99 protein-coding genes, 1 tRNA gene and 1 pseudogene (2 of these 101 cut by a window edge) are annotated in these 115,343 nt (G+C 72.8%); 55 read left to right on the top strand and 46 right to left on the bottom strand.

Annotated elements, in window-relative coordinates:
* The 3 genes in view from ACU436_RS20870 to ACU436_RS20860 are tightly spaced (at most 43 nt apart) and all read left to right on the top strand, a layout consistent with a single transcriptional unit that may run on beyond the window.
* Positions 1-651, top strand: partial view of an SDR family oxidoreductase gene (locus ACU436_RS20870; protein WP_459027704.1) — the 3' portion only. Its footprint begins 126 nt before the window's first position; only the last 651 of its 777 coding nucleotides appear in the window; the start codon falls outside the window, past its left edge; its stop codon occupies positions 649-651.
* 5 nt (positions 652-656) lie between these two features.
* A complete protein-coding gene (locus ACU436_RS20865) occupies positions 657-1,664 on the top strand; it encodes a Gfo/Idh/MocA family protein (protein WP_459027702.1) in 1,008 nt (335 codons plus the stop codon).
* 43 nt (positions 1,665-1,707) lie between these two features.
* Complete coding sequence (locus ACU436_RS20860; protein WP_459027700.1) at positions 1,708-2,388, top strand: NUDIX hydrolase; 681 nt, start codon at positions 1,708-1,710, stop codon at positions 2,386-2,388.
* A gap of 76 nt (positions 2,389-2,464) precedes the next feature.
* Here the strand turns inward: ACU436_RS20860 and ACU436_RS20855 are convergent, their stop codons facing one another.
* The 8 genes from ACU436_RS20855 to ACU436_RS20820 all read right to left on the bottom strand — a co-directional run bounded on the left by ACU436_RS20855 (position 2,465) and on the right by ACU436_RS20820 (position 12,035).
* On the bottom strand, positions 2,465-2,881 hold the full coding sequence (locus ACU436_RS20855) for an SRPBCC family protein (RefSeq protein WP_459027698.1): 417 nt from the start codon (positions 2,879-2,881) through the stop codon (positions 2,465-2,467).
* A gap of 133 nt (positions 2,882-3,014) precedes the next feature.
* Complete coding sequence (locus tag ACU436_RS20850) at positions 3,015-3,179, bottom strand: hypothetical protein (RefSeq protein WP_459027696.1); 165 nt, start codon at positions 3,177-3,179, stop codon at positions 3,015-3,017.
* 380 nt (positions 3,180-3,559) lie between these two features.
* Positions 3,560-4,639 (bottom strand): phosphoribosylformylglycinamidine cyclo-ligase, encoded by a 1,080-nt coding sequence (purM, locus tag ACU436_RS20845; RefSeq protein ID WP_459027694.1) that lies wholly within the window; start codon positions 4,637-4,639, stop codon positions 3,560-3,562.
* A gap of 60 nt (positions 4,640-4,699) precedes the next feature.
* Positions 4,700-6,292 carry an amidophosphoribosyltransferase gene (gene purF, locus ACU436_RS20840; protein ID WP_459027692.1) on the bottom strand — a complete coding sequence of 531 codons (1,593 nt, stop codon included), beginning with the start codon at positions 6,290-6,292 and terminating at the stop codon, positions 4,700-4,702.
* Positions 6,293-6,384: 92 nt separating this feature from the next.
* A complete protein-coding gene (locus ACU436_RS20835) occupies positions 6,385-8,553 on the bottom strand; it encodes a putative bifunctional diguanylate cyclase/phosphodiesterase (protein ID WP_459027690.1) in 2,169 nt (722 codons plus the stop codon).
* Between the two features lie 116 nt (positions 8,554-8,669).
* On the bottom strand, positions 8,670-9,029 hold the full coding sequence (locus ACU436_RS20830; RefSeq protein ID WP_459027688.1) for a sterol carrier family protein: 360 nt from the start codon (positions 9,027-9,029) through the stop codon (positions 8,670-8,672).
* Between the two features lie 82 nt (positions 9,030-9,111).
* Positions 9,112-11,379, bottom strand: a complete 2,268-nt coding sequence (gene purL, locus ACU436_RS20825; protein ID WP_459027686.1) for a phosphoribosylformylglycinamidine synthase subunit PurL — start codon at positions 11,377-11,379, stop codon at positions 9,112-9,114.
* A gap of 11 nt (positions 11,380-11,390) precedes the next feature.
* Positions 11,391-12,035 carry a TetR/AcrR family transcriptional regulator gene (locus ACU436_RS20820; RefSeq protein WP_459027684.1) on the bottom strand — a complete coding sequence of 215 codons (645 nt, stop codon included), beginning with the start codon at positions 12,033-12,035 and terminating at the stop codon, positions 11,391-11,393.
* 81 nt (positions 12,036-12,116) lie between these two features.
* Between ACU436_RS20820 and ACU436_RS20815 the strand changes: the two genes are divergently transcribed.
* Positions 12,117-13,601 (top strand): FAD-dependent monooxygenase, encoded by a 1,485-nt coding sequence (locus ACU436_RS20815; RefSeq protein WP_459027682.1) that lies wholly within the window; start codon positions 12,117-12,119, stop codon positions 13,599-13,601.
* 50 nt (positions 13,602-13,651) lie between these two features.
* Here ACU436_RS20815 and ACU436_RS20810 read toward each other — a convergent pair whose 3' ends face one another.
* Genes ACU436_RS20810 through purS form a run of 5 tightly spaced genes read right to left on the bottom strand, consistent with a single transcriptional unit; the run spans position 13,652 to position 17,783 of the window.
* Complete coding sequence (locus tag ACU436_RS20810; protein WP_459027680.1) at positions 13,652-14,104, bottom strand: response regulator; 453 nt, start codon at positions 14,102-14,104, stop codon at positions 13,652-13,654.
* Entirely contained in the window at positions 14,101-15,678 is a 1,578-nt protein-coding gene (locus ACU436_RS20805) for a sensor histidine kinase (RefSeq protein WP_459027678.1), read from the bottom strand. The genes ACU436_RS20810 and ACU436_RS20805 overlap by 4 nt, the downstream gene beginning before the upstream one ends.
* Complete coding sequence (locus ACU436_RS20800; protein WP_459027676.1) at positions 15,675-16,850, bottom strand: PP2C family protein-serine/threonine phosphatase; 1,176 nt, start codon at positions 16,848-16,850, stop codon at positions 15,675-15,677. Before ACU436_RS20800 ends, ACU436_RS20805 begins: the two co-directional genes overlap by 4 nt.
* Positions 16,851-16,878: 28 nt before the next feature.
* Positions 16,879-17,553 carry a phosphoribosylformylglycinamidine synthase subunit PurQ gene (purQ, locus tag ACU436_RS20795; protein WP_459027675.1) on the bottom strand — a complete coding sequence of 225 codons (675 nt, stop codon included), beginning with the start codon at positions 17,551-17,553 and terminating at the stop codon, positions 16,879-16,881.
* Entirely contained in the window at positions 17,550-17,783 is a 234-nt protein-coding gene (gene purS, locus ACU436_RS20790; RefSeq protein ID WP_459027673.1) for a phosphoribosylformylglycinamidine synthase subunit PurS, read from the bottom strand. Before purS ends, purQ begins: the two co-directional genes overlap by 4 nt.
* A gap of 86 nt (positions 17,784-17,869) precedes the next feature.
* Between purS and ACU436_RS20785 the strand changes: the two genes are divergently transcribed.
* The gene (locus ACU436_RS20785; RefSeq protein WP_459027671.1) at positions 17,870-18,499 is read left to right on the top strand and encodes an MBL fold metallo-hydrolase; all 630 of its coding nucleotides are present in this window, start codon (positions 17,870-17,872) and stop codon (positions 18,497-18,499) included.
* Positions 18,500-18,504: 5 nt separating this feature from the next.
* Here the strand turns inward: ACU436_RS20785 and ACU436_RS20780 are convergent, their stop codons facing one another.
* From ACU436_RS20780 to ACU436_RS20755, 6 genes are all read right to left on the bottom strand, one after another.
* Positions 18,505-19,251: a DUF2334 domain-containing protein gene (locus tag ACU436_RS20780; protein WP_459027669.1), complete on the bottom strand. Its 747-nt coding sequence runs from the start codon at positions 19,249-19,251 to the stop codon at positions 18,505-18,507.
* Between the two features lie 73 nt (positions 19,252-19,324).
* Positions 19,325-20,155: a phosphoribosylaminoimidazolesuccinocarboxamide synthase gene (locus tag ACU436_RS20775; RefSeq protein ID WP_459027667.1), complete on the bottom strand. Its 831-nt coding sequence runs from the start codon at positions 20,153-20,155 to the stop codon at positions 19,325-19,327.
* The gene (gene purB / locus ACU436_RS20770) at positions 20,152-21,570 is read right to left on the bottom strand and encodes an adenylosuccinate lyase (RefSeq protein ID WP_459027665.1); all 1,419 of its coding nucleotides are present in this window, start codon (positions 21,568-21,570) and stop codon (positions 20,152-20,154) included. Before purB ends, ACU436_RS20775 begins: the two co-directional genes overlap by 4 nt.
* A gap of 48 nt (positions 21,571-21,618) precedes the next feature.
* Positions 21,619-22,191, bottom strand: a complete 573-nt coding sequence (locus tag ACU436_RS20765; protein ID WP_459027663.1) for a TetR/AcrR family transcriptional regulator — start codon at positions 22,189-22,191, stop codon at positions 21,619-21,621.
* A 34-nt stretch (positions 22,192-22,225) separates the two neighbouring features.
* The gene (locus tag ACU436_RS20760) at positions 22,226-22,969 is read right to left on the bottom strand and encodes a hypothetical protein (RefSeq protein WP_459027661.1); all 744 of its coding nucleotides are present in this window, start codon (positions 22,967-22,969) and stop codon (positions 22,226-22,228) included.
* 13 nt (positions 22,970-22,982) lie between these two features.
* Positions 22,983-23,501 (bottom strand): SigE family RNA polymerase sigma factor, encoded by a 519-nt coding sequence (locus ACU436_RS20755; protein WP_459027659.1) that lies wholly within the window; start codon positions 23,499-23,501, stop codon positions 22,983-22,985.
* A 160-nt stretch (positions 23,502-23,661) separates the two neighbouring features.
* Here ACU436_RS20755 and ACU436_RS20750 point away from each other — a divergent pair, with 160 nt between their 5' ends.
* Complete coding sequence (locus ACU436_RS20750; RefSeq protein WP_459027657.1) at positions 23,662-24,768, top strand: threonine aldolase family protein; 1,107 nt, start codon at positions 23,662-23,664, stop codon at positions 24,766-24,768.
* Positions 24,769-24,879: 111 nt separating this feature from the next.
* Here the strand turns inward: ACU436_RS20750 and ACU436_RS20745 are convergent, their stop codons facing one another.
* The 6 genes from ACU436_RS20745 to ACU436_RS20720 form a co-directional block, all read right to left on the bottom strand.
* Entirely contained in the window at positions 24,880-25,668 is a 789-nt protein-coding gene (locus ACU436_RS20745) for a potassium channel family protein (protein WP_459027655.1), read from the bottom strand.
* A 165-nt stretch (positions 25,669-25,833) separates the two neighbouring features.
* The gene (locus ACU436_RS20740; protein ID WP_459028177.1) at positions 25,834-26,952 is read right to left on the bottom strand and encodes a pyridoxal phosphate-dependent aminotransferase; all 1,119 of its coding nucleotides are present in this window, start codon (positions 26,950-26,952) and stop codon (positions 25,834-25,836) included.
* A 156-nt stretch (positions 26,953-27,108) separates the two neighbouring features.
* Entirely contained in the window at positions 27,109-28,884 is a 1,776-nt protein-coding gene (locus ACU436_RS20735; protein WP_459027653.1) for a hypothetical protein, read from the bottom strand.
* Positions 28,885-29,225: 341 nt separating this feature from the next.
* Complete coding sequence (gene purD / locus ACU436_RS20730; protein ID WP_459027651.1) at positions 29,226-30,491, bottom strand: phosphoribosylamine--glycine ligase; 1,266 nt, start codon at positions 30,489-30,491, stop codon at positions 29,226-29,228.
* A 35-nt stretch (positions 30,492-30,526) separates the two neighbouring features.
* Positions 30,527-31,459, bottom strand: coding sequence for an alpha/beta fold hydrolase (locus tag ACU436_RS20725; RefSeq protein WP_459027649.1), 933 nt, complete (start codon positions 31,457-31,459; stop codon positions 30,527-30,529).
* A gap of 10 nt (positions 31,460-31,469) precedes the next feature.
* Positions 31,470-31,964 carry a phage holin family protein gene (locus ACU436_RS20720; protein WP_459027646.1) on the bottom strand — a complete coding sequence of 165 codons (495 nt, stop codon included), beginning with the start codon at positions 31,962-31,964 and terminating at the stop codon, positions 31,470-31,472.
* A gap of 164 nt (positions 31,965-32,128) precedes the next feature.
* Between ACU436_RS20720 and ACU436_RS20715 the strand changes: the two genes are divergently transcribed.
* Positions 32,129-33,427, top strand: a complete 1,299-nt coding sequence (locus ACU436_RS20715; RefSeq protein WP_459027644.1) for an ArsB/NhaD family transporter — start codon at positions 32,129-32,131, stop codon at positions 33,425-33,427.
* Here ACU436_RS20715 and ACU436_RS20710 read toward each other — a convergent pair.
* The 3 genes from ACU436_RS20710 to arfB all read right to left on the bottom strand — a co-directional run bounded on the left by ACU436_RS20710 (position 33,409) and on the right by arfB (position 35,896).
* On the bottom strand, positions 33,409-33,894 hold the full coding sequence (locus ACU436_RS20710) for a CBS domain-containing protein (protein ID WP_459027642.1): 486 nt from the start codon (positions 33,892-33,894) through the stop codon (positions 33,409-33,411). The genes ACU436_RS20715 and ACU436_RS20710 overlap by 19 nt on opposite strands.
* Positions 33,895-33,917: 23 nt before the next feature.
* Positions 33,918-35,120, bottom strand: coding sequence for a Na+/H+ antiporter NhaA (gene nhaA, locus ACU436_RS20705; protein WP_459027640.1), 1,203 nt, complete (start codon positions 35,118-35,120; stop codon positions 33,918-33,920).
* 347 nt (positions 35,121-35,467) lie between these two features.
* A complete protein-coding gene (arfB, locus tag ACU436_RS20700) occupies positions 35,468-35,896 on the bottom strand; it encodes an alternative ribosome rescue aminoacyl-tRNA hydrolase ArfB (protein ID WP_459027638.1) in 429 nt (142 codons plus the stop codon).
* 136 nt (positions 35,897-36,032) lie between these two features.
* Here arfB and ACU436_RS20695 point away from each other — a divergent pair, with 136 nt between their 5' ends.
* Both ACU436_RS20695 and ACU436_RS20690 read left to right on the top strand, forming a co-directional pair.
* Complete coding sequence (locus ACU436_RS20695; RefSeq protein WP_459027636.1) at positions 36,033-36,752, top strand: GntR family transcriptional regulator; 720 nt, start codon at positions 36,033-36,035, stop codon at positions 36,750-36,752.
* Positions 36,753-36,996: 244 nt separating this feature from the next.
* Positions 36,997-37,182: a hypothetical protein gene (locus tag ACU436_RS20690; RefSeq protein WP_459027634.1), complete on the top strand. Its 186-nt coding sequence runs from the start codon at positions 36,997-36,999 to the stop codon at positions 37,180-37,182.
* A gap of 58 nt (positions 37,183-37,240) precedes the next feature.
* Here the strand turns inward: ACU436_RS20690 and ACU436_RS20685 are convergent, their stop codons facing one another.
* Positions 37,241-38,611, bottom strand: a complete 1,371-nt coding sequence (locus ACU436_RS20685) for an OFA family MFS transporter (protein ID WP_459027632.1) — start codon at positions 38,609-38,611, stop codon at positions 37,241-37,243.
* 130 nt (positions 38,612-38,741) lie between these two features.
* Here ACU436_RS20685 and sucC point away from each other — a divergent pair, with 130 nt between their 5' ends.
* Genes sucC through gcl form a run of 5 tightly spaced genes read left to right on the top strand, consistent with a single transcriptional unit; the run spans position 38,742 to position 44,242 of the window.
* Positions 38,742-39,902, top strand: a complete 1,161-nt coding sequence (gene sucC, locus ACU436_RS20680) for an ADP-forming succinate--CoA ligase subunit beta (RefSeq protein WP_459028175.1) — start codon at positions 38,742-38,744, stop codon at positions 39,900-39,902.
* A gap of 2 nt (positions 39,903-39,904) precedes the next feature.
* Positions 39,905-40,810 carry a succinate--CoA ligase subunit alpha gene (gene sucD / locus ACU436_RS20675; RefSeq protein WP_459027630.1) on the top strand — a complete coding sequence of 302 codons (906 nt, stop codon included), beginning with the start codon at positions 39,905-39,907 and terminating at the stop codon, positions 40,808-40,810.
* Positions 40,807-41,652: a hydroxypyruvate isomerase family protein gene (locus ACU436_RS20670; RefSeq protein ID WP_459027629.1), complete on the top strand. Its 846-nt coding sequence runs from the start codon at positions 40,807-40,809 to the stop codon at positions 41,650-41,652. Before sucD ends, ACU436_RS20670 begins: the two co-directional genes overlap by 4 nt.
* Complete coding sequence (locus ACU436_RS20665; RefSeq protein WP_459027628.1) at positions 41,649-42,530, top strand: 2-hydroxy-3-oxopropionate reductase; 882 nt, start codon at positions 41,649-41,651, stop codon at positions 42,528-42,530. The genes ACU436_RS20670 and ACU436_RS20665 overlap by 4 nt, the downstream gene beginning before the upstream one ends.
* 14 nt (positions 42,531-42,544) lie before the next feature.
* On the top strand, positions 42,545-44,242 hold the full coding sequence (gcl, locus tag ACU436_RS20660; RefSeq protein ID WP_459028173.1) for a glyoxylate carboligase: 1,698 nt from the start codon (positions 42,545-42,547) through the stop codon (positions 44,240-44,242).
* Positions 44,243-44,688: 446 nt separating this feature from the next.
* On the opposite strand, the gene ACU436_RS20655 is transcribed toward gcl, so the two are convergent.
* Positions 44,689-45,666 (bottom strand): 2-dehydropantoate 2-reductase, encoded by a 978-nt coding sequence (locus tag ACU436_RS20655; RefSeq protein WP_459027626.1) that lies wholly within the window; start codon positions 45,664-45,666, stop codon positions 44,689-44,691.
* Between the two features lie 223 nt (positions 45,667-45,889).
* Between ACU436_RS20655 and ACU436_RS20650 the strand changes: the two genes are divergently transcribed.
* The 6 genes from ACU436_RS20650 to ACU436_RS20625 all read left to right on the top strand — a co-directional run bounded on the left by ACU436_RS20650 (position 45,890) and on the right by ACU436_RS20625 (position 54,659).
* Complete coding sequence (locus ACU436_RS20650; protein WP_459027625.1) at positions 45,890-47,611, top strand: thiamine pyrophosphate-binding protein; 1,722 nt, start codon at positions 45,890-45,892, stop codon at positions 47,609-47,611.
* Between the two features lie 87 nt (positions 47,612-47,698).
* Complete coding sequence (gene frc, locus ACU436_RS20645; protein ID WP_459027624.1) at positions 47,699-48,925, top strand: formyl-CoA transferase; 1,227 nt, start codon at positions 47,699-47,701, stop codon at positions 48,923-48,925.
* Positions 48,926-48,927: 2 nt separating this feature from the next.
* On the top strand, positions 48,928-51,063 hold the full coding sequence (locus ACU436_RS20640) for an acetate--CoA ligase family protein (RefSeq protein ID WP_459027623.1): 2,136 nt from the start codon (positions 48,928-48,930) through the stop codon (positions 51,061-51,063).
* A gap of 275 nt (positions 51,064-51,338) precedes the next feature.
* The gene (locus tag ACU436_RS20635; RefSeq protein ID WP_459027622.1) at positions 51,339-52,745 is read left to right on the top strand and encodes an Nramp family divalent metal transporter; all 1,407 of its coding nucleotides are present in this window, start codon (positions 51,339-51,341) and stop codon (positions 52,743-52,745) included.
* Between the two features lies 1 nt (position 52,746).
* A complete protein-coding gene (locus ACU436_RS20630) occupies positions 52,747-53,343 on the top strand; it encodes a hypothetical protein (protein ID WP_459027621.1) in 597 nt (198 codons plus the stop codon).
* A 188-nt stretch (positions 53,344-53,531) separates the two neighbouring features.
* Positions 53,532-54,659, top strand: coding sequence for a calcium:cation antiporter (locus tag ACU436_RS20625; protein ID WP_459027619.1), 1,128 nt, complete (start codon positions 53,532-53,534; stop codon positions 54,657-54,659).
* Positions 54,660-54,735: 76 nt separating this feature from the next.
* On the opposite strand, the gene ACU436_RS20620 is transcribed toward ACU436_RS20625, so the two are convergent.
* On the bottom strand, positions 54,736-56,460 hold the full coding sequence (locus ACU436_RS20620) for an NAD(P)H-dependent oxidoreductase subunit E (protein ID WP_459027617.1): 1,725 nt from the start codon (positions 56,458-56,460) through the stop codon (positions 54,736-54,738).
* Positions 56,461-56,518: 58 nt separating this feature from the next.
* A complete protein-coding gene (acs, locus tag ACU436_RS20615; protein WP_459027615.1) occupies positions 56,519-58,498 on the bottom strand; it encodes an acetate--CoA ligase in 1,980 nt (659 codons plus the stop codon).
* A gap of 257 nt (positions 58,499-58,755) precedes the next feature.
* On the opposite strand from acs, the gene ACU436_RS20610 reads away from it, so the two are divergent.
* Positions 58,756-59,499: an oxidoreductase gene (locus tag ACU436_RS20610; RefSeq protein ID WP_459027614.1), complete on the top strand. Its 744-nt coding sequence runs from the start codon at positions 58,756-58,758 to the stop codon at positions 59,497-59,499.
* Between the two features lie 378 nt (positions 59,500-59,877).
* Here the strand turns inward: ACU436_RS20610 and ACU436_RS20605 are convergent, their stop codons facing one another.
* Complete coding sequence (locus ACU436_RS20605; RefSeq protein ID WP_459027613.1) at positions 59,878-60,729, bottom strand: HAD family hydrolase; 852 nt, start codon at positions 60,727-60,729, stop codon at positions 59,878-59,880.
* Positions 60,730-61,159: 430 nt separating this feature from the next.
* Between ACU436_RS20605 and lanKC the strand changes: the two genes are divergently transcribed.
* From lanKC to ACU436_RS20560, 9 genes and pseudogenes are all read left to right on the top strand, one after another.
* Positions 61,160-63,649, top strand: coding sequence for a class III lanthionine synthetase LanKC (lanKC, locus tag ACU436_RS20600; RefSeq protein ID WP_459027611.1), 2,490 nt, complete (start codon positions 61,160-61,162; stop codon positions 63,647-63,649).
* 149 nt (positions 63,650-63,798) lie between these two features.
* Complete coding sequence (locus ACU436_RS20595) at positions 63,799-64,575, top strand: glutaminyl-peptide cyclotransferase (protein WP_459028171.1); 777 nt, start codon at positions 63,799-63,801, stop codon at positions 64,573-64,575.
* A gap of 257 nt (positions 64,576-64,832) precedes the next feature.
* Entirely contained in the window at positions 64,833-65,945 is a 1,113-nt protein-coding gene (gene ssd / locus ACU436_RS20590; RefSeq protein WP_459027609.1) for a septum site-determining protein Ssd, read from the top strand.
* Positions 65,942-67,135, top strand: a complete 1,194-nt coding sequence (locus tag ACU436_RS20585) for a TadA family conjugal transfer-associated ATPase (RefSeq protein WP_459027607.1) — start codon at positions 65,942-65,944, stop codon at positions 67,133-67,135. The genes ssd and ACU436_RS20585 overlap by 4 nt, the downstream gene beginning before the upstream one ends.
* The gene (locus tag ACU436_RS20580) at positions 67,129-67,932 is read left to right on the top strand and encodes a type II secretion system F family protein (RefSeq protein ID WP_459027606.1); all 804 of its coding nucleotides are present in this window, start codon (positions 67,129-67,131) and stop codon (positions 67,930-67,932) included. Before ACU436_RS20585 ends, ACU436_RS20580 begins: the two co-directional genes overlap by 7 nt.
* Positions 67,929-68,678: a type II secretion system F family protein gene (locus ACU436_RS20575; RefSeq protein WP_459027604.1), complete on the top strand. Its 750-nt coding sequence runs from the start codon at positions 67,929-67,931 to the stop codon at positions 68,676-68,678. Before ACU436_RS20580 ends, ACU436_RS20575 begins: the two co-directional genes overlap by 4 nt.
* Before the next feature lie 36 nt (positions 68,679-68,714).
* Positions 68,715-68,951, top strand: coding sequence for a DUF4244 domain-containing protein (locus ACU436_RS20570; RefSeq protein ID WP_459027602.1), 237 nt, complete (start codon positions 68,715-68,717; stop codon positions 68,949-68,951).
* A 53-nt stretch (positions 68,952-69,004) separates the two neighbouring features.
* Positions 69,005-69,361: a TadE family type IV pilus minor pilin gene (locus tag ACU436_RS20565; RefSeq protein ID WP_459027600.1), complete on the top strand. Its 357-nt coding sequence runs from the start codon at positions 69,005-69,007 to the stop codon at positions 69,359-69,361.
* Positions 69,358-69,699: pseudogene (locus tag ACU436_RS20560) on the top strand (Rv3654c family TadE-like protein); the annotation flags it as partial. The gene ACU436_RS20565 and the pseudogene ACU436_RS20560, both read left to right, overlap by 4 nt.
* Positions 69,700-70,140: 441 nt before the next feature.
* Here ACU436_RS20560 and ACU436_RS20555 read toward each other — a convergent pair.
* Positions 70,141-72,543 carry a DEAD/DEAH box helicase gene (locus ACU436_RS20555; protein WP_459027598.1) on the bottom strand — a complete coding sequence of 801 codons (2,403 nt, stop codon included), beginning with the start codon at positions 72,541-72,543 and terminating at the stop codon, positions 70,141-70,143.
* A 217-nt stretch (positions 72,544-72,760) separates the two neighbouring features.
* Here ACU436_RS20555 and ACU436_RS20550 point away from each other — a divergent pair, with 217 nt between their 5' ends.
* From ACU436_RS20550 to topA, 6 genes are all read left to right on the top strand, one after another.
* Positions 72,761-75,073, top strand: coding sequence for a sodium-translocating pyrophosphatase (locus tag ACU436_RS20550; RefSeq protein WP_459027596.1), 2,313 nt, complete (start codon positions 72,761-72,763; stop codon positions 75,071-75,073).
* A gap of 107 nt (positions 75,074-75,180) precedes the next feature.
* A complete protein-coding gene (locus ACU436_RS20545) occupies positions 75,181-75,729 on the top strand; it encodes a hypothetical protein (RefSeq protein ID WP_459027594.1) in 549 nt (182 codons plus the stop codon).
* A 104-nt stretch (positions 75,730-75,833) separates the two neighbouring features.
* Complete coding sequence (locus ACU436_RS20540; RefSeq protein ID WP_459027592.1) at positions 75,834-76,415, top strand: hypothetical protein; 582 nt, start codon at positions 75,834-75,836, stop codon at positions 76,413-76,415.
* Positions 76,416-76,419: 4 nt separating this feature from the next.
* Positions 76,420-77,040, top strand: a complete 621-nt coding sequence (locus tag ACU436_RS20535; protein ID WP_459027590.1) for a hypothetical protein — start codon at positions 76,420-76,422, stop codon at positions 77,038-77,040.
* An 81-nt stretch (positions 77,041-77,121) separates the two neighbouring features.
* Positions 77,122-77,715 (top strand): hypothetical protein, encoded by a 594-nt coding sequence (locus tag ACU436_RS20530; protein WP_459027588.1) that lies wholly within the window; start codon positions 77,122-77,124, stop codon positions 77,713-77,715.
* Positions 77,716-78,097: 382 nt separating this feature from the next.
* Positions 78,098-80,800 (top strand): type I DNA topoisomerase, encoded by a 2,703-nt coding sequence (gene topA / locus ACU436_RS20525; protein ID WP_459028169.1) that lies wholly within the window; start codon positions 78,098-78,100, stop codon positions 80,798-80,800.
* Between the two features lie 8 nt (positions 80,801-80,808).
* Here topA and ACU436_RS20520 read toward each other — a convergent pair whose 3' ends face one another.
* The gene (locus tag ACU436_RS20520; RefSeq protein WP_459027586.1) at positions 80,809-81,279 is read right to left on the bottom strand and encodes a GatB/YqeY domain-containing protein; all 471 of its coding nucleotides are present in this window, start codon (positions 81,277-81,279) and stop codon (positions 80,809-80,811) included.
* Positions 81,280-81,324: 45 nt separating this feature from the next.
* Here ACU436_RS20520 and ACU436_RS20515 point away from each other — a divergent pair, with 45 nt between their 5' ends.
* Both ACU436_RS20515 and ACU436_RS20510 read left to right on the top strand, forming a co-directional pair.
* Positions 81,325-82,260, top strand: coding sequence for a metallophosphoesterase (locus ACU436_RS20515; RefSeq protein WP_459027584.1), 936 nt, complete (start codon positions 81,325-81,327; stop codon positions 82,258-82,260).
* 24 nt (positions 82,261-82,284) lie between these two features.
* A tRNA-Pro gene (locus ACU436_RS20510) sits at positions 82,285-82,361 on the top strand.
* 301 nt (positions 82,362-82,662) lie between these two features.
* Here ACU436_RS20510 and ACU436_RS20505 read toward each other — a convergent pair.
* Positions 82,663-84,552, bottom strand: a complete 1,890-nt coding sequence (locus ACU436_RS20505) for an alkyl/aryl-sulfatase (RefSeq protein ID WP_459027582.1) — start codon at positions 84,550-84,552, stop codon at positions 82,663-82,665.
* Between the two features lie 335 nt (positions 84,553-84,887).
* Here ACU436_RS20505 and ACU436_RS20500 point away from each other — a divergent pair, with 335 nt between their 5' ends.
* The gene (locus ACU436_RS20500; protein ID WP_459027580.1) at positions 84,888-85,739 is read left to right on the top strand and encodes a hypothetical protein; all 852 of its coding nucleotides are present in this window, start codon (positions 84,888-84,890) and stop codon (positions 85,737-85,739) included.
* Positions 85,740-85,757: 18 nt separating this feature from the next.
* Here ACU436_RS20500 and ACU436_RS20495 read toward each other — a convergent pair whose 3' ends face one another.
* Positions 85,758-86,144 carry a hypothetical protein gene (locus tag ACU436_RS20495; protein ID WP_459027578.1) on the bottom strand — a complete coding sequence of 129 codons (387 nt, stop codon included), beginning with the start codon at positions 86,142-86,144 and terminating at the stop codon, positions 85,758-85,760.
* A gap of 83 nt (positions 86,145-86,227) precedes the next feature.
* Between ACU436_RS20495 and ACU436_RS20490 the strand changes: the two genes are divergently transcribed.
* Both ACU436_RS20490 and ACU436_RS20485 read left to right on the top strand, forming a co-directional pair.
* Positions 86,228-86,497 (top strand): MerR family transcriptional regulator, encoded by a 270-nt coding sequence (locus ACU436_RS20490; RefSeq protein WP_459027576.1) that lies wholly within the window; start codon positions 86,228-86,230, stop codon positions 86,495-86,497.
* 157 nt (positions 86,498-86,654) lie between these two features.
* The gene (locus ACU436_RS20485; RefSeq protein ID WP_459027574.1) at positions 86,655-87,221 is read left to right on the top strand and encodes a dienelactone hydrolase family protein; all 567 of its coding nucleotides are present in this window, start codon (positions 86,655-86,657) and stop codon (positions 87,219-87,221) included.
* Here ACU436_RS20485 and ACU436_RS20480 read toward each other — a convergent pair.
* Entirely contained in the window at positions 87,181-88,335 is a 1,155-nt protein-coding gene (locus ACU436_RS20480) for a Cmx/CmrA family chloramphenicol efflux MFS transporter (protein ID WP_459027572.1), read from the bottom strand. The genes ACU436_RS20485 and ACU436_RS20480 overlap by 41 nt on opposite strands.
* Before the next feature lie 200 nt (positions 88,336-88,535).
* On the opposite strand from ACU436_RS20480, the gene ACU436_RS20475 reads away from it, so the two are divergent.
* A complete protein-coding gene (locus ACU436_RS20475) occupies positions 88,536-88,913 on the top strand; it encodes a VOC family protein (RefSeq protein ID WP_459027571.1) in 378 nt (125 codons plus the stop codon).
* 7 nt (positions 88,914-88,920) lie between these two features.
* Here the strand turns inward: ACU436_RS20475 and ACU436_RS20470 are convergent, their stop codons facing one another.
* Positions 88,921-89,349, bottom strand: coding sequence for a DUF1707 SHOCT-like domain-containing protein (locus ACU436_RS20470; protein WP_459027569.1), 429 nt, complete (start codon positions 89,347-89,349; stop codon positions 88,921-88,923).
* A 75-nt stretch (positions 89,350-89,424) separates the two neighbouring features.
* On the opposite strand from ACU436_RS20470, the gene ACU436_RS20465 reads away from it, so the two are divergent.
* Both ACU436_RS20465 and ACU436_RS20460 read left to right on the top strand, forming a co-directional pair.
* The gene (locus ACU436_RS20465; protein WP_459027567.1) at positions 89,425-91,257 is read left to right on the top strand and encodes a S9 family peptidase; all 1,833 of its coding nucleotides are present in this window, start codon (positions 89,425-89,427) and stop codon (positions 91,255-91,257) included.
* 80 nt (positions 91,258-91,337) lie between these two features.
* Positions 91,338-92,384 carry a GNAT family N-acetyltransferase gene (locus ACU436_RS20460; RefSeq protein ID WP_459027565.1) on the top strand — a complete coding sequence of 349 codons (1,047 nt, stop codon included), beginning with the start codon at positions 91,338-91,340 and terminating at the stop codon, positions 92,382-92,384.
* Between the two features lie 61 nt (positions 92,385-92,445).
* Here the strand turns inward: ACU436_RS20460 and ACU436_RS20455 are convergent, their stop codons facing one another.
* Positions 92,446-93,531: an ABC transporter ATP-binding protein gene (locus ACU436_RS20455; protein WP_459027563.1), complete on the bottom strand. Its 1,086-nt coding sequence runs from the start codon at positions 93,529-93,531 to the stop codon at positions 92,446-92,448.
* Positions 93,532-93,786: 255 nt separating this feature from the next.
* On the opposite strand from ACU436_RS20455, the gene ACU436_RS20450 reads away from it, so the two are divergent.
* The 4 genes from ACU436_RS20450 (at position 93,787) to ACU436_RS20435 (ending at position 98,187) form a co-directional block, all read left to right on the top strand.
* Positions 93,787-95,196 (top strand): ABC transporter substrate-binding protein, encoded by a 1,410-nt coding sequence (locus ACU436_RS20450; RefSeq protein ID WP_459027561.1) that lies wholly within the window; start codon positions 93,787-93,789, stop codon positions 95,194-95,196.
* A 91-nt stretch (positions 95,197-95,287) separates the two neighbouring features.
* Positions 95,288-96,256, top strand: coding sequence for a carbohydrate ABC transporter permease (locus tag ACU436_RS20445; RefSeq protein ID WP_459027559.1), 969 nt, complete (start codon positions 95,288-95,290; stop codon positions 96,254-96,256).
* Positions 96,253-97,173: a carbohydrate ABC transporter permease gene (locus tag ACU436_RS20440; RefSeq protein WP_459027558.1), complete on the top strand. Its 921-nt coding sequence runs from the start codon at positions 96,253-96,255 to the stop codon at positions 97,171-97,173. Before ACU436_RS20445 ends, ACU436_RS20440 begins: the two co-directional genes overlap by 4 nt.
* 18 nt (positions 97,174-97,191) lie before the next feature.
* Positions 97,192-98,187, top strand: coding sequence for a LacI family DNA-binding transcriptional regulator (locus tag ACU436_RS20435; protein WP_459027556.1), 996 nt, complete (start codon positions 97,192-97,194; stop codon positions 98,185-98,187).
* Here ACU436_RS20435 and ACU436_RS20430 read toward each other — a convergent pair.
* Positions 98,184-99,110, bottom strand: coding sequence for a hypothetical protein (locus tag ACU436_RS20430; RefSeq protein ID WP_459027553.1), 927 nt, complete (start codon positions 99,108-99,110; stop codon positions 98,184-98,186). The two genes, ACU436_RS20435 and ACU436_RS20430, sit on opposite strands and share 4 nt — an antisense overlap.
* A 159-nt stretch (positions 99,111-99,269) precedes the next feature.
* Between ACU436_RS20430 and ACU436_RS20425 the strand changes: the two genes are divergently transcribed.
* From ACU436_RS20425 to ACU436_RS20415, 3 genes are all read left to right on the top strand, one after another.
* Positions 99,270-103,355 (top strand): nSTAND1 domain-containing NTPase, encoded by a 4,086-nt coding sequence (locus ACU436_RS20425; RefSeq protein WP_459027551.1) that lies wholly within the window; start codon positions 99,270-99,272, stop codon positions 103,353-103,355.
* 48 nt (positions 103,356-103,403) lie between these two features.
* Positions 103,404-104,618 (top strand): MFS transporter, encoded by a 1,215-nt coding sequence (locus tag ACU436_RS20420; RefSeq protein WP_459027549.1) that lies wholly within the window; start codon positions 103,404-103,406, stop codon positions 104,616-104,618.
* Positions 104,619-104,724: 106 nt separating this feature from the next.
* Positions 104,725-105,675: an endonuclease/exonuclease/phosphatase family protein gene (locus ACU436_RS20415; RefSeq protein ID WP_459027547.1), complete on the top strand. Its 951-nt coding sequence runs from the start codon at positions 104,725-104,727 to the stop codon at positions 105,673-105,675.
* Between the two features lie 451 nt (positions 105,676-106,126).
* Here ACU436_RS20415 and ACU436_RS20410 read toward each other — a convergent pair whose 3' ends face one another.
* Complete coding sequence (locus ACU436_RS20410) at positions 106,127-107,245, bottom strand: aspartate-semialdehyde dehydrogenase (RefSeq protein ID WP_459027546.1); 1,119 nt, start codon at positions 107,243-107,245, stop codon at positions 106,127-106,129.
* A gap of 5 nt (positions 107,246-107,250) precedes the next feature.
* A complete protein-coding gene (locus tag ACU436_RS20405; RefSeq protein ID WP_459027544.1) occupies positions 107,251-108,516 on the bottom strand; it encodes an aspartate kinase in 1,266 nt (421 codons plus the stop codon).
* Between the two features lie 231 nt (positions 108,517-108,747).
* Here ACU436_RS20405 and ACU436_RS20400 point away from each other — a divergent pair, with 231 nt between their 5' ends.
* A complete protein-coding gene (locus ACU436_RS20400) occupies positions 108,748-110,871 on the top strand; it encodes a helicase-associated domain-containing protein (protein WP_459027542.1) in 2,124 nt (707 codons plus the stop codon).
* A gap of 4 nt (positions 110,872-110,875) precedes the next feature.
* On the opposite strand, the gene ACU436_RS20395 is transcribed toward ACU436_RS20400, so the two are convergent.
* Positions 110,876-111,178 (bottom strand): hypothetical protein, encoded by a 303-nt coding sequence (locus ACU436_RS20395; protein WP_459027540.1) that lies wholly within the window; start codon positions 111,176-111,178, stop codon positions 110,876-110,878.
* Between the two features lie 281 nt (positions 111,179-111,459).
* Here ACU436_RS20395 and leuA point away from each other — a divergent pair, with 281 nt between their 5' ends.
* Genes leuA through ACU436_RS20380 form a run of 3 tightly spaced genes read left to right on the top strand, consistent with a single transcriptional unit; the run spans position 111,460 to position 113,763 of the window.
* Positions 111,460-113,256 (top strand): 2-isopropylmalate synthase, encoded by a 1,797-nt coding sequence (gene leuA, locus ACU436_RS20390; protein WP_459027538.1) that lies wholly within the window; start codon positions 111,460-111,462, stop codon positions 113,254-113,256.
* Between the two features lie 41 nt (positions 113,257-113,297).
* Positions 113,298-113,549 (top strand): FitA-like ribbon-helix-helix domain-containing protein, encoded by a 252-nt coding sequence (locus tag ACU436_RS20385; protein WP_459027536.1) that lies wholly within the window; start codon positions 113,298-113,300, stop codon positions 113,547-113,549.
* Positions 113,550-113,556: 7 nt separating this feature from the next.
* The gene (locus tag ACU436_RS20380) at positions 113,557-113,763 is read left to right on the top strand and encodes a hypothetical protein (RefSeq protein ID WP_459027535.1); all 207 of its coding nucleotides are present in this window, start codon (positions 113,557-113,559) and stop codon (positions 113,761-113,763) included.
* Between the two features lie 273 nt (positions 113,764-114,036).
* Here ACU436_RS20380 and ACU436_RS20375 read toward each other — a convergent pair whose 3' ends face one another.
* Complete coding sequence (locus ACU436_RS20375; protein ID WP_459027533.1) at positions 114,037-115,161, bottom strand: ABC transporter ATP-binding protein; 1,125 nt, start codon at positions 115,159-115,161, stop codon at positions 114,037-114,039.
* A 5-nt stretch (positions 115,162-115,166) separates the two neighbouring features.
* A protein-coding gene (locus ACU436_RS20370) for an ABC transporter ATP-binding protein (protein ID WP_459028167.1) crosses the window boundary here: on the bottom strand, positions 115,167-115,343 show its 3' portion. It continues 816 nt past the right edge of the window; 177 of the gene's 993 nt are visible here — the last part of the coding sequence; its start codon lies beyond the right edge, outside the window; it ends in the stop codon at positions 115,167-115,169.

Genomic DNA, 115,343 nt, shown 5'->3' with positions numbered 1-115,343 from the left:
GGCGAGAAGCTCGTCGCCGAGCTGCGCGAGGCCGGTGCCGAGGCGCTGTTCGTGGCCACGGACGTTGCGGACGTGACGCGGGCCCAGGCCTCCGTCGCGACCGTCGTCACGGCGTACGGACGGGTCGACTCGCTGGTCAACGCGGCCGGGCTGACGTCGAGGGGCACGTTGGTCGACACCACGCCCGAGCTGTTCGACGAGCACGTCGCGATCAACCTGCGGGCGCCGTTCTTCCTCATGCAGGCGGCCGTGCGCGACATGCTCCGCCGCGGCGCCCCCGGCACGATCGTCAACGTCATCTCCTCCTCGGAGCTGGGCGGGCAGCCCTACCTGGCGCCGTACGTCGCGGCCAAGGCCGGCCTGGCCGGGCTCACCCGCAACGCCGCCCACACCCACCGCTTCGACCGGATCCGGATCAACGGCCTGGACATCGGCTGGACCGACACCGAGGGCGAGGACGCCACCCAACGCCGCTTCCACGACGCCGACGACGGGTGGCGCGATGAGGCGGGCAGGCGACTGCCGATGGGCAAGCTCGGGCAGGTCGACGAGATCGCCGACTTCGTCGTGTTCCTGCTGTCGGACCGCAGCGGCGTCGTCACCGGCTCGGTGATCGACTGGGACCAGAACGTGTTCGGGGGGCTCGACTGATGGGGATGCGGCTCGGACTGATCGGGCTGGGACGGATCGGCGCGTTCCACGCGCGGACGCTCACCGACCTGGCCGCCGTCGACTCGCTGGTCGTCACCGACGCCGTGCCGGCGGCGGCGTTGGAGGTGGCCGAGCGCGTCGGAGCGGAGCCGGTCGACTCGGTGGCCGAGTTGCTCGCGGCGGGCGTCGACGGCGTGCTGGTCGCGGCCGCCACCGACACTCATCCCGAGCTGGTGCTCGCCGCGGTCGAAGCCGGGCTGCCGGTGTTCTGCGAGAAGCCGCTCGCCCGCGACGTGACGGATGCCGTGGCCGTGGCGCGGCGGGTGCAGGAGTCGGGCGTGCCCGCACAGGTCGGCTACCCGCGCCGGTTCGACCCGGCGTTCCTCGCCGGCCGCGCGGCCGTGGAGAGCGGGGAGCTCGGCGGGCTGCACACCGTGCGCTCCACCACGCTCGACCCGGCGCCGCCGCCCGCCGCGTACCTCGCCGGATCGGGTGGGATCTTCCGCGACTGCGCGGTGCACGACTTCGACGCCGTGCGCTGGGTGACCGGCCGGGAGGTCGTCGAGGTCTACGCCACCGGTTCCGACCGCGGCGACCCGCTCTTCACCGAGATCGGGGACGTGCACACGGCTGCCGCGATCCTGACCTTCGACGACGGAACGCTCGGCGTGGTGTCCGTGAGCCGCGGCAACCCGCGCGGCTACGACGTGCGGCTGGAGCTGCACGGCACGGCCGACAGCGCCGCCGCAGGCCTCGACGACGGGCTGCCGCTGCGCTCGCTCGATCCCGGCGTCCCGTTCCCGGCCGGCCCGCCGCACAACTTCTTCATGGACCGGCTCGCCACGGCGTTCCGGGCCGAGCTGGCCGCGTTCACCGAGGTGGTGGCCGGTGACCGTCCGAGCCCGTGCACCGTGGCGGACGCGCTGGAGGTGGCGTTCATCGCGGAGGCGGCCACGCTCTCCCTGCGGGAGCACCGGCCGGTACCGATCGAGGAGGTGCGTGCCGGCGCGTGATCATGATCAGGTAGTGTCAGCCCGACGAGAAGTCGGGAGGACGATGCGCGGCAACCTGTTCGCCGTGGCGGTGGACCTGGTCGTGCTGACGGTGCGGGACGGCGCCCTGTGCGTGCTGCTGCGCGAGCGGGGCGCGCCCCCGTTCGCCGGTGAGCGCGCCCTGCCCGGCGGCTTCGTACAGGGCCGCGAGGACCTCGTCGACGCCGCGTTCCGCGAGCTCGCGGAGATCGGGCTCGCGATCGACGGCCACCACCTCGAACAGCTCGCGAGCTACGCCGCCCCCGACCGGGACCCACGCGGCCGCGTGCTCACGGTGGGGCACCTCGCCCTCGTACCCGACCTGCCCGAGCCGCCCGGCGACGGCATCTGGGTACCGGTGGCGGACGCCGGCGGGCTCGCCTTCGACCACACGCAGATCCTCGCCGACAGCGTCGAGCGGGCCCGCGGGAAGCTCGAGTACACGACGCTCGCCGCGGCGTTCTGCCCCGCCGAGTTCACGATCTCGCAGCTGCGCCGGGTGTACGAGGCCGTGTGGGGCACCTCGCCCGACCCGCGCAACTTCTCCCGCAAGGTCACCTCGACGCCCGGCTTCCTCCTGCCGACGGGTGCGAAGGTCAGCTCCGGCCGCGGCCGACCGGGCCAGCTGTTCCGCCGCGGCCCCGCCCCCGCCCTGCATCCGCCCATGCTGCGCGACCAGGCGTCGGGCTCCCTGGGCCAGACGTAGTGCCGTCCTGCTCAGGGCCCACCGGGGTGGGGTCGGGGCCGGGCCGTGCGCAAGGTCGAGCCCCTGACCTGACCGGTCAGATCGTCGGGACGTAGGCCGACAGCCCGTCGAGCAGCATCCCGCTCCCCTGCTCGGACATGTCCCGCTGCTCCGCGGTGGCGCAGGTCTGGGACAGCGCGATCCGGGTCCGCCCGCCGATGTCGGTGAGGTCCACGACCATCGGGGTGGACTCGCCGCCGGGGAGGTCCATGTTGACCTCGAGGCGTTCGTTCTCGACGACCTCGCCGTAGGTACCGGTCAGCGGGAACTCGGACCCGTCGGGGGCGGCCATCGTGGCCTTCCAGGCGCCGCCGGGCCGCACGTCGAGGGAGATCGTCGGCAGCACCGCGCCGGACCACTGCGCGTAGTGCTCCGGCTGCGTCCAGGCCGCCCAGACGTTCTCGACCGGCGCGTCGAGCTCGCGGGTCAGCGTGTACGAGTGGGTGTCACTCATGGTCGACTCCTCTTCAGTGGCCCCGGGGTGGAGCCGTTGGAGTGTGGACCACGGGGCGGGGCGGACCTGATCGGCCACCGTGATGTGACGGCGCTCACAGACGGCTCGGCGGGCGATCGCGCGCAGCGCGCGGTCAGGGCACCCGGATCGTGCTCGTGATGATGTCGCGGACCTGCTCCATCTTCGAGGCCTCGGAGCGGTCCCCGATCGCCTGGATGAGGACGTTGTGGTCGGGGAACTCGATCCAGCGCATCAGCTGCCGCGTCGGGGTCCCGCTCGGGGAACGGACGTCGATCACCGAATCCTCTGCCGGCACTCCGTCGAGGACGATCCTCTCGTGGCTGACCAGCCGCCCGCCGAACTCGGAAGCGATCTGCCGGGCGGCCTCCTCGACGTCGATCCGGTTCCCGGCCGGTGCCGGGGCGGCCCCGGAAGGTGGTGACGATCCCCGCGGGGGCGCCGTTCGCCGCGAAGTACGGGGCGCCGTTGTCCGATCGTTCCGGCCGCGCCGGGCCGAACACGGCGACGCCGTCCGGGCACAGCTCGAGCGTTGCAGCCGCGGCCGGGGTCACCACCGCGATGGCGGTGGACGCAGGTTCTGGCTGCGTGTGCCGGTCGGGGCGCAGCGATAAGGGCCACTTCACACACCGGCGATGGGCGGTGTGTGAAGTCGAGGGGTCAGAACCTCGGGTGGTCGCCCTTCAGGTGCACCTTGCGGCTCTTCCCGCGGCGCACCTCGCCCAGGACCCACGCCGGCACGTGCCTCGCCGTCAGCACGGCCAGGGCGCGGTCGACCTCGTCGGCCGGCAGCACCGCCACCATGCCGACGCCCATGTTGAAGGTCCTCTCCATCTCGGCGCGCTCCACGCGGCCGCGGCTGGCGATCATCTTGAAGACCGGTGCCGGGGTCCAGCTGCCCCGCTCCACCACCGCGTCGACGCCGGCCGGCAGCACGCGCTCCAGGTTGCGGGCGAGCCCGCCGCCGGTGACGTGCGCGAACATCCGCACTCCCGTCTCCGCGGTGAGCGCGAGGCAGTCGCGCGCGTAGATCCGGGTTGGCGCGAGCAGTTCCTCCCCGAGGGTGTGGCCGAACTCCTCGACGTGACCTTCGAGCGGCATCCGCGCGATGTCGAGCAGGACGTGCCGCGCCAGCGAGAAGCCGTTGGAGTGCAGCCCCGACGAGCCGAGCGCCACGAGCACGTCGCCCGGCCGGATCCGGTCGGGCCGCAGCATCGCGGCGGCCTCCACGATGCCGACGCCGGTGCCCGAGATGTCGTAGCTACCGGCCTCCATCAGCCCCGGGTGCTCGGCGGTCTCGCCGCCCAGCAGCGCGCAGCCGGCCTGCTGGCAGCCGTCGGCGATGCCCTTGACGATCGTGCCGACCTGCTCCGGGACGACCTTCCCGACCGCGATGTAGTCCTGCATGAACAGCGGTTCGGCGCCGCAGACGACGAGGTCGTCCACGACCATCGCCACCAGGTCGAGCCCGATCGTGTCGTGCTTGTCGAGGGCCTGCGCGATCGCGACCTTCGTACCGACGCCGTCGGTCGAGGAGGCCAGCACCGGCTCGGTGTACTTGCCCAGCTTCAGCGCGAAGAGCCCCGCGAACCCGCCGATACCGCCCATCACCTCGGGCCTGGTCGCCTTCTCCGCGTAGGGCCGCAGGGCGTCCACAGCCTTCTCACCTGCATCGATGTCCACGCCGGCGGCGGCGTAGCTGGCGCCTGCCCCGGCGGGTCGGGCAGTGATGGGCGGCATGGTCGTCGGGCTCCTGACAGTCGGGTCGGCGGTACGGCGCCGGGGTTCGGATGGCGCGGCTCAGGGCCGGCCGAGCGCGTCGGCGGCTCCGTAGCCGACCGAGAGCGGGCCGGGGTCACCGGACGCGGCTCCGGAGGCGTCCTCGGGCACGGCGACGAGATCCTCGAGCAGGTGCTTGCCGAGCCGCGCCTCCTCGGGCAGCGGGATCGGGTACTCGCCGGTGAAACAGGCCGTGCACAGCCTGCTGCGCGGCTGCTCGCTGGCCGCGACCATCCCGTCGACCGAGACGTAGCCGAGCGTGTCGGCGCCGATGGACCGGCGCACGCCCTCCGTGTCGAGGCCGCTCGCGACGAGCTCGGCCCGGGTGGCGAAGTCGATGCCGTAGAAGCACGGCCACCGCACCGGCGGGGACGCGATCCGGACGTGGACCTCGACGGCCCCGGCCTCGCGGAGCATGCGGACGAGCGCGCGCTGGGTGTTGCCCCGCACGATCGAGTCGTCGACGACCACGAGCCGTTTGCCGCGGATGACGTCGCGCAGCGGGTTGAGCTTGAGCCGGATCCCGAGCTGGCGGATGGTCTGGCTGGGCTGGATGAACGTGCGGCCCACGTACTGGTTCTTCACCAGGCCCTGGCCGTAGGGGATGCCGGAGCCCTGGGCGTACCCGATGGCCGCCGGGGTGCCGGACTCGGGCACCGGGATCACGAGGTCGGCGTCGACGGGATGCTCCTCGGCGAGCCTGCGGCCGATGTCCACGCGGGCCGCGTGCACGGAGCGTCCGGAGATGGTGGTGTCCGGCCGCGCCAGGTAGACGTACTCGAAGACGCAGCCCTTCGGCTCCGGGGCGGCGAACCGCGAGCTGCGCAGGCCGCCCGCGTCGATGGCGAGCAGCTCACCGGGCTCGACCTCGCGCACCATCGACGCGCCGACGATGTCCAGCGCCGCGGTCTCGCTCGCCACCACCCAGCCGCGCTCGAGCCTGCCGAGCACGAGTGGACGGACGCCGTACGGGTCGCGTGCCGCGTAGAGCGTCTGCTCGTCGGCGAACACCAGCGAGAACGCCCCGCGCACCCGTGGGAGCAGGCGCAGCGCCGCCTCCTCCACCCCGGTGTCGGCGGCGGTGACGGCGAGCAGCTCGCTGATGAGGTCGGAGTCGGTGCTGGCCGGGATCGCCCGGCGGTCGGCGCGCTCCTCGGCGCGGGCAACCGCGACCTCGTCGCGCAGCTCGGCGCTGTTGACGAGGTTGCCGTTGTGGCCCAGCGCGATGCCGCTGCCGGTGGCCGTGGTGCGGAACGTGGGCTGGGCGTTCTCCCAGGTGGTGGAGCCGGTGGTGGAGTAGCGGCAGTGCCCGACGGCGAGGTGGCCCTTCAGCGACGAGAGCACCTGCTCGTCGAAGACCTGGCTGACCAGGCCCAGGTCCTTGAACACGACCATGCGGCGCCCGTCGGACACGGCGATGCCCGCGGCCTCCTGGCCGCGGTGCTGGAGGGCGTAGAGCCCGTAGTACGTGAGGTTGGCGACGTCCTCACCGGGCGCCCAGACGCCGAAGACACCGCACTCCTCGCGCGGTTCCGGGTCATGGGTGGCTGTGTCGACGTCGGGTTCCGGATTGCGTTCGGTCGGCTGCTCGTTCCGGGTGGAACTCGGGCCCACAGTGACTGCCCGCCCCGGGCCTCCGCCGTCGGCCCTTCCATCCCCCACAAGACGCTCCTCGCGCAGACGGCTCAGTTTGGCGGCACGGCCGCTCAGCGGCCGATGCTACGCCGTGCGAGCTCCGGGACCCACTCTCCGGGACCGGAGTCACCGAACCACCTTCCCTGCCCGACGTCGCAGCCCAGCTCGGCCAGACGCTGGGCCTGCACGGCGGTCTCGACCCACTCGGCCGTTACCTCGAGGCCGAGCGCGTGGGCGAGCTCGACCAGCGCGCGGACGATCGCGGTGTCGGTGGGATCGGCGGACGGTCTGCGCAGCCCGTCGATGAACGAGCCGTCGATCTTCAGGCCGTGCACGGGGAGCCTGCGCAGCCAGGCGAGGCTGGAGTAGCCGGTGCCGAAGTCGTCCAGCGCGATCCGCACGCCCGCCTTGCGCAGCTCACCCAGGGCGTCCAGGACGATCCCCTCGTCGCCGAGCACCGCCTGCTCGGTGATCTCCAGCTGGAGCAGGCGTGCGGGCAGCCCGGTGTCGGCGAGCACGCGGGTGACCTCGCGCACCCACGTCGGCTCGACGAGCTGCACCGGCGACACGTTCACGCTGACGAACGGCGCCTCGTCGCCGAGCTCGCGCCACCAGCGCGCCGCCTGCTCGCAGGCGGCCCGCAGCACCCAGCGCCCGAGCGGCACGATCGCGCCGCTGTGCTCGGCCAGCTCGATGAACCGGCCCGGCCCCACCACTCCCTGCTCGGGGTGGTGCCAGCGCACCAGTGCCTCGGCGCCGCGCACCCGGCCGTCCGCCAGGCGCACGAGCGGCTGGTAGACGAGGCGGAACTCACCCCGGTCGATCCCCCCGCGGAGCCCGGAGAGCAGGGCGAACCGCGCGGCCTCCGCCGAGTCGCGCTCCGGGTCGAAGACCACCCGCCGCCCACCGCCGAGCGCCCGCGCCCACCCGCGGGCGACGTCGGCCGCCCTCAGCAGCTCGGAGGCGCTCCCGCGGGACGTGTCCGTCTCGGCCACCCCGATGCTCGCGGAGACGACGAGGGTGTGCCCGTCGATGTGGAACGGCGTGGCGAGCGCGGCCTGGAGCCGGTCGGCGAGCCTGCTGACGTCCGTGCCGCCCGCGGGTTCGGCGATCAGCACGACGAACTCGTCGTCGCCCGTGCGGCACACGACGTTGTGGCCGGCGGCGAGGTGCAGCCGCCCCGCGACGCCGAGCAGCAGCCGGTCACCGATCTGCTGGCCGAGCGCGTCGTTGATCGCGTGGAAGCCGTCGAGGTCGAGCGCGCAGATGCCCACCCGCGACGGCCCGTCGCCCGCGAACGCGCGGTGCATCCACTGGTCGGCCACCGCCTGGTTCGGCAGCCGCGTGAGCTGGTCGGCGAAGGAGGCCTCGCGCAGGCGCGACCACAGCCGGTGGCGGTCCGACACGTCCTCGACCAACCCGGTGACGTGCGAGGGGCTGCCGTCCTCGCCGAGCACGCGCGACGCCGTGACGTGCACCCACATCACCCGCGAGTCGGCGCGCACGAGCCGCATCTCCATGCGCACGACATCGGGCTCGCCGCGGCGCGACACGCGCTTCAGGCGTTCGACGACGTCGACCATGTCGTCGGGGTGCACGAAGTCCGACATCGGCCGCGGCTGGTCGAGCGGGCCCTCGAGGCCGAACATCCGGCAGAGCGCGGGGTTGAGGTCCAGCACCTTCCCGTCGAGCGACACGATGGCGATGCCCACCGCTGCCTGCTCGTAGACCGCCCGGATGTGCCGGCCGTCCACGGCCGACGCCCGCGCGGGACGGCCGGGCTCGTCCCGGTCGAGCTGGTCCCGATCACGAACGGCGCCCACCACACCGGCGACCAGCTCGTCCAGGGCCGCCGAGAGGCGGCGCTCCCCCTCGGGACCCCGCAACCCGAACGCCTCCGGCACGTCCCGGCGGAGGCGTCGGAGGCTGGGCACCACGAGGCCCTCGATGTCGGACTCGCCGCTGCGCTCGGTGGCCCGGCGCCCGCCCTCGGTGACCAGCTCGGCGCCGATCGCCCGCGCCGACAGCGGCCAGAACGGCTCGGCACGCAACACGGCGGCGAGCTTGCGCAGCAGGGTGGCCAGGTGCGCGGTCGCGCCGGGATCATCGGGGTAGGCGCTCTCGGCCCAGCGCACGGCGAGCAGATCGATCCGGTCGCCCTCCACGGTGCGGAGCGGCCGGAGCGCGGTCGGGTCACGCGGCGCCCCGATGGGCTCAGGAAGGCTGCGCGGTGCGACCACGCGGCCACCTCCTGTCGCCCGTTCGGTCCGGCCCGACCCTGATCGGATCAATCTTCCGTCCCTCGCCCGCGTTCGCGCCACCACGACGTGTTCACGTTCACCGGAGCGAGCAAACTTTAGAGCAATGGCAACAATCGGGAGACCTCGCCACTGCGGGTCCCCGAAGCCCGCAGCGCACCACTGTCGAGCGCTGCCTCCCACGTCATCCGCCCCGCCACGAGCGCGAGCCAGGTGCGCGCATCGGTCTCGACGACGTTCGGCGGCGTGCCCCGGCCGTGCCGGGGACCGCTGACACACTGGACCGCCCCGAACGGAGGGATCCGCACCTCCACGCTGTGACCGGGCGCGGCGGAGGCGACGGCGGCAAGGCTCTCCTTGACCGCGTTGCGCAGCACCGGCCGGTCCGGCACGGGCCCGCCGTCCAGCCACTCGAGCACGGCGGAGGTGATCCGCGTGCCGCTCGTTCCTCCCCGCACCCGCCGAACGGTAATCGATTCCGGGTGGACCTGACCCTTCGGACAGGTATCCGACCACGATCGGCCCATGCGCTGCGACCGCTCAGCCGAACAGCTTCGGAAGGGTGCCTTCCCACGCGGTGCGCAGCGTCTCGAGCGGCAGCCCAGGCACGTCCCCGACGGACAGGTCCGACCCGCCCGTCGTGCCGATCTCGCGCGCCGGCACCTCGGCGGCCGCCGCGCGGGCCAGTACCTCGGGGAGGTTCTCCGGGGCGACGGCGACGAGCACGCGGCCCGCCGACTCGGAGAACAGGGCCACGAACGGGTCGAGCGGCGGGAGCTGCACGGTGGCACCGCGCCCGCCCACGAGGCACGCCTCGACGAGCGCCTGGGCGAGCCCGCCGTCCGCGAGGTCGTGCGAGCCGGTGAGCAGCCCGGTCGCCGCGGCCTTCGCGAGCAGGTCCGCGAGCCGAGCCTCCGCGGCCAGGTCGACGGCGGGCGGGCGGCCGCCCAGGTGCCGGTGCACGACGTGCGCCCACTCGCTGCCGCCCAGCTCATCGCGCGTGTCGCCGAACAGCACGATCGCGTCGCCGTCGCGCCGGAAACCGGACGGGACGCGGCGGGTGACGTCGTCGAGCACACCGAGCACACCCACCACCGGCGTCGGCAGGATCGCGCGCTCGCCGGTCTGGTTGTAGAAGCTCACGTTGCCGCCCGTCACCGGGATGCCCAGCTGCGCGCAGCCGTCGGCGAGCCCGCGCACCGCCTGCTGGAACTGCCACATCACGTGCGGGTCCTCCGGCGAGCCGAAGTTCAGGCAGTTGGTGACGGCGAGCGGCACCGCGCCGCTCGTGGCGACGTTGCGGACGGCCTCGGCCAGCGCGAGCTGCGCGCCCGCGTACGGGTCGAGCGCCACGAAGCGGGCGTTGCAGTCGGTGGCGACGGCGATGCCCCGCCCGGTCCGCTCGTCGATCCGCAGCACCCCGGCGTCCGCGGGCTGGGCGGCCGCCGTGTTGCCGCGCACGTAGCGGTCGTACTGGTCGGTGACCAGCGCGCGGCTGCACAGGTTCGGGCTGGCCGCCATCCGCAGGATCTCGGCCTGCAGCTCGCTCGGCGCGGCCGGTCGGGGCAGCCGGTCGGGCGAGTCGGCGACCAGCTCGTCCTGCCGCTCCGAGCGGGCGACCGGCCTGCGGTAGACCGGGCCCTCGTGCGCGACCGTGCGCGGCGGCACGTCCACGACGGTCTCCCCGTGCCAGTCGATCACCAGCCGCGTGCCCGCGGCGACCTCGCCGATCACCGAGGCCAGCACGTCCCACTTGCGGCAGACCGCGAGGAACGCATCGACGTCCTGCGGGCGCACCACGGCGCACATGCGCTCCTGCGACTCGCTGGAGAGGATCTCCGCGGGGGTCATCCCGGAGGCGCGCAACGGCACCGCGTCCAGGTCGATGTGCATCCCGCCGTCACCGGCACTCGCCAGCTCCGACGTGGCGCACGACAGACCGGCGCCACCCAGGTCCTGGATGCCCACCACGAGCCCGGCGTGGAACAGCTCGAGGCAGCACTCGATGAGCACCTTCTCGGTGAACGGGTCCCCGACCTGCACCGACGGGAGCTTCTTGCGGCCGGTCTCCTCGCCGAACGTCTCCGAGGCCAGCACCGACACGCCGCCGATGCCGTCCAGCCCCGTGCGCGCGCCGAAGAGGATGATCTTGTTGCCGGTGCCGGACGCGAAGGCCAGGTGCAGGTCCTCGGTGCGCATCGCGCCCACGCACAGCGCGTTGACGAGCGGGTTGCCGAGGTAGCTCTCGTCGAAGACGACCTCGCCGCCGATGTTGGGCAGGCCCAGCGAGTTTCCGTACCCCCCGACCCCCGCGACGACGCCGGGCAGCACGCGCGCGGTGTCGGGCGCGTCGGCGGGACCGAACCGCAGCGGGTCGGCCACCGCGACCGGCCGCGCCCCCATCGCCATGATGTCGCGGACGATCCCACCCACGCCGGTGGCCGCACCCTGGTACGGCTCGACGTAGGAGGGGTGGTTGTGGGACTCGACCTTGAACGTCACGGCCCAGCCGTCACCGATGTCGACGACGCCGGCGTTCTCGCCGATGCCGGCGAGCATCCGCTTCCGCATGTCGTCGGTGGTGGTCTCGCCGAAGTAGGCGAGGTGCACCTTGGAGGACTTGTAGGAGCAGTGCTCGCTCCACATCACGGAGTACATCGCGAGCTCGGCGTCGGTCGGTCTGCGGCCGAGGATCTCCCGGATCCGCGCGTACTCGTCGTCCTTGAGCCCCAGCTCCCGGTAGGGCTGCGGCTGGTCGGGGGTTGCGGCGGCGTTCTTGACGGTGTCGGCGGCCGGGTGAGGCGTCACAGCTGGTCAGCCTACGTGGCGGTGCCGAACCCCCCGGGCGGTGTGCCCGCGATCCCGCGGTGCAGCAGGTCGGTCAGGGTGTCGATCGCCTCCTCGTCGTCGACGGGCGGGCGGGACCCGTCGCCGCCGACGGCGAGCCAGGTGTAGGCGAACTGGTCGAGCATGCCGTTCATGGCCGACACCAGCAGCCGGGGCTCGCCGGGCAGGGGGATCCCCGCGGCGCGCACCAGCGCGAGGTGCCCGACCATGTGCGCGTTGTCCGCGGAGACGATCTCCCGCAACCGCCTGCCGAACTCCGGGCTCACCGTCGCGGCCTCACGCAGGGCCACCATCTCCGGCAGGTGCCTGCGGTAGAAGTGCCAGTACGCGGCGACGTGCCAGCGCACGGCGGCACGCCGCGACAGGTCCGGGTCGTGCCGGGGGTCGGTCGCCGCGGTGTCGTCCTCGAGCATGTCGGTGAGCAGCGCCGTGAGCAGCTCGTCCTTGCTCGCGAAGTGGTTGTAGAACGATCCCGCGGCCCGCCCGGCGGCCGCCGTGATGTCGGTGATCTTCGTGTTGAGGTAGCCGCGCTCGGCGAAGACACGCCGCGCCGCCTCCTTCAGCGCCGCTTCCGTCTCCGCGGCCTGCGCCGCCCGCCTTCCCGCGGGAGCACTCATCGCGACCTCCTTGACGCGGCACGCTAGCAAGCATCACACTGAATCTTAATTCACTGAATCTAGATTCATCTCGGAGTGGTTATGGAACCATCGGTCCTCGTCGTGGGGGCCGGGCCGACCGGCCTGGTCCTCGGCATCGAGCTCGCACGCAGGGACGTCCCGGTGCGCGTGGTCGAGCGGTCACCCGTCGCGCCCGCCGGCTCGCGGGGCGACGGCCTGCAGCCGCGCACGCTGGAGGTCTTCGACGACCTCGGCGTGCTCGACGCGGTGCTCGCGGCGGGCGCCCCGCCCGCGGCCATGCAGGCGTACTCCGGCGATCGCTTCCTCGGGGAGAAGCGGATGGGACAGTGGCGCGAACCCACGCCCGACGTCCCGCACCCCAACGGCCACGTCCTGGGCCAGGACCGCACCGAAGCGATCCTGCGCGCCCGGTTCACCGACCTCGGCGGCCGGATCGAGTTCGGCACCGCGCTCGAGGGGTTCGAGCAGGACGCGTCCGGCGTCACGGCCACCCTCGCCGGTGCAGCCGGGCGCGAGACGGTGCGCACGGCCGTGCTCGTCGGCGCCGACGGCGGCGCCAGCACCGTGCGCCGCACGCTCGGGATCCCGTTCGAGGGGCGCACCGACGACTCGGTGCGCATGCTCCTCGGCGACGTGCGCGTGGCCGGGCTGGAGCACGACACCGGCTACTGGTTCGCCGACGAGCACGACCTGCGGCGCGGGATCTTCATGAGCCCGCTGCCGGGTGGGGACCTGTTCCAGTTCGCCACCCCGATCGAGAACGGGATCGAGGATCCGGAGCAGGCCGTCCGGGCGGCGTTCGCCGAGTTCTGCCGGCTCCCCGGGGTCGCGATGCGGGAGGTGGCCTGGTCCACGGTGTGGCGGCCGAACGTCCGGCTGGCCCGCCGCTTCCGCGTCGGCCGCGTGTTCCTCGCGGGCGACGCCGCCCACGCGCACCCGCCCACCGGCGGGCAAGGCCTCAACACCGGCGTGCAGGACGCCTACAACCTCGGCTGGAAGCTGGCGGCCGCCCTCGCCGCCGGCCCCGACCACGAAGCCGAGACGCTGCTCGACAGCTACGAGGCAGAACGGCGGCCCGTCGCGGAGCACGTGCTCGCCCTGAGCGAGAAGCTGCTGCGCCGCCACGTCGAGGGGGCGACCGACGCCCACGAGCGCGGCCGCGAGACCCACCAGCTCGACATCGGCTACCGCGGGAGCCCGATCGTCCGCGACGAGCGCGCCCGCCCCGGCCGGCTGCAGGCGGGCGACCGCGCGCCGGACGGGCAGGTGGTCGACGCCACCGGCCGCCGGCTGCGCCTGTTCGACCTCTTCCGCGGGCCGCACGCCACGCTCCTGGTGTTCGGCGAACCCGCGGCCGCCGCGGTCCCGGACGCGGCGCGCATCGTGCTCCCGGCCGGGCGGACCCCCACCGGCACCGCGGTCGTCGACGCCGAGGGCCTCGTCGCGGCCGCGTACGACGTTCCGGACGGCACCGCCGTCCTCGTGCGCCCGGACGGGTACGTGGGGGCGATCGAGCGGCGTACGAACGGCACTTTCGTCTGCTAAGTGCGTACGAGAGTGCCGTTCGTGCAACTGGAGACCCAGGAACCAACCATCTAGTTCCTCCGGAGGTCGGACGGGAGCTGGACCACGCTGATGAAGAAGTGGTCGATCTGTTTGATCGCCTCGATGAAGCCCTCGAAGTCGACCGGCTTGGTGACGTAGGCGTTGGCGTGCAGCTGGTAGCTGCGCAGCACGTCCTCCTCGGCCTGCGACGTGGTCAGCACGATCACCGGGATGTGCCGCAGGTCCGGGTCGGCCTTGATCTCCTGCAGCACCTCCCGCCCGTCGCGGCGGGGCAGGTTCAGGTCGAGCAGGATCAGGTCCGGCCGGGGCGCTTCGCCGTAGATCCCCTCGTGCCGCAGGTAGTCGAGCGCCGCCGCGCCGTCGGTGACCACGTCGAGCCGGTTGTGCAGGTTCTCCTCGAACGCCTCGCGCGTCATCAGGACGTCACCGGGGTCGTCCTCCACGAGCAGCACGTTGATGGTCTTGGCCTGCGGGTTCGTCATTCGGCGGCCTCCTCGGGGAGCGCGGGCAGGGCGAAGTGAATGGTGGTGCCCTCACCGTCGCCGCCGGAAACCACCTCGATGTGACCCTGGTGGAACTCGACGATCTTCTTGGCCAGGGCGAGCCCGATCCCCGTGCCGGGGTACTCGTCGCGTCCGTGCAGTCGCTGGAAGATCACGAAGATCTTCTCGCTGTACTCGGGTTCGATCCCGATCCCGTTGTCGACGACCGTGATCGCCCACATGTCGCCGTCGCGGCGCGCCTCCACGCGCACGACGGGGGGCACGTCCTCGCGGTGGAACTTCAGGCCGTTGCCGATCAGGTTGGCCAGGAGAGCCCGGAGCAGGCCGGGATCCCCCGGCACCGTCGGCAGGGCACCCAGCACGATCTCGCCGCCGACCTCCTCCCGGGCCTGCTCCAGCTGCGCCGCCGCCGTGGCGGCGACGGCGCCGAGATCGACCGTTCCGAAGTTGGCGCTGGTACGCCCGACGCGGGAGAACGCGAGCAGGTCGTTGATCAGCTGCTGCATCCGCTGCGCGCCGTCGACGGCGAACTCGATGTACTGGTCCGCGCGCTCGTCGAGCTTCCCGGCATAGCGCCGTTGCAGCAGCTGGCAGAAGCTCGCGACCTTGCGCAGCGGCTCCTGCAGGTCGTGGCTGGCCACGTAGGCGAACTGCTCCAGGTCCCGGTTGGAACGCTCCAGCTCGCGCGCCTGGTCGTCCAGGCGCCGGTTCACGGCCTGGGCCTCGTCGAGGTCGCGCAGGATGTGGCGGCGCATCGCGTCGACGTCCGCGCCGAGCTCCCGGATCTCGCCCGGCCCGTCGACGTCCACCTCCCGGTCGGTGTCGCCGGCGACCACCTCGCGCACCTGCTCCGCCAGGTCGGACACCGGGCGCAGCACCATCCGGCGCAGGCCGAACCCCACCACCGCGAGCAGGACGAGCAACGTGACCCCGATCGTGGCGCCCGACCACGCGACGAACGACGAGGCGGATCCCAGGTCGTCCCGCGCTTCCTGCCGAAGCACCTCGAGCCGGTCCTCGAGCGTGCCGGTCGCGCCGCGCACCCGGTCGAAGAAGGCCCGGCCCGCGGCCAGGCCGGGCGCCGTCGGATCCGCGGCGATCACCGGGTCGGCGTACGCCGCGCGCCAGTCCTGCTCGGCCTGCACCGCGGCGTCGACCTCCGGGGCGATCTCCGGGAAGTCGAGGGTGGCGGCCCGCAGCTCGGCCACCGCGGTGTCGCTGCGATCGACACCCGCGTAGTACGGCTCGAGGAACTGGCGCTGCCCCGTGAGCAGGAACCCGCGCACCCCGGTCTCCTGGTCGAGCTGGGCGGCGGACAGCCGCCCCGCGGCGAGCACCGCGGGCCCGACCTGCTCGAGGAGCGCCGTGCGGGCCCCCGTCAGCCGCCACAGCGCGCTGACGCCCAGCACCACGGTGCCGCTCGCGACCAGCGCGGCGAGCACCGCGCCCACCACGAACACCCGCGCGAGCGGCCAGTGCCCGCTCCCCGCGGTCGGGCGCAGGCGCAGCGGGTGGCGCCGCGAGCGGCGGGTGAGCTCGGCGGGCGCCGTCACGGGTTCCCGTCCCCGGACAGGATGAGGATCGCGACGTCGTCGGCCAGCGGCCCCCCGTTCAGCTCCTGCGCCTGTCCGACCAGACGCGCGGGCAGCAGCTCCAGGTCCGTCTCCCGCTCCTGCGCCAGCATCGCGTGCAGCCCCTCCTCCCACAACGGCTCGCCGGGCTCGGGTCCGCGGCCCTCGATGAGCCCGTCGGTGTAGGACAGCACGGACCACCCGGCCTCGAGCGGGGCCGTCAGCGGGTCCCACACGGCATCCGGCAGCACCCCGAGCGGCACGCCGACGGGCGGGTCCAACGGGCGCAGCTCCGGCCGCAGCAGCACGGGTGGCGGGTGTCCGGCCAGGCGCACCACCGCCTCCCCGCGCCCAGCGCCCGTCGTCCGGACGGCGATCGCGCACACCGTGGTGAACAGCGCCGGGTCGTGCCGCTCGCTCACCAGCACCTGCTGCAGCTTGGGCAACAGCTGCGGCTCGTCCACACCGGCCAGCACGAGCGCGCGCCAGGAGACGCGCAGCATCGCGCCCAGCGCGGCCTCGTCGGGCCCGTGGCCGCAGACGTCACCGACGATCGCGTGCACCGTGCCGGTGGGACCGAGGACGGCGTCGAAGAAGTCGCCGCCGATCAACGAGCGCGTGCGGCCCGCCCGGTAGAACGACCGGGCACGCACCCGGCTCCCCGCGAGCAGCGGCGAGGGCAGCAGCCCCCGTTCCAGCCGCGCCGACTCGGCGGCGGCCAGCTGCTCCTCGCGCAGCCGCAGGAGGCTCGTCTCGGCCCGGCGCCGCTCCACGGCGTAGCGCACCGCCCGGATCAGGACCGGCCCGTCCACCTTGCCCTTGACGAGGTAGTCCTGCGCTCCGGCCGCCACCGCCGCCACCCCGAGGTGCTCGTCGTCCACGCCGGTGAGCACGCACACCGCGGCTCCCCCGTGGGCCCGCAGGACGTGCCGCAGCCCGTCCAGGCCCTGGGAACCGGGCAGGTTCAGGTCGAGCAGCACGCAGTCCGTGCCGCGCAGCAGGTCGCCCGCCACCGCGTCGGCCACCGACGAGACCGCGACGACCTGCAGCTCCGGATCCACGTCGGCGAGCAGCTCCCGCACCAGGAACACGTCGCCCGGGTCGTCCTCGACCAGCAGCACCCGCTTCGGGGACGTGGTGACGGGCGCGGTCATCTGCGCGGTCTCGGGGATCCGGCGCCGGTCAGGCAGCCGACACCGCGGCCTGCAGCACCGACGTGAACAGGCCGAGCCCGTCGGTCGACGGCCCGGTCAGCGAGTCGATGGCGTGCTCGGGGTGTGGCATGAGCCCGACCACGCGCCCGTCGGTGGAGGCGATGCCCGCGATGTCCGCGATCGCACCGTTCGGGTTGCCACCGGCATAGCGGAACACGATCCTGTTCTCGGCCTCCAGTTGCGCGAGCGTCGCGGCGTCGGCGACGAAGCGGCCCTCCCCCGACTTGATCGGCACCAGCAGCTCCTGCCCGGCCGTGAACCCGCCCGTCCACGCGGTGGCGGTGGACTCCACCCGCAGCAGCTGGTCCCGGCAGACGAAGTGCAGCCCGGCATTGCGCACGAGCGCGCCCGGCAGCAGCCCGGCCTCGCAGAGGATCTGGAAACCGTTGCAGATCCCGAGCACGGGCGTGCCACGCCCCGCGGCGGCCACGACCTCGGTCATGATCGGCGCGATGCTCGCGATCGCGCCGGCGCGCAGGTAGTCCCCGTAGGAGAACCCGCCGGGCACGACGATCGCGTCCACGCCCCGGAGGTCGTGCTCGGCGTGCCACAGCGCCACGGGCTCCGCGCCCGCGTACCGGACCGCGCGGGCGGCGTCGACGTCGTCGAGGGTGCCTGGGAACGTGACGACACCGATCCTCATGAACGGGTCACCACCCACTCCTCGATCACGGGGTTGGCCAGGAGCGTGGCCGCGACCCGCTCCAGGGTCTCGTCGTCCACCGACTCGTCGACCTCCAGCACGAAGTGCTTGCCCTGCCGCACGTCTCCGACACCGGCAACCCCGAGCCGCGTGAGCGCCCCGGCCACCGCCTGGCCCTGCGGGTCCAGGATCTCCGGCTTGGGCATCACGTCCACCACGACCTTCGCCACGCACATCAGCGTACGGGCGGCCGCCCACGCGCTCGTCGGTAGACTCCGCCCGGCACGCTGCGCATCGAGATCCCCGGGGCCGCCAGATGACTCAGATCACGCACTACGGCCATTCCTGCCTGCTGCTCGACACCGGGTCGGCGCGCCTGCTCTTCGACCCGGGAGCGTTCTCGGCGGGCTTCGAGCCGGTCCGCGGGCTGGACGCCGTGCTGGTCACGCACCAGCACTTCGACCACCTGGACGCCGACCGCATCCGCCCCCTGCTGGACGCGAACCCGGACGCGCGCCTGATCGTCGACGCGGGCACCGCCGAGCAGCTGGACGGGATCACGCACGAGGTCGTCGGGCCCGGCGAGACCGCGGAGGTGGCGGGAGCGCGCATCGACGTGCTCGGCGGGCAGCACGCGGTGATCCACAGCGACATCCCGATCGTCCCTAACAACGCCTACCTCGTCGACGGCACCCACCTGCACCCCGGCGACTCCTTCACCCCGCCGCCCGAGCCCGTCGAGGTGCTCTTCCTGCCCACCGGGGCACCGTGGCTGAAGGTCGCCGAGGCCGTCGACTACCTGCGGGCCGTCGCGCCGCGCACGGCCGTCCCGATCCACGAGGCCGTGCTCTCCCGCCCGGCGATGCACTACGGGATGTTCGAGCGGCTCGGCCCGGAGAAGACCGCGATCCAGGTGCTGGAGCGGGAGCAGCCCACCACCCTCTGAGCCGGTCAGGCGGCGGAGGCCACCGCGGTGAGGTGGTGGGTCGCCGGCGTCGCGCCCAGGCCGAGCGCGGCGTCCACCGCGGCCAGCACGGCGGCGCGCCGCGGCGGGCGCTTGAGGTCCTTGGCCCGAACGTTGATCCGCACCAGGCCGCCGCGGCGCACCGTGCGCGTCACCTCGGCGATCAGCACCCGGCAGCGCCACGCCTCGGCGGCGCGCCGGCCGTCCGCGACGGGGCGACGCTCACCGGACACCCGGAACCCGAGCACGCGCGAGCGCACCAGCCCGTCCACCGGCTCCCGGAGGAACCGCACCCCGTGCTCGTCGGCGAGCACCCCGAAACCCTGCTCGCGCAGCGCGTCGACCGTGCCGGGCGACGCGATGAAGCGCGGCGGCACGAACACGTCCGTGCGCAGCCCCAACGCCGTCAGCGCCCGGCGGGCCGCCACCAGCCGCAGGCCGGCCTCGTGCCGCGGCAGGGCGGCGAACTCGGCACGCCTGCCCACCCGGGGCAACGCGATCGGCGCGGCGGTGTGGTCGTAGCCGTGGAGCACGAGCGCGTCACCCGCGGCGCGCCGCTCGTGGATCCACCGCGCGAGCGGGGAACCGATCGGAACGCCCGCGGGGCGCAGCAACTGCGAGACCGGGACGCCGCGCGCCTCCAGCTCACCCGTGAACGCGACGGCCCGGTCGAGCGCCTCCGCGGCGTCGGGGATCAGGCCCGAGAGGGAGACGACCAGGTGCGATTCGGCCACGTCGCTATGGACTCATGCCGGCGTGAACAGCGGTTGACCAGGCCGTGAGGGGCGGATGGTTACCAAGCGCCCATCACAGGTCGCGACCCGTGAGCCGCTCGTACGCCTCCACGTACCGCGCCCGGGTGGCCGCCACGACGTCGGCGGGGATCTCCGGGCCGGGCGGGGTGCGGTCCCAGTCGAGGCCCTGCGACCACTCGCGCAGGAACTGCTTGTCGAACGCGAACTGCGGCCGGCCCGGCTCCCACGAGTCGGCGGGCCAGAAGCGCGACGAGTCGGGCGTGAGCACCTCGTCGGCCAGCACGATCTCGCCGTCCGCGCCGACGCCGAACTCGAGCTTGGTGTCGGCGACGACGATCCCGCTGGCCGCAGCGGTCTCGGCACCCCGGGTGTAGACGGAGAGCGTCAGCTCCCGCAGCCGCTTCGCGGTGTCCGCGCCGACAGCCGCGACGACGTCGTCGAACGTCATGAACTCGTCGTGCTCACCGACCGGCGCCTTCGTGGTGGGCGTGAAGATCGGCTCCGGCAGCTTCGAGCCCTCCACGAGCCCGCCCGGGAGCGGCACCCCGGACACCGTGCCCTGCTTGCGGTACTCCTCCAGCCCCAGCCCGGCGAGGTAGCCGCGGGCGATGCACTCGACGGGCAGCATCGAGAGGCGCCGGCAGCGGACCGCGCGCCCGGCGAACTCGGCGGGCACGTCCGAGCCGGAGATGACGTGGTGCGGCACGATGCCGGCCAGCCGCTCGAACCACCACAGCGAGAGCTGGGTGAGCACCCTGCCCTTGTCCGGGATGGGCGTGGGCAGGACCACGTCGTAGATCGACACGCGGTCGGACGCGACCATGACCAGGTCGTCGCCGTCGCTGTAGAGGTCGCGGACCTTGCCCGAGTGCAGCAGCTTCACAGGATCGCTCCGGGGGTGTAGGCGGCAGCGTCCGGGTGGGCGTCCACGACCTCCCGCACGCGCTCGATGACGGCGGCCACCTGGGCGGTGGCCGCGCCCGTGAACCGCAGCGGGTCGGCGAGCAGGCCGTCGAGGGCGCCGGCGGGCAGCCCGAGCCGCTCGTCGCCCGCGAGCCGGGCGACGAGGTCGTTGTCCACCTGGCCCTTCTCCCGCATCGCGAGCGCGACGCCCACGGCGTGCTCCTTGATCACCTCGTGGGCCGTCTCCCGCCCGACCCCGGCCCGGACCGCCGCCATCAGCACGGCGGTGGTGGCGAGGAAGGGCAGGTAGCGGTCCAGCTCGCGCGCGATGACGGCCGGGTAGGCGCCGAACTCGTCGAGCACCGTCAGGGCCGTCTCGTAGAGGCCGTCGAGGGCGAAGAACGCGTCGGGCAGCACCACGCGGCGCACCACGGAGTCGGAGACGTCGCCCTCGTTCCACTGCCCGCCCGCGAGCTCGGCGGCCATCCCGGCGTAGCCGCGCAGCAGCACGAGCATGCCGTTGACCCGTTCCGCGGACCGCGAGTTCATCTTGTGCGGCATCGCCGACGACCCGACCTGCCCCGGCTGGAACCCCTCGGTGGCGAGCTCGACGCCCGCCATCAGGCGGATCGTCGTGGCCAGCGACGACGGCGCGGCGGCCAGCTGGACGAGCGCGCTCACCACGTCGAAGTCGAGCGAGCGCGGGTAGACCTGCCCGACGCTGGTCAGGGTGCCGGAGAACCCGAGGTGCCCCGCCACCCGCCGCTCCAGCTCGGCGAGCGTGGCGGGGGCGCCGCCGAGCAGGTCGAGCATGTCCTGCGCGGTGCCGACCGGGCCCTTGATGCCGCGCAGCGGGTAGCGCCCGCGCAGGTCCTCCAGCCGCGCGTACGCGACGAGCAGCTCGTCGGCGGCGGAGGCGAACCGCTTCCCCAGCGTGGTGGCCTGCGCGGCGACGTTGTGCGAGCGCCCGGCCAGCACCAGCTCGGCGTGCTCCCCCGCCCGGCGGGCCAGCCGGGCGAGGAGCGCGACGGTGCGGTCACGCACGTGCTCCAGCGAGAGTCGCACCTGCAGCTGCTCGACGTTCTCCGTGAGGTCCCGGCTCGTGAGGCCCTTGTGCACGTGCTCGTGCCCGGCGAGGGCGTTGAACTCCTCGATGCGCGCCTTGACGTCGTGGCGCGTGACCCGCTCGCGGGCGGCGATGGACTCCAGGTCGACCCGCTCGACGACCCGCTCGTAGTCCTCCAGCACGCCGTCCGGGACGTCGACGCCCAGCGCACGCTGCGCCTCCAGCACCGCGATCCAGAGCCGCCGCTCCAAGACGATCTTGTTTTCCGGCGACCAGAGCCGGACCAGCTCCGGGCTCGCGTAGCGGGCGGCAAGCACGTTGGGAATCACGTTCCGGCAGCTTACGGCCCGGGCCCGCCTCCAGGTGGGGCGGTGGCGTCAGAGGGTGCGGAGGAGGAGCTCGCGGCCCACCGCGCGGGGGTCGGGGTCGGACTCGATGAGGGCGCTCACCACGGCCCCGTCGATCAGCGACACGAGGTCGCGGACGGCGACCGGGTCGAGCGATCGCCCGGACCGGGCGAGGATCCGGCCGAGCAGGGCGTCGAACTCGTCGCGCATCTTCCGCATGAGCGGCGCCAGGTACGGCCGCCGCCCGGCGCCGACCAGCCGCTCGAAGCGCAGCAGCGCCGCCTCCAGCCCCCGCTCCCGCGACTCCCGCCCGATCAGCTGGTCGAGGATCAGCTCGACCAGCTCGTCCGTGCCGAGCACACCTTCCGGAAGGGCGTCGAGCTGCTCGCGGACCTCCGCCAGCTCGTCGCGACCCGTGCGCTCGACGGCCGCCGTGACCAGCTCCTCCAGCGAGGAGAAGTAGTAGGTGGTGGACGCCAGCGGCAGCCCGGCCCGCTCGGCGACGGCCCGGTGGCGCACGGCGTCGAACCCGCCGGAGCGCAGCAGGGCGGCAGCGGCCGAGACCAGCTCCTGCCGCCGCCGTTCCCCCTTGGTCGTGCCCACGCCCCCATCCTCCTCCCCGAGCCGGGCGCGGGGCTCAGAGGCGGGGCGCGAGCTCGGTGACCAGGGTGTGGACGCGGTCCGCGAACGGGGCCGGCGCGCCGGGCCCGTCGCCGCGGGTGATGACGACGACCGTGCCACCGCTCGCCGTCGGCGCCGACACGCCACCCGCGGCGGCGCTGGGCGCCGTACCGGGCGGCAGGTACTGGACGGTGAGCAGCCCGGCCGTCGCGCCGTCCCGGACCTCGAGGTTGACGCCCCGCTCGCCGCGGGGCCGGCACTCCTCGGAGATCGCCGCCCGGGGCGCTCCGACCGCCTCGGGGAGGAACTCCTCCACCACCGCGCGCAGCGCCGGGTCCTGCCGGTCGGCGCACACGGTGGTTCCCGGCCCGAGCGGCGGCGGCCCCCCGACGGCCGCCGCCCCCGGGGCCGGCGCCATGAGCACCCCCGGCCCCGAACCGGGCGCGCCCTCCTGCGCCGCGGGCGGTGGTGCCTTCTCCCGGGCCCGCGAGTCCGCGGACGGGGCATCCGGGGCGAGCATCGGCGCGGCGACCGTGGCCGCGTCACCCCCGCCCGCCGACCCCCCGGGCAGCACGACGGCACCGCCGATCCCCACGACGGCGAAGAGCGCGAGGCCACCCACCACGACCGCCGTCCGCCGGCGCGCGGTGATCCGCCGCGACGTCCGCACCACCGTGTCGTGGTCGAACCCGGCCTCCGGCGAGGCGGAGTCGGAGGCGGCGGCGCGGAACAGCGCGCCGAGCCTCTCGTCGTCGGTCATGTCCCCCACCTCCCTATCCAGCCGGTCGCAGGTCGTCGAGCGAGTCGCCGAGCACGGCGCGCAACGCCGTCAGCCCGTGCGAGGTCTGGCTCTTGACGGTGCCCTCGCTGCAGCCCAGGGCCGCTGCCGTGCCGGCGACGTCGAGCCCGTCGAGATAACGCAGTACGAGCACGGCGCGCTGGCGCGGCGGCACGGCCCGCAACCCGTCGACGAGGACGTGTCGCGTCGTGACCGCCTCCGACGCCGACGGCACCACGGCCTTGTCGGCCGGCGGCTCCGCCGTGAACCGCTCCCGGCGCCACGGCCGCCGCGACTCGTCCACAACGGACCGCACCAGCGTGCGACGCACCCACGCGTCGAGCGCGTCACGGTCGCGGATGCGCCGCCAGTGGCGGTGCAGCTTCACGAACGCCGACTGCGCGTGGTCGTCGGCGCGGTGCCAGTCACCGCACAGCAGGAAGGCCGTGCGGCGCACGGCGTCGCGGCGCGCGCGGAAGTACTCGGCGAACTCCCGCTCGCTGGCGTCGTCCACCCGGCCCTTCCCCCTTTCGCCGGTCTTTCGTGCAAGGGACGCGAGCATGCTCGACCGTGGTTGTCCCGGCCGGACGGAATCGCCCGAACGGCCTAACGCTGTGACCGTTCCGTGACCCTCCCGCCGCTGGAGGAGTCTCCTCCTGGTTGAATCGAGGCCCGTGCGACCCACCTCTCGAACCCGGCGATCATCGGCCCACGACGGCCCGATCGACCTCCGCTCGGACACCGTCACCAAGCCCACCAAGCAGATGCGGTCGGCAATGGCCGCGGCCGAGGTGGGCGACGACGTCCTCGACCGCGACCCCACGATGCGCGAGCTGGAGATCCGGGTGGCCGGGATGCTCGGCGCCACCGATGCCCTCTGGACACCCAGCGGTTCGATGGGCAACCTCATCGCGCTGATGCACCACCTCGGCCGCGGCGACTCCTTCCTCGCCCCCGCCGGCGCGCACGTCCTGGACAACGAGCTCGGCACGGCGGCGTGGCTCGCCGGCGGGATGCCGCGCCCCTTGGAGCACGACGCCGGGCCGGGCAAGGTCTCGCCCGCCGCCGTGCGCCGCGCCGCGGCCGGGGGCGCCGGGCCGTACCACGCGTTGCGCACCACGCTGCTCTGCCTCGAGAACACGCACAACGCGGCCGGGGGCACGGTCACCGCCCCGGACGAGCACGCGGGCGTCGTCGCGGCGGCCCGGGGCGCGAAGCTCGCGGTGCACCTCGACGGCGCCCGGCTCTGGCACGCCGCGGTGGCGCTCGGGGTGCCGCCTGCGGCCCTGACCGTGGGCGTCGACACCGTGCAGGTCTGCCTCAGCAAGGGCCTCGGCGCGCCGGTGGGTTCGATGGTGGCCGGCTCGGCCGAGTTCATCGCGGACGCCCGACGGTTGCGCAAGATGCTCGGCGGGGGCGTCCGGCAGGGTGGCGTGCTGGCCGCGGCCGGTCTCGTCGCGCTCGACCGCATCGATCGACTGAGCGAGGACCACGACCGCGCCCGCGCGCTCGCCGCCGGGCTGCGGGAGCGCGGCTGGGAGGTGGCCGTCCCGCAGACCAACATCGTGCTCGTCGCGGTCGCCGACCTCGCCGGCACGCTCCAGCGGTTCGAGGCGGCCGGGGTGCGGGCGGGGCCGATGTCCGGCCAGGTGCGGTTGATGACGCACGCCGACCTCACGGACGCCGACATCGCCGCCACCCTGCGCCGGATCGGACCGATCGAGGGCCCGGCCGGCCACGCCGACGGCCGCCGGTCCTCGGTGCGCCCGGGAAGCCGCTGACCCCCACTTGGCCCTGACCGCACATACCGTGTGGGCTCCGCACACATGCCGGGACATGTGTGCCGCACCGCGGCGGTGTGTGCGGCGGCCCTGGAGTTGAGCGGGAGCCCGCTACTCAGGACGGGCGCTGCTCCGTTCCAGCGCGTCCAACCGGGAGTTGATCATCCGCAGCTCGGCCAGCACGGCGGCGACCTGCGCCTCGGCCCGATCGACGTCGGCTGTCACCTCGCCCAGCTCCCGCTCCACCACCGCCTCGGTGCGCCGCAGGTTCTCCACGAACCACGAGGCGATCGAGGCCGTCACCACACCGAGCAGCGCGATGCCCGCCACCATCAGCGACACCGCCACGAGCCGCCCCTCGAGGGTCACCGGGTAGCGGTCGCCGTAGCCGACGGTGGAGATCGTCGTGATCGTCCACCACACCGCGTCACCGAACGTCGTGATGGAGGCGTCCGGCGCGTACCGCTCGGCGTCGAGCACCGCGAGCGACGCCACGAACCCGATGAGCACGACGCTGCCCGCCACGTAGAAGACGACGCGGCCACGGGCGTCGTCGCGCAGCTGCCGGTTGAGCACGCTCACCACGGTGATCAACCGCAGCGCGCGCAGCTGCCGGAACATCGGCAGCGCCAGGATCACCAGGTCCAGCAGGTGGGTGCGCACGAATCGCCAGCGGCGGCGGGCCAGTGCGATCCGCACCAGGTAGTCCAGGGCGAACACCACCCAGGTGCCGTTCAGCACGACCTCCAGCGCATCCCGCCCGGCCGCCGGTAGCGACGTGTCGAGCACCTGCCACGCGTAAGCCACGAGGAACAGGGCGGCGAGGCCGGTGAGCCACCAGTCGACCCGCCGGTTCCACATGTCGATCCGGGGTTCGGCGACGAGATCGGGTGGAGCCATGTCACGGAGAGTATGCGCCGCTCAGATCGCCGGGCCCGGCCGTCCCTTGATCGCTACGAGACCACGCTGAACGCCCTCGTGCGGGCGGTTCCCGCATCTCGGATCGATCCACCCGGCGAGACCCGGGCCCGCCCTCCAGGGAGTGCTTCAGCCGCACGCCGAGCATCAGCTGCGCGACAGCCACGCCTCCAGGCGCTCCAGGGTCTCCGTGATGTCCTCGGTGGCACCGGCGAACGACAACCGGATGAACCGCCCGCCGGCCACCGGGTCGAAGTCGATCCCGGGTGCCGTGGCGATGCCGGTCTCGGCGAGCAACCGCTGCGTGAGGTCCATCGAGTCGACCGTCAGGTGCGAGACGTCGGCGTAGGCGTAGAAGGCGCCGTCGGCGGGCGCGAGGCGGGTGATGCCGAGCCGGGCGAGGCCGTCGAGCAGGAGCTCGCGGTTCACGGCGTACCGGGCGACGTGCCCATCGGCCTCCGCGTAGCTCGACTCCTCGAACGCGCCGAGCGCCGCGCGCTGCGCGAGCGTCGGCGGGCAGATCGTGAAGTTCCCGGTGAGGCAGTCGGCGGCGCGCAGGAGCCGCGGTGGCACGAGCAGCCAGCCCAGCCGCCAGCCGGTCATGGAGAAGTACTTCGAGAACGAGTTGACGACGATCGCTTCCCGCGAGGTCGTCCAGGAAGACGACGTCGCCGGGGCACCCGGGTAGGAGATGCCGTGGTAGATCTCGTCGCTCACCAGCTGGACGCCGGTCCGCTCGCAGTACTCCGCGAGCGCCGCCAGCTCCGCCGCGTCGAGGACGGTGCCCGTCGGGTTGGCCGGGCTCGCGACGACGAGGCCCTGCACGGGCTCGTCGAGGGCCTCCAGCATCGCGACGGTGGGCTGGAACCGGGTCTCGGGGCCGCACGGCAGGTCGACGACCTGGCAGCCGAGCGCGGTGAGGATGTTGCGGTAGCAGGGGTAGCCCGGGCGCGCGAGCGCCACCCGGTCGCCGGCGTCGAACGCCGCGAGGAACGCGAGCAGGAACCCGCCCGACGATCCGGTGGTGACCACGACCTGCTCGGGCGGCACGTCGAGCGCGTACGTGCGTGCGTAGTGCCCGGCGATCGCCTCGCGCAGCTCCGGTATCCCGAGGGCGACGGTGTAGCCGAGGACGTCGCCGTCGAGCGCTGCCGCCGCAGCGGCCCGGACAGCGGCCGGGGCCCGCGTGGAGGGCTGGCCCGCGGAGAGGTTGACGAGGTCGCCGTGGGTGCGCTGGCGCTCGGCGGCAGCCGCCCAGACGTCCATGACGTGGAACGGCGGCACCGCGGCCCGCGCGGCGACGGTGAGCTGGGCTGGCGGCACGGGCTGGATCGACACCATTCGGAGCATATGCGGATCGGCGGCCGCCCCACGTCGATGGAGGGCGACCGCCGATTCCGTACCGGGACGTGCTCCCGGCTGTCAGAGCACGCTGGAGACCAGGCCCTTGGCCGAGAAGGTGTCGCCACCGTCGTCGGAACCGCCGTCGTCCGAGTCGTCGTTCTCGTCCGAGGAGGACGAGGAGCCCTCGTCGTCGTCGGAGCTCGCCTCGTCGGAGTCGGAGTCCTCGTCGTCGGCGTCGTCGGCCTCGTCCGAGGAGGACGACGAGTCGTCCGAGTCGGAGTCGGCCTCGTCCTGGTCGCGGTCGGACCCGCCGAGCAGGCCGCCCAGCAGACCGTTGCTTCCCCGGTCGCCATCCTCGTCCGAGCTCGCCTCGTCCTCGTCGTCGGAGGTGGCGTCCTCGTCGTCGGAGGAGGACGCGTCGGAGTCGGCGCGGTCCGAGCCACCGCCGAGGATGCCGCCCAGCAGGCCGCCACCGCGACGGTCCTGGTCGTCGTCGGCGTCCTCGTCGTCGGCGTCGTCCGAGTTGTCGGAGACGTTCTGCGTGCCACCGCCCAGCAGGCCGCCCAGCAGGCCGTCCCGGCCGTTGTCGTCGCCGTCCTCGTCGTCGCCGTCGTTGTCGACGTCAGCCCTCGACCCGCCACCGAGCAGCCCGGCCAGCAGGCCGTCCCGGCCGTTGTCGTCGCCGTCCTCGTCGTCGGCGTCGGCATGCGATCCGCCGCCCAGGAGCCCGGTCAGCAGGCCGTGCCGGTGGTTGCCATCGCCGTCCTCGTCGTCCGACTGCGAGCCACCCAGCAGGCTGGAGACCAGCCCGGTGCGCACGTTGTCGTCGGCGTCGGAGCCGAGCACGCCGGCGAGCAGGCCGCGGGCCTCGTCGTCGTCCATGTTCCCGAGGTCGAGCGGCAGGCCCGCACGCAGGGCGCTGCCGTTCAGCACCGTGGCGAGGGTGTCCGTGACGTCGCTCGTGAGGCCGTCGACGTCGAGGTCGCCGAGGACGGTCCGAAGCTCGTCGAGGTCGAGGCCCTCCAGGTCGACATCCGAGAGGACGGAACGCAGCTCGCCGACGTCCAGGTCGTCCAGGTCGACCGGGAGGTCGAGGCCCGAGAGGACGGAACGCAGCTCGCCGGCGTCCAGGTCCTGCAGGTCGACCGGCAGGTCGAGGTCCTGCAGGACCGTGGTGACCTGGCCCAGTTCGAGCCCGTCCACGACGGCCGGCAGCTGGTTGAGCTCGACGTTCTGCAGAACCTTCGGCAGGTTGTCGAGGTCCAGGTCCTGCAGGACCGAGGGCAGGTCGTCGAGGTCGACGTCGAGGTCGTCCAGCGCCGAGGCGAGGTCGCCCAGCTGGACGTCGCGCAGGTCGACCGGGAGCTTGTCCAGGTCGAGGTCCCGCAGATCGTCCAGGTCCAGCCCGGCGAGGGTGCTCCTCAGGCTGCCGACGCTGTCGTCGACGACCGCGAGGTCCAGGTCGGCGTCGGTCAGCGACCCGACGTCGGGCAGCGTCGACAGGTCACCGACGAGCGGCAGCACGCCGGCCCCCAGGTCGGTGCCGTTCGGCAGCGCCGTCAGGTCGTTGACCACCGGCAGCAGGTCGGCGGTCGGGCCGATGCCGCCCGTCAGGCCGCTCGCGAGGCTGGGTGCCGTGGACAGGGCCCCGGCCACCTCGAACACGTCGAGGTCGCCGGTGAGACCGTCCGTCGGCAGGCCCGCCGTGGAAAGCCCCTCCACCCCCAGCGCGTCCAGCCCGGGAAGGAGGCCCCCCACCATCGACAGCTGGAGATCCGTACCGGTGTTGTCGTCAGTGACCTGCGCGTCTGTGGCGGCAGCGGATGCGGGTCCGGCCGCGGCCATCATCGCCATCGGCGCTCCCAGAACGCCGATGGCAGCGCGCCCGGCGATCTTCGACGCGCGGCTCGGGGCTGCGTGTCGAGGCCGTGCGTTGTTCGTCATTCGAGTCCTCAAGTCTCTCGGGGGAGCGAACATCGGACCCGACGTGATCAGTAGGGAGCCGTCGTGGGGAGCGGCGACGACGTGATCACCCCGGGTGCGCAGACCCTGGCGTGCCACCCGTCAGTGTGCAAGTCGCGCAGAGCGACCCCTGACCAGCACCCGCCACCCCGATCGGGGCAATGAGCTTGCGCTTCACGCGCTGGAGGGTAACCCAAGCGATCTCAAATGTCACCTGTTCGGAGGACCCGATTTCACGATCGAGCGGGTACAGAGACGGCGCCCTGGGCCGCCCGGAGGGCGATATCGGTCCGATGGTGGGAGCCCGCCAGGTGCACCTGCTCCAACCGGTCGTAGGCCTCTTGGCGGGCAGCGAGCAGGTCAGCGCCGGTACCGACCACTGACAGCACCCGCCCGCCGGACGACACCACGGCCCCGTCGTCCCGCCGCCGCGTGCCCGCGTGCAGCACGCCCGTGGCCTCGGATCCGCTGATCACGTCGCCCAGGCGGGGCGGGCCGGGGTAACCCTCCGCAGCCAGCACCACCGCGACGGCGGCGCCGTCGGCCCACTGCGGCGGCGGCTCCTCGGCGAGCCGGCCGGTGGCCGTGGCGAGCAGCAGCCGGGTGAGCGGGCTGCGCAGGAGCGCCAGCACGACCTGGGTCTCCGGATCCCCGAAGCGGCAGTTGAACTCGATGACGGCCGGACCGGCGGCGGTCAGCACCAGCCCGGCGTAGAGCAGCCCGCTGAACGGCGTGCCGCGCCGCTCGAGCTCCGCCGCAACCGGCGCGACGACCTTCTCCACCAGCTCCCCGGTGAGGCCCGGCGACGCCCAGGGCAATGGCGCGTACGCACCCATGCCACCCGTGTTGGGGCCGGAGTCGTCGTCGCCGACGCGCTTGAAGTCCTGCGCGGGCAGGAGCGGCGTCACCGTCTCGCCGTCGACGAAGCAGAAGAGCGACACCTCCGGCCCATCGAGGAAGGACTCGAGCAGCACCGGGTGCCCGCCGTCCAGGAGCGTGCTGGCGTGGGCCCGGGCGACGTCGAGGTCGGAGCTCACGACCACGCCCTTCCCCGCGGCCAGACCGTCGTCCTTCACGACGTAGGGCGGGGTGAACCCGGCGAGCGCCGCGTCCAGGTGCGCCGGGTTGTCCACCACCACCGACGTCGCGGTGCTGACGCCGGCGGCGGCCATGACGTCCTTGGCGAAGCTCTTCGACCCCTCGATCCGGGCGGCCGCGGCGCTCGGGCCGAAGCAGGCGATCCCCGCGGCGCGCACGGCTTCGGCGGCACCGGCGACGAGCGGTGCCTCCGGTCCGATCACGACGAGGTCGGCTCGCCAGTCGAGGGCGAGCGCGGCCACCGCCGCCGGATCGGCGGCATCGACCCCGCGCTGTTCCGCCACCGTCGCCGTGCCGGCGTTGCCCGGCGCGCAGGCCAGCGCCGTGACGCCGGGGTCCTGCGCCAGGGCGAGAACGATGGCGTGCTCCCGAGCACCGGACCCCACGACCAGGACGCGCACGTTGCAGAATCGTAGAGGCCCGTGTCGGTCCGCACTCACGAGGACGACAGGAACTCACCGAGAAGGGCGGTCGACGCGGCGGGGCGCTCCTCGTGCGGGAAATGACCGGTTCCGGCCATGACGTGCATTTGGTGGGCCGCCCCCGCCCAGCGCCGGGACGCAGCGGCGGTCGGCACCAGCACGCAGGGGTCGAGGTCGCCGTGCACCTGCAGGACCGGCACGGTCGGGATCCGCGCCGCAGCGGCCGCGAACCGCCGCCCCTCCGCGCGCAGCTGCGACCGCGCCGCCCACCGGTAGTACTCGAGCGCGCTGTGCACGACGCCGGTGACCTGGATCCCACGTCGGTAGTGGCCCACGGCCTCGGCGAAGTCCTCCGACGCCGGCCATTCCGGACCCGACCACGCGGTCAGGATCCGCCCGACCCGGGCCCCGCCGTCGCGCCGCAGCGACCGCTCGGGCCAGCGCGGGAGCTGGAAGGCCGCCGCGTAGCGGGCCGTCGCCCTCCCCTGTCCGCGCGGGTCGCGCGCCACCGCGGAGCGCACGGCGAGCGGGTGCGGCGCGGCGAGCGCGGTGAGGGAGAGCACGAGCCTCGGGTGCAGCGCCGTCACCGTCCAGGCGATCAGGCCGCCCCAGCCGTGCCCGACGAGGTGTGCCTGCGACTCACCGAGCACCCGGATGAGCCCGGCGACGTCGCCGGCGAGCGTCCACAGGTCGTAGCCGCGCGGGGTCTTGTCGGACTCGCCGTAGCCGCGCAGGTCGGCGGCCACCACGCGGTGCCCGCGCTCGGCCAGCGCGGGCAGTTGGTGGCGCCACGACCACCAGAACTCGGGGAAGCCGTGCAGCAGGACGACGAGGGGCCCTCCGCCGTCGCACTCCGCGACGTGGAGCCGGATCCCGTTGGCCGAGACCGCGCGGTGCGTCCACGGGCCGGGCAGCCGGAGCGACGACGCGTCCGGACCCCGGCGCACCCCGACGCCGTCAGCGGGCGGTCAGCTCGGGATGCCCGTCCTCGTCGTGGCCGCGGTGGGCGAGCACCTGCGCCGACTCCCTGAGGCTGGAGATCGTGCGCTCCGGCTTGCGGATCCGGCGGACGCGCAGGTAGCCGAGCAGCCCGAACAGGGCGGCCGCGAGCAGCATGATCCCGAAGACGATGCCGAACGCGGCGGAGCGCGGCAGCCAGATGTCGAGGACCTCGCCCAGCGCGAAGAACGCGAAGAACAGGCTGAACAGCAGGATCGTCAGCGCGACGACGAAGTAGATGCTGCCCTGCAGGCCCTTCTTCACCTCGGCCGTGACCTCGGCCCGCGCGAGCTCGACCTCAGCGCGCACGAGCGTGGACACGTGTGTGGTGGCTTCCCGCACGAGCTCACCGATCGACTGCTCACCCGCCGACCGGACGGGCTCGGGCGCGAGCGGGATCGACGGCAGGACGGGCGGAACGTCCCCGCCGCCGGAGCTGGTCGGGCTGGCCACCGCGGTCCTCCTCGTGCGGTCCGGGTACGGTGATCGCCGGCCATCCTTCCACGAGAGCGGGTGTCGTGGGCCGTCGGACGCGCCGGACTCGGCCCACCGTTCTGCATCCGGCCGAGCCTCACCACATAGGGTGATCCTCACTCCGCGACCCCGAAGGCGTGCCGTTGTCCGACATCCTTCCCGCCGTCCTCGCCTGCGTGATCTTCGCGGGCGCCTACGTGCTCATCGCCACCGAGAAGTGGGCGAGCCGCACGGCCGTCGCCCTCGGCGGCGCCGCGCTGGTGCTCGCGCTGGGGATCAGCGACGCGCACGCGGCGTTCTTCTCCGAGGACACCGGCGTCGACTGGAACGTCGTGTTCCTGCTGCTGGGGATGATGATCATCGTCGGCGTCATGCGGGACACGGGGATCTTCGAGTACCTGGCCATCTGGGCGGCCAAGCGCGCGCGTGGCCGGGCCTTCCCGCTGATGGTGTTGCTGATCATCATCACGGCGATCGCATCGGCGTTCCTGGACAACGTCACCACGGTGCTGCTCGTCGCGCCGGTCACGATCCTCATCTGCCAGCGGCTGGCGCTCCCGGTGGTGCCCTACCTGATCGCCGAGGTCTTCGCGTCGAACATCGGCGGCACGGCGACCCTCATCGGCGACCCACCGAACATCATCATCGCCAGCCGCAGCGGCCTCACCTTCAACGACTTCCTCGTCAACCTCACACCCATCGTGATCGTCCTCGTCGCGGTGCTGATCGGCATGTGCCGCTGGCTCTTCGCCGCGTCGTTCCGGGCCGACCACGAACGGATCGCCGAGATCATGAGCCTCGACGAGCGGGAGCTGATCAAGGACCACAAGCTGCTGGTGCAGTCGCTCGTGGTGCTCGGCATCGTCCTGCTGGCGTTCGTCTTCCACCCCGTGCTCGGCTACGAGCCGTCGGTCGTCGCGCTGCTCGGCGCCGGCCTGCTCATCGTCGTCACCAAGGTGACCACCGAGCAGGCCCTCCAGGACGTCGAGTGGGGCACCCTGGCGTTCTTCATGGGCCTGTTCGTCATGGTCGGCGGGCTCGTCGAGTCCGGCGTGCTCGGCGCGCTCGCAGACGCCGTCGGCGGCTTCGCGGGAGAGAACCTGCTCGGTTTCACGAGCGTCCTGCTCTGGGGATCGGGCGTGCTGTCCGGCGTCGTCGACAACATCCCCTACGTCGCGAGCACGGCCCCGGTCGTCGCGGGCCTCGTCGGCCCGGACGGTCAGCCCGAGGTGCTGTGGTGGACCCTCGCGCTGGGCGCGGACCTCGGCGGCAACGCCACGCTCATCGGCGCGAGCGCCAACGTGGTCGTCGCGGGGATCGCGGCCCGCAACGGGCACCCGATCGGGTTCTGGCAGTTCACCCGCTACGGGCTCGTCGTGACGTTCGCGACGATCGCCGTGTCCTACGCCTACGTCCTGCTGCGCTACTTCGTGCTGGCCTGACCGGAGCCGCCCTCCTCCGCCGACAACAGGAGCACCTCGAGCAGGTGCGCCGCCGTGAGCAGGCCGTTTACGCGCCCGTTGTCGGTGACGACCACCAGTGGGCTGTGCAGCCGGGCCATGATGGCGGCGCAGTGCAGGATGGTGGCATCGCCCTCCACCGCGGCGAGCTCGACCCGATCTCCCCGGGCCGGCAGCAGGTCGCCGACCCGCTTCCCGGCCAGCGCTCCGGCGGACCGGTCCGCCGTGGCCTCGTCGACGACGCGGGCCAGGTGGGGGTCCTCCTGGATGTAGGTGGGCACCACGAACCGCAGCACCTGCGATGCCGGCAGCACGGCCACCGGGTTGCCGTCGGCGTCCACGACGGCGACGGCGGGCAGCCGGCGCGAGGCGATCAACCGCGCCGCGGCGAGCGCATCGGAATCCGGTCGGACGGTGGGCAGTTCCTGAGCGAGATCCCGGGCCCTCACGCCGGTCAGGATAGAGGTGGACGTCATCCGCCGGTGCCGGCCGCTCGATGCACCCGGCTGCGCACCGCGAGCACCGCGGCCGCGATCAGCGCCGCGGCCGCGGAGGAGAGCAGCACGGACGCCTTCGCCGTGTCGACTTCGGGCCCGGCGAGGCTGAGCTCGGTCAGCAGGAGGCTCACCGTGAACCCGACCCCGCCGAGCAAAGAGACGGCGAGCACGTCGCGCCAGGAGAGCCCGGCGGGGCGGCTCGCCGGGGTGAGGATCACCATCAGGTAGCTGGCCCCGAAGATCCCGACGACCTTCCCCAGCAGCAGGCCGGCGGCCACCGCCTGCGCGACCGGTTCCGCCACCACCGACCGCAGGGCCTCGGCCCCGACCGGCACACCGGCGGCGAACAGCGCGAACAGCGGAACGCAGAGCCCCGCCGACCACGGCTGGAGCCGGTGCTCCAGCCGGATGGCGGGGGCCTCCTGCTCGCCCGGGTCGGCCCGGACCCGGGTGAGGACCCCGAGGAGGACGCCGGCCAGGGTGGCGTGCACTCCCGCCTCGTGCACCGCGATCCAGGTGGCCAGGGCGACCGGGACGTACAACCAGGCCGTGGTGACCCGGCGGCGTTGGAGCCACCAGTAGAGGAGGGCGAACGCGGCGGCGGCCACGAGCGCCTCCAGGTTCAGCCCGACGCTGAACAGCACCGCGATGAGCAGGATCGCGCCCAGGTCGTCGACGACCGCGAGGGCGAGCAGGAAGATCCTGGCCGTGACGGGCAGGGCGGTGCCGGCGAGGGCCAGCACGGCGAGCGCGAACGCGATGTCGGTGGCCACGGGGATCGCCCAGGCCTGGTCCATCCCGGGTGCGCCGCGTCCGACGAGCAGCGCGAGCAGTGCCGGCACGACCATCCCGCCGAACGCTGCCGCCACCGGCAGCAGCGCCTGGCTCCGGGTCGACAGCTCGCCGATCACGAGCTCACGCTTGAGCTCGAGGCCGACGACGAAGAAGAACAGCGCCAGCATCCCGTCGGTGGCCCACTGCCCCAGCGTCAGGTCGAGGTGGAGGGCGGCCGGCCCCACCGCCGTGTCCCGCAGCGCCTGATAGGCGTCCGACCACGGCGAGTTCGCCCAGACCAGCGCCACGGCGGTGGCGACGAGGAGGACCATCCCGCCGACGGTCTCGGTGCGCAGGAAGCGCGCGAACTCGCTGATGGGTGTGGGGAGGCGACGGTCCGGCACGGGCGGCTCCGGTTCTGCTCGCACGACAACGACGTCGCCGACCAGACTTCCCGGCACACCGGGCAGGACCCTAACCCGCGCCGCGGCCGGGCCGACCACCCGAGCGGCGGCCGTCACAGGCCGTCCGGACGGCGACCGCTGGTGCCCCGGGGCCGCACGTGATCAGCCCGTGGGTGCATCCACTGCTGGATGCGGCCGCTCCCGCACCGAGTAGCCGATCATGGGCGCCGCGCCCGGTTTGATCAGCGGACGGGCGCGTCCACGGCCGCATGTGGCCGCCCCCGCACCCATCCCGTGATCATGGACGCGAGCAGCTGCGTCCACTGAGCCGGTGTGGACTTGGTCGTCTAGTCGTCGGGTCGGCCGCGCATCCGCTTGAGCGCGCCGCGGCGCGTCTTGGCGTCCAGCCGCCTGCGGACGGACCCACCCGTCGGCCGGGTCGGGCGGCGCTTCGGCGGGTCGGCGCGCATCGCGTCCCGCAGTGCCGCGGCGAGCCGCTCCCGGGCAGCGTCGCGGTTGCGGAGCTGGCTGCGGTGCTCCGCGGCGACCACGGTGAGCACGCCGTCGACCAGCCGCCCACCGAGCCGGTGAACGGCGAGCTCCCGCTGCGGCTCCGGCACCGAGGGCGACCGCGCGAGGTCGAACGAGAGCTCGACCCGGGAGTCGGTGGTGTTCACGCCCTGGCCGCCGGGCCCCGAGGCACGCGAGAAGCGCCAGTGCAGCTCCCTGCCGGGTAGCACCAGCCCGCGTCGCACCGGAAGATCCGCCTCGGCCACGGAACCAGCATGCCGCTTCTGTCCGGAGTGAGGACGTTCACGGTCGGGAACAACTCGGACAGGCGCAGCACTTTGTATGCTGTAAGCAGTCGACCGGAAGTCAAGGTTGGCCAACCGCACCACCAGGAGCAACGCGATGGCTTTGTCTGAGACGCCCACCGAGGCCGGCAGCCGGCGGATCGCCCGCCCGGTCCCGCTCCGCGAGAGCGTCTACAACGCGATCCTGGACATGGTCGTCAGCCGCAGTCTCAAGCCGGGGCAGCACCTGGTGGAGAGCGAGCTGGCGCTGTTGCTGGGGGTGTCCCGGCAGCCGGTGCGCGAGGCCCTCCAGTGGCTGAAGAACGACGGGTGGGTGGACCTGCGTCCAGGGCTGGGCGCGTTCGTCCACTCCCCCACGGTCGAGGAGGCCGACCAGTTGCTCGCCGTACGCAGCCTCCTGGAGACGGAGTCCGCCCGCCTCGCGGCCACGAAGGCCACCGAGGAGGGTGTCGCCCACCTGCGCGAGGTGTGCGACCGCGGGCTCGAGGCGCTCGCCGCCGAGGACGTCACCACGATGGTCGAACTCAACGCCGAGCTGCACAAAGCCGTGATGACGATGTCGGGCAACGACGTGCTCGTCGAGCTCGCGGGCCAGGTCGACCGCCGGGTCCGCTGGTACTACACCCCGGTGGCCCGCCACCGCGGTGAGCAGTCCTGGATCGAGCACGCGGCCCTGATCGACGCGATCGCGGCGGGCGATGCCGCCCGCGCGGCCGAGGTCATGGCCGCCCACACCGAACACACGCGCCGCTCCTACCTGGAGCACGGCGACGACGTCGACGAGGCCGATCCCGCACTGCGGGGCCGCGTCCACTGACCGGCCGGGGCAGCTTGGCCCCGACCCATCTCGGCATCGACGACGAGGCCGAAACAACACCCGCCTGACCGGCGGGTCCCGCACGCCCATCCGCCGCGCGAAGCCGCCCGGCGGGTGCCGCACGCCCATCCGCCGCGCGACGCCGCCCGGCGGCCATCCCCGCGCGCCGACCAACCGGCGCCACCGCGTCCGATACCGCATGCCGGACCGCGGCCGGGGAACCCTGATCACGGAGGTGACAAGCATGCGTACGCTGCGCAACTTCATCCGGTCCCTGGCGGACCTCCCGCGCGGCTCATCCGCCGACGGCCGCAGCATCGGCCTCGGGCTGGACGCCGCACTGCGGGCCCAGCGCGCCCGCGGCGCCGAAGCCGCGCCGCTCCGGACCCGCACGGCCGTCGAGGACCGCCCGTACACGCCGGCGGCCTGACGACCGCCTGCTGCAGAACCGCCGGTGGCCGCCCCTCGAGAGGGCGGCCACTGGCGTCTCAGACCGCATACTCGGACCGCTGTTCCGGGATCCGCGGCAGCGGCAGGGTGCGGGGCAGCCCGGGGCGCTGCAGCGCACCGGCAGCGCGGGCCGCGACGAGCGACACCACGGCGGCGCCCACGAACGTCGCCGCCCAGCCCCAGCTCGTGACCGCGAGCGCGGCGAGCCCGACACCGAGCACGCCGCCCGCGGCCTTGGCGCTGTAGACCAGGCCGTGCACCTCGAGGGCGCTCTGCTCGCCGAAGTACTCGCGGGCCAGGCTGGCGAAGATCGGGTAGAACCCGCCGCCACCGAGGCCGGCGAGCGCGGCCGCGACGACGAGCGCGCCCGTCGACCCGCTGGTGGCCGACAGCGCGAACAGCAGTTGCGCGACGCCCTGCACCGACAGCACCGCGCTCAGCGTGCGACAGCGCCCCAGCCGGTCGGACACACCCATCGACAATGCTCGGCCGGCCCCGTTGACGCCGGCGAAGAGGCCCGCGGCGAGCGCCACGACGCCGGCGGTGGCCGTGAGGCCACCGGCGTAGACCACGACGAACGCGGCGTTGAACAGCGAGACCGCACCGGCCCCGAGCAGGATCAGGCACATCACGGGCAGCACCCGGGTCTGCATCGCCTGCGCGGGTGAGAACTCGCGGATGGCGGGCGGGTTCATCCGGCGCGCCGGGTTGCGCAGGGCCCACGCCCGCGGGTCGACCTCGGCCGGCCACCACCGCTCGGGCGGGTCGCGGAAGAACAGGCCCGGGCCGGCGACGAGCAGGAAGAGCACCACCGCGGCGGTGTCGAGCACCGTCGTGAGGTTGCCGGCGTCGAGGCCGATCACGGCGGCCACGATGAACGGCACCGACCCGTAGGCGAAGGCCCCGGTCACCGTGCTGACCCGCCGGCCCATCCGTTCCGGGTACCACTTCGCCACGGTCGAGGTGCAGGCCCCGTAGACGAGACCGGCGCCGGTACCGCCGAGGAGGGCGTAGCCGAGCAGCGCGCCCACGAGGTCCGTGCTGTGCGCGAGCGCGACGAGCCCGAGTGCGGAGAGGGCGGCGCCGGCCACCATCACCGGGCGCGGCCCGATGCGGTGGCGTTCACGCAGGTACGCGGTGGGCAGGCCGACCCCGGCCTGGAGCACGGTCCAGCCTGCGAGCAGCCAGATCGCCGCGACGAGGCTCCATCCGTTGCGCTCCATCAGCGCCGGCACCGCGGCCCCGTACCCGTACTGCAGCACCCCGACCGCCGCCATCGGCAGCCACGCCTGCCACAACGCGCTGGAGCGAGGGCGTCCGATGAGCTGCTGCGGTGTCTCGCCCACCCGGTAGCGGCGGCCGTGGTTGTCGCGGATCTCCCGGACGGCGTCCGGGTCCGACTTCGCCATGGCAACTCCCTCCATACTGTATGCCGATACTGCGGCACGCGTGACCCGGAACACAAGAGTCCTGGACAAGTTTCTCCATACTGCATACAGTCGACCGCCATTGCTCGAGCAGCAGACGGGAGACCGCACGGTGGACCTCTACGAGCACCAGGCCAGGGACGTCTTCGCCGCTCACGGCGTACCCGTCCCGCGCGGCGCGGTGGCCGACACCGCGGACGAGGCCGCCGACCGAGCGCGTGAGCTCGACGGAGCGGTCGTGGTGAAGGCCCAGGTGAAGACAGGCGGACGCGGCAAGGCCGGCGGCGTGCAGCTGGCCCGCACACCCGAGGAGGCGCAGGAGAAGGCCTCCGCGATCCTCGGCATGGACATCAAGGGCCACACGGTGCACCGCGTGCTGGTCACCGAGGCCAGCGACATCGCCGAGGAGTACTACCTCTCGTTCCTGCTGGACCGTTCGAACCGCACGTTCCTCGCGATGTGCTCCGCCGAGGGCGGGGTCGAGATCGAACAGCTCGCCGTCGAACGGCCCGAGGCGCTCCTGAAGGTCCCGATCGACCCGCTCAGCGGCGTCGACGCGGACACGGCCGCCCGGATCGCCGCCGTGCTGCCGTCAGAGGTCGCGGGCGAAGCGGCCAAGGTGATCACCAGCCTGTGGGACGCGTTCGTGGCAGAGGACGCCACCCTCGTCGAGGTCAACCCCCTGGTCCGCACGGGGCAGGGCGAGGTCGTCGCGCTCGACGGCAAGGTCACCCTCGACGAGAACGCCGCCTTCCGGCACCCGGGGCACGCGGACCTGGTGGACCAGCGCACCGAGGACCCGCTGGAGGCGAAGGCGAAGGCGAAGGACCTCAACTACGTCAAGCTCGACGGTGAGGTCGGGATCATCGGCAACGGTGCCGGCTTGGTGATGTCGACGCTGGACGTGGTCGCGTACGCGGGTGAGCGCCACGGCGGGGTGAAGCCGGCGAACTTCCTGGACATCGGTGGTGGTGCGTCGGCGGAGGTGATGGCCGCGGGTCTGGACGTGATCCTGGGTGACCCGGCCGTCAAGAGCGTGTTCGTCAACGTGTTCGGTGGGATCACCGCGTGTGACGCGGTGGCCAACGGCATCGTCGAGGCGCTGGGGATCCTCGGTGACGCGGCTACCAAGCCGCTGGTGGTGCGGCTGGACGGCAACAACGTCGTCGAGGGCCGCCGGATCCTCGACGAGGCGAACCACCCCCTCGTCACCCAGGTCACGACCATGGACGATGCGGCGGACCGCGCCGCCCAGCTGGCGGCGGGAGCCTGAGCATGTCGATCTTCTTGCACGAGGGCAGCAAGGTCATCGTCCAGGGCATCACCGGGAGCGAGGCCACCAAGCACACCGCGAAGATGCTCGGCGCGGGTACGGACATCGTCGGTGGGGTGAACGCCCGCAAGGCCGGCACCACCGTCACGATCGGCGGCAAGGACCTCACGGTCTTCGGCACCGTCGAGGAGGCGATGGCCGAGACCGGCGCCGACGTGAGCGTCGTGTTCGTACCCCCGCGGTTCGCGGGCGGCGCCGCGATCGAGGCGATCGACGCGGGCATCGGGCTCGCGGTCGTGATCACGGAGGGCATCCCCGTGCACGACGCGGCGCGGGTGTGGGCGCACGCGAGTGCCAAGGGGAACAAGACGCGGATCATCGGCCCGAACTGCCCCGGTGTCATCTCGCCGGGGAAGTCGAACGCGGGGATCATCCCGGCCGACATCGCGGGTGCGGGCCCGATCGGGCTGGTGTCGAAGTCGGGCACGTTGACCTACCAGATGATGTACGAGCTGCGGGAGTTCGGGTTCTCCACGGCGATCGGGATCGGTGGGGACCCGGTGATCGGGACCACGCACATCGATGCGTTGGAGGCGTTCGAGGCCGACCCGGACACGAGGGCGATCGTGATGATCGGTGAGATCGGTGGGGACGCGGAGGAGCGGGCCGCGGACTACATCAAGGCCAGCGTGTCCAAGCCGGTCGTGGGTTACGTGGCCGGGTTCACCGCCCCGGAGGGCAAGACCATGGGGCATGCCGGGGCGATCGTGTCCGGCTCGGCCGGCACCGCCCAGGCCAAGAAGGACGCGCTGGAGGCCGCCGGGGTGAAGGTCGGCAAGACCCCAAGCGAGACCGCCGCCCTGATGCGGGAGCAGCTCGCCGGACTGCGGCTCGGGGCCGGGACGTGACCGCCGCGGCCCTGCGCTACGACGTCAACCTCTCCATCCTCTTCACCGACCTCCCCCTGCTGCAGCGGCCGGCCGCCGCGGCGGCGGCCGGGTTCGACGCGGTCGAGCTCTGGTGGCCGTTCCCCGAGCCGGTCCCCGCCGATCGCGACCTGGACGCGCTGCGCACCGCGATCACCGACGCCGGCGTCCGCCTGGTGGGGCTGAACTTCGACGCGGGCGACATGGCCGCGGGCGATCGAGGCCTGCTCTCCCGCCCGTCCGAGAGCGCCCGGTTCCGGGCGAACGTCGACGTGGCCGTCGGGTTCGCCGACTCGCTCGGCTGCACGGTGCTCAACGCGCTGTACGGCAACCGCGACGCCGACGTGACCGTGCCGGAGCAGCGCGAGCTGGCGTCGGAGAACCTCGTGCTCGCCGCGGCGGCCGCCGAACGCGTCGGGGCGACGGTCGTGATCGAGGCCCTCAACAGCTTCGAGAGCCCGCGCTACCCGATCACCTCGTCGCAGAAGGCGCTCGACCTGATCGACTACCTCAAGGTCGTGCACGGGGTGCCGAACGTGTCGTTCCTCGCCGACCTCTACCACCTCGCCCGGATGGGCGAGCCCGTCGAGCGCCTCGTCGAGCTGCGCGCCGACCGGTTCGGGCACGTCCAGATCGCCGACCCGCCCGGCCGCGGGCAACCCGGCACCGGAGAGCTCGACTGGGACGCCGTCCTCGGGCGGCTCGAGGCGAGCGGCTACACCGGCCACGTCGGGCTCGAGTACAAGCCGGTCGGCCCGAGCGCCGACAGCTTCGGCTGGCTCCCCCGCCATCTCCGTTCCACGACCGTCGAGGAGAACGCGTGAGCACGATCGGTTTCATCGGGCTCGGCATCATGGGCGGACCGATGGCCGCCAACCTGCTTGCGGCGGGCCACACCGTGCTCGGGTACGACACCCAGCAGGTCGCGGCGGAACGGCTCGTCACCGCGGGCGGCAAGTACGTCGACTCGGTCGCGGCGGCCACGGCCGCCGACGTGGTGATCACGATGCTCCCGGACTCGCCGCAGGTCGAGGAGGTCGTCCTCGGCCCCGGTGGGGTGCTGGAACACGCGGAACCCGGCCTGCTGCTGATCGACATGAGCACGATCCGGCCGGACACCTCGCTCGCGGTGGCCGCCGCGGCGAAGGCCCGCGGCGTCCGCGCCCTCGACGCACCGGTGAGCGGCGGCGAGAAGGGCGCTGTCGACGGCGTCCTCTCGATCATGGTCGGCGGCGACGCCGAGGCGTTCGAGGCGGCCCGCCCGGTCTTCGAGGTGCTCGGCAGGACGATCGTGCACGTCGGGCCGAGCGGTGCGGGCCAGACCGTCAAGGCGGCCAACCAGCTCGTGGTCGGCGGGATCTACGCGCTGGTCGCCGAGGCCATCGTGCTGCTGGAGGCCTCCGGCGTGGACCCCGGCCCCGGGCTCGACGTGCTGGCCGGCGGGCTCGCCGGCAGCCGGATCCTCGATCTCAAGCGGAAGTCGATGGTGGCGCGGGAGTTCGCCCCCGGCTTCCGGATCGACCTGCACCACAAGGACATGGGCATCGCGATCGCCGCGGCACGGGAGGCGGGCGTCGCCCTCCCGATGACCGGTCTCACGGCCCAGCTCATCGCCGCCGCCCGCGCACAGGGCCACGGCTCGCTCGACCACTCGGTGCTGCTGAAGGTGCTGGAGAACGTCTCGGGAAAGGCTGCCCAATGACCCGGATCCCCTGCATGGAAGCCGTCGCGGCGGTGCTCGAGTCGGAGGGCGTCGACACCGTCTTCGGCATCCCGGGTGCCGCGATCCTGCCGCTGTACGCCGCGCTGCGGAAGAGCGGGATCAAGCACCTCACGGTGCGCCACGAGGAGGGCGGCACGCACGCCGCCGACGGGTGGGCACGAGCCACCGGCAAGGTCGGGGTGTCGATCGGGACCTCCGGCCCAGCCGGTACCAACATGATCACCGGGTTGTACACGGCGCAGGCCGACTCCATCCCGATGATCTGCATCACCGGCCAGGCGCCGCGGGCGAAGCTGCACCAGGAGGCGTTCCAGGCGGTCGACATCGTGGAGATCGCCAAGCCGGTGACGAAGTGGGCGGTGCAGCTCAAGGAGCCCGCCCAGGCGCCGTGGGTGTTCCGGGAGGCGTTCCGGATCGCCCGCTCAGGCCGCCCCGGACCCGTGCTCATCGACCTGCCGATCGACGTGCAGAAGGGCACCTGCGTCTACGACCCCGCCCTGGACGCCCCGCTGCCCGTCGACGTCCCGCTGCCGCGGCCGCAGCCGATCGCCGCGGCCGTCCAGATGCTGCTCGAGGCCGAACGGCCGATCATCCTCGCGGGCGGCGGCGTCATCGGCGCGGACGCGTGCGACGAGCTGCGGCTGCTGGCCGAGCACCTCCAGGTGCCGGTGCAGGTCACGCTGATGGGCAAGGGCGCGTTCCCGGAGGACCACCCGCTCTTCGCCGGCATGTCCGGCATCCAGACCCAGACGAGGTGGGGCAACGCGGCGTTCCTGGAGAGCGACCTCGTGCTCGCCGTCGGAGCCCGGTTCGGCGACCGGCACACCGGCGACCTGGAGACCTACCGGCGCGGGCGCCGGTTCGTCCACGTCGACATCGAGCCGACGCAGATCGGCAAGGTCTTCGAACCGGACCTCGGGATCGTCGGCCACGCGAAGCCCACCCTCGCCGCGCTCGCCGAGCACGCCCACCACGCCTCGCCCCGGCACGCACCCGGCCGCTGGGTGGAGCGGGTGGCCGCACTGCGCAGCACGCTGCTGCGCCGCGACGACTTCGACGACAAGCCGATCAAGCCACCGCGCGTCTACCGCGAGCTGAACCAGGCGTTCGGGCCGGACACCACGTTCGTCACCGCGATCGGGCTCTACCAGATCTGGTCCGGCCAGTTCCAGCAGACGTACCGGCCGCGGCACTACCTGGTGTGCGGGCAGGCCGGCCCGCTCGGCTGGGAGGTCCCGGCCGCGATCGGGGTGAAGTGCGCCTTCCCCGAGAAGCAGGTGGTGGCCGTAGTCGGCGACTACTCCTTCCAGTTCCTCATGGAGGAGATCGCGGTCGCGGCGCAGTACCGGGTTCCGTTCGTGATCGTCATGGTGAACAACGAGTACCTTGGCCTCATCCGGCAGGCCGAGCTCGGCTACGACATGAACTACGCCGTCGACCTGCACTACGGCGAGGGCGGCATCGACCACGTCACCCTCATGCAGGCCTTCGGCTGCCCGGCGCGGCGCGTCGAACAACCGGACGAGATCGCCGACGCGCTCGCGTGGGCCTCCCTCGAGTCCGAGGCCCAGCAACTGCCCGTGCTCGTCGAGATCATGGTGGAGCGCGAGGCGAACGCGGCGATGGGCCAGTCCCTCGACGCCATCACCGAGTTCGAGCCGGCGCCGGACCTGGTGCCCGCCGCCGACTGAGGCCAGTGCTCAGGCCGCGTTATGGAGCCGTACTGCTGTTTCTGGGCGTCCAGAACGGCAGTACGGCTCCATAGTGCGACGGCCCAACCCGCACCCGTGATCGACGAGCGTGCCCCCACGTCGGGGACGCCCGCCCGCGCAACCCCGGGAATCGGTAGTGCACCCAGCCCGGCCACCACCCGACGCACCGGACCGGCGCACCCCAGGTGCCGGCCGCGACCACCCCAGACAGGTGGGGCGGGCATGTCGTCCCGGGGTGAGCGGGCGCGCCCACGAGAGACTCACCGCTACGACACCCCCAGGCGCCCGCCCTCATCCGCGGGCACACCGAACCCGCTCCGCTGATCACACAGCTTCGGCGGCCGCCACGCGGCGCCAAACGCCGCCAGCATGGTGGCTTTCCTGGCGCAGTACGGCAGGAAAGCCACCATGCTGGCGTTCGGGGCTCAGGAGGCCGCAGCCACCTGCTGGTTGAGCAGGTCCGCCACCGCCGTGATGGCGCGGAGGGTGGGCACGTCCGCCCCGGTGAGGTCGGCCAGCTCCACGACCGCCGTCAACAGCACGTCGAGCTCCATCGGACGGCCGCGCTCGAGGTCCTGCAATGTGGAGGTCTTGTGCTCGCCGGTCCGTTCGGCGCCGGCGAGCCGCTTCTCCACCGAGATCTCGGGGTGGCTGCCGAGGCGGTTCGCCACCTCGAGGGTCTCCTCCATCATCTGCGCGACGAGCGCGCGTGTGCCCTCGTGCCGGCAGATGCCGGCCATCGTGGCGCGGGTGAGCGCGCTCAGCGGGTTGAAGGCGATGTTGCCCATCAGCTTGATCCAGATGTCGGACCGCAGGTCGGGCTCGACGGGGCACTTCAGGCCGCCGGCAACCATCGCGTCGGCGAACTCCTTGCAGCGCGCGGAGACGGTCATGTCCGGCTCACCGATGGAGAAGCGGGTGCCCTCCAGGTGGCGCACCACACCTGGTGCCTCGATCTCGGTGGCCGCGTAGACGACGCAGCCGACCGCCCGCTCGAGGGGTAGCGCCCCGGTGACGGCACCGCCGGGGTCGACGCTCTCGATCCGGTGCCCTTCGAACGGGCCCTGCAGCCGGTGGAAGTACCACCAGGGGATGCCGTTCTGCGCGGCGATGATGGTGGTGCGTTCGTTCAGCAGCGGCGCGACCATCGGGCCGGCCGCCGCGTAGGCGTTGGCCTTGAACCCCAGGAAGACGTGATCGACCGGCCCGATGGCGGCCGGGTCGTCCGTCGCGTTGGGGTGGGCCGCGAAGTCCCCTCGCGGACTGCGCACCTGCACTCCGTGCTCCCGCAGCGCCGCGAGGTGCGGCCCGCGGGCGACGAGGTGCACGTCCGCACCCGCCCGACAGAGGCTCGCTCCTACATACGCGCCGATCGCACCCGCTCCCAGCACAGCAACCTTCACGTCGGGCTCCCGTCCTCAGTGACCTGCTTACCCGCCCTCGCCGGCTCCACCGGCATACTTCCCAACGGTGCATGCAGTATGCAGTATGGAGTCTACGAAACGTCAAGGTTGGGCTACTTCCTCTGGACAACCGGCGGGCCGTGGAGTACCAAGACAGCCATACCGTATGCAGTAGACAGGCCGTGGAGCTCCGCAGACGGCGACGACGAGGAGGTGCTCGCCCATGACACAGACGGTCACCGGACGCGCCGCCGACAACGGGCTAGGTGATCCACCCGCTGTCGAGACGATCTCCGGCGGCCATCTTGTGGCGAAGGCGCTCAAGGCGGAAGGTGTGGACACGATCTACACCCTCTGCGGCGGGCACATCATCGACATCTACGACGGCTGCGTGGACGAGGGAATCTCCGTCATCGACGTGCGGCACGAGCAGGTCGCCGCCCACGCCGCCGACGGCCACGCCCGCATCACCGGCACGGCCGGCTGCGCGGTCGTGACGGCCGGCCCCGGCACCAGCGACGCGGTCACGGGCGTGGCCAACGCCTTCCGGGCGGAGAGCCCGATGCTGCTCATCGGCGGCCAGGGGGCGCTCAGCCAGCACAAGATGGGGTCCCTGCAGGACCTCCCGCACGTCGACATGATGAGCCCGATCACGAAGTTCGCCGCCACCGTCCCGCACACCGCACGCGTCGCCGACATGGTCTCGATGGCGTTCCGGGAGAGCCGGGCCGGCGCGCCCGGGCCGTCCTTCCTCGAGATCCCCCGCGACATCCTCGACGCGTCCGTGCCGCTCGAGCAGGCCCGGCTCCCCCGACCCGGCTCCTACCGCGCGTCCACCAGGTCGGCAGGCGACCCCGCCGCCGTCGAGCGGCTCGCGGACCTCATCGCCCACTCCGAGAAGCCGTGCGTGCTGCTCGGCAACCAGGTGTGGACGTGTCGGGCCACGGACGCGGCGATCGAGTTCGTGCGCACGCTCGACATCCCGGCCTTCATGAACGGCGCCGGCCGCGGCACGCTCCCGCCCAAGGACCCGATGCACTTCCAGCTGGCCCGCCGGCACGCGTTCAACGAGGCCGACCTGATCATCATCGTCGGCACCCCGTTCGACTTCCGGATGGGCTACGGCAAGCGCCTCTCGCCCACGGCGAAGGTCGTGCAGATCGACCTCAGCTACGGCACGGTCGGCAAGAACCGCGACATCGACCTCGGCATCGTCGGGGACGCCGGCACCGTGCTGTCCGCCGTCACCGCGGCGTCGTCCGGCCGCATCGCGAGCACTCCGGACCGCACGGGCTGGATCGAGGAGCTGCGGGCGTTCGAGGACGCCGCCTACGGGAAGCGGCTCCCCCGCCAGTACTCGGACGCGTCGCCGATCGACCCGTACCGCCTGGTCCACGAGATCAACGAGTTCCTCACGGAGGACTCGATCTACATCGGCGACGGCGGTGACATCGTCACGTTCTCCGGCCAGGTCGTGCAGCCCAAGTCCCCCGGCCACTGGATGGACCCGGGCCCCCTTGGCACGCTCGGCGTCGGCATCCCGTTCGTGATGGCCGCCAAGCACGCCCGGCCGGACAAGGAGGTCGTCGCCCTCTTCGGCGACGGGGCGTTCAGCCTCACCGGTTGGGACTTCGAGACGCTGGTGCGGTTCGACCTCCCGTTCGTCGGGATCGTCGGCAACAACTCGTCGATGAACCAGATCCGTTACGGGCAGATCCAGAGGTACGGCGAGGGCCGCGGCCGGGTGGGCAACACGCTCGGCAGCGTGAAGTACGACCAGTTCGCGAAGATGCTCGGCGGATACGGCGAGGAGGTGCACGACCCCGCCGACATCGCGCCCGCACTGCAGCGCGCGCGGGAGTCGGGTCTGCCCTCGCTCATCAATGTGTGGGTCGACCCGGAGGTGTACGCCCCGGGCACCATGAACCAGACGATGTACAAGTGATCGGGGGCGATAAATGAGCGAGCTTGCGAGGGAATCCATGTCACGAGGTGTGCGCAAAGCGCAGACCGAGCGCAGCGAGGGTCGACGATGAGTGCACTTGAAGGTATCCGCGTCCTGGACATGACCCACGTCCAGTCGGGCCCCTCGGCCACCCAGATCCTGGCCTGGCTCGGCGCGGACGTGGTGAAACTCGAGGCTCCGAAGGGCGACATCACCCGCCAGCAGCTGCGGGACCTCCCCGGCGTCGACAGCCTCTACTTCACGATGCTGAACTGCAACAAGCGCAGCATCACGCTCAACATGAAGAGCGAGGAAGGCAAGGAGCTCTTCATCGAGATGGTGAAGAACTCCGACGTTCTCGTCGAGAACTTCGGGCCCGGTGCGGTCGACCGCATGGGGTTCACGTGGGATCGGCTCCAGGAGCTGAACCCGCGCCTGGTCTACGCATCGATCAAGGGTTTCGGTGAAGGCCCCTACACCCATTACAAGGCCTATGAGGTGGTCGCCCAGGCGATGGGCGGCTCGATGACCACCACGGGCTTCGAGGACGGCCCGCCGACGGCCACCGGCGCGCAGATCGGCGACTCCGGCACCGGCATCCACGCCGTCTCCGGGATCCTGGCCGCCCTCCTGCAACGGAACAACACCGGCCGCGGCCAGCGCGTGACGGTCGCGATGCAGCACGCGGTCCTGAACCTGTGCCGGGTGAAGCTCCGCGACCAGCAGCGGCTCACCCACGGCCCACTGGCCGAGTACCCGAACGAGGAGTTCGGCGACGAGGTGCCGCGCTCGGGCAACGCCTCGGGCGGCGGGCAGCCCGGCTGGGCCGTGAAGTGCGCGCCGGGTGGCCCCAACGACTACATCTACGTGATCGTGCAGCCACCGGGCTGGGCCCCGATCGCGAAGCTCATCGGCCGGCCCGAGTTGGCCGACGACCCCGAGTGGGCAACGCCGGAGGCGCGGCTGCCGAAGCTGGACAAGATGTTCCAGCTGATCGAGGAGTGGTCCTCCGGGCTCAGCAAGTGGGACGCGCTCGCCGAGCTGAACACCCACAACATCCCGTGCGGCCCGATCCTCTCCACGAAGGAGCTGATCGAGGACGCGTCGCTGGTCGACAACAACATGATCGTCACCGTGGACCACCCCGAGCGCGGCGCGTTCAAGACGGTGGGCTGCCCGATCAAGCTGTCCGACTCGCCGGTGAAGGTCGAGGCCTCACCGCTGCTCGGCCAGCACAACGAAGACGTGTACGTGCGCGAGCTGGGCGTGGAACCGCAACGCCTCGCCGAGCTCAAGACGAACGGAGTGATCTGACCATGGGAGCCGGGTACGACAAGGAGGCTGTACGCGAGGTCCTCGACAAGGCGCTCGCCGAGGGGCGGGACTCGCTGACCGCCCCGGAAGGCCGCCGCGTCTGCGAGGCGTACGGCATCCCGACCCCGGGCGAGGGCCTGGCCAGCACGGCCGACGACGCCGTACGCCTCGCCGCCGAACTGGGCGGCAAGGTCGTGCTGAAGATCGTGTCGCCGGACATCCTGCACAAGACCGAGGCCGGCGGGGTCAAGGTCGGCGTGTCCGGGGACGCGGACGTCCGCGCCGCGTTCGACGAGATCATCGCCAACGCCAAGGCCTACAAGGCGGACGCCGCGATCGACGGCGTGCAGGTGCAGCAGCTGCTGACCGGTGGCCAGGAAGTGATCATCGGGGCCACCACGGATCCGACGTTCGGCAAGGTCGTGCTCTTCGGCCTCGGCGGTGTGCTCGTCGAGGTGCTCAAGGACGTGACGTTCCGGCTCGCGCCGGTGGACACCGACACCGCGCGCGGGATGCTCGACGACATCCAGGCCGCCGAGGTCCTCAAGGGTGCGCGGGGGGCCGAGCCGGCCGACGCCGCAGCGCTCGCCGACATCATCGAGCGGCTGTCCGACCTGGTCACCGACTTCCCCCGCGTCCGCGAGTTCGACCTGAACCCGGTCTTCGCCCGCCCCGACGGTGCATCCGCCGCCGACGTCCGCATCCTGCTGGACGCCGAGGAACCGGCCCAGCCGGTGCGGTACGGCCAGGACGAGATCCTGGCGACGATGAACCGCCTGATGCGGCCGAACGCGGTGGCCGTCATCGGGGCGTCGGCGGAGAACGGCAAGATCGGCAACTCCGTGATGAAGAACCTCATCAACGGTGGCTATGCCGGTGAGATCTACCCGATCAACCCGAAGGCCGACGAGATCCTCGGGAAGAAGGCCTACAAGAGCATCGGCGACGTCCCCGGCGACGTGGACGTGGCGGTGTTCGCCGTGCCGGCCAAGTTCGTGCCGCAGGCGCTGCGCGAGGTCGGCGAGAAGAACGTCCCGGCCGCGGTGCTCATCCCCTCCGGGTTCGCCGAGACCGGCAACCAGGAGCTGCAGGACGAGATCGTGAAGATCGGCCGCGAGCACGGCGTGCGCCTGCTCGGGCCGAACATCTACGGCTACTACTACACGCCGCAGAACCTCTGCGCGACGTTCTGCACGCCGTACGACGTCAAGGGCGGGGTGGCGCTCACGTCGCAGTCCGGCGGCATCGGCATGGCGATCCTCGGGTTCGCCCGCACCACGAAGACGGGCGTCTCGGCGATCGTCGGCCTGGGCAACAAGTCGGACCTCGACGAGGACGACCTGCTCACCTACTTCGAGCAGGACGACGACACCAACGTCGTCGCGATGCACCTCGAGGACCTCAAGGACGGCCGGGCGTTCGTCGACGCGGCGCAGCGGATCACCAAGAAGAAGCCGGTGGTCGTGCTGAAGGCCGGCCGCACCGCGATGGGTGCCAGGGCCGCAGGCTCGCACACGGGTGCGCTGGCCGGCGACGACAAGGTCTACGACGACATCCTGCGCCAGTCCGGGGTCGTGCGTGCGTACTCGCTGAACGACATGCTCGAGTTCGCCCGCGGCATCCCCGTGCTGCCGACGCCGAAGGGCGAGAACGTCGTCATCATCACCGGCGCGGGCGGATCCGGCGTGCTTCTGTCCGACGCGATCGTCGACAACGGCCTGTCGCTGATGGAGATCCCGCCGGACCTCGACGAGTCGTTCCGCAAGTTCATCCCACCGTTCGGCGCCGCCGGCAACCCGATCGACATCACCGGGGGCGAGCCGCCGTCGACCTACGAGGCCACGATCCGGCTGGGCCTGGAGGACGACCGGATCCACGCGCTGGTCCTCGGCTACTGGCACACGATCGTGACCCCGCCGATGGTCTTCGCCGAGCTCACCGCCCGCGTGGTGGCCGAGTTCCGGGAGAAGGGGATCGAGAAGCCGGTCGTGGCCTCCCTCGCGGGGGACACCGAGGTGGAGGAGGCCAGCACGTACCTCTACGACCACGGGATCGTCGCCTACCCGTACACCACCGAGAAGCCGGTGGCCGTGCTGGGGGCGAAGTACCGCTGGGCCCGCAGCGCGGGTCTCGTCTAACTGAACCAGGCCGGTGCTGACCGGCTCGGACCGGTCGGCCCGGCCGGCTACCCGCGGATCGCCCACCCGCCGGGGAGCCTGCCGGGTCGTCCGGCGACCGCATGACCCACAGTCGCAGGCGAGGAGGCACAGCAGGGCCCGGGCAGTCAAACACAGGAGATCCCAACGGAGAGGTCCCAGAAGTGACGACTTCCAAGCAACCTGACGCAGGCCTGCCGGCCACGTCTGCCCCCGCAGGCAGCGAGCGAGTGTGGCAGGCGGGCGGCCTCGAACCGATGCCCATCCGGAAGCTTCCGGATGCGCCGCCGTCCGTCCACCTGATCGGCCCGACGGTCTTCCTCGTCGCGCTCGGCGTGGGGATGGGCGAGTCCTACATGTGGCCCCGGCTGGTGCTGCTGTTCGGGCCCGAGATCCGGTGGCTGTTCCTCATCGGTGTCACCCTGCAGGCGTTCGTCCTGCTCGAGATGGCGCGCTACGCGATGGCCACCGGGGAGAGCATCTTCACCGGCGCGGCGCGCATCTTCAAACCGATCATGTGGTTCTTCTTCACGATCGCGATCCTGATCTACATCTGGCCAGGACACCTATCGGCCGGGGCGAGCGCCTTCGAACAGGCGACCGGTATCCCCTGGCAGGTGGCCGCGATCGTCGGCATGTTGTTCGTCGGCACGCTGTTCACGCTCGCCAAGGTGGTCTACAACCTCGTCGAGAGCGTGCTGGGGATCCTGATCGGCGTGCTGGTGCTCGGCACGGCCGTGATCGCCTCGCTCGTCGGCACGTGGGGCGACCTCGCCACCACGATCACCGGCATGTTCGCGTTCGGCTACATCCCGGCCGAGGCGAATACGGCGGAGTGGTTCCCGGTCATCGTCGGTTCGATCGCGTTCGCGGGCCCGTCGGGCATGCAGCAGATGTGGTACACGCTGCACCTGCGCGACAGCGGCGCGGGCATGGGCGCGCACATCCCGCAGCTGCGCGGTCTGCGCGGAGCAGGCGACGAGGAGGAGCAGCCTTCCCGCGGCTTCATGTTCGACACGGACGACCCCGAGGAGATGGCCAAGTGGCGCGGCTGGCGGCGCTGGGTCACGTTCGACGCGATCCTCCTGTTCTGGGGTATCACGATGCTGGTCACCATCTCGTTCACCATTCTGGCGCAGGCCGCGGCGCGGCAGAGCCCCGACGTGGTGGGGCTGCTCCGGGACGGTGAGCGGTCCGCCGCTCTGCAGGCGATGTCCGACTCGTTCGGCTCCGTCGGCATGCCGGCGCTCGGCACGGTGTTCCTCGGTTTCATCGCGCTGATCGGCCTCAACGCCACGCTGGGTCTGTTCGACTCCTTCGCCCGAGGGCAGGCGGACATGACCTACCACTTCGTCCCTGGGGCGAAGCGGTTCCGGATGGCCCACCTGTACGCCGGGTTCCTCTGGGGCGTGATCGTCTTCGGGATCTGCATCCTGCTGTGGGGCCCGGCCGACGGTCCCGGGGCGATCCTGGACATCCTCGCGTTCCTGTCCACGTTCGCCATGGGCGCCTACTGCATCGTGCTCCTGCTGGTGAACAACAGGCTGCTGCCCAAGCCGATCCGGCCGAAGATCTGGACGAACCTCATCATCGGGTTCGGCGCTGTCTTCTACCTGGGCATGCTCTTCTACAGCCTGATCCGCTTCGGAGTGATCGTGAGCTGACATGTCGATGAACCAGGTACGTCAGGTCGCCGAGGTCGCGGTTCCGGGGGCCGTGATCGGGGTGCTCGCCGGCGCCTTCGTCGGCGGGATGGGCGCGCTCGTCGGGCTGCCCATCGGCTGGGCGCTGACGGGCAGCGTCACCCTCGGGGTGCCGCTCGCCCTGCTCGGCGGGGGGTACGGCGTGTTCGTCGGGCTCGGGCGGATCAGGCCGGGCGTGTTCACCCCCGCAGCGGTCCTGTGGCTGCTGGGGTTCCCGCTCGCGCGGCTGCTGCACGAGACGATGACACCCGTCCTGCTCGGCGGGAGCCCGGCACCGCCGGACAACATCGCGACGTTCCTCGCGTTCCAGGCGTTGATCAGCCCGGGCTTCGCGATCGGTTTCGTGTGGATGTTCGAACGGCTCACGCCGCCGTGGCTCCTGAGCATCAAGGACCGCAACCCGATCGCGGAGGAGGCCTACTCCCGCTACGCGGTGCACGCCGCCGTGCTGTGGGAGGCGCGGGAGCGCAAGCGCGCTCGCCGCGCGGGTCGGCCCGCGAACCGGGCCCCGGCGACGGCGGGAGCCGCCGCCAGAGGCAGGCACCCACGGTCCTCGTGAGCCGACGTCGCGGCGGAGCCGATGCGATCATCACCTCGACTCCGCCGCGACGTGGGCCAGCGGGTTCGACGGACCACACAAACGAGACGCAGCGCCTGTCGACGCCTACGGTCGATGGCAGGGTCCGTCCACCCGACGGCTCCTGCCTGCCGGGGCGCGCAGGACGCTGCGGGATTGGATCAGTGATCGTGTCACAGGAATTGGACAGCGGGGTTCGCACCGCGCAGGGAGGGGAGGCACCGTCCTCCCGGCTCTCCGGGTTCCTCCAGCAGCGTGTGTTCCGCGGCCGCACGCTCCTGTGGGCCTCCCTCGTCCTGGTGCCGGTGGCCATCGTCGCCCGGTTCCTCGAGATGGACGACGTCTCGCTGTTCCTGCTCTCGGTGCTCGCACTGATCCCCCTCGCCTGGATCATCGGCGAGGCCACCGAGCAGGTCGGCGAGTACACGGGTCCGGCCATCGCGGGCCTGCTCAACGCGACGTTCGGTAACGCCCCGGAACTCATCATCTCCCTGTTCGCGGTGAGCGGCGGCCTCTACGAGGTCGTGCGCGCGTCGCTGGTGGGCAGCGTGTTCGGCAACCTCCTCCTCGTGCTGGGCTGCTCGCTCATCGCCGGAGGCCGGGGCCGGATCGGGCGGCGCAGCGCCTACAGCGCGATCGGGATGGTGGCGTTCGCCATCGCGCTGTTCGGGATCTCCTCGGTGGCGTCCGGGCCCGTGGACCCCACCGAGTCCGGTACCAGCGGGATCGCGATCGCAGTGGCCGTCGTGCTGTTCGGCACCTACTGCGTGGTGACCGTGCGCTCGGTGTTGCAGGAGCGCCGCAGACATCGCGAGGAGGGCACCGAGGGCGACCCGGAGTGGTCGCTGCCCAGGGCGGTGGTGACGCTGGGCCTCGCGACCCTCGCCACCGTCGCCGTCTCGGAGGTGCTCACCAGCTCCATCGAGTCGTTCGGTGAAGCGGCAGGCCTCTCGGACATGTTCGTCGCGGCCGTCATCGTGGCCATCGCGGGCAACGCCGCCGAGCACGGCGGCGCCGTGGTGATCGCAGCGCGGGGCAACGTGCTGCTGGCCTCGGAGATCGGGTTGCAGTCCGCCGCGCAGGTGGCCACCGGCCTGATCCCCGCCGTCGTCCTGCTGTCGCTGGTGATCAGCCCGCTGCCGCTCGTCTTCACCCCCATCGAGTTCATCGGCATGGCCGTCGCGGTGCTCCTGCCGGCGCTGCTGTTCGTCCGGGGCCGGACCAGCCGCGGGCACGGCATCGCGCTCTGCACCGCCTACATCGGGGTCGTCGCAGCGTTCTTCTTCACCGTCGGGTAGTCGCCACCGACCCGAACCAGGCTCCGCCGGACCAGGTCCGGCGGAGCCTTTCGTTTCACGGCGCCCGTCCGCGACGTCAGGGGCGGGGCGTCTTGTCGTCCACCTCGGGGTCGTCGTTCTTCGGGTGCTGCCGCACCGTCGTGGCGCCGCGCTGCATGCCGAGCACGCTGACCACCGGGCCGAGGGCCACCTGCCCGAGCCCGCAGATCGACGTCTTGCGCATCACCATCTCGAGCTCGAGGATCCGCTCGCGCCCCGCGTCGTCGAGGCCGCCGGTCGCGATGGCCTCCGTGAGCAGCGTGTGCGCCTTCGTCGAGCCGACCCGGCACGGCACGCACTTGCCGCACGACTCGTTGCGGAAGAAGCGCAGGACGTTCGTGGCGGCGGCGAGCAGGTCGGTGTCCTCGGCGATCGCGACCAGCGCCCCCGAGCCGAGCATCGACCCGGCGTCGGCGAGCGTGCCGAAGTCGAGCGGGACGTCGAGCTGATCGGGCCCGAGGAAGTTGGACGACGCGCCGCCGGGCTGGATGGCCTGCAGCGCCGCGCCCCCGGCCATGCCGCCCGCTTCCTCCAGGAGCGCGCGGGCGGTGGTACCCATCGGCACGCAGTACACGCCGGGCCGCTCGACGTGCCCGGACACCGCGAAGAACTTCCAGCCCACCGATTCGCCGAGGCCCTGGTCGCGCCACCAGCCCGGGCCCCGCTCGACGATGACGGGCACGTCGGCGAAGGTCTCCACCGAGTTCATCAACGTGGGCCTGCCCCACAGCCCGTGCACGCCCGGGAACGGCGGCTTGTTGCGGGGCTCGCCGCGATGGCCCTCCATCGCCTCGATCAGCGCCGACTCCTCGCCGAGGATGTAGCCGCCGGGCGAGGTGAAGATGTCCAGCTGCAACGTGCGCCCCGAGCCCAGCACGTCCGTGCCGAGCAGCCCGGCCGCGCGGATCGCCTCGATCTCCGCCCGCAGCACGTGCTCCTCCGGCCCGTACTCGTGGCGGATGAACACGTACCCCTGCTCGGCGCCGGTGCAGACCATGCCGAGGAGCAGGCCCTCCAGCACGAGGTGCGGCTCGTCGGCGAGGATCTGCCGGTCCTTGAAGGTGCCGGGCTCGGACTCGTCGGCGTTGCAGACGGCGTACTTGAGCCCGGCCGGCTGGTCGGCGACGAGCTGCCACTTCCGGCCGGTCGGGAAGCCCGCGCCACCCATCCCGCGCAGCCCGGAGTCGTTGACGGCGGCGATGGCCTCCTGCGCGGTCCGCTCTCCGGTGAGCACGGAGCGCAGCACCCGGTAGCGCTCGGCCCCCGCCGCGTACGGGTCGTTGGGCCACGGCTCCTCCCGGCCCGACGGTGTGGGCTCGGCATGGCCCAGGCCGTCGGCGCGGGCGGCAGCGACCAGCGCGTTCGTGTCCTCCAGCGCGGCCGGGTGCTCGTTGACCGCGACGGCGGGCGCGATGTCGCAGCGGCCGAGGCAGGACACCTCGGTGAACTCGACGTCCCCCTCCCCGTCCAGCCCGGCCGCCACGTCGGCGAGCTTCGCGTCGGCACCGGCGAGCCAACAGGTGAGGTCGTGGCAGCCGTGCACCGCGACCTTGGCCGGTGGGTCGGTGCGGAAGTGCGGGTAGAACGAGACGAGCCCCTCGATCTCGTAGAGCGGGCGGCGCAGCTCGCGTGCCAACGTCACGAGCTCCTCGCGCGGCAACCAGCCCAGCCGCGCCTGGATCGCGTTCAGCTCCGGGATCAGGCTCGGCCCCGGGAACTTCCCGGCCCGAGCCTCGACGCCCGGCACCTTCGCCGTCGTCATCGCATGGCTCCGATCACCTCGAGCTGCGCTGCCCGCCTACGGTATACCGAGGACGGGGTCAGTCCTCGGACCTGCTGCTGTCCTGCATGCCGTCCGAGATCATGTCCATCACCGACGAGTCGGCCAGTGTCGTGACGTCACCGATCTCACGGTTCTCCGCCACGTCGCGCAGCAGCCGGCGCATGATCTTGCCCGAGCGGGTCTTCGGCAACTCGTCGACGACCATGATCTGGCGCGGCTTCGCGATCGGACCGATCTCCTTGGAGACGTGGTCACGCAGGGCCTTGATGGCGTCGGCGCCCCTCGCCTCGTCCTGGACGACGTCACCGCGCATGATCACGAACGCGACGATGCCCTGCCCGGTGGTGGCGTCGGACGCGCCGACCACGGCCGCCTCGGCCACCGTCGGGTGGCTCACCAGCGCCGACTCCACCTCGGTGGTGGAGATGCGGTGGCCGGACACGTTCATGACGTCGTCCACCCGGCCCAGCAGCCAGAACGCGCCGTCGTCGTCGTACTTGGCCCCGTCGCCCGCGAAGTAGTAACCCTGCTCGGCGAACCGGGACCAGTACGTCTCGCGGTAGCGCTCCTCGTCGCCCCAGATGCCGCGCAACATCGACGGCCAGGGCTTGTCCAGGACGAGGTAGCCGCCATTGCCGTGCCCGACCGGCTCGCCCGCGTCGTTGACGATCTCGGCGCTGACCCCCGGCAGTGGACGCATCGCGGATCCCGGCTTCGCCGTGGTGACGCCCGGCAGCGGCGAGATCATGATGGCGCCGGTCTCGGTCTGCCACCAGGTGTCGACGACCGGGCAGGAGCCGCCACCGATGTTCTCCCGGTACCACACCCAGGCCTCGGGGTTGATCGGCTCGCCGACGCTGCCGAGCACCCGCAGCGACGACAGGTCGTACTTCGCCGGGATGTCGGCGCCCCACTTCATGAACGTGCGGATCAGCGTGGGTGCCGTGTAGTAGATCGAGACGCCGTACTTCTGGATGATCTCCCAGTGCCGACCCTCGTGCGGCGTGTTCGGGGTGCCCTCGTACATCACCGACGTCGCCCGGTTGGCGAGCGGCCCGTACACGATGTAGCTGTGCCCGGTGACCCATCCGATGTCGGCGGTGCACCAGTAGACGCTCTCGCCGGGCTTGTGGTCGAACACCGCGTTGTGCGTGTAAGCGCACTGGGTGAGGTAGCCGCCGGACGTGTGCAGGATGCCCTTCGGCTGACCGGTCGTCCCGGAGGTGTAGAGGATGTAGAGCGGGTGCTCGGCGTCGAACGCCTCGGGCGTGTGCTGATCGGACTGCTTGTCCACGAGGTCGTGCCACCAGATGTCGCGCCCGTCGGTCCACGGCACGTCGATCTCGGTGCGCTTGACGACGAGCACGTGCTCGATCGTCGGCGTCTCGGCGGTCGCCTCGTCGGTGTTCGCCTTCATCGGCGCCGGCTTGCCCCGGCGGTACTGCCCGTCCGAGGTGATGAGCAGCTTCGCCTCGGCGTCCTCGATGCGGGCCCTGAGCGCACCGGGCGAGAACCCGCCGAACACCACGCTGTGCATGGCGCCGAGCCGCGCGCACGCCAGCATCGAGAACGCGGCCTCGGGGATCATCGGCAGCTGGATGGCGACCCGGTCCCCCGCGCCGACGCCCAGCTCGATCAGCGCGTTGGCGGTCTTGCACACCTCACGCTGCAGGTCGGCGTAAGTGATGGTGCGGGTGTCGCCGGGCTCGCCCTCCCAGTGGAACGCCACCTGCTCGCCGTGCCCGGCCTCGACGTGCCGGTCCACGCAGTTGTAGGCCACGTTGAGCTTGCCGCCGACGAACCACTTCGCGAACGGGGAGTCCCAGTCGAGCACCCGTTCCCATTTCTGCTCCCAATGCAGGCGCTCGGCCTGCTCGGCCCAGAACGCCTCGCGGTCGGTGTCTGCGCGGTCGTACCAGTCGGCCGTGGCGTTTGCCTGCGCGGCGAACTCGTCGCTCGGCGGGAAGCTCCGGTTCTCGGTGGAGAGGTTGCTCAGCGTGGCGTGGTCCTCGGCCATCAGTGCCCTCCTGGTCCTGGGCGTCGCGCCGGGCGCCTGCGCCCGGCTGAAGCATGCTTTCTGTTCGACGCTAGTGCGCCTCTCGGCGGGGCGCACCGTCGGTCTGGACAGGTCGGGCCATTTCGCCGGACGGTCGACGGACGGAGGACAGGCGGCCGTCCACGACCCGCGTTTCCGGGACGACCACCCGTCGCACGAGCCACGCGGGCCGGGGTCCGGGTGCGCGCGGGTCGCGGGCCGGATGACAGCATGCGCGGGTGGCCGTGACCGCCGACCCCCTGGCCCCGCTGCTCGAGCTGCCGGGGGTGCCCGAGGCCGTCGGCCGGGCGCGCGACGCGCTGGTCGCCGTGCACAACCACCCGGTCAACCGGAGAGGATGGCCGGCGAGCGCGGCGGAGGCGAGCCTGCGCGCCGCGCGCGCGTCCGCCGCCCTGGACGGTGCCACCCTCGCGGCCGGCGACACCGTGGCCGACCCCGTGCTCGCCGGCGCCGTGCGCGCGGCCGAGGAGAGCGGACGGCTGCTCGGCGCCTGGCGCAGCTCACCGCTGCAGGCCCTCGCCCGGCTGCACGTCGTGGCCGCGGTCGACCTGATGCCGGCGCAGCGACACGAGGCGGAGCTGGGCAGGCCGCGGACCGGCGACGACGTGGCCGGCCGGCTCGGGCTGCTCGCCGACCTCGTCACGGGGGGCACCCGCGTACCGGCGCCGGTGCTCGTCGCGGTGGTGCACGGCGAACTGCTCGCCCTCCGGCCGTTCGCGGCGGCGAACGGGGTGGTGGCGCGCGCCGCGGCCCGGCTCGCCGCGGTGGCCGCGGGGCTCGATCCGAAAGGGCTCGCCGTGCCGGAGGTGGGGCACCTGCGCCACGCCGCGCAGTACCGCAGCGCGGCAGCCGCCTTCGCCGGCGGCGGCGCCGACGGCGTACGGGAATGGCTGCTGCACTGCTGTGCGCAGTGGGAGGCGGGAGCGCGGGAAGGCACCTCGATCGCCGACGCCCGCAGCTGAGAGATCCTGCCCAGAACATACGAGTCGGGCGGCGCTCCCGTGGAGGAGCGCCGCCCGCCTGCGCGAGAAGCCCGAGATCCAGGCGTGCACTACGTGTCGTGGTTGTGGCCTCGGCGTCCAGCGTCCCGGTACGCAGGCCCACGACGACATGCCTCCCGCGGCGTGCTGTGCGTGGAGCGCCCGGCCTTCTCGCACGGAGCCCTGCTCGGGGTGGACGGGTGCTTCTCTGCCGCACCGCCCCTGGCCGTTCAAGGGTCCGTAACGCCCTTTGTAGTCGGTGACTCGGACCACAGCAAGGGGCGCCGGGAGGTGCACCGGTTCAGGCACGCACGGTGGCGATCAGTCGCCGCGCTGCCACCCTCAGGAACCCCACCGGAATCAGGAACGCGCCGGTCGCCGCCACGCGTACCAGCCGAGCGCGGCCAGCGCGGCGGCCACCCCGACACCCGCCGCCGTGAGGGTGGCGCGCAGGGGCGGCGGCCGGAACCGCAACGCGACCGGATCGGCGAACGCCAGGACGGGCCAGCCACGCAGCTCGGCCTCCCGCCGCAACGCGCGGTCCGGGTTGACCACCGTGGGATGCCCGACGGCCTCGAGCAGCGGCAGGTCGGTGATCGAGTCGGAGTAGGCCCGGCAGTCCTCCAGCCGGTACCCCCGTTCCTCCGCGACCTGGCGCGCAGCCTGGGCCTTCTCCGAGCCGTAGCAGTAGTAGTCGATCACCCCGGTGTACCTGCCGTCGGCCACGCCCATGCGGGTGGCGAAGCAGCGGTCGGCGCCGACGAGCGCGGCGATCGGCTCGACGACCTCCAGGCCCGATGCCGACAGCACCACGACCTCGTCGCCGTTCGCGCGGTGTTCGGCGATCAGCTCGGTGGCCTCGGCGTAGACCATCGGCTCGACGATGTCGTGCAGCGTCTCGGCGACGATGCTGCGGATCTGCGCCACCTCCCAACCGGTGCACAGGGCCGTGATCCGCCTGCGCAGCAGGTCCATCGTGTCCGCGTCGGCACCGGACAGCACGAGGAGCAACTGAGCGTAACCGCTCCGGAGGGCGGCCCGCCTGCTGATGAGCCCCTGCCGGCGGAACGGCCGGCTGAACGCGAGCGCGCTCGATCCGGCGATGATGGTCTTGTCGAGATCGAAGAACGCGGCGGCGCCGGAGCGAGCCGGCGCCCGGGTGGGCAGCTGCGGGGGGAGCGCACCGGACACGCAGGCGAGCTTGCCAGACACGCACGGGCACCGAGGCGCCTCCCGCGTCGACACAGCGCCGACACCACCCCACTTGCTTCTCGCAGAACCGCGCGGATGCGCTCGTCAAGGGCTACGATGGGGCTGTCCGGCTGTGTCCGGACACGGTTCAGCTCGACCCCCCGGAGCTGAACCACACGACGGCCCCCGCCAATCCCCCCTGGCGGGGGCCGTCCCATGCGCGGGGTTCGTGAGCTCCGTCACCGGCGCGCCTCGGTCCGACGGTCGCGACCGGGCATCAGGACCTCCGGGTGCGGTGGAGACAGGCCGCCGGTGGCATTCACCTCGAGCGTGGGTCCTGGACCGCCACGACCGGGGCAATGCCGCCACTTCGAGCCCACAAGTCACTTGCAGGATTGTTCAACAATGTCATACGCTCGTGATATCGAGAGTGGACGGCAGGGGGGCCAGGGTGGACACGCGGTACTTCGCCTTCTGCGCAGCCGACCCGCTCTTCTACGACAAACCGGACGCCGGCGCGGGCGAACCCTTTGAAACACCGGCCGTCCCCGATGGATGGACCGAACGGGAGAGCGGGCCCTGGCGTTCGCTCCGGCCGGCTGCCCTGAGGCTGCCCGAGCAGGGCTGGAAGGTCCACGTCTCGGCCACCCCGGACAACGCCGGACGCGTGCTGGAGACGGTGCACGTTCATTGCCTGAGGCGGCGGATCGCGTTCAAACACCTGCGCTCGCGCCGCATGTTGCTCGGCAACAACGCCAAGTACGCGCCGCGCGCAAGCAGTGGCAAGTTCATCACGATCTACCCCGTCGGCGAGGAACTCGCAGCGCTGCTGTCGGAGCTGTCCGGTGAGCTCGCAGGTGAGGAGGGGCCGTACATCCTCAGCGACCTGCGCTACGGGAGCGGCCCCCTGTACGTCCGCTACGGCGCCTTCCAGGAACGGTGGCTCGACACCGGGGAAGAGCGGACGCCCGCCATCGAGAACTCGGACGGCGTGCTCGTCCCGGATCGGCGCGAGCCGAGGTTCTCCCCGCCGGACTGGGTTCCGCTGCCCGACTGCCTCACCCCGTCGCTGGCTTCCCGCGCCGTGCCCGGCCGGCTCCCGTACACCATCGGTGGAGCCGTACACCATTCGAACGGTGGCGGCGTGTACCTGGCCCGCCGTGCAGACGGCGGTGAGCGCGTCGTGCTCAAGGAGGCGCGGCCACACGCCGGGCTGGACGGCCACGGCGGGGACGCCGTGATCAGGCTGCACCGCGAGCACGAATCCCTGGACCGGCTGTCCGGGATCCCGGGGATCCCGGAGGCGCACGAGCTGTTCACGGTGTGGGAGCACCACTTCCTGGCCATGAGCGAGCTGCCCGGCCGGCCGCTGACCCACTGGCTGGCCGCCCGCTACCCGTTGGCCGGCCCCGAAGCCTCGCGCGGCGAGATCTCCGCGTACGCCGAGGAGGCGCTCGCGATCGCCGAACGCGTGAGCGCGCTCGTCGAGCAGGTGCACCGGCGCGGGATCGTGGTCGCCGACCTGCACCCGGCCAACATCCTCGTCGACGACACCTGCCGGGTGTCGCTGATCGACTTCGAAGCGGCCTTCGACGTGCACGCCGAGGACATCACCGGGATCGGAGCGCCCGGGTTCCGCGCCCCCAGCTGGCGGCGGGGGTTCGCCGTCGACGACCACGCGCTGGCCGTGCTGAAGCTATGGCTGTTCCTGCCGCTCACGGCGATGCTGGAGCTGGACCCGGGCAAGGTGGCCGGCTGGGTCCGGTTCATCACCCGGAGGTTCCCGGTGCCGGACGGCTTCGGCGACGGCATCCTCGCCGAACTCGCCGCGCACCCACGGCCGGCCGTGACGGCCGTTCCCACCTCGGCGGCCCCGGCGCGGCGGCCTGCGCAGGAGGAACAAGAGGACGCCGGACTCCGCCCCGGTCCGATCGTGACCGGGATCCTCGCCGCAGCCACCCCGGACCGGCAAGACCGGCTGTTCCCCGGCGACATCGCCCAGTTCGGTCCCGGTGGAGCGACCGGCTTCGCGCACGGTGCCGCCGGGGTGTTGCACGTGCTCAACGCCGTCGGCGCAGGCCGGTTCCCCCGCCACGAACGCTGGCTGCTGGACGCACTCGGCCGGAACCCGCCGGCCCGGCCGGGTTTCTGGCACGGGAAGCACGGGGTGGCCACGGTCCTCGCGGAGCTCGGCTACCACCAGCGCGCCGGCGAGCTGGCCGACGGACCGGTCGACGACGTCACGAGCCACACCCTGGAGCACGGGCTCGCCGGTATCGGCATCGGGCTGCTCGCGGTGCCGGGTTTCGCAGATCGAGCGATGGAGGTCGGGGAGCGGCTCGAGGCGATGCCCGCGACCCGCACACCCGGCGGGCTGCTGCGCGGCTGGTCCGGTCCGGCGCTGCTGTTCGTCCGCCTGTTCGAGCACACCGGCGACCGGGGGTGGCTGGAAGCGGCCGACCGCGCCATCGGCCGTGACCTCGACACCTGTGTGCCGGCCGCCGGCGGCGCGATGCAGGTCCGCGACGATTCCGCGCGCACGGTGCCCTACCTCGGCACCGGTTCGGCCGGGATCGCGCTGGCCGCCACGCAGCTGGCCGCGCACGATCCGCACGCGCCGAACGTCGCCGCACTTCCGTTGCTGCTGCGGGCCTGCCGCGCCGAGTTCACCGTCCATCCCGGGCTCACCACCGGCCGTGCCGGGCTCGTGCTGGCGCTGGCCACCGCCGGTGACGCCGGTGCCGAACGGCAGCTTTCCCGGCTGGAATGGCACACCACACCCTTCGGCGGCGGAACCGCCTTCCCCGGCGACCACCTGCTGCGGTTGTCGACGGACCTCGCGACCGGCAGCGCCGGCGTGTTGCTCGCGCTGCACGCGGCCCGTACCGGCGAACCGGTCCTGCCGTTCCTCCGCGGCCGCGTCGCCGCACCCGCCCGCTGAACTCCGGTCCCGGACGAACCGGGGGAGAGAACCGACGAAGGGAGAAAGAATGGAAGCCGTACTCGAACTGCAGGCCATGGAGACGGCCGAGGAGACCGAGGGCGCCGGTCTGCTGTTGCAGAGCGCAATCTCGATCGGCCCGGACTGCTATTCCGTCAGCTGCTACTGAGCGGGATCGCGGGGAGCGGTGCGCCGCTCCCCGCGGTTCGGACGATGGGAGCGCCGTGCGGGCGAGGAAGGTCGTCGTGCACAACCGGCTGCCGCACGCGCGCGAGATCTTCACCCAGGGGCTGGCCTTCGCCGACGGCACGCTGTGGGAGAGCGCGGGCCTCTACGGGCGTTCGGGCTTGCGCGAGCTCCGGATGCCCGAGGGCGCGGAGCAGTGGTCCGGACCGCTGCCGGACCACCTGTTCGGCGAGGGGATCGTCCGCGCACCCACCGGGATCTGGCAGCTGACCTGGCGGGAGGGGGTCGCGCTGCGCTGGGACACCGACGCGCGCCGCATCGCCGCCGAGGTTCCGTTCGACCGGGAGGGCTGGGGCGCCTGCCTGTGCCCGGAAGGAGTGCTGACCAGCGACGGCAGCGACGAGTTGGTCATCCGCGATCCCGCCGGACTCGAGCCACGGCGCACCCTCGCGGTGCGGCTCGGTCAACGCCCGGTGACCGGGCTGAACGACCTCGAATGGTCGGCCGGGCGGGTGTGGGCCACGGTGTTCGGCGCCGACCGCTACCTGGGTATCGACCTGGCCGACGGCACCGTCACGGACACGGTCGACGCCACGGAGCTGCGACGGCTGGACGCCACTCCCGGGGCCGACGTCCTCAACGGGATCGCTGCGGCGAACGGGTTCTTCTACGTCACCGGGAAACGCTGGTCCACCCTGTTCGAGGTGACCTTCGAGGTGGTCACGCCCGACCGGCCGTGACCACCGCGCGCACGGGCGCGTGCGCTGTTCACACACCGTCCCGTTCGTTGTGGATGGATCGCCACGCGACAGCAGCCCTCGTTCCATTCTTCCAGAGGTTGCCCACGAGAACCTGCTGGTCACCGGCCCGACACGGCGACTTATCCACACCAACCACAGGTTGTCCACAGTTTCGATGATCGCCCGCCACACGGCACCTCGGCCAGCCACGCTGGCCCGTACCCGGCTCGCCCGGCCGGGACCACGAGGAGGCTGTCGTGCGATCGAGAGAGATCACGGAGCGGCCGGGTCCGCCGCCCAGGGGCCTGGTCATGGTCTCCGACCCCGACCTGCTCGACGCGCTCCTGCGGCTCGCGGCGGCCGCGGGGTGCGAGCTGCAACGCGCGGTCGACCCGCCACAGGCCCGCGCTTTCTGGAGCGAGGCGCCGCTCGTGTTGCTCGACGCCGCCGCGGCCGCGCAGTGCGCCCGCGCCGGAATGCCCCGGCGCGGCGACGTCGTCCTCGCCGTGCGCGGTGCACCACCGGATGCGGTCTGGCGCCACGCGGTGGCCGTCGGGGCCGAACACGTCATCACGCTGCCGGAGGCCGAGCAGTGGCTCGTCGCGGCGCTCACCGAGGCCGCGGAGGGTCCCCGCCCCGGCGGCACCGTGCTCGCGGTCGTCGGCGGCCGCGGCGGAGCCGGAGCATCCGTGCTTGCCGCGGCCGTCGCCGTCACCGCGGTCCGTGAGGGCGCCCGCGCCCTCCTCGTCGACTGCGACCCGCTCGGCGGCGGGCTCGACCTCGTGCTCGGCGCGGAGGACCTCGGCGGGCTCCGCTGGCCCGGCGTCGGGGTCGAGGGCGGCCGGGTCCCGGCCGCGGCCCTCCACGCCGCGCTCCCCTCACCCCGCATCGGACGCCACGACGGCGGGCTCGGCGTCCTCTCCTGCGACCGCAGCACCCACGGACCCACACCCGCAGCGGTGCGGGCCGTGGTCGAGGCGGGCCGCCGGGCGGGCGACACCGTCGTGTGCGACCTCCCGCGCTACCCCGCCGACGCGGCGGCGGCCGCCCTCGCGGTCGCCGACCTCGTGGCGCTCGTCGTCCCGGCCGACGTCCGCTCGTCCGCCGCCGGGGCCCGCGTCGCCGCGCTGCTCGCCCGGCACGGACGGCCGGTTCACGCCATCGTCCGCGGCCCGGCGCCGGGCGGCGTCGACGCCGAGGAGGTGGCCAGGGCGGTGGGAGTCCCGCTGCTCGCCGCCATGCGTCCGGAGCCGGGACTCGCGCGCGCGTTGGAACGCGGCGAGGCACCACCCCGGCCACACGGTCCCCTCGCCGGCGCGGCGCGGTCCGTGCTCGACGCCATGCGGGCGGGCTCGGGGGCGCGGTCATGAGCTTGCGGGCAGACGCCGCCGACACCACCCCGCTCGTCGACAGGGTGCGCTCCCGGCTCGCCGCCACCGGTGGCGAGCTCACCCAGGCCACCGTGGCCGCAGCCGTGCGCGCGGAGTCCGGCGGGGTCGTCTCCGACCTCGACGTGCTGTCCGCGCTGAGGGTCCTGCGCCAGGAGTTCGTCGGAGCAGGCCCGCTCGACCAACTGCTGCGCGACCCACACACCACCGACGTCCTCGTCTGCGGGCCCGCCTCGGTGTGGGTCGACCGAGGAGCCGGGCTCGAGCGCACCGCGGTCCGTTTCCCCGACGACGCCGCGGTGCGCCGCCTCGCCCAGCGCCTCGCGATCGCCGCGGGACGCCGCCTCGACGACGCCAGCCCGTACGTCGACGGCTGGGTCGCCGACGCAGGCGTGCGGCTGCACGCGGTACTGCCGCCGGTCGCCGCCGACGGCACGTGCCTGTCCCTGCGCGTCCTGCGCCCGGCGGCCCACGACCTCGCAGCTCTGCGCGCCTCGGGCACCCTCGACGCCACCGGCGAGGCGTTGCTGCGGGCGGTGCTCGCCGCCCGGCTCGCGTTCGTCGTGTCCGGTGGCACGGGCAGCGGCAAGACCACGATCCTCGCGGCGCTGCTCGCAGCCGTCGACCCGCGCGAGCGGGTGGTCTGCGTCGAGGACGCCGAGGAGCTCCGGCCGCGCCACCCGCACGTCGTGCGCCTCGTCGCGCGCCCGGCCAACATCGAAGGAGCGGGCGGCGTCACGCTGCGCGACCTCGTACGGCAGGCCCTTCGGATGCGCCCGGACCGGCTGATCGTCGGCGAGGTGCGGGGCGCCGAGGTCTGCGACCTGCTGGCCGCGCTCAACACCGGTCACGACGGCGGCGCGGGCACCGTCCACGCCAACTCCGCACGCGAGGTGCCCGCCCGGATGGAGGCGCTCGCCGCCACCGGCGGGCTGCCCCGCGACGCGCTCCACAGCCAGCTCGCCGCGGCCGTGCAGATCGTGCTCCACATGCACCGGCTGCCGTCCGGGGCGCGGGTGCTCGACACCGTCGCAGTCCTCGGCCGCGACCACGGCACCGACCACCACGCGGTCACCGTCCGACCGGTGTGGACACGCGCACGGGGCTGGGCCGAGGAGCGCTCCACGCTCGGCGCCCTCCTCGACGAGCGGGAGGTGAGCCTCCCGTGGTGAACACCGCCGCCGCATGTGCCGCCGTCGCCGCGGCCGTGGCCTGCGCACCGCCACCAGCGGCCGTGGCCCGGTTCGCCGCGCTGTGGCCGGTCCCGCGCTCCCGCCGCGCCCGCTGGCCGCACCTGGTGGGGCCCGTCGTCGGCGCGCTCGCCGGGGCCGTGCTCGCCGGGGTGGGCGGGGGTCTCGCCGGTGCGCTGGCCGCGCTCGTGTTCCGGCACCGCCGGGCCGGGCGACGCGCGGCCCTCGACAAGGCGATGGCCGCCGAGCAGCTGGCCGCCGCCGTCGCACGCATCACCGACGAGCTGCGGGCCGGCAGCCATCCGGCCGCGGCGCTCGCCGGCACCGATGCCGACGGACCGCACGCCCGAGCGGTCCTCGCTCCGGCCGCGGTGGCGGCGGGCCTCGGCGACGGGATTGTGCCCGCACTTCGCCGCGGCGGTGCCGGTCGCCCGGAGATCGGCGCCGACGTCGAGCGGATCGCCACGGCGTGGTCGCTGGCCGAACGGCACGGCATCCCCCTCGCCGACCTGCTCGGCCGCGCCCACGAGGACATCCGGTGGCGGGTGCGGTTCGCGGCCACCGTGCGGGCACAGCTCGCCGGGCCACGGGCCACCGCGGCCGTGCTCACCTCGCTGCCCCTGCTCGGGATCGGCCTCGGACAGCTGATCGGTGCCGAGCCGCTCGGGGTCCTGCGTGGCAGCCCCCTCGGCCAGGTCCTGCTAGTCGTCGGTGTCGCGCTGCTGGCCGCGGGCAGCGCCTGGTCGGAGCGGATCCTCGGTTCGGCGGTGCCGCGATGACGCCCGCTCCGCCGGCCTCGTCCGGCCAGGTGGTGGCACTCGCCCTGCTCGCCACCGCACTCCTCCTCGGCGACACCCGGCACGGCCGCCACCGGCTCCGCGCGCTGCACACCTCGCCCGCCCCTCCGGTCCCGGGAGGTCCGCCGATCCGTCCGGCGTGGGTCGCGATCGGCGCGGCCGCCGTCGGTGCACTGGGATGGACGGCCGCGGGTGCCACGGCCGGGTTGTTGCTCGCCCTCGCCGCGGCAGGCGCAGGCCTCCTCGCGGCCCGCCACGTCGGGGCGCGCCGGCAGGTCGTCGCGGAGCCCGACACCGAGCTCGCGGCCGGTTGGGAGCTCCTCGCCGTATGCCTGGAGGCAGGCCTCCCCGTCGCCCTCGCCGTCACGGCGGCCGCCGGGCCGCTGCACGGCGCCGTCGGCGCGCGTCTGCGCCGCACAGCGGGTCTGCTCGAGCTCGGCGCCGATGCCGCGGCCGCGTGGCTCGCCGCGGAACGGCTGCCCGCCCTCGCGACGTTCGCCCGGGCCGCCGGTCGATCCGCCGGCACCGGCTCGGCCCTCGCACAGGTCGCCCGTGCCGAGGCCGAGCGGATCCGGGCCGGCCTGCTCGACACGGCCCAGGCGAAGGCCCAGCGCGCCGCCGTGCTCATCACCGCGCCGCTAGGCGTGTGCTTCCTGCCGGCCTTCCTCGTCCTGGGCATCGCCCCTGTCGTCGTCGGCCTCGCCGGTGAGGTGCTCGCGCACTGGTGAGGCGGCCGTCAACCCCATGAGAAAGAGGAGAAACCGATGATCCAGCCCGCACCCACCCGTCCCACTGCCCGCACCTGGCCCCTCGGGGAGGCGCTGCATCGGCGGCTGCGCCGGCTCCGCCACGACGACCGCGGGATGAGCACCGTCGAGTACGCCATCGGCACCGTCGCCGCCGCGGCCTTCGGGGCCCTGCTCTACACCGTCGTCACCGGCGAGTCGATCCTCACGGCGCTCACCGGGCTCGTCGAGCGAGCCCTGACGGTCACGTTCTGATGGGCGCGCGAGCGCCGGCCGGGCGCCGGCCCGCCCCGGTGTCGGCCACTTCGATGTCGGCCACTTCGGTCGACGACCGGGACCGCGGTGCGGTCACCGTCGAGGCGGCGCTCGCGCTCTGCAGCCTCACGGTGTTCCTCACCGTCGCGGTCGGCGCCATCGCGGCCGCCGGCGGGTCGATCCGGTGTGTCGACGCGGCGCGTGAGCTCGCCCGGCTGGCTGCTCGTGGCGAAGCCGATCGGGGGCGCACCGTCGCCGCCCAGCTGGCGCCGTCCGGTGCCCGGCTGACGCTGCGCACCGAAGGCGATCTCGTGGTCGCCGAGGTGTCGGCCGACGTCCTGCATCCCTTGCCCGTGCGGATCGGAAGCCGCGCGGTTGCCGCGCTCGAACCGGGAGCAGTGGCGCCGTGAGAGCTCACCCGGAGCACCCGCGCGACCGGGGCAGTGCCACGGTCTGGGCGGCGATCGGAATCGCGGTGATCATGACCGTGTTCGTGGTCGGGTTGCACCTGGGCGCCGCGGTCATCGCCCGGCACCGGGCCGAGGCCGCCGCCGACCTGGCGGCGCTCGCGGCGGCGGGCCTCGCCGTCGAGGGTGCGCAGGCGGCATGCCGGCGGGCCGGTCAGGTGGCGGTGGCGGTGGGCGGCACCGTCACCTCGTGCCGGCTGGTCGGCTGGGACGCGCTGCTGGAGGTCCGCGTGCCGATCGGCTTCGCCCCACCCGGCGTCGACCACGCGTCGGGCCGAGCACGGGCCGGGCCCGTCCCCGCACCGCCCGCCGTCGGGCCCGCACCGCCGAACGAACCAGCCGGGTATCGCCCGGTCGGTGCCGCGTTCGGCACCCGCGCGCCGAGCTACACGACGAGCGGTCGGCCGACGTGGACAGGCGGGTCCGCCCGACCCGGCACGGTCCAACTCGCGGCACCCGGAAGCCGCCCGACGACTCGGCGCACCACCGGAACGCTCGTCGTCACACCGGTACCGATCAGCGACAGGCACTGGAAACCACAGGGCGCGGCGCGCCTACTGGATGCAGTCCACAGCCGGGTTCGCCCGGCCGGACCCCGGAAGTCGCTCCCCAGACTGCGGTGGGGCCGGAGCGTCGAAATCGACGCCCACCCCATAACCGGCCCACCGCGCGCCGACCGTCGCCGGCCGGCCCGGCCCCCGACGCGGCCGGCCGGCGACGGTCTATCCCGGGGCCGTGGGCACCGGCGAGGTGGTCGCCCGGTCAGTCGTACCGGCGGCTGGGGACCACTCGCCCGCAGCATCGAGCACCACGTCCAGCACCGCCATCGCGCCCGCCTTGTCCAGTGGGGCGTTGCCGTTGCCGCATTTCGGCGACTGCACGCAGGACGGGCACCCGGTGCGGCACTCGCAGTCGGCGATGGCCGCGCGGGTGGCGGCCAGCCAACGGCCCAGCAGCGCGTGCCCGCGCTCGGCGAAGCCCGCGCCGCCGGGGTGGCCGTCGTGCACGAACACGGTGGGCCGGCCGGTGTGCGGGTGCAGGGCGGTGGACATGCCCCCGACGTCCCAGCGGTCGCAGATCGCGAAGAGCGGCAAGAGGCCGATCGCCGCGTGCTCGGCGGCGTGCAGCGCACCGGGGATCCGCCTCGGCGACACTCCGGCCGCCACGAGCGCCTCCTCGTCCACGTCGTACCAGACCGCGCGCGTGCGCAGCACCTGCTCGGGCAGGTCCAGGGGCGTGGTCCCCAGCACCGTGCCGTCCGGTGCACGGCGCAGGTACTCCACCACCTGCGAGGTCACCGTCACCTCGCCGAACGACACCCGCACCGGCCCGAGGTCGCGATGGGCGAGCACGCGCGCCACCTCGACGTCGGCGGTGGACCGCGCGTCGGTGCGGAACCCGGGGTCGGCGGTCTCCACCACGGCGACCCCCGCCTCGAGGTCCAGCTGCTGCACGAGGTAGGTCTCGCCGCGGTGCAGGTACACCGCGCCGGGGTGCACCGTCGCCGGCGCGGACGCGCCGTCCACCGTGCCGAGCATCCGGCCGGTATCCGCCTCCACCACGGCCACCTGCCCGAGGCCCGAGCCCCGGATGTCCACCGTGCCGGCCGGACGTTCCCTGGTGGAGGGCCAGTACCAGCCCGTCGGCCGGCGCCGCAGTGCCCCGTCGGCCACGAGTTCGTCGAGCACCGCGGCGGCCGGGGCACCACCGAAGACGTCGCGCACGTCGTCCTCGGTCAGCGGCAGCTCCGCGGCGGCGCAGACGAGCTGCGGGCCCAGCACGTACGGGTTCGTCGGGTCGAGCACACAGCCCTCCACCGGGGCACCCAGGAGGGCGTCCGGGTGGTGCACGAGATAGGTGTCCATGGGGTCGTCCCGCGCCACGAGCACCACGAGCGCCTCGTCGCGAGCCCGGCCGGCGCGTCCGGACTGCTGCCAGAACGACGCACGCGTGCCGGGGAAACCGGCCACCACCGCGGCGTCGAGGCCTGCGATGTCCACACCGAGCTCGAGCGCGTTCGTGGTCGCCATCCCGAGGAGCTCGCCATCGGCCAGCGCCGACTCGAGGGCGCGCCGTTCCTCGGGCAGGTAGCCGCCGCGGTAGGCGGCCACCCGGCCCGCGAGGCCCGGATCGACGTCGCTGAGCAACCGCTGCGCGGTGAGCGCGGCCACCTCGGCACCGCGCCGGGACCGCACGAACACGAGCGTGCGCGCCCCCTCCACCACGAGATCGGCCAGCATCCGCGCCGCCTCGGTGCCGGCGGGGCGGCGCACCGGTGCCCCGTTCTCACCGGTGATCTCCGGGAGCAGGGGCGGTTCCCACAGCGCCACGGTGCGGCCCGCCGCGGGCGAGCCGTCCTCGGTCACCGCCACCACATCCCGGCCGGTGAGCCGGGCCGCGAACGCCGCGGGCTCGGCCACCGTCGCCGAGGCGAGCACGAGCGTGGGACGCGAGCCGTAACGTGCACACACCCGCAGCAACCTGCGCAGCAGCAGGGCCACGTGCGAGCCGAACACGCCGCGGTAGGTGTGGCACTCGTCCACCACCACGAACTGCAGCCTGCGCAGGAACATGGCCCATCGCCCGTGCCGCGGCAGCAAGGCGCGGTGCACCATGTCCGGGTTGCTGAACACCCAGCGGCCGTGCCGGCAGGCCCAGTCACGCGCGTCGGTCGGGGTGTCGCCGTCGAACGGCGCCGCCCGCACGTCGGGCACGGCGAGCGCGTCCAGCGCGCGCAACTGATCGGCCGCGAGCGCCTTGGTCGGCGAGAGGTAGAGGGCGGTGGCCTTGGGATCCTGCGCAAACCGCGCCAGCACGGGCAGCTGGTAGGCGAGAGACTTCCCCGACGCCGTCCCGGTGGCCACCACCACGTCACGGCCCGTCCAGGCCAACTCCGCCGCGCCGGCCTGGTGGGTCCACGGCGCCGGCACCCCCTGGCGGGCCCAGGCCTCCTGCAGCTGCGGCGGCACCCACCCGGGCCAGCTCGCGGTCCGCCCGGCCCGTGGCAGCAGCCGCACGGCGTGCCGCAGCGGACCGGCGGCGTCGCCGTCGGGCGCGTCGCACCCGGCGAGCACGCGGCGCAACAGGACCTCGCCCCGCCCCGCCGGTTCGCGCCCCGCACCCACGTTCCCGAGGTTGGCACACCGCACCGACGCCCACCCCGTCCGCCCCGGAGCCGACCGAGTCGATCACAGTCGTGAGGGGACTCACTGCACGGTGCCGGAAGCCACACACTTAGACTGCACGCGCCTGTAGCAGCCCCACCTGGGGCGACGGGCTTCCCAAGACGCCGGGGTCGCCGTTCGTGTTCCCTGGCCCGTTTCGTAGTGACCAGGAGGACGGATGTCCGTGTCCACCCTCGCCGCGAGCGAAGTGACGCTCGCGGGAGGCGACTATGCCATCGTCGGCGTGGTCGCGGTGGTCGCGCTCGCCGCACTGGCCGTCGGCTTCGTCCTGCTCCGGGAGGTTCTCGCCGCCGGCGAGGGCACCTCGAAGATGCAGGACATCGGTCGAGCGGTCCAGGAAGGCGCCGCGGCGTACCTCAACCGTCAGTTCCGCACACTCGGCATCTTCGTCGTGGTCGTGTTCGTACTGCTGTTCGCGCTGCCGGGCGACATCGGCGAGCGTGTGGGGCGATCGATCTTCTTCATCATCGGCGCCGTGTTCTCCGCCACAATCGGCTACCTGGGTATGTGGCTCGCCACGCGGGCCAACATCCGCGTCGCCGCGGCGGCCCGCGAGAGCGGCGGCCGGGAGAAGGCCACCCGCATCGCGTTCCGCACCGGTGGCGTGGTCGGCATGTTCACAGTGGGGCTCGGCCTGTTCGGCGCCGCGGTCGTGGTGATGGTCTACACCGGCCAGGCCCCGAAGGTGCTCGAGGGCTTCGGCTTCGGTGCGGCGCTGCTCGCCATGTTCATGCGTGTCGGCGGCGGCATCTTCACCAAGGCCGCCGACGTGGGCGCCGACCTCGTCGGCAAGGTCGAGCAGGGCATCCCCGAGGACGACCCGCGCAACGCGGCCACCATCGCCGACAACGTCGGCGACAACGTCGGCGACTGCGCCGGGATGGCGGCCGACCTGTTCGAGTCGTACGCCGTCACGCTCGTCGCGGCCCTGATCCTGGGCACCGCGGCGTTCGGCCAGCAGGGCCTGCTGTTCCCGCTGATCGTGCCGGCAATCGGTGTGATCACCGCCGTCATCGGCGTCTACATCACCCGGGCCCGCGAGGGCGAGGGCGGCCTCAAGGCGATCAACCGGAGCTTCTACATCTCGGCGCTCATCTCCGCCGTGCTGTGCGTGATCGCCGCGTTCGTGTACCTGCCGTCGAGCTTCGACGCGCTGAACGGCCCCACCGACGGCACGGTCGTCGACGCGATGGGCGGGGCCAACCCGCAGCTGATCGCCTCGGCCGCCGTGATCATCGGCATCGTGCTGGCCGGCGTGATCCTCTGGCTCACCGGCTACTTCACCGGCACCGAGGACAAGCCGGTCAAGACGGTGGGCGAGTCCTCGCTCACCGGGGCGGCCACGGTCATCCTCGCCGGCATCTCGATCGGCTTCGAGTCGGCCGTGTACACGGCGCTCGTGATCAGCGCGGCGGTGTTCGGCGCCTTCGCGCTGGCCACCGGCTCGATCACGGTGGCCCTGTTCGCCGTGGCGCTGGCCGGCACCGGCCTGCTCACCACGGTCGGCGTGATCGTCGCCATGGACACCTTCGGCCCGGTCTCGGACAACGCGCAGGGCATCGCCGAGATGTCCGGTGATGTCGAGGGCGACGGCGTCGGCATCCTCACCGAGCTGGACGCGGTGGGCAACACCACCAAGGCCATCACGAAGGGCATCGCCATCGCCACGGCGGTGCTGGCCGCCACGGCCCTGTTCGGCTCGTACCGCGACGCGATCACCCAGGCGATCGCCGAGGCCGGCGGCACGATCACCGACGCGGGCACCGCGTTCGCGTTCGAGGTGTTCTCGCCGAACACGCTCGTCGGTGTGATCATCGGCGCCAGCGTCGTCTTCATGTTCTCCGGGCTCGCGATCAACGCCGTCACCCGGGCGGCGGGCGCGATCGTGTTCGAGGTCCGCCGGCAGTTCCGGGAGGAGCCCGGGATCATGGAGGGCACCGTCCGCCCGGAGTACGGGCGCGTCGTGGACATCTGCACGCGTGACTCGCTGCGCGAGCTGGCCACCCCCGGCCTCCTCGCGATCTTCGCCCCGATCGCCGTCGGCTTCGGCCTCGGTGTCGGCCCGCTCGCGGGCTACCTCGCAGGGGCCATCGCCACCGGCACCCTGATGGCCATCTTCCTGGCCAACTCGGGCGGGGCGTGGGACAACGCGAAGAAGCTGGTGGAGGACGGCAACCACGGCGGCAAGAACTCGCCTGCGCACGAGGCCACGGTCATCGGCGACACGGTGGGCGACCCGTTCAAGGACACCGCGGGCCCTGCCATCAACCCGCTGATCAAGGTGATGAACCTGGTCTCGGTCCTGATCGCCCCGGCGATCGTGACGTTCTCGGTGGGCGATTCGGCATCCACGCCGGTCCGCATCGTGATCGCGCTTGTTGCCGCCGCGATCATCGTCGCGGCGGTCGTGGTGTCCAAGCGCCGCAGCACCGTCATCGCCGACACACCGGCGGAGAGCGCGGTCGGCTGACCTGCGCTCTTGCATTCTCTCCAACACGGAGGCCGTTCACCCGTACGGGTGGACGGCCTCCGTCGTTGAACGGGTGTCACCGGCCAGGCGCCAGCCCGGGAGGATCCATGAGGACGCGCAGTCTCAGCTGTACCGCCGTCGCACTCGCCGCGCTCGTCGCCGGATGCGGTGGCTTCGCCGCGCCGGGCGAGGACGCCCTGGCCTGGACGAACCAGGTGTGTGGGGCGCTCTCCGGCTTCACGCGAGCAGCGACGATGAGCCCCGAGATCGACCGCTCCGACCCGGCAGCCGCGGTGCAGGAACTGGACAGGTACCTCGGTGCGACGTCCGACGCGCTGCAGCGTTCCCTCACCGCGCTCGACGCCGTCGGTACGTCCCCCGTGAACGGCGGCGACGCGTACGTCGGGCGCCTCGAGGAGGCGCTGCGCGGTATCCGGGGCGGCTTCGACTCGGCGCGCACGCAGCTCGCCGCCGTCGACGTATCCGACCCCGCGCAGCTGGCCACCGCGGTTCCGGCCGCGTTGGCTCCCCTGCAGGAACTTCGGAACCTTCCCGCACCCACCGATGGCATGCGTGACAGCGAGGAGCTCGGAGCGGCGAGCGAGCAAGCGGAGAGCTGCCGCCAGCTCCGCTCGACGAGCGCGCCGACGGGCTGAACGAGCGCCGGCCCGCGAGGCCTCCCAGGGCCCGGTGCGGGGCGCGTCCGACCGGCGGGCACACTGTCGGGTGACCGAGCCCCCACCGCGTCGGGAGCAGCCGCATGCCCCGTATCACCCCGTCCGCCCTCGTCCTTCCGGCCGTCGCGGCCCTGGCGTTGAGCGGTGGGTGCACCAGCTCCGTACCAGGTGCTGCCGCGGCCGACAGTGCGGCGGTCGAGCAGGGCGCTGTCGCGTGGGTCGACCAGATCTGCGGGTCGCTCCTCCCGTACGTCAAGACGGCGGGTTCGCCACCGAAACCGGCCGAGGCGCCGGATGCGGCGACCCTCGTGCGGGACCTCAACGACTACCTCAGCAAGTCCGAGGAGAGCGCCGGGTCCGCCATCAGCGGTATGGAAGCGGCCGGGCCGGCGCCGATCGACGGCGGCGACGAGATCGTCGGCAAGCTGACCAGCACGCTGGAGACCATGCAGGCGTCGCTGCGGGACGCGCGGACGCGGATCGAGCGGGTCGACATCAACGACCGGCAGGAACTGCAGCGCGAGGTGCCCGCCGCGATCGAGTCCGTCGAGCGGCTCGCGACCACGCCGAGCCCCATGGCCGACCTGCAGAACAACCCGCAGCTCGCGCAGGCGGGCCAGCAGGCGGCCGGCTGCCAGGAGATCGCGCGTGAGGTCGGGAGGTGACCACATGACCCGGTCGTTCCGGCGCCCGTCGGCCCTCCGGGTGCTCGCCACCGCGGCGTTCGCCGTCACGGCGCTGCTCACCGCGGGCTGCACCACCACGGTCGGGGGGACAGCGGCCGCGAACACCGCTCCTGTGCCCGGCGAAGGCCCGGGAAGCGACCCGGTCGCATGGGGCGACCGGCTCTGCGAGGCGGTGCTGAGCTTCGCCGTGCCCGCGACGTCCGCTCCGGACTTCTCGACGTCGAGCGACCTGCCCGCCCTCCAGCGGACGGTCAGCTCATACCTGGGCACCGTCGTCACCGGGGCCCAGCAGGGCCAGGCCAAGATCGCGGAGGTGGGCGCGGCGCCGGAGCCGGGAGGCGACGAGGCCGCTCGCCGGGCGCAGGACGCCCTGGGGGCGCTCGAGGAGGACTTCGGCGGGTTCAAGACCACGGTCGACGGCATGAACCCCGACGAGCCCGAGGCTTTCATGGGGACGCTGACCCAGGTGGAGTCGAAGGTCTCGGCCGTCACCCCGCCGAACCCGCTCGGTGACCTCGCCGCCGCGCCCCGCCTCTACCGGGCGGCGGAGCGCTCCGCACAGTGCCAGCGGCTGTCCGCGCTGGCCTCGGTCGCGCCCCGCTAGGAGGTCCCCTGCGCCCTCCCGAGCACGGCCGATCGGCGCGTCCGGTACCGCGAATCGAACGGGTGTTCTACTCTCCGTTTCGTGTCGCAGCTGTCGATGTTCTCCGCGGAGGCGCGGCCGCCACAGGTGGGCGACCTGGCGGGGCTGCTCTGCGGTCCGGGGCAGATCGCCCGGTTCGGCGCCGGGGACCAGGCCAGGCTCTCGATCGTCCTGCCCGACCCCGCCCGTGCGCCCGCGGTCGCCACCGCGTGCGCGGCAATCGGCATCCCGGTCACGACCTCCCGCACCGAGTCCGGGGGCCTCGCCCTGCGCACGGCGTTCCGATGCGACCTGGTCGGGCTGGCGAAGGCGTGGATGCGGGGATCGGTGAAATGTGTTCCGGAGGGATGGCAGCTGGACGGTCCGGCGTTACGCATGTGGGCGCTCGCGGCGGGCCGTCCCGATGAGCGGGGCGGCTACCTGCTGGCGCTCGACCCGCGCGCTCTCGAAACGCACCTCCCGCTCATCGCGGCGGCCACGCGAGCCGGTCTTCCACCGGCTCGGGACGGACGGGGACCGGCCCTGCGGATCAGCGGCACGCGGCGTGTCGCACGCCTGGTCGAGCTGGTCGGCCCGGTTCCACCGGGGGCCGCGACCGCCGAGTGGCCGCGGTACTGGGGTAGAACTGCATCTTGACGGGGTGGTTAGGCTCTCGCGGCGCAGTTCGGCAGCACGTCGGTCCGTCCCCGGTTCCGCAGCTGAATGTGACGAGCGTGACACCGTAGGTGGGTGTGCGAGTGCACGGTTCCGGCGAAAGCCGGTACCCGGGCCACGCATACTCGGTGTCCTGGCCTCCGTGCAGCCGGCGCGGTGGGTACCGGGGACGGCCGGTGCGGGTGCCGACGACAGGCGCTCGCCAGTACGTCCGTAGACGATGGAGTAGGACCAGGTGGCAACCGGAACGACGAGTGCGAAGCCCGCGACCCGGAAGGGCGCGGGCGGCGGCCGCACGGCGGGGGGCGGCCGGGGTACCGGCACGTCCACCGGAGCCGCCAACGGGCGGCCGACGCGACGGCTGGTGATCGTCGAGTCCGGCACGAAGGCCAAGAAGATCCAGCAGTTCCTCGGGCGCGACTACATCGTGGAGGCCTCGGTCGGGCACATCCGCGACCTGCCACGTGGGGCCGCGGACGTGCCGGCCAAGTACAAGGGCGAGTCGTGGGCCCGCCTGGGCGTCGACGTCGACAACCAGTTCGCGCCGCTCTACATCATCACGCCCGAGAAGAAGGGCAAGGTGGCGGAGCTCAAGGACGCGGTGAAGTCCGTGGACGAGATCCTGCTCGCCACCGACCCCGACCGTGAGGGCGAGGCCATCGCCTGGCACCTGCTGGACACGCTCAAGCCGAAGATCCCGGTGCGCCGGATGGTCTTCCACGAGATCAGCGAGCCGGCCATCCGTGCGGCCGTGGAGAACCTGCGCGACCTCGACCACGACCTCGTCGACGCGCAGGAGACCCGGCGCATCCTCGACCGCCTCTACGGCTACGAGGTCTCCCCCGTGCTGTGGAAGAAGGTCATGCCGAAGCTCTCGGCGGGCCGGGTGCAGTCGGTGGCCACGCGGATCGTCGTGCAGCGCGAGCGTGAGCGGATGGCGTTCGTCTCCGCCTCCTACTGGGACATCGCCGCCCAGCTCGACGCCGGCGCCGAGGCGAGCCCGCGGCAGTTCCCGGCGCGCCTGGTGGCCGTCGACGGCACGCGCGTGGCCACGGGCCGCGACTTCGGGCCCGACGGCCGGCTCAAGAGCAGCGGACGCAAGGACGCCGCCCGCGCCCTGGACGAGCCGAGCGCCCGCCGGCTGGCGCAGGCCCTCGAGGGCCGCGACCTCGCCGTCGAGTCGGTGGAGTCGAAGCCCTACACGCGCAGGCCGTACCCACCGTTCATGACCTCCACGCTGCAGCAGGAGGCGGGTCGCAAGCTGCGGTTCACGGCCGACCGCACGATGCGCAGCGCGCAGCGGCTCTACGAGAACGGCTACATCACCTACCTGCGCACCGACTCCACCACGCTGTCGGACGCCGCGATCCAGGCCGCCCGCACGCAGGCCCGCGAGCTGTACGGCGACGAGTACGTCTCGCCGCAGCCGCGCCAGTACACGCGCAAGGTCAAGAACGCGCAGGAGGCCCACGAGGCGATCCGGCCCGCCGGCGAGACGTTCCGGACGCCCGGCGAGATCGCAGGCGAGGTCGACGGCGACGACTTCCGGCTCTACGAGCTGATCTGGCAGCGCACGGTGGCCTCGCAGATGGCGGACGCGCGCGGCACCACCGTCAGCATCCGGATCGCCGGCACGGCCGCCACCGGCGAGGACGTCACGTTCGCCGCGTCCGGGCGCACGATCACGTTCGCCGGCTTCCTCAAGGCCTACGTGGAGACCCTCGACGAGGGCAGCGACGGCCAGGCCGACGACGCTGAGTCCCGGCTGCCGGAACTCACGACGGGGCAGGCGCTCACCGCGGCGGAGCTGACGCCGGAGGGGCACACCACCAACCCGCCGTCCCGCTACACCGAGCCGAGCCTGATCAAGGCGCTCGAGGACCTCGGCATCGGCCGCCCGTCGACCTACTCGTCGATCATCAAGACCATCCAGGACCGCGGCTACGTGTGGAAGAAGGGACAGGCGCTCGTGCCGTCCTGGGTCGCCTTCGCCGTGATCGGGTTGCTCGAGCACCACTTCAACCGGCTGGTCGACTACGACTTCACGGCCACCATGGAGGACGAGCTCGACGCGATCGCCCAGGGCAACCAGCAGCGCACCGACTGGTTGTCGGGCTTCTACTTCGGCGCCGCCCAGGGCGCGGAGGGCTCGGTGGCGCGCGCCGGTGGGCTGAAGAAGCTCGTGGGCGTCAACCTCGAGGAGATCGACGCTCGCGAGATCAACTCGGTTCCGGTGTTCGACGACGTCGTGGTCCGCGTGGGGCGCTACGGGCCCTACCTGGAGCGTGTGCGCGACGGCCAGTCGCAGCGGGCCAACCTGCCCGACGACCTGCCGCCCGACGAGCTGACCCCGGAGGTCGCGGAGCAGCTGTTCTCGGTGCCGCAGGAGGGCCGCTCGCTGGGCGTCGACCCGGTCACCGGACACGAGATCGTGGCGAAGGAGGGCCGCTACGGGCCCTACGTCACGGAGATCCTCCCGGAGCCGGAGCAGCCGGCCCCCACCAACGGCACCGCGAAGAAGAAGGCCCCCGCGAAGCCCAAGCCGCGCACCGGCTCGCTGTTCAAGACGATGACCACCGATGCGGTCACGCTCGAGGAGGCTCTGCGGCTGCTGTCGCTGCCACGCCTGGTCGGCACCGACCCGGAGAGCGGCGAGGAGATCACGGCGCAGAACGGCCGCTACGGCCCGTACCTGAAGAAGGGCACCGACTCCCGCTCGCTCACGGGCGAGGAGCAGCTGTTCACGGTCACGCTCGACGAGGCGCTCGAGCTGTACAAGCAGCCCAAGCAGCGGGGCAGGCGCGCCGCCGCGGCCACCCCGCCGCTGCGGGAGCTCGGCAAGGACGGCGCCACCGGTAAGCCGATGGTGGTCAAGGACGGCCGGTTCGGCCCGTACGTCACCGACGGCGAGACCAACGCGTCGCTGCGCAAGGGCGACGACGTCGAGAAGATCACCGACGAGCGCGCGAGCGAGCTGCTGGCCGAGCGCCGCGCCAAGGGCGGCACGAAGCGGGCGCCGGCACGCAAGAGGGCGGCGCCGCGGAAGAAGGCGGACGCCAAGAACTGACCGTTGGGTCAGGTCGTGAGGAGCGCCTTCACCGCCGCGGCCAGGCGGCGCCCGTCGGCTCGGCCGGCGGCCGCGGCCGTCGCGTTCTTCATGACCTGGCCCATCTGCCGCGGCCCGGGCCGCTCTCCCAGGTCGGCGGCGGTCTGCTCGACGGCGGCGCGGGCGATCTCGGCCAGCTCGTCGTCGGACAACTGCGCCGGCAGGTAGCGGGCCAGCACCTCGCCCTCCGCGCGCTCCTGCGCGGCGAGCTCGTCGCGGCCCGCCCCGGCGAACGCCTCGGCCGACTCGGCGCGCTTCTTGGCCTCTTTCCGGATGATCGCGAGCACCTCGTCGTCCTTGAGCTCCCGGGCCTCGGCGCCCGCTACCTCCGCGTGCCCGATGGCCGTCAGCGTCATCCGGAGGGTGGCCTTCACCAGCTCGTCCCTGGACTTCATCGCCGCGGTCAGGTCGGACCGCAGCCGCTCCTTGAGAGTGCTCACGGGAGCGCACGCTAATGCACTCCCCGTCCGACGTACCCTGCAGTTGTGAACAGCTGGGCACGGGTCGCGCTCGGCGCGACCACCACCGGTGCGGCCACCCTCGCCTATGCCGCCGGTTTCGAGCGCCGCAGGTGGACCCTCCGGCAGAGCACGCTCCCGGTGCTGGCGACGGGCGCGCGGCCGCTGCGCGTGCTGCACATCTCGGATCTGCACCTCACGCCCCGCCAGCGCAGCAAGCAACGTTGGGTGGCCCGGCTGGCCGAGCTGGAGCCCGACCTGGTCGTCAACACCGGCGACAACCTCGCCCACCCGCGCGCCGTCCCGGCCGCCGTCGCCGCGCTCGGCCCGCTGCTCGACCTGCCGGGCCTGTTCGTGTTCGGCAGCAACGACTACTTCGGCCCCACCCCCAAGAACCCCGCCCGGTACCTGGCTAAGAGCACCCGCCGCAGCCACGGCGAGCCGCTGCCGTGGCGCGACCTGCGGGCCGCGCTCCTGGAGCGCGGGTGGCACGACGCCACCCACTCGCGCGTCGATCTCACCGTGGGCGGGCTCGACGTGGCCGCGGCCGGGGTGGACGACCCCCACCTCGGCCTGGACCGCTACGACCGCGTCGCAGGCCGCCGCGCGGGCGCCCTGCGCCTCGGCCTCACCCACTCCCCCGAACCACGGGTGCTCGACCGGTTCGCCGCCGACGACTACGACCTCGTGCTGGCCGGCCACACGCACGGCGGTCAGCTGCGGGTTCCCGGCATCGGCGCGCTCGTCACGAACTGCGGCCTCGACCGCTCCCGCGCCCGCGGCGCGTCCCGCTGGGGCGTCCACACGTGGCTGCACGTCTCCGCGGGGCTCGGCACGTCCCCGTTCGCCCCGGTGCGGTTCGCCTGCCCTCCGGAGGCCACCTTGTTGACCCTCGTGCCCCGGCCGTCGCTGGCGGCCGCGGCGCGGGCCACCCCTGCGTCGGCCTCCGCGGACGTCGGCTAGACTCGTCCCCGGCCCTCGGGCCATCGGGGTGTGGCGCAGCTTGGTAGCGCGCTTCGTTCGGGACGAAGAGGTCGCAGGTTCAAATCCTGTCACCCCGACCAGAAGAAGCCAGGTCAGGGCCGGTCTCCCGCAGAGGGAGGCCGGCCCTGAATCCGTTTGGGGCCTCCCCGGGAGGATTCTGGGAGACGATCTCGAACGTGCGGGCTCCGCACGGCTTGCTGGTGTCCCGAACCGGAAGTCCGGTGCATAAATCGGCGGATCCAGGTTTCCGCTGGGTGCGCCGGCGGGCCGGCCTCGTACCGGGCGTACTCGGACGGTTCGCCGGTGCGGCCAGCGGGAAGCTGGGCCGTCGAGTTATGTGATGGACTTTCGGTTCGGGACACTAGTGCCTGGCGGCACGACTCAGTCCGGCGTGACGATCGCGAAGTTCTTGTCGCCCGGGTCCAGGACGCCTTCGAGGCGTGCGAGGACCGATGCGTCACCGGTCAGCTCGATGCCCGCCTCGGCGAGGCCCTCGGTGCTCAGTCGGCCCATCGCGAGCGCGGGTAGCGCACGCCGGGTCGTGGTGAGCATCGCGTCCGCGTCGCCCTTCTGCGGTCGCGGGCTGTAGGTCAGGACTCCGTTGGCGAGGCGAAGGCGGTACCGCTCGTCCACGTCGGTGAGCACGACGTCGATGCTGAGCTTCTCGTCCCATGCCCGGGGTCCGTCGACCTGGATGGCGATGGCGTCGAACAGCATCGAGGGTGTGAGCTGGCCGATCACGTCGGGTGCGTTGGCCTCCGTCGGCGAGCCGAACCGCCCGTCGCGCAGCTCGGTCGCCCCGGACAGGTAGAAGCAACGCCAGGTGCCGTTCTCCGAGCCGTACCCGAGCTGCTCGTAGGTGTCGGCGAGCAGTTCGCGACCGGCCGCGTGGTCGGGCTGCGCGAACAGGACATGGTTGACGACCTCGGCGACCCACCGGTAGTCGCCTGCGTCGTACGCGCCTCGCGCCTTCTCGATGACCGCGTCGGCGCCGCCCATGAAGTCGACGTAGCGCTTTGCCTTCTCGACGGGCGGGTGCTCCCACAGGTGGGCCGGGTTGCCATCGAACCAGCCCAGGTAGCGCTGGTAGATGGCCTTGACGTTGTGGCTGACCGAGCCGTAGTAGCCGCGGGCGTTCCAGGCGTTCTCCAGCGCGGCGGGCAGGACGATCTCCTCGGCGACCTCCGGACCGACCAACCCCTTGTTGAGCATCCGGAGTGTCTGGTCGTGCAAGTAGGCGTACAGGTCCCGTTGCGTCGACAGGAACTCGACCACGCGGTCGGCACCCCAGGTCGGCCAGTGGTGTGAGGCGAAGACGACTTCGGCCTCGCCGCCGAACAGGTCGATCGTCTCGGTGAGGTAGCGGGCCCAGGCGTGCGGGTCGCGCACGACCGCGCCGCGCAGGGTCAGCAGGTTGTGCAGGTTGTGCGTGGCGTCCTCGGCCGCGCAGAGGGCCTTGAAGTCGGGCAGGTACACGAGCATCTCCGCCGGCGCCTCGGTGCCCGGCGCCATCTGGAAGGCCATCCGCACACCGTCGACGGTCTCCTCGTGCCCCGTCGTGGTGATGATGCCGGTCGGCGGGATCAGCGTGACCGTGCCGGTGGACACGGTCTGCCCGAGGCCGGCTCCGACCTGCCCCTGCGGGCCGCGGGCCAGCGCGGCTCCGTACATGTACGCCGACCGGCGGCTCATAGCTGTGCCCGCATAGACGTTCTCCGCAACCGCCTCCTGGATGAAGCCGTCGGGAGCGAAGATCTTCACGGCCCCGGCGTCGACCTCGTCCTGCGTGACGAAGCCCTTCACGCCGCCGAAGTGGTCGACGTGCGAGTGCGTGTAGATGATCGCCTTGACCGGCCGGTCACCGCGGTGTCGGCGGTACAGAGCCAGTGCGGCCGCACCCGTCTCGGCCGTGAGAAGGGTGTCGATCACGACGACGCCCTCGTCACCCTCGACGAAGGTCGTGTTCGACAGGTCCATGCCGCGGACCTGGTAGATCCCCTCGACGACCTCGAACAGCCCCCCGATCGCGACGAGGCTGGACTGGCGCCACAGGCTCGGGTTCACGCTGTCCGGGGCGTCACCGTCGAGGAACGAGTAGGTCGAGTTGTCCCACAGGGCCTGCCCGTCCCCGTCGGCGACGGGGGACTCGATCGGGGCGACCAGACCTCGGTTGGCATCCTCGAAGTCCTGGGTATCGGAGAAGGGCAGGCGCTTCAGTAGATCTTCCTGCTGCTGGACGATCGCCGTAGATGCGGACTTCGGAGTCGACATATCGCGACCCTGGCGACCCCCGGAACGGGCGTCCTCACCCGCCGCGGATGAGGTGAGTCGACGCAGTCCCACGTCGAGTCGGTGGCGCGGTCGAGATCATCAGCGACGGCCATGGGGGCGGACCTCCCTGGTGCGGCTGTTTCTGGTCGGTGGTTCGAGAACGTCAGGCGACAGCAGCCGCGATACCCTCGGCAGCGACGCAATCGTTCCCTCCCGTGTCACGCAGCGGCCCCTCGTGGCCGCTCGTGTCCCTGGGACGGAGCCGGCGCCGCGTTCTCGACACCCGAGGGTCGTTGGCCCCCAACCAGATCGGCGCGACGGGAGTCGGACTCGGTATGCGGTCTGGGACTGATCGGGTCTTCACCACCGTGCGGTTCGCCGCCGTGGCCATCTGCGCGGCAACCGCGGCCGGTCTGGTCTGGCTGGCCGTGCGCACGGTCGTCACGGCGGGTCACCTGGTCGCGGCGACGCCCGGGCTGGTGATGCTCGCCGCGACGCTGGGCGCCGTCGTGGCGCTCGCACGTTCCGGGCTCGTCGCGGGCGCCGGCCCGTCCAGCGCGAAGGCAGCCGCCGCCGCGAAGCGGGGCGAGATGCTGGCGGCCGCGCTGGCCGGCATCGCCGTCGCCGCCGGGTTGCTCACCGGGGTGACCGGCGGCGTGGTGAGCGGGACGGCCATCGGCCTCGCGGCAGTGGCCTTCTTCGCCCTGAGCCGCACGTTCCACGGGGCGGCCGCGGTCCTCGAACGGTCGGCGCCACCCGCGCTGCCGGCGCCCGGAACGGCGGTGCTCGCGAAACCGGCGGACATCGAACGCGCCGCCGCGAGCCGGCCCTACCCCTACCCGAGCCCGCTGCCGGCCGCCGTGAAGTCCGCCCACCGGGACGCGGTCGTCGCGCACGGGTTCCGGGCGACCGCATGGGGCATGCTCATCGTGCTACCCGGCATGCCGCTGGTCGTGATATCGCTGTTCTGGGGGCTCGGAAGGCACGGGTCCGCAGCGGACGGCCTGTGGAGCACCGCCCCGCTCGTCGCGGCCGGGCTGCTGGCCGGCGGGCTGTTGTGCCTGGCGATCGCGGTACCCCCGACGGTACGACACGCCAAGATCGTCAGCCGGCACCGGCGGCTGCTCACGGCATACGGCATCGAGGTGAACGCCCAAGGTGTCGAGATCCCCCCGCGGCAGCGGTGATCATCGGGTCGGCCGCCGTCACCGGCGCAGCCAGCGGGCCGCCGCATCGAAGGTGTCCGAGGGCGAGCCGTTGAAGGCGATCGCGGCACCGGGTGCGTGCCGGCGCACGAGGTTCACGATGCGTTCGAAGAGTTCGAGCTGGTCCTCGGGCTTGCGGACGCCGCCACCGACGACGACCACCTCCCACGGACGGCTGCCGAGCGCCCCGGTCACGACCGCCTCGATGTCGTCGCTCCCGTCGAGCCCGAACAGGCAGCTCTCGACCCCGACCCCGGCGTCGGCGAAACGGGCCATGCCGACCGCGACCGCCTCGACCACGGGTGCCGGGTCCCAGGGCCCGGGCACCCGGAACGGGTCGAGCCCGATCACGAGGACCCGCGGCTCGGGAACGGCGGTGGTGTTCACCCCGCCAAGGTAACGGCCGGCCGGTACCGCAGCACCAGCACCGCGACGAGCACCATCAGCACCGCGCTGACGAGCGACGTCACGTGGAACCCCGACGTGAACGCGGCACGCGCGGCGGTCAGCAGCGGATCCGCGAGCGCGGCCGGAAGCTGGTGGCCGACCGCAGCCGCACCAGCCTCGCCGACTGCATCGGCTGCGGCTGCCTCTCCCTGGACCGGTGCCTGCTGCGCAACCGCGACGACCGGCTCGGCGAGCAGGGCAGCGGCCCGCGCCGCCTGCTCACGCGCGCCCTCCGCGCGGAGGAGCGGGCCCGCAGCTCACCCGGCCCGACCGACGGGTACCGTCGGACGTGATCGGCTGGCTTCCCCACGGAGGAATGGCACATGGACACGCCCTGGGACTGGGTCTGGGACTACTGGACGGTCACGATGTTCCTCCCGGCGGTCCTGCTGCTCATCGCGACCCTGGCGTTCATCACGCGCCTCGCCGACCGGAAGTGACACCGGCCTCGTGGCCGAGGTGCTCCTGTTCCACCACGCGCTGGGGTTGACCCCCGGCTGCGTCGCGTTCGCCGACGCCCTGCGCACCGCCGGGCACGTCGTGCACACGCCCGACCTGTACGAGGGCCGCACCTTCACCTCGGTGGTCGCCGGCGTCAGGCACGCCGAGGAGGTCGGCTTCGGCACGATCGTCGAACGCGGCAGGCGGGCGGCCGAGGCGCTGCCCGCCGCGATCGTCCCCGCCGGGTTCTCGCTCGGGGTGATGCCCGCACAGATGATCGCCCAGACGCGGCCGGGCGCGACGGGCGCCCTGCTGTTGCACGGGTGCGTCCCCCTTTCCTTCTACGGGGGCTCGTGGCCGCAGGGGGTGCCGCTCCAGATCCACGCGATGGCCCTCGACGAGCTCGGGGACGTCCACGTCGCCCACGAGCTCGTCGGGGCCGTCGCGGAGGCGGAGCTGCACCTCTACCCGGGTGACGGGCACCTGTTCACCGACAGCGCCTCGCCGGACTACGACGAGGCCGCCACGGCACTGGTCATGCGACGGGTGCTCGAGTTCCTGCGGAGAACGGGATAGCGAGGGCGAGAGCGGCGGCGACCAGCGCCGCGCTCACCCACAGCGGCGCGCCCAGCCCGAGGCCGGCCGCGATCGTGCTCCCCCCGATCCACGGGCCGGCAGCGGCACCGACGTTGAACGACGCCGTCGCGAAGCTCCCCGCGAGGTTCGGCGCGTCCGAGCCCATGTACAGCGCACGAGCGATCAGCGTGCTACCCACCGCGAACGCGAGCGTGCCCAGCAACGGAACGAGGACGACCGCTGCGGCGGCGTTGCCGGCCACGAGCGCGAACACGACCCATCCGGTGGCGAGCAGGGTGCCGCCGCCCGCGAGCACCGGCCCGGGGTGGCTGTCGGACCAGCGTGCGGCGAGCCGGACGCCGAGGAACGAGCCGCCGCCGAACAGGGCCAGCATCGCGGGGATCCACCCGGCTTCGATCCCGGCGACGTCGGTGAGCACCGGGGCGAGGAACGTGAACGAGCAGAACGTGGCCCCGTTGACGAGCGCTCCGAGCAGGAGCGTCCCCAGCAACCTCGGACGTCGCAGTGTCCGCAGCTCGCCGCGGGCACTCGGCGGGACCGCACCCGAACGCTTCTTCGGCACCGACGTCAGCACCCCGACGAGGGCGGGGACGCAGAGCAGCGAGACCACCCAGAAGGCAGAGCGCCAGCCCCACAGGCCGCCGAGGAACGCCCCAGCGGGGACGCCTGCAACGCAGGCGATCGTGGTCCCGGCGAGCAGCACCGCCAGGGCGCGCCCCTTGGCGTCGGGCGGCACGATGCTCGTCACCGTGGCCAGGCCGACCGCGAGGAACCCGGCGTTCGCCAGCGCCCCGACCACCCGGGTGGCGACGAGCACCTCGAAGGAGGCGGCCATGGCCGCGACGACGTGCGCGAGCACGAACGCGGCGAGGAAGGCGACGAGCGCGAGCCGGCGCGGCCAGCGGATGGCCAGCAGCGCCATGAACGGCGCGCCGACGGCCATGCCGACCGCGAACGCGGAGGTCAGCAGGCCGGCATCCGGGATCGAGACGGACATGTCCGATGCGATGTCCGGTACGAGGCCGGCCACCATGAACTCGGACGTTCCCTGGGCGAAGACCGCTGTCCCGAGCAGGTGGACGACAGGCGGCATGGAAGTTTTCTGCACAGCGTGTGCTCCGTGACGAGATCGACGAGGTCGGTGAGATCCGGACCGGTCGAACGGAGCGGGATGCAGGAGCTGACGCCTGGCCACCGATCGACCGGTGGCTACCCTCTGGACGCCTCGGGGCTCGACACGAACGCGAGACTAACGCCCTGCGACGGGCACGAGCCAGCGGCATACTCCGCGGGGTGGAGCGACCCGCGTTGACGCTGTCCGCCACCGTGCTCGATGCCCCTGATCCCCGCGCTCTCGCGGCGTTCTACCGGCAGCTCTTCGGCTGGCCTGCGGTGCAGGAGGATCCGGAATGGGTCACGCTGCGGCCGCCGGGTGGCGGCCCGGGCCTGTCCTTCCAGTTCGAGGAGCTGTACGAGCCCCCGACCTGGCCGGCAGGTCGAGAACGGCAGCAGATGCAGCTGCACCTGGACATCGAGGTCGAGGACCTCGACGGCGCCGTCGCCTACGCGTTGGACGCCGGCGCCACGCTCGCCGGGTTCCAGCCCCAGGAGAACGTGCGGGTGCTCCTCGACCCGGTGGGGCACCCGTTCTGCTTCTTCGTGCGGGAGTGACGGATGCTCAGCGGTCGCGGGGCGGTCGGCCGATCCCCGCGGCGTAGAGCACCGCGAGGGCGACACCGGGCGGCACCGCCACCCAGATCCACCACGGGTGGAGGAAGTGGCCGGTGCTCACCGCGATCAACCCCCACACGACGAAGTTCACGGCGGCGAGGCTGCCCCAGACGATCGTGAGCACCCGCATCGTGATGCCGCCGCCGGTGTCGGAGAACACCGCCCGGCGACCGGACTCGGGCGGGGGCGCCGGGAGATCGCCGGTGATGCGGGCGAGCTCGCCGCGGGTGCGGGCGGCCCAGACGGACCTGACCCGCTCGTCGAACTCACCGAGGTCCAGCTGGCCGATGTCGTGGGCCCGCCGGAGCCGGTCCTGCACCTCGTTGCGCTCCACGTCCGAGATGCGCATGTCCTCGGGTCGCACCGGCTCGGTCACACGCGAATCATCGCAGAGAAGTCACCCGAGGCGAGTGTCACCGAACTCGGCGGGTAGCTGCGGCATGATCCCGGGGTGACCGAGCACCCCCTCGCCCCCGTCCCGGACCGGCTCTTCGACGACGAGCGCGAGCAGCGCTGGCGCGCCCGGTTCACCGCGCCGCGGATGTCGCGGCCGGGCTGGGCGCGCGACGCGCCGGACCGCTGCGTCTACACCTCGAACGCCAGCGGCACCACGGAGGTGTATGTCTGGGACCGCGCCACGGACCAGCACCGGCGGGTCACCGACCGCCGCAGCGGCACCCACATCGCCACGCTCCCGCCGGACGGCGGGTCGGTCTGGTGGTTCGCCGACACCGACGGAGACGAGTTCGGGCACTGGGTGCGCGAACCCTTCGCCGGCCTGCCCGTCGACACCGCGCCGGAGGTCGCCCTCCCCGCCGTCGAGGACGGGTACCCGGCGGGGCTGGAGGTGGGGCGCACCGTCGTGGCCGCGGGAACCTCCACCGACGACGGAACGAAGATCTGGCTGCGCCGCGACGACGGGCCGGCGGAGGTCGTCTACCAGCACGCGGAGGACGCCGGGGTCGGAGCGCTGTCGGAGGACGAGACGCTGCTCGCCATCAGCCACTCCGAGCACGGGGACTCGCGGCACCCGGCGGTCCGGGTCGTGCGCGTGTCCGACGGCAGCCCCGTGGCCGAGAAGTCGGACGGACCGGGGTTGGGCCTGACGCCGCTGGTGTTCGCCCCGGTCGACGGGGACGGGCGGCTCCTGCTGCTGCACGAGCGCCACGGCCGCGAGGAGCTCTTGCTGTGGGACGTCCTCGCCGGCACCGAGCGCGAGATCTCCCTCGACCTGCCCGGCGAGGTCTACGCGGACTTCCACCCGGACGGGCGGAACCTGCTCGTCTGGCACACGGCCGCCGCCCGCACCCGGCTGTACCGGTACGACCTGGAGTCCGGGGAGCTGACCGAGCTGCCGGTGGCCCCCGGCTGCGTGGGCTCCGCAGAGGTGCGCCCCGACGGCACGGTCGAGTACACGTGCTCGTCCGCCGCCGAACCGTCGGCGGTGCGGGCGCTGCACCCGGACGGCACCGACCGCGTGCTCGTCGCCCCGCCGGGAGAGCGCGCCCCGGGCTCGGTGCCGGTGGAGGACCTGTGGGTGGACGGCCCGGGCGGGCCCGTGCATTCCCTCGTCGCGCGCCCCACCGGCGTCGACGGCCCGGCGCCCGCCGTTTTCGCCCTGCACGGTGGCCCGCACGCCTCGGACGAGGACCGGTTCAACCCAGCCCGGGCGGCATGGGTGGACGCCGGGTTCGTGGTCGTCGAGATCAACTACCGCGGCTCGACCGGCTACGGCTCCGGGTGGCGGGACGGGATCGAGGGCCGGCCCGGGCTGACCGAGCTGGAGGACGTCGCCGCCGTGCACGACCGCTGCGTGGCCGACGGGCTGGTGGACCCGGAGCGCTGCGTGGTGGAGGGCTGGTCGTGGGGCGGATACCTCACGCTGCTCGCCGTCGGCACCCAGCCGGACCGGTGGGCGGCCGCACTCGCCGGGGTGCCGGTGGCCGACTACCTCACCGCGTACGCGGACGAGATGGAGCAGCTGCGGGCGTTCGACCGGGCGCTCTTCGGGGGTTCACCCGCCGAGCGACCGGAGGCGTACCGGGACGCCTCACCTCTCACCTACGTCGACCGCGTGCGCGTGCCGGTGCTCGTGCTCGCGGGCGAGAACGACCCGCGGTGCCCGATCCGGCAGGTGGACAACTACCTGGACGCCCTCGCCACCCGCGGTGACGTGACGTACGAGGTGAGCCGCTTCGACGCCGGCCACGGGAGCCTCGTGGTGGAGGAGACGCTCCGGCACGTGGCGACGGAGATCGACTTCGCGCGGCGGGCGGTCCGCTGATTGCTGCAACTTCCCCGGGGCGCGCCGGCCCGTCACGCCGCGGTAGCGGATCGGAAACAACGCACGGGGAAGCTGGTCCCGTGGCACTGTGGCGGATGCACGTCGACCTCGAGGACCAGCCCGGCCGCCTCGGCGGGCTCGCCACCGCCGTCGGCGGGGCCGGCTGCAACATCCTCTCCCTGCACGTGGTCGGGGAGCCGGCCGACGACGGCTCGGTCACCGACGAGCTGATCGTGCAGGTCCCCGATCACATCGAACCGGCCGCGCTGATCGGCGCCGTCGAGGCGGCCGGCATCCCCTGCACGCTGCTGGTGCGCGGCGACGCCACAGAGCTGTCGGACCCGGCCACCACAGCGCTGGCACTCGCGCGGATGGTGGTGGCCGATCCGGGCAGCGCACCCAGCGCGGTGGCCACGATGCTGCGGGCGCGCCTCGTCGACCCGACGTCGGCGCCGTCCGGTCACGTCCACACGCTGCGCGGCGGCACCCAGCAGATCCACGTCGGGCGGCCATGGCCGTTCACCGCGACCGAGCTCTCCCGGGCGGCGGCGCTGCTGGAGCTGGCCACGCAGCTCGCGATGCGGGCCCCGGCCCGCAGCCCGGGCGCGGACCGCGCCCTGCTGTTGCGCGACGGGTCCGAGGTGCGGCTGCGGGCGGCCGAACCCGGTGACGGCGCGCTGGTGGCGGCTCTGCACGCCCGCTGCTCACCGGCGTCGCGGCGCTCCCGCTTCCTCAACCCGGCCCCGCGGCTGCAGCCCGAGGAGCTGGCCGCCGTGCTCGGACCGGCGGTCTCGCCCACGGCGCTGCACGCAGTGCTGGCCGTCACCGCGGACGGTGGCAGCGCCGTCGGCGTCGCCAACCTCGATCCGGAGCCGGACGCGCCCGGATCGGCCAGGGCCGCCGTGCTGGTCGAGGACGGATGGCAGGGCCGCGGGCTCGGCACGGCGCTGCTGCGGCGCCTCGTGGAGGTGGCCGCGGAACACGGGCACGCGGAGATCGTGGGCTGCGCGCGCCCGGACGACGTCGGCATCACGCGGCTGCTGCGCCGGGCCGGGCTGCGGCCGGCGGCCGAGATCCTCGGCACCGAGGTGCGGCTGCGGGCCGCACTGCCCGCGCCGGTCGGGTGAGGACGGACCGCGGCCCCGGAACCGAGGATCCGGTCCCGGGGCCGCAGACGTGCTGCGCGGATCAGGCCTCGATGCGCTCGCCCGTGTCGCCCGCGAACAGGTGCAGGTGGCCCTGCCGCGGCGCGAAGTGCAGCACCGAGCCCTTGTCGGGCACGTTGCGGCCGTCGACCCGGGCGATGATCGGGCGGCGCTCGCCGCCGATCTCGCTGGTGCCGTAGACGTACGCGTCCGCGCCGAGCTCCTCGACGACGTCCACCTCGGTGGCCAGCCCACGCCCGGCCTCGACCGGCTCCATGTCCTCGGGCCGGACGCCGACGGTCACCGAGCGGGTGGAGCCGACCTCCTCCACCGCGGTGCGCGGGATGCTGATGTCGGCGCCGCCGAAGTGCAGCGTGTCGCCGTCGACGTCCACCGGCAGCAGGTTCATCGCGGGCGAGCCGATGAAGCCCGCGACGAACACGTTGGTCGGCTTGTCGTACATCTGACGCGGCGTGGCGACCTGCTGGAGGAGACCGTCCTTGAGCACCGCCACGCGGTCGCCCATCGTCATCGCCTCGACCTGGTCGTGGGTGACGTAGACCGTGGTGATGCCCAGCCGACGCTGCAGCGCGGCGATCTGGGTGCGGGTGGAGACGCGCAGCTTGGCGTCCAGGTTGGACAGCGGCTCGTCCATGCAGAACACCTGCGGCTGGCGCACGATGGCCCGGCCCATCGCCACGCGCTGGCGCTGACCACCGGAGAGGGCCTTCGGGCGGCGCTCGAGGTAGTCCTCGAGGTCGAGGAGCTTGGCGGCTTCACCCACCCGCTCCGCGATCTCCGACTTCGGGCGGCCGGCGATCTTGAGCGCGAAGCCCATGTTCTCGGCGACGGTCATGTGCGGGTACAGCGCGTAGTTCTGGAAGACCATCGCGATGTCGCGGTCCTTCGGGGGGACCCGGGTGACGTCACGGCCGCCGATGTGGATGGAGCCCTGGTCGATGTCCTCGAGTCCGGCGAGCATCCGCAGCGACGTGGACTTGCCGCATCCGGACGGTCCGACCAGGACGAGGAACTCGCCGTCGGCGACCTCCAGGTCGAGCGAGTCGACCGCGGGCTTGGTGGACCCCGGGTAGATGCGGGTCGCCTTTTCATAGGTCACAGCAGCCATGCTGTGCTCCTTCCACCGGCAGGAACGTGCCGGACGATCCGAGTGAGAGGGAGTAAAGCGCTTGCAGCCTGCCATGGCAGGGTGCTCGAAGAGAAGCCCCAACACGGGTCGTGACTGATCGGCTACCTACCGTCGGAGTTACGGCATCGTTACCGCGCCCGGTTGCCCGGGCCGGTGCGTAAACGCTTCCATTGCGCGGATCTCACGCGGCGCGGGCGGCCTGCCCGCCCCGTTCCCATCGACGCGGAGGGTGCGATGCCAGCCCCGAAGTCCGGATCGATCCTGCGGAGACGACCGCGCGGCACAGCCGTTGTCGGCGCCGCTCTGGGTCTCAGCCTCGCGCTCGCCGGATGCAGCGGCAGCAACGTCGCGGGCGGTGGCGGGGGGAACGCCGCCTCCTCGAGCGAGGACTGCGCCGCGTTCTCGCAGTACGGCGACCTCTCCGGCACCAGGGTCACGATCTACACCTCGATCGTCGCGCCCGAGGACCAGCCGCACATCGACTCGTACAAGCAGTTCGAGGAGTGCACGGGCACGCAGATCGTCTACGAGGGCTCGAAGGAGTTCGAGGCACAGCTGCCGGTCCGCGTCCAGGCCGGCTCGCCGCCCGACATCGCGTACGTCCCGCAGCCCGGCATGATCAACACGCTGGTGACGCAGAGCCCCGGTGCGGTGAAGCCCGCCCCGCAGGCCGTGGTGGCGAACGTCGACCAGTACTACTCGGAGACGTTCAAGTCCGCGGGCAGCGTCGACGGCACCCTGTACGGCGCCCCGCTCGGCTCGAACGTGAAGTCCTACGTCTGGTACTCGCCGCAGGCCTTCGCGGAGAAGGGCTACGCCGTCCCCAAGACGTGGGACGAGATGGTGACGCTCTCGAACCGCATCGTGGCCGACGGCGGCAAGCCGTGGTGCGCCGGGATCGGCTCCGGCGACGCCACCGGCTGGCCGCTCACGGACTGGCTCGAGGACGTGATGCTGCGCGAGAACGGGCCCGAGGTCTACGACCAGTGGGTCTCGCACGCCATCCCGTTCAACGACCCGCGCGTGGTGAAGGCGCTCGACCGCGTCGGCTCGATCCTGAAGAACTCGGACTACGTCAACGGCGGCCTCGGGGACGTGTCCTCGATCGCCACCACGACGTTCCAGGACGCCGGCCTTCCGATCCTCGACGGCACCTGCTTCATGCACCGTCAGGCCAACTTCTACGCGGCCAACTTCCCCGAGGGCACCGACATCTCGGAGAACGGCCAGGCCTTCGCGTTCGAGCTGCCGCCGATCAACGAGACCGCGCCGCAGACCATCCTCGTGGGTTCGGAGTTCGTGGTCGCGTTCTCCGACCGGCCGGAGGTGCAGGCGTTCCAGGCGTACCTGTCCTCGCCCGAGTGGGCCAACGCGAAGGCGAAGGCCGGTAGCGACCTCGGCCAGAGCGGCTGGATCAGCGCCAACACGGGCCTGGACCCGAACAACCTCTCCAACCCGATCGACAAGCTCTCGGCCGAGATCCTGCAGGACCAGTCGAAGACCTTCCGGTTCGACGGCTCCGACCTGATGCCGGCGGCCGTGGGCTCCGCGTCGTTCTGGCGGGGCATGACCGACTGGATCACCGGCCAGAGCAGCACGGAGTCGTTGAACTTCGTCGAGCAGTCCTGGCCCGCCTCCTCCTAGCGCGAGGCCTCTGCGGTATCCCCGGTGCCGGGGGCGGGCGCGATCCGCCCGTCCCCGGCGCCTCCCTCGGCGTGCCCGGAGGTGGGCCGGCATGACCCTGCTCGACAAACTGCTCCAGCTGCTGGTCGCGGTGGTCGTCTTCGCCGCCGTGATGGGCGTGGTCCTGCTCGTCGCCGACCGCGCCAGGGGGCGCCGGACCGACCTGGTGGCCGGCATCGCGTTCACCGCACCCGCTCTCCTGCTCCTGCTCGTCGGCCTGCTCTACCCGGCGGGGCGAACGGCGGTGCAGTCCGTCCTCGACGCCAGCAGCGCGGGCTTCGTCGGGCCGGCCAACTACATCCGGATCTTCACCCAGCCCGACCTCGTGGTCGTGCTGCGCAACACGTTGCTCTGGGTGGTGATCACCCCGATCCTCTCCACGGCGATCGGCCTGGTCTACGCGGTGCTCGTGGACCGCACGCGGTTCGAGGCGTTCGCGAAGGCGCTGATCTTCCTGCCGATGGCGATCTCGTTCGTCGGCGCGGCGATCATCTGGAAGTTCGTCTACGAGTACCGCCCCAACCAGCAGAACATCCAGCAGGTCGGGCTGCTGAACCAGTTCCTGGTGTGGCTCGGCTTCGAGCCGGTGAACTTCATCCTCGCGGAGCCGTGGAACAACCTGCTCCTGATCGTCGTGATGATCTGGATCCAGGCCGGCTTCGCGATGACCGTGCTCTCGGCCGCGATCAAGGCGATCCCGAGCGACATCGTCGAGGCGGCCCGGCTGGACGGGGTCGGCGGACTGCGGCTGTTCTTCTACATCACGCTGCCGAGCATCCGGCCCGCGGTGGTCGTCGTGGTCACCGCGATCAGCATCGCGGTGATGAAGGTCTTCGACATCGTCCGCACGATGACCGGCGGCCAGTTCGACACGAGCGTCATCGCGAACGAGTTCTACGTCCAGAGCTTCCGCCTGTCCGACCTGGGCATGGGTTCGGCGCTCGCGATGATCCTGTTCGTCCTCGTGGTGCCGATCGTCGTCTACAACGTGCGGCAGATGCGGAAGGTGGATGCGCGATGACCGCCCTGGGCACCAAGGACGGCGCAGGCGTCGGATCCGACATCCCGGCCATCCCGGCCACGCGCTCCGCGGCGGCGAAGAAGAGCCTCACGTCGCGGGGGGCGTCCCTCGCCGCGCTCGTCATCGCGGTGCTCTGGACCATCCCGACGTTCGGGCTGTTCCTGTCCTCGTTCCGCCCCGAACGCGACGTGCAGCGCACCGGGTGGTGGACCTTCTTCGCGAACCCGGCCATCACCTTCGACAACTACGCCGAGGTGCTGTTCGGCGGCAACCAGCCGCTCATCGGCTTCTTCGCCAACTCGATCCTGATCACGCTCCCCTCGGTGGCGATCCCGATCACCCTGGCCACGATGGCCGCCTACGGGTTCGCGTGGACGAGGTTCCCGATGCGCGACACGCTGTTCGTGGCGATCTTCGCGTTGCAGATCGTCCCGCTGCAGGTCGCGCTCCTCCCGCTGCTGGAGATCTTCGTGGGCACGGGGCTGAACGGAACGTTCTGGACGGTCTGGATCGCGCACTCCACGTTCGCGCTACCGCTCGCGACCTTCCTGCTGCACAACTCGATGCGGGAGATCCCCGCGGAGCTGGTGGAGGCGGCGCGCGTGGACGGCGCGGGCCACGTCAGGATCTTCACCACGATCATGGTGCCGCTGATGAAGCCGGCCATCGCCGCGTTCGCGGTCTTCCAGTTCCTGTGGGTGTGGAACGACCTGCTCGTCGCCCTCGTCTTCGCCGGTGGCACGCTCGACGTGGCCCCGCTGACCGTCCGCCTCGCCAACCTCGTCGGGGACCGCGGGTCCAACTGGTACCTGCTCGCTCCCGGCGCGTTCGTCGCGATCATCGTCCCCCTGGTCGTCTTCCTCGCCCTGCAGCGCTACTTCGTCCGCGGCCTGCTCGCCGGAAGCGTCAAGGGCTGACCCGGGGCCGGGCCCGCCGTGAGCACGATCAGGGACGTCGCGGACGCGGCGGGGGTCTCCATCGCGACGGTCTCCCGTGCGCTGCACGGGTTGCCCCGGGTCTCCGACGCCACCCGGCAGCGCGTGCTCGCGGCCGCGGCCGAGCTGCGGTACGTGGCGTCGCCCAGCGCGGCGAGCCTGGCGAGCGGCCAGACCAACGCGGTCGGCGTGGTCGCACCGTTCGTCAACCGCTGGTACTTCGCGGCGATCGTGCACAGCGCGGAGGAGCGGCTCCGCAAGGCCGGCTACGACCTGCTGCTCTACAGCCTCGGCACCGACGCCCAGGAACGCCGCCGCGCGTTCTCGGGCACGCTGCTGAGCAAGCGCGTGGACGCGGTGCTGGTGCTGGGCCTGCACCCCACCGCCGAGGAGGTCGCGGCCCTCTCCACGGTCGGCGGGCCGGTGGCGATCGTGGGCGCGGACGTCCCCGGCTGGGCGAGCGTGCACATCGATGACCAGGGTGCCGCGCGGTGCGCCGTGCGGCACCTGCTCGATCTCGGCCACCGGCGCATCGGGTTCATCGGTGGCGACGACCCGCTCAAGACGGCGATGCCCGGCGAACGGTGCGTCGGGTACCGGGCCGAGCTCGCCGCCGCGGGGCTGCCCGTCCGCCCCGAGCTCGAGGCCGTCGGCGGCTTCACGGTGGGCGGCGGGCACGCGGCGGCCACCCGGCTGCTGCGGCTGCCGGACCCGCCGACCGCGCTCTTCGCCGCGTCCGACGAGATGGCGATGGGCGCCGTGCAGGCCGCCCGCCACGCCGGGGTCGAGGTGCCGCGGGACCTGTCGGTGATCGGGATCGACGACCACGAGATGGCCGCGCTGCTCGACCTGACGACCGTGGCCCAGCCGGTCGTCGCGCAGGGCGTGCTGGCGGCCGAGATGATCCTCGCGGCGCTCCACGGCGCGGACGGGTCGCCGCCCTCCGTCACGGTGCCGACGGAGCTGGTGGTGCGGGGCACGACCGGTCCGGTCTAGTTCCCACCGGGGAGATCGGGCACGCCGGGGACGTCGGGCATCCGGGGGAACGCGGGACCGCTGTCGACCTGCGACGGGTCGGGTTCCTGCGCCGTCACCGGTATCCCGAAGTCGAAGTACTCGACGCTGATCTGCAAGGTGGTCCGCCGGTCCTGCAACATCTTCTGGAGCTCGGGGTTGTCTCCGAGCATCCGGCTCATCTCCGGCGACGCCGCGAGGTCCGCACCGTTCGACTCCATGCTGACCTCGAGCCGCCGGACACGGCCGTCGGAGTCGACGGACACCTGGCCGGGCATCGGCCCCGCGGCCTGCAGCGCGGCCTGGACCAGGCCGCCGTCGACGACGACACCGCTCGCGTCGGCGAGCCGCTGGGGGTCGATGGTGATCGCGTACCGGGTCACCTCGTCGCCCCGCACCTCGGCGGTGCCGGCCTCGCGCACGTCGTCGGACACCCCGCGCAGGAGGTCGAGCTGCTCGCTGGGGTCGTGCTGGCCGACCGGTGTGTTCACCAGGTCCGAGAAGTCGATCTTCTGCCACCGGGTCGCCCCGACATCCCGCTGGTACAGGACGTTGTTGCGGAACACCGTCTCCTGCGGCGGGACGGGGAACCGGGCGTCGTCGGTGCTGAACTCCCCGTCGCCGATCTGGTGAGCGTAGTCGTAGGTGCCGGTGCCGCTCGACTTCCACGACTCGTCGCCGAGCGGGCCGCCCGTGGTCGAGTAGGTCATCTCGGCGACGTAGCGGGACGTCCCCGCGGCGCGGGTGACGTCCGGCGCCTCGCGGGCGACATCGGCAGGCGCCCGGGAGGCGAGCGCGCCGCTCCCCCCACCGGCGTCCCCGCCACCGCACGCCGTGAGAAACGCGATTCCCGCGATGCAGCCGGCGAGCACGGCCCGGCCCCTCCGCACGGTCGTGGTGGTCATCGGTTCCCTCCTGGTCACGTGCGTGCCGGCCGGCCCGCACGTCCCCCCTGGACCGGCCGGCACTCGGATGGACCCGGCAGCGGGATCCGGCGTTGCCTCGAAGTGATACGGGTCACTCCCGATCATGGATACACTCCGCCCGTCGTGATCGGGGGGTAAGTGACGACGACGCAGCGGGACCAGGCCGTACCGTCGCGCGTCGTCGTGCGGATCCTCGACGGGGCCGGCGAGCCGGTCGGCGCGGGGTTCGTGATCGGGCCGGATCTGGTGGCCACCTGCGCCCACGTCGTCGCCGCTGCTGTTCGGAGCGATCCGTACGACCCGATGCCCCCATCCCGGCGCGTGGAGCTCGATCTCCCCCTGCTGTTCGCGGACTCGCCCGAACGGGTCACCGCGGAGGTGGCGCGGTGGATCCCGATCGCACCGGAGGGCACCGGCGACATCGCGGTGCTGCGCGTGCGGGATCCGCTTCCCGAGGGCGCGCGGATGCCGCCGCTGCGCCGCGTCGACCAGCTGTGGGACCACCCGTTCCGGGTGCTGGGTTTCCCCGACGGGATGGCCGACGGGGTGTGGGCCACGGGCCGGTTCCGCGGCCAGCAAGGCACGCGGTGGTTCCAGATGCAGGGCACCGCGGGCGAGCAGCCGATCGTGGAGGGCTTCAGCGGCTCGCCGGTGTGGGACGAGACGTCGGGCGCGGTCGTGGGCATGACGGTGGCCACCGACCTCAGCGGCACCACCACCGCCTACCTCATCCCGATCGACCAGGTGCTCGGCGTCGACCCGGAGCTGCTGCCGTGCCCGTACCGCGGCCTGGAACCGTTCGGGGAGGAGCACGCGAGCTTCTTCTTCGGGCGCGACGGCGACGTCGACCGCCTGGTCGACGCCGTCACCCGCCGGCCGCTGGTGGCGGTGGCCGGGCCGTCCGGTGCCGGCAAGTCGTCGCTGGTGCGGGCGGGCCTCCTGCCACGGCTACGTGCGGAGGGCGTGCCCGTGGCCGAGCTGCGGCCGCTGCCGGGCCGTCCGGCCGCCGAGCTGCTCGCCGAGGTCGTTCCCGCCGGCACCCGCGAACGCCTGGTGCTCGTCGTCGACCAGTTCGAGGAGCTCGCCGCCACCGACCCGGGCGCCGCCACGGAGCTGCTCGAACGGATCGGTGATCTCGTCCGCGAGAGCGACGGCGTGCGCGCCGTGCTCACCCTGCGCTCGGCCACGCTCGACGACGTCCTCGTCCCCGAGCTCGCGGGACTGCTCGGCTCCGGCACCGTGCTGCTGCCGCCGATGGACCGCGGCCAGCTCCGCAACGCGATCGTGGCACCGGCCGAGCGGGCCCCCGGGCTCTCGTTCGAACCGGGACTCGTCGACCGCATCCTCGACGACGCCGCGGCGGAGCCCGGGCAGCTGCCGCTGGTGGAGTCGCTGCTCACCGAGCTGTGGGCGCGGCGGGAGGGCGGCCACCTCACGCTCCGCGCGTACGAGGAGGCAGGCGGGGTGGCCGGGGTGGTCGCCACGCACGCCGAGGCCGTGGTCGCGGGCTTCGACGCGCCCGACGCCGACCGGCTGCGGCGACTGTTCACCGCGCTGGCCGGGCCGGACCGCGACGGTCGCTTCGTCCGCAGACCGCTGCGCTGGGGCGAGGTGGCCGCCGACCTGCGCCCGCTCGTGCTGCGCCTGGCGGCGGGCCGGCTCGTGGTCGTCGAGCGCGACACCGACGGTCAGGAGCGCATCCAGCTCGCCCACCAGGCGCTGATCGCGCACTGGCCCCGGCTGCGCGACTGGCTCACCGACGACCGGGACTTCCTCGGCTGGCGGGACCAGGTCGGCCTGCAGCGCGAGCGCTGGGAGGAGACCGGGCGCGACGACGGCGCCCTGCTGCGCGGCGCGGCGCTGGCCACCGCGCTCGACCGCCTGCCGGCCCGCGCGGCGGACGTCCCCGCCGCCGACGTCGAGTTCGTGCAGCGCAGCCGGACCCGGCAGCGCCGCGAGGTGCGGCGGTGGCGGATCGTCACGGCGGTGCTGGCGGTGATCACGCTCGCCGCCGGGGTGCTGGCGGTCGTGGCGGTCGACCGCGGCAACGCGCTCGGGGATCAGCTCGATCTCGCGAACGCCGAGCTACTCGGCCAGGCGTCGATCAGGCTCGCCCCCAGCGACCCGGTCGCCGCCATCCAGCTCGCGCTCGCCGGCTACCGGCTGGACCCGCAGAAGCCGTCCGTGCGCTCGGCCCTGCTGCACGAGTACATGGCGACGCGGTCGGTCGAGGGCGTGCTCGCGGGGGTCGCGGCCGAACCGATCATGGCGTTCGGCCCGGCCGACGAGGGTCGCGCCATGTTGGTCCGGGACAGCGGCGGTGCCTTCGTGCTCACCGGTCTGCCGCTCGGCCCGGTCCACCGGCAGGCGCTGGACGGCGTGCCCCCGGACGTGCGGCGGATCAACATCGGTGACGACGGCCGCCACGTGGCGGCCGTCGCGGGGCAGTCCGTGCTGCTGTGGGACCCGACGACCGGCACCGGGCCACGGGTGCTCTCCAGCCCGGCCGGCGACGCCGCGATCGAACCCGCCGTCGAGGTCACCGACAACCGCATCGGCTGGCTGGAGGCCGACGGCAGCGGCGGCAACCGCCTGCGCATCTGGGACGTGACCGCCCGCCGCCCGGCGCCGTACGACGGCACCCCGGTGCCCGAACGCGGCGTCACGGGTCTGGCGCTGAGCGACGATGGGACTTCCGTCATGATGCGCACCGGCGACCCGCTCCGGCCGGACTCGCGCCTCGTGGTACGACGCCTCGGCGACGGCGCCGAGCTCGGCTCGTTCCCGGGAGGGTCCCTGCCCCTCTCGCCGGGCGATCGCGTGGCGACGTGCGAGGTCGATGCGAGCGGCCGGGCCCAGGCAGTGGTGCGCACCATCGTCGGCGGCGCGGAGCTGAGGAGGGTGCCGCTCGTCGCGGCGGACTGCGCCCGGTTCAGCGAGCTCGGGACCGTGGATGGTGGCCACCACGTGGCCGAACGCATCGCCCCTCCCGGCGACTACGACGTCGTCCGCATCATCGACCTCGACGACGGCAGCGTGTTCGACGTCACGGTTCCGCCGGACCCGAACACCGCGAGCTCCGGCATCGGCAACCGGATGGTGGTCCTCCCCGGCCCGGACGGGACGCGAACGGTCCTCATGCCTCGCGGCACGTCGATCCTGCGGCTGCGCGCCGACCCCAACCCCTACACCGCGCTCTTCGGGGACCCGCCCCGGTTGGATGTGAGCGACGACGGGCGAACGGTGGTCGCCCTCTACGGCCGGTTCGGCGCCACCACGTTCGACGCGACGACGAGGCGGCCCGTCGCGCGGCTGGACCCGCTCGCGCCGCCCGCGACCGCCACCTCCAGCGTGGACGACCGCCTCGGCATCCTCGGCGGGACACCGCGGGACGGGATGGTGCTGGCGCAGTACGCGCTGCCCGCACTGGCGCCCGTCGTCCGCGCGCCGATCCCCCGGCGGCCGGGCGAACCGGCGCAAGCGGCCGCGGTCTCCTCCGCGGGCGACCGCCTCTTCACCCTCGCCGACGGCCTGCTCGCCGAGTTCGACCGCACGACCGGCGCGCCGATCGGAGCGCCGATCGACCTCGCCCCCACGCAGTCGGCGCGCGACTGGTTCGCCGGCCGCGCCGGCGCGGTCCTCGCTGCACGCGGAGGGGGCCGGCCGGACGAGGTCGTCGTCCTCGCGCCGGACAACACGATCGAGCTGTGGGACGTGGCGCGCGGCGAGCGGATCGCGGCGTTGCCGCACCGCGAGGGCAGGCTGCCGATCTGGTTCGCCCCCGACGCCGAGGGCAGCCGACTGCTCGTCTCGACCCAGACCGGGGTGCAGGAGGTGTGGGACCTCGACCGTCAGGAGATCATCGGCGAGCCCTTCCCGGCGCCCGGCTTCCCGCTGCCGATCGGCTTCACCGCCGACGGGCGCGCCGTGACCAGCACCCGGCGGGGTGACGGCACCACCCAGACGTTCTGGGACGTCGCGACCGGAGCGGACGACGGGACGATCCACTTCATGCTCGGCCACGACGGAGCTCTGGAGATCGACGACGGCACGTGGATGAAGGTCGGCGGGGTGGGTGGGGAGTACGGCGGTCCCCTCCCGTTCCGGATGGCGACGACGGCGCAGCAGTGGGTCGAGCGCCTCTGCACGTTCTCGAACCGCCCGTTCACCGACGTGGAACGGGCCGCGCTCCCCGGCGGGAGCGTGATCGAGCCGCCCTGCTGACGCCCAACTCGGTCGTGTTCCGTCGGTGCCCTGGACCACGATGGGGTCGTGGACGCGGAGGCCGGCACGGGCGTGCACGCCTACCGCGCCATCCTCGCCATCCCCGGGGTCGGCGCGGTCACCGCCGTCTCGTTCCTCGCGCGCCTGCCGGCGTCAGCGGCGGCCATCACGCTCACGCTGCACGTCGTGCTCACCCTGGACCGGGGTTATGCGGCCGCCGGCGTGGTCGGCGCCGCGGCCACCGTGGGCATGGCGATCGGGGCGCCGCTTCTCGGCCGGCTGGTCGACCGGCGCGGGCTGCGCACGATGCTCGCGCTCACGCTGTCCGCCCAGGCGGTGTTCTGGGGCATCGCGCCCTTCCTCCCGTACCCGTCGCTGCTGGCGTGCGCCCTGCTCGGCGGGCTGCTGGGCGTGCCGGTCTACTCCGTCACCCGGCAGTCGCTCGCCGTGCTCGTGCCGGCGGAGCGCAGGCGCCCGGCGTTCGCGCTCGACTCGATGTCGGTCGAGATCTCCTACATCATCGGGCCCGCGGTCGGCGCGCTGCTGGCGTTGCTGGTGTCCTCCACCGCCGCGATGTGGACGGTCGGGGCCGGCTGGCTCGTGGCGGGCGGGGCGCTCGTGCTGCTGAACCCGCCCACGCGCTCCGCCCACGACGCGGGCGGCGGGCCGCCACCACCCGTGCGGCAGTGGTTCGACCTGCGCCTGCTCGGGGCCCTCCTGGCCACCACGACAGCGGTCACGGTCATCTTCGGCACCGAACTGTCGATGATCGCCGGGCTCCAACTCGGCGGGAACGCCGCCTGGATCCCGCTCGTCAACGCCGTGTGGTGCGTGGCCTCGCTCGTCGGCGGGTTCGCGTACGGTGCCGCGCGGAGATCCCGCCCGCTCCCCGTGCTCGTCGGCTGTCTCGGGGCCGCCGCCCTGCCGGTCGGGCTCGCGGGGACGTGGTGGTCCTACGCGCTGCTGCTCGTCCCCGTCGGGCTGCTGATCGCGCCCTCGATGGCCGCGAGCGCCGAGACGGTCAGCGCGCTGGCACCGGAGCACGTGCGCGGTCTGGTCACGGGCCTGCACGGCTCCGCCATCACGCTCGGCGCCACGGTCGCCACACCGCTCGCCGGGCTCCTCGTCGACGTCGCATCGCCGGCCGTCGCCGTTCTCACCGTCGGGTCCACCGGGCTGGGCGCCGCCGCCCTGGTCAGCCTGCTCGGGCGGCACCGGCGGGAGGCGCGCGCCACCCCCTCAGCGGGCTCTCAACCGATTTAGGGAAGACTTCGGTCCGATGACCGCACCGCCGGACCGGTTCACCCCCGCCTACCCGCCGGCCCCGCCGCCGCGGGGAGACCGGCGCCGTAGCGGCACCTTCCGATACGTGGCAGCGGTCGTGTTCACGCTGGTCGTGGCGGTGCCGACCGTGCCGGACCTGCTGTTCGGGCTCGACCGGCGCAGCCCGTTCGTGCAGCTCGTGTCGATCCGACCGTGGATCCTCTGCGGCGTCGCCGCCCTGCTCGTGATGCTGCTCGTCGTACTGATCTTCGAGCGCCGGGTGTGGCCGTTCCTCGCCGGTGTGCTGGCCGTCCTCCTGATCGGCGGCAGCATGGTGCTCCCCCGGGCACTGCCGGACACCGAGCCGGTGCACGGCTCCCCCTTCCAGGTGCTGGCGTTCAACACCTACGAGGGCGAGGCCGACCCCAACGCGCTCGCCGCGCTGATCGAGGCGGAGCAGCCGGATGCGGTTGCACTCAGCGAGTCCGGCCCCGGATTCGCCCGGAAGCTCGCCCCGCTGGTGGAGCCACTGGGCTACCGGATGTACGTCTCCGCGGACGACGACGATGACGACGACGTCGAGGAGGTCACCACCGTCCTGTCGGAACAGCTGGGCGACGTCGAGGTGCGGATCGGTGACGAGACGTCCGCGTTCCCCTACATCGAGGTGAAGGGCGGCGAGCTCGACACGATGCGTTTCGTGGTGTTCCACTCGGTGGCACCGGTCCCCGGTTCCGTGCCCGAGTGGAACGACGACCTCGCGTTCCTCTCCCGGTGGTGTTCCGGTGCCGCGCCGGTCGTGGTGGCGGGCGACTTCAACGCCACGCTCGACCACTCCGCGCTGCGTTCCGGCACCGCAGGTTGCGAGGACGCGGCGGCCCAGCGCGGCGCCGGCCTGATCCCCACCTGGGGCCCGAGCCCGCAGACGCGGACCTTCGGCCCGCAGATCGACCACGTCTTCGCCACCGAGGGCATCAACGCCGAGACGTTCGACGTTCGCGACATCGCCGGGAGCGACCACCGCGCCATCCTCACGACGCTCCGCCTCCCCGGCTGACGCCGATCAGGGGCGACGAACGGGCCCCTCGTCGGTCAGGTACGGACGAAGGTGCCGCTGGTCCATCGCGCGCGCTGAGCAGCATCCCGCAAGGATCACGCCCTCCGAGTACATGATCAGGTCGACTTCTCGAGCGTTCGATCTTGATCCGAGACGCGTGGGGTCGACCTGATCATGAAACCGGCGGCTTGGCGGCAGGACGAGCACCTCGCAGAGCGCCCACCGGATCGGTAGTTCCCCCACTCGGCGCCGTCCGTACCGCCGCGCGCAACGCGCCGCGCGCCCACTCGCGCCCCCGACGCGAGACCACGAGGACCCCGCCCGACCTACCGAACACATCTCCGGCCGGCCGACGCGAGGCGCGCCCGAGAATCGCGCCAACCCCACCCACTCGCGGGCCCGCAGGCGGCAACCGAGCATGCCCGGCACGAGCACGTCACGATGGCACGGGTCAAAGGCTCGTCGCCACCGTCTCCGCGATCTCGTAGGTGTTCAGCGCGGCGCCCTTGCGCAGGTTGTCCCCGCACACGAACAGCTCGAGCGTGTTCGTGAAGTCCAGCGACTGCCGGATCCGCCCGACCCACGTGGGGTCGCCGCCCACCGCGTCCGCCGGCGTGGGGAACTCTCCCGCCGCCGGGTCGTCGCGCAGCACGATCGAGGGCTGCTCGGCGAGCACCTTGCGGGCTCCATCGACCGACACCTCACGCGAGAACGTGGCGTGCACCGCGAGCGAGTGAGTGGTGATCACGGGGACGCGCACGCAGGTGGCGGAGACCTTCAGATCCGGGATGCCGAGGATCTTGCGGGCCTCGTTGCGGACCTTGAGCTCCTCCGACGACCAGCCGTCGTCCTTGACCGAGCCGGCCCACGGCACGACGTTGAGCGCCAGCGGCGCCGGGAACGGCGAGGCCGCGGCATCGAGCCCGGCCGCCGCCAGCGCCGCGGCGACGTCGCCACCCTTCACCCCGACCTCCTGACCGGCCACGGCGGAAAGCTCCGCGTAGAGGCGGTCGATGCCGCCCTGACCGGCCCCGGACGCCGCCTGGTAGGACGCCACGACCAGGGCCTCCAGCCCGAACTCGCGGTGCAGCGCACCCATCGCGGCCATCATCGACAGGGTGGTGCAGTTGGGGTTGGAGATGATCCCCTTCGGCCGCTCGGTGGCCTTGTCGGCGTTCACCTCCGGCACCACGAGCGGCACGTCGGGGTCCATCCGGAAGGCACCCGAGTTGTCCACGGCCACCGCGCCGTGCTCGGCCGCGATCGGCGCCCACTGCGCGCTGACCTCGTCGGGCACGTCGAAGAGTGCGACGTCCACGCCGTCGAACACCTCGGGCGCGAGCGCCTGCACGGTGGTGTCCTCACCCCGCACGCGCAGCACCTTCCCGGCCGACCGGGGCGACGCGACGAGCCGGATCTGCGACCACGGCACGTTCTCGCGGGCGTCGATGATCTCGATCATGGTGGTGCCCACGGCCCCCGTGGCCCCGACGAGCGCGAGCACCGGGCCCCGCTCGTGGCGCCCGTGCTCGTGGCGGCCGTGCGGCTCCTGGTCGAATCCGTCGATCATCCCGGTCACCGTCCCGTTCCGGCGTGCACCACTGCCTGCTCGTCACCGCCGAGCTCGAACGCGGCGTGCAGGGCGCTCACCGCGGTGTCGAGCTGGTCGGGCCGGCACACCACGGAGATCCGGATCTCCGAGGTGTTCATGGTCTCGATGTTGATCCCCGCGTTGGAGAGCGCCTCGCAGAACGTGGCGGTGACGCCGGGGTGCGACCGCATGCCGGCGCCCACCAGCGACACCTTCCCGACCTCCTCGTCGTGCAGCACCTCGGCGAACCCGATCTCCGGCTGGACCGCCGCGAGGGCGGCGACGGCCCGCGGACCGTCGCTGCGCGGGAGCGTGAACGTGATGTCCGTGCGGTTCGCCGAGGTGCGGCCGACGTTCTGCAGCACCATGTCGATGTTGATCTCCGCGTCGGCCACCGTGCGGAAGATCCGGGCCGCCATGCCCGGCGTGTCCGGCACGTCCGTGACGGTGATCTTCGCTTCGGACCGGTCGTGCGCGACCCCGGTGAGAATCGCCTGCTCCATGGGGATCTCCTCGATCGAGCCGGTGACGAGCGAGCCCGGCCTGTCGTTGTACGAGCTGCGCACCCGCAGCGGGACGTTGTAGCGCCGGGCGTACTCCACGGCCCGCAGGTGCAGGACCTTCGCCCCGCACGCGGCCATCTCGAGCATCTCCTCGTAGCTGATGGTCTCGAGCAGCCGCGCGTCCGGGGCGATGCGCGGGTCGGCGCTGTAGATGCCGTCGACGTCGGTGTAGATCTCGCAGACGTCGGCCTCGAGCGCGGCGGCGAGCGCCACGGCGGTGGTGTCCGAGCCACCCCTGCCGAGCGTGGTGACGTCCTTCGAGTCCTGGCTCACGCCCTGGAACCCGGCGACGAGCACGATCGAGCCCTCGTCGAGCGCCTCCCGCAGGCGGTGCGGGTTGACCTGCACGATCCGGGCGTCGCCGTGCTTGGACGTGGTGGTCATGCCGGCCTGCGACCCGGTGAACGACCGGGCCTGCGCGCCGAGGGAGTGGATGGCCATCGCCACGAGCGCGTTGGACATGCGCTCACCCGCCGTGAGGAGCATGTCCAGCTCGCGCGGCGGCGGGGCAGGCGATACCTCCTCGGCGAGGTCGAGCAGGTCGTCGGTGGTGTCGCCCATGGCCGAGCACACCACGACGACGTCGTTGCCCTCTTTGTGCGTGCGGACGATCCGTTCGGCGACCTTCTTGATGCGGTCCGCGTCCTGAAGGGACGATCCGCCGTACTTCTGCACGACGAGGGCCACCGCCGACCTCCTGTCCTGGCCGTGCGGGCATCGCGCCCGCGGCCTTCGGGCTCATCACCGCGGGCATCCACACGCCTGGGACGTGCACTCCGGGTGCTGGTCGGGGCCCCACCCTACCGGCCGGGACCGATCGCGCCGATCGGAATGGGCTACGCCACAGCCCACCGGCGGAGCACGATCCGCGCCCGACGAACGCCGGTCCTGTCGGTGCATCGGCCTACCCTGCTGCTCATGAGCCGGTCGGCCGGGCTGGGAGCGTGGCTCGCGACGTTGAGCACAGCGGAGCTGGAATCGATCCTGCGCGCCCGGTCCGACGTTCTGCGCCACCCGGTGCCCACGGATCTCGCGATGCTGGCCGACCGGCTGTCCGCACAGGGATCGGTCAACCGGGCGCTGCTGGAGCTCTCCAAGCCGGCGCTGCAGGTCGCCGAGGCGCTGCTCGCCCTCGGCGGGTCCGCGTCGCGGGACGAGCTGCGAGCCCTGCTCGGGGCCACCGAGGCCCCGCTCGCGGCGGCAGCCGATGCCGCGATCGGGGAGCTCACCGGGATGGCGCTCGCCTGGCCGCTGCACGGAAGGGTCCGGCAGGTCGGCGGTTGGGGAGCGATCACGCCCGACCCGCTCGGCCTGGGCCGGGCGGCGCGCAAGCTCTACGGCCGGCTCACCGCCCAGCAGCTCGATCGCATCGGCGCCCACCACGGGGTCCACGGGCTGGGCCGGATGGGGATCGACGCCGTCGTGGCCCTCCTCACCGACCCGGAGGCGGTGCCGGAACGGCTGGCCGGGGCGGACCCCGGGGTCGCAGCTGCCGTGCGGCAGCTGGCGTGGCACGGGCCGCGCCGCTCGGGCGTCCGGTTCCCCGAGCCCGGCGAGCCGCCCGACGTGGGCCACCGGCTCGCGGTGCAGGGCTGGGCGGTGCCCACGGAGTGGGGCATCGCCGAGATGCCGCGGGAGGTCGCGCTGGCCGTGCGCGGGTCGGGGTACCACGCTCCGTTCGACGCCCGTCCGCCCCATCTCGGCACCGCGTCCGTCGATCCGGTGCAGCTGCGCGCCGCGGGCGAGCACGCGGCGCTCGCTGCGCTGGACTCGGTCCGGGCGCTGGTCACGCTGCTCGACCACGGCCCGCTCGCCACGGTGCAGGGAGGCGGTGTCGGCGTCCGCGAGCTGCGCCGGGCGGCCAAGGAGCTCGGGTCCGACGTCACGGCCGTGCGGCTCGGGCTGGAGACCGCCGCCGCGGCCGGGCTCGTCGCCCTCGCCGGCGAGGGCAAGGGACACGTGCCGCCGCGGCGCGGGTACCAGCCACCCGTCGGCGTCGCGATGCCCACCGAGCCGGTCGACGAGTGGCTCGCCGCCGAGCCGGCCGACGCCTACGCCCGGCTCCTGCTCGCGTGGTGGGGGCTGCCGATGGTGCCCAGCCTGCGCGTCGACGACTCGGGCCGGCCCGCGCCCGCCCTCGTGCGGACCTACGGCCACCCGGAGCACCTCCGGATGCGCTCCGGTGCGCTCGCGGCGCTGGCGTCGCTCGGCCGGGCCCGGGGCCTCGTCGAGCTCGACACCCTGCGCGAGCTGCTGGCCCACCGGGCGCCGTTCGACCGGGAGCTCCCGAACGACGCCGCCCGCCTGCGCGCCACCCTCACCGAGGCCGAGCTGCTCGGCCTGCTCGCCAACGGGGCGCTCACCCCGCTCGGGCACGAGCTGCTCGCGGCCGTCCGCACCGACCGCCCGCACCAGGCACTGCAGGGTGCCCTCGCGGGGGTGCTGCCGGCGCCCACCGGCACCGCCACGTTCCTGCCCGACCTCACCGCGCTCGTCACCGGCGTCGCGGCGGCCCCGCTCACGCGGCTGCTCGACTCCGCCGCCGATCCCGAGCGCAGGGGCATCGCATCCGTCTGGAGGTTCACGGCCGCGAGCGTCCGGCGCGCGTTCGACGCGGGCCACACCGCCGACGGGCTCCTGGCCGCGTTCACCGAAGCGGCCGAACACCCGCTCCCGCAGCCGCTCCAGTACCTCGTCCGCGACGTCGCCCGCCAGCACGGGCAGGTCCGGGTGAGCGCGGTCGCCACGTGCGTCCGGGTGGCCGACGCCCCCCTCGGCGCCGAGCTCGCGGCCCAGCGCGGGCTGGCCGCGCTGGGGCTGCGCCTGCTCGCCGACACCGTCCTCGTCAGCGACCGCCCGGTGGCAGAGGTCCTGCAGGCGTTGCGGTCGGCCGGCTACTCACCCGTGGAACAGGACACCAGCGGCGCCACCGTGATCACCCGGGCTCCGGTCCGCCGCGCGCCCGCACCGGCGGCGCAGCAGTGGCCGGGCACCCCGGCCGACGTGGGCGCGATCGCGGCCCGGCTCGCGGGCGCGGCGTGAAGGGTCAGGGGATGCGCCGCACGATGCGCACCACCACGGTCGTGATCACGAACCAGATCAGGGCCGCGGTGCCGTAGTTCAGCACCACGCCGAGGCGCGGGTCCTCGGGCAGGAACAGATCGCTCAGGCCGAGGTTGAAGGTGTCGGCCGCGTCCCGGATCAGCTGCGTCAGCCCGTTCTCCGGGTTGGCGCCGAGCAGCGTGAGCACGATGTGCACCACGAGCACCGTGACGATGAGCATGCCGACGATCCGCAGCACGTTGCCGAGGGCGTCGATCCCCCGTCGTGCCGTGCTCCCCACTGCCACTGGAGACCTCCCCGGGCTCGTTGTAGGCCATGCTCCCACGGCCGCCCTCCGCGCGCGCTACTGACTGGTATTACCCGATCGGGTGACGCTGGTTCGGGTTGCGCACAGGGCGCACCACATCGGGGCGGGTTGCGGAACGCCCCTACCTCAGGGCTACTCTCGTCGACGTGGCACGCCTGCTCCTTCGTCGCCGCGGCGGGGTCTGACCGACCGGCCCCTCGTCGCGGGTCGTGGCGTGCGCCGGTCCTCGAAGATCGGCACACCCCCACAGGAGCACCCCGATGACCACGTCCCCCGACGCCTACACGTCGTCGTCCACCAGCCGGCTGCGCACGCCCGACCGCCCGGCTCCGGATGATCAGCCGGCCTGGAATCCGCAGCGCGGCTCGCAGATGCCGGTCCACCGCTACCGGCCGTTCCACGAGCTCGTCGAGCCGGTATCGCTGCCCGACCGCACCTGGCCGGAGAAGCGGATCACCAAGGCGCCGCTGTGGTGCGCCGTCGACCTGCGCGACGGCAACCAGGCTCTGATCGACCCGATGAGCCCGGCCCGCAAGCGCCGCATGTTCGACCTGCTCGTGCGGATGGGCTACAAGGAGATCGAGGTCGGGTTCCCGGCCGCGAGCCAGACCGACTTCGACTTCGTCCGCGAGATCATCGAGCAGGACGTGATCCCGGACGACGTCACGATCCAGGTGCTGACGCAGGCCCGCCCCGAGCTGATCGAGCGCACCTACGAGGCCTGCGAAGGCGCGCCGCGCGCGATCGTCCACCTCTACAACTCGACGTCGATCCTGCAGCGCCGCGTCGTGTTCCGCGCCGACCGCCAGGGCATCTCGAAGATCGCCACCGACGGTGCGGAGGAGGTGCTGCGGTTCTCCGAGAAGTACCCCGCCACCGACTGGCGCTTCGAGTACTCCCCCGAGTCCTACACCGGCACCGAGCTCGAGTACGCCGTGGACGTCTGCAACGCGGTGAGCGCGATCTGGCAGCCGACACCCGAGTCGCCGATGATCGTCAACCTGCCGGCGACCGTGGAGATGGCCACCCCGAACGTCTACGCCGACTCCATCGAGTGGATGCACCGGCACCTGGACCGCCGCGACGCCGTGGTGCTGTCGCTGCACCCGCACAACGACCGCGGCACCGGCGTTGCCGCCGCCGAGCTGGGCTTCCAGGCCGGCGCCGACCGCATCGAGGGCTGCCTGTTCGGCAACGGCGAGCGCACCGGCAACGTCGACCTGGTCACGCTGGGGATGAACCTGTTCACCCAGGGCATCGACCCGCAGATCGACTTCTCGGACATCGACGCGATCCGCCGCACCGTCGAGTACTGCAACCAGCTGCCCGTGGGCGAGCGCCACCCGTGGGGCGGCGACCTGGTCTACACCGCGTTCTCCGGCAGCCACCAGGACGCCATCAACAAGGGCTTCCAGTCCATGCAGGCCGACGCGGCCGAGGCCGGCGTCGAGGTCGACGACTACCGCTGGGAGGTGCCCTACCTGCCGGTCGACCCCAAGGACATCGGCCGCACCTACGAGGCCGTGATCCGGGTGAACTCGCAGTCCGGCAAGGGCGGCGTCGCCTACATCATGAAGTCCGAGCACCAGCTCGACCTGCCGCGACGCCTGCAGATGGAGTTCTCGCGGGTGGTCCAGGAGTTCACCGACAGCGAGGGCGGCGAGATCTCCCCCAAGGAGATGCGCGACGCCTTCGACTCCGAGTACCTCGACCGCGTCACCCCGCTGAAGCTCATCCGCCACCGCATCACGAGCGACGGTGAGGGCAACGACGAGATCGTCGCCACCGTCCGCGTCGAGAACGACCTCCACGAGATCAGCGGCAGCGGCAACGGCCCGATCGCCGCGTTCGTCGACGCCCTGGCCGGGATCGGGTTCGACGTGCGGGTGCTCGACTACCACGAGCACGCCATGTCCGCCGGTGACGACGCCCGGGCCGCCGCCTACGTCGAGTGCGCGGTGGAGGACACCGTGTTCTGGGGTGTGGGCATCAACGGCTCGATCGTGAACGCCTCGCTCAAGGCCGTCGTCTCGGCGGTCAACCGCGCGATGCGCTGAGTCGCGGGACCACTCCGGGACCTGAGCGGGACCATCTGCGCGTGACCGAGCTTCACGTGCGCGGAATCCCGTCCGAGCTCCACGAACGGCTTCGGGAACGGGCTTCCGCCGAGGGGCGATCCCTCTCGGCGGAGGTGGTCGCGATCCTGCGGCGGGCGCTTGATCCGTCGGTAGCAGGGTCGCAACGGTCCGACGCCATCGATCGGCTGCGCCGGATCCAGGCGAGGAACCGGTTGGCGCAGGGCCAGCAGGTGGCCGAAGACCTCGTCCGGGAAGACCGGGACGAGCGGTGAGGACCGCATGAGCACGATCGTCGTCGACGCGTCGGTCGCCCTGAAGTGGACCGTCACGGAGCCGGGGAGCGACGCGGCCAACGCACTGCTCGAGCGGAACGCGCTACTCGTCGCACCGGAGCACCTGCTCGGCGAGGTCGGCAACGGCCGGGCTGCCCGTGCAAGGGCTGGGAGATCCGGGGCCGGAGGTCCATTCGCCCGGCGACCGGGCTGAGTCGGACCCGCCCCACGCCTGATGCTCAGCGGCCGCACGCCGCGCGGCGGCGGGACCGGGCGTCGGGCCGCGCGGTGCGACTCGGACCGCGGTCGTGCTCGGCGCGAGATCACCCCTCGATCGGCTCGCAGCCCATCGAGCAGCTCACTGGTGGACCGTCCCCCACCGGCACGGGAAGCCGTCGCGGTGCGCCGGCCCATTCCTCTGCCGGAGTAACGACGCCGGCGGACACCAGCTCGGCGAGCTCGGCGCGGGACCCGGAAGTCCGGTTACTCAGCGTCCCAAGATCTCAGTCACCGATCCGGGGTGCTCGGGCACAGCGCCGGGCCCGAGCACGTCGTCGGCCGCCACGGGCGGCTCCACCTGGTGTGGCTGCAGCGCACCGTTGCGGATCTCCTCCGCCCAGTGGCAGGCCACGCGGTGCCCGGCAGGCGCGCCGGGGATCACCCGCAGCTCGGGCCGCTCGGAGTCGCAACGCGTCGGCTGCCGCCACGGGCAGCGGGTGTGGAACCGGCACCCGATCGGCGGAGCAGCCGGGGACGGCAGGTCGCCGGTGAGCAGGATCCGCTCGCGGCGGTCCTCCAACTCCGGGTCCGGCACCGGGATCGCCGACAGCAAGGCCTTCGTGTACGGGTGCTGCGGATCGTCGTACAGCGCCTGCGACGCCGCCTCCTCGACGATCCCACCCAGGTACATCACGCCCACCCGGTCGCTGACGTGCCGGACCACCGCGAGGTCGTGGGCGATCACGAGGTAGGTCAGCCCGAGGTCGTCCTGCAACCGGCCCAGCAGGTTCAGCACCTGAGCCTGCACCGACACGTCCAGCGCCGACACCGGCTCGTCGGCCACGATCAGGTCCGGCTCCACCGACAGCGCGCGGGCGATGCCGAGGCGCTGCCGCTGCCCACCGGAGAACTCGTGCGGATAGCGACGCAGCGCGGACGGCGGCAGCCCGACCGAGTCGACCAGCTCCCGCAGCCGGGCCGAGTCGGCCTCCGCCCCCCGGGACAGCCCGTGCGCCCTGATCCCCTCGACCAGCATCGACTCCACCGACTGCCGGGGGTTCAGGCTCGACATCGGGTCCTGGAACACCATCTGGAACCGCCGGCGCATCGTGCGCAGCCGCTCCCCACCCAACTGCGCGACATCGACCCCGTCGAACTCGACCGTGCCGGCCGTCGGGTCCACGAGGCGCAGGATGGCCCGGCCGAGCGTCGACTTGCCGCAGCCGGACTCACCGACAAGGCCGTAGGTCTCACCACGGTGGATCCGCAGGGAGACCCCGTCCACCGCGTACACATGACCGACGGTGCGGTCAAGCACCATGCCCCGCCTGATCGGGAAGTGCACGGCGAGGTCCCGCACGTCCAGGAGGGCGCCGTCCGATGCATCCGCCATGTCGCTCACTCCGCGCTCGCCGGCACCGGGTTGTGGCAGCGCAGCAACCGCCCGCCCGCGGTCTCCCCCACCGGCGTGACCTCCACGCACTGCCCCAGCGACCGCGGGCAGCGCGGCGCGAACGCGCACGCGTGGTCCCACGGCACGTTGTCGACCACCGATCCCTTGATCGCCGGCAGCTC

Source organism: Pseudonocardia wallangbongensis, from assembly GCF_054486945.1.
This window is presented reverse-complemented; position numbering and strand designations above follow the sequence as displayed.

Bases quoted from the DNA above. Each gene is read 5' to 3' on its own strand.
- ACU436_RS20865 (WP_459027702.1), top strand. From the start codon at position 657: ATGCGGCTCGGACTGATCGGGCTGGGACGGATCGGCGCGTTCCACGCG.
- ACU436_RS20860 (WP_459027700.1), top strand. From the start codon at position 1,708: ATGCGCGGCAACCTGTTCGCCGTGGCGGTGGACCTGGTCGTGCTGACG.
- ACU436_RS20855 (WP_459027698.1), bottom strand. From the start codon at position 2,881: ATGAGTGACACCCACTCGTACACGCTGACCCGCGAGCTCGACGCGCCG.
- purM (WP_459027694.1), bottom strand. From the start codon at position 4,639: ATGCCGCCCATCACTGCCCGACCCGCCGGGGCAGGCGCCAGCTACGCC.
- ACU436_RS20820 (WP_459027684.1), bottom strand. From the start codon at position 12,035: ATGAGTGCTCCCGCGGGAAGGCGGGCGGCGCAGGCCGCGGAGACGGAA.
- ACU436_RS20815 (WP_459027682.1), top strand. From the start codon at position 12,117: ATGGAACCATCGGTCCTCGTCGTGGGGGCCGGGCCGACCGGCCTGGTC.
- ACU436_RS20810 (WP_459027680.1), bottom strand. From the start codon at position 14,104: ATGACGAACCCGCAGGCCAAGACCATCAACGTGCTGCTCGTGGAGGAC.
- ACU436_RS20800 (WP_459027676.1), bottom strand. From the start codon at position 16,850: ATGACCGCGCCCGTCACCACGTCCCCGAAGCGGGTGCTGCTGGTCGAG.
- purQ (WP_459027675.1), bottom strand. From the start codon at position 17,553: ATGAGGATCGGTGTCGTCACGTTCCCAGGCACCCTCGACGACGTCGAC.
- ACU436_RS20785 (WP_459027671.1), top strand. From the start codon at position 17,870: ATGACTCAGATCACGCACTACGGCCATTCCTGCCTGCTGCTCGACACC.
- ACU436_RS20760 (WP_459027661.1), bottom strand. From the start codon at position 22,969: ATGACCGACGACGAGAGGCTCGGCGCGCTGTTCCGCGCCGCCGCCTCC.
- ACU436_RS20745 (WP_459027655.1), bottom strand. From the start codon at position 25,668: ATGGCTCCACCCGATCTCGTCGCCGAACCCCGGATCGACATGTGGAAC.
- ACU436_RS20740 (WP_459028177.1), bottom strand. From the start codon at position 26,952: ATGGACGTCTGGGCGGCTGCCGCCGAGCGCCAGCGCACCCACGGCGAC.
- ACU436_RS20735 (WP_459027653.1), bottom strand. From the start codon at position 28,884: ATGGCGATGATGGCCGCGGCCGGACCCGCATCCGCTGCCGCCACAGAC.
- ACU436_RS20695 (WP_459027636.1), top strand. From the start codon at position 36,033: ATGGCTTTGTCTGAGACGCCCACCGAGGCCGGCAGCCGGCGGATCGCC.
- ACU436_RS20690 (WP_459027634.1), top strand. From the start codon at position 36,997: ATGCGTACGCTGCGCAACTTCATCCGGTCCCTGGCGGACCTCCCGCGC.
- ACU436_RS20685 (WP_459027632.1), bottom strand. From the start codon at position 38,611: ATGGCGAAGTCGGACCCGGACGCCGTCCGGGAGATCCGCGACAACCAC.
- sucD (WP_459027630.1), top strand. From the start codon at position 39,905: ATGTCGATCTTCTTGCACGAGGGCAGCAAGGTCATCGTCCAGGGCATC.
- gcl (WP_459028173.1), top strand. From the start codon at position 42,545: ATGGAAGCCGTCGCGGCGGTGCTCGAGTCGGAGGGCGTCGACACCGTC.
- ACU436_RS20650 (WP_459027625.1), top strand. From the start codon at position 45,890: ATGACACAGACGGTCACCGGACGCGCCGCCGACAACGGGCTAGGTGAT.
- frc (WP_459027624.1), top strand. From the start codon at position 47,699: ATGAGTGCACTTGAAGGTATCCGCGTCCTGGACATGACCCACGTCCAG.
- ACU436_RS20640 (WP_459027623.1), top strand. From the start codon at position 48,928: ATGGGAGCCGGGTACGACAAGGAGGCTGTACGCGAGGTCCTCGACAAG.
- ACU436_RS20635 (WP_459027622.1), top strand. From the start codon at position 51,339: ATGCCCATCCGGAAGCTTCCGGATGCGCCGCCGTCCGTCCACCTGATC.
- ACU436_RS20630 (WP_459027621.1), top strand. From the start codon at position 52,747: ATGTCGATGAACCAGGTACGTCAGGTCGCCGAGGTCGCGGTTCCGGGG.
- ACU436_RS20620 (WP_459027617.1), bottom strand. From the start codon at position 56,460: ATGACGACGGCGAAGGTGCCGGGCGTCGAGGCTCGGGCCGGGAAGTTC.
- acs (WP_459027615.1), bottom strand. From the start codon at position 58,498: ATGGCCGAGGACCACGCCACGCTGAGCAACCTCTCCACCGAGAACCGG.
- ACU436_RS20585 (WP_459027607.1), top strand. From the start codon at position 65,942: ATGAGCTTGCGGGCAGACGCCGCCGACACCACCCCGCTCGTCGACAGG.
- ACU436_RS20575 (WP_459027604.1), top strand. From the start codon at position 67,929: ATGACGCCCGCTCCGCCGGCCTCGTCCGGCCAGGTGGTGGCACTCGCC.
- ACU436_RS20570 (WP_459027602.1), top strand. From the start codon at position 68,715: ATGATCCAGCCCGCACCCACCCGTCCCACTGCCCGCACCTGGCCCCTC.
- ACU436_RS20565 (WP_459027600.1), top strand. From the start codon at position 69,005: ATGTCGGCCACTTCGGTCGACGACCGGGACCGCGGTGCGGTCACCGTC.
- ACU436_RS20550 (WP_459027596.1), top strand. From the start codon at position 72,761: ATGTCCGTGTCCACCCTCGCCGCGAGCGAAGTGACGCTCGCGGGAGGC.
- ACU436_RS20545 (WP_459027594.1), top strand. From the start codon at position 75,181: ATGAGGACGCGCAGTCTCAGCTGTACCGCCGTCGCACTCGCCGCGCTC.
- ACU436_RS20540 (WP_459027592.1), top strand. From the start codon at position 75,834: ATGCCCCGTATCACCCCGTCCGCCCTCGTCCTTCCGGCCGTCGCGGCC.
- ACU436_RS20535 (WP_459027590.1), top strand. From the start codon at position 76,420: ATGACCCGGTCGTTCCGGCGCCCGTCGGCCCTCCGGGTGCTCGCCACC.
- ACU436_RS20505 (WP_459027582.1), bottom strand. From the start codon at position 84,552: ATGTCGACTCCGAAGTCCGCATCTACGGCGATCGTCCAGCAGCAGGAA.
- ACU436_RS20500 (WP_459027580.1), top strand. From the start codon at position 84,888: ATGCGGTCTGGGACTGATCGGGTCTTCACCACCGTGCGGTTCGCCGCC.
- ACU436_RS20480 (WP_459027572.1), bottom strand. From the start codon at position 88,335: ATGCCGCCTGTCGTCCACCTGCTCGGGACAGCGGTCTTCGCCCAGGGA.
- ACU436_RS20455 (WP_459027563.1), bottom strand. From the start codon at position 93,531: ATGGCTGCTGTGACCTATGAAAAGGCGACCCGCATCTACCCGGGGTCC.
- ACU436_RS20450 (WP_459027561.1), top strand. From the start codon at position 93,787: ATGCCAGCCCCGAAGTCCGGATCGATCCTGCGGAGACGACCGCGCGGC.
- ACU436_RS20445 (WP_459027559.1), top strand. From the start codon at position 95,288: ATGACCCTGCTCGACAAACTGCTCCAGCTGCTGGTCGCGGTGGTCGTC.
- ACU436_RS20440 (WP_459027558.1), top strand. From the start codon at position 96,253: ATGACCGCCCTGGGCACCAAGGACGGCGCAGGCGTCGGATCCGACATC.
- ACU436_RS20430 (WP_459027553.1), bottom strand. From the start codon at position 99,110: ATGACCACCACGACCGTGCGGAGGGGCCGGGCCGTGCTCGCCGGCTGC.
- ACU436_RS20410 (WP_459027546.1), bottom strand. From the start codon at position 107,245: ATGATCGACGGATTCGACCAGGAGCCGCACGGCCGCCACGAGCACGGG.
- ACU436_RS20400 (WP_459027542.1), top strand. From the start codon at position 108,748: ATGAGCCGGTCGGCCGGGCTGGGAGCGTGGCTCGCGACGTTGAGCACA.
- leuA (WP_459027538.1), top strand. From the start codon at position 111,460: ATGACCACGTCCCCCGACGCCTACACGTCGTCGTCCACCAGCCGGCTG.
- ACU436_RS20380 (WP_459027535.1), top strand. From the start codon at position 113,557: ATGAGCACGATCGTCGTCGACGCGTCGGTCGCCCTGAAGTGGACCGTC.
- ACU436_RS20375 (WP_459027533.1), bottom strand. From the start codon at position 115,161: ATGGCGGATGCATCGGACGGCGCCCTCCTGGACGTGCGGGACCTCGCC.